The organism is Enterobacter cloacae complex sp. P24RS, from assembly GCF_014982165.1.
Classification (GTDB): Bacteria; Pseudomonadota; Gammaproteobacteria; order Enterobacterales; family Enterobacteriaceae; genus Enterobacter; species Enterobacter quasihormaechei.
Genome location: NZ_JADCKU010000004.1, coordinates 55,776 through 168,265, shown reverse-complemented (window position 1 = coordinate 168,265; position 112,490 = coordinate 55,776). Strand labels below are relative to the sequence as shown.

Below are 112,490 nucleotides of genomic sequence, written 5' to 3'. Positions count from 1 at the left end.
CTCAAGTATTAGCAACGCCTTGCCCGCTAACAATTGTCTAAATTAACAGGTAAATTATGATATTTGGTTTTTTGCTTTATTTGTGATGGTGAGCATATTCGCAGGAAAATAAAAAAGGCGAGGACAGATATCCTCGCCTTTTTCAGGTTATGTCGGTTTTACTTGTTCAGCTCTGCCAGGCTCAGCCAGGTTTGCACCACGGTGTCCGGGTTCAGGGAGAGGCTATCAATCCCCTCGTCCATCAGCCAGGCCGCAAAGTCTTCGTGGTCAGACGGACCCTGACCGCAAATGCCAACGTATTTACCCTGTTTCTTCGCCGCGCGAATGGCCATGGAGAGCAGCGCTTTCACCGCCTCGTTACGCTCGTCGAACAGCTCAGAGACGACGCCGGAGTCGCGGTCGAGACCAAGCGCCAGCTGCGTCATGTCGTTCGAGCCGATGGAGAAGCCGTCGAAGTGCTCCAGGAACTGCTCTGCCAGCAGGGCGTTGGACGGAATTTCACACATCATGATGATCTTCAGCCCGTTCTCGCCGCGCTTCAGCCCCTGACGCGCCAGCTCGTCCACCACCGCTTTCGCCTGATCCACGGTACGGACGAACGGGATCATGATCTCCACGTTGGTCAGCCCCATGTCGTTGCGCACGCGTTTCACCGCCTCGCACTCCAGCGCGAAGCAGTCGCGGAAGCTTTCAGACACGTAGCGGCCTGCGCCGCGGAAGCCCAGCATCGGGTTCTCTTCTTCCGGCTCGTAGCGCTCGCCGCCCACCAGGTTGGCGTATTCGTTGGACTTAAAGTCCGACAGGCGCACGATCACGCGTTTCGGGTAGAAGGCCGCGCCGAGCGTGGCGATCCCTTCCGTCAGGCGGCCAACATAGAACTCTCTCGGCGAGTCGTAACCCTTCATCATCTCGCGGATTTCGTTTTGCAGCTTCGCGTCCTGGTCGTCGAACTCCAGCAGCGCGCGCGGGTGAACGCCGATCATGCGGTTGATGATGAATTCCAGACGCGCCAGGCCCACGCCTTCGTTCGGCAGGCAGGCGAAGTCAAACGCGCGGTCCGGGTTACCGACGTTCATCATGATCTTCAGCGGCAGGTCCGGCATGGTATCCACGCTGGAGCTTTTCACGCTGAAGTCAAGGATATCGGCATACACGTACCCGGTATCGCCTTCAGCGCAGGAGACCGTCACTTTCTGGTCGTCCTTCATGCGTTCGGTCGCGTCACCGCAGCCGACGACCGCCGGGATCCCCAGCTCACGGGCGATGATTGCCGCGTGACAGGTGCGTCCACCGCGGTTGGTGACGATGGCGGCCGCTTTCTTCATGATCGGTTCCCAGTCCGGGTCGGTCATGTCGGTCACCAGCACGTCGCCGGGCTGAATGCGGTTCATTTCGCTGATGTCGTGGATCACCTTCACCGGACCGGCACCGATGCGGTGACCAATCGCGCGGCCTTCCGCAACAATTTTGCCCTGAGCATGCAGGGTGTAGCGCTCCATGACCTGACCGCGAGAACGGACGGTTTCCGGACGCGCCTGCACGATAAACAGCTTGCCGGTGTGGCCATCTTTCGCCCACTCGATGTCCATCGGGCGGCCATAGTGTTTTTCAATCTGTACCGCCTGCTTCGCCAGCTCTTCTACCTCGGCATCGGTCAGGGAGAAGCGGTCGCGCTGCTCCTGCGGCACATCTTCAATCGTGACCTGCTTGCCGTGCTCTTGCGTCGGGGCATAGATCATGCGGATTTTTTTCGAGCCCATGGTACGGCGCACCACCGCCGGGCGGTTTGCCGCAAGCGTTGGCTTGTGAACGTAAAATTCGTCAGGGTTCACTGCCCCCTGCACCACCATCTCACCCAGGCCCCACGCGGAGGTGATAAACACCACCTGGTCGAAGCCGGATTCGGTATCAATCGAGAACATCACGCCGGACGATCCTACGTCGGATCGCACCATGCGCTGCACGCCAGCAGAAAGCGCGACGCCGCGATGGTCGTAGCCCTGATGCACGCGATAGGAAATGGCGCGGTCGTTGAACAGGGAGGCGAAGACGTGCTTCACCGCCACCAGCACCGCGTCATAGCCCTGAACGTTCAGGAACGTTTCCTGCTGACCAGCGAAAGAGGCGTCCGGCATGTCTTCTGCGGTGGCGGAGGAGCGCACGGCAAAGGAGGCCTGCGCGTCGTCAGCGGAGAGCTGGTTGTACGCGTCGTGAATGGCTTTTTCCAGTTCCGGCTGGAAAGGTGTGTCGATAATCCACTGGCGGATTTGCGCGCCGGCTTTGGCAAGCTCGGTCACGTCATCAATATCCGTTTTATCCAGCAGGTCGTAAATGCGCTGGTTTACACCGCTCTGGTCTAAAAACAGGTTAAACGCATCGGCGGTTGTGGCAAACCCGTTTGGTACGGAGACACCCATACCGGACAGATTTGTAATCATTTCACCCAGGGAGGCATTTTTGCCCCCAACTCTGTCTACATCATTCATGCCGAGTTGGTTATACCAAAGCACCAGCGGTGACGAGCCATTGTTGGACATCGAAACAATCCTTTTGTGATATTTGATCGGAGTAAGAAACACCTGACTACGTATTTATACTGGCATATTTATTTCCGCTAAAAAAACGGTGAATCGTGTAAGCAATTTTATTTTTCAACTTTTCGGACACTTTCCATACGCTTGCTAACCCGATGATTCCTATAGATTCCGCCAGAAACCGTAGAAATAAAGCCGCTATTCCGAAAATGAAATCCGGTTTTCAGGAAAATCAAAAACACCATTTCATTTTAAATTCAGATAAGTTCTTAGCTGTGAAATTAACTTTTTTAATTTATGCTTTCAGGCAATTACGTACGCTATTCAGGGTGAATAAAATGGATAATGCTGTCGATCGCCACGTTTTTTATATTTCTGATGGGACGGCGATCACCGCCGAGGTGCTGGGCCACGCGGTGATGTCGCAGTTTCCCGTGTCGATAAACAGCATCACGCTGCCGTTCGTGGAAAACGAGAGCCGGGCCAAAGCGGTCAAGGACCAGATCGACGCCATTTATCAGCAGACCGGCGTTCGTCCGCTGGTGTTCTATTCCATCGTGATCCCCGAGATCCGCAACATCATTCTGCAAAGCGAAGGGTTCTGTCAGGACATCGTGCAGGCGCTGGTCGCACCGCTGCAAAGCGAGCTGAAGCTCGACCCGACGCCCATCGCCCACCGTACCCACGGACTAAACCCCGGCAACCTGACCAAATACGATGCGCGTATTGCCGCCATTGACTATACCCTGGCGCACGACGACGGGATCTCGCTGCGCAATCTGGACCAGGCGCAGGTCATTTTGCTCGGCGTGTCGCGCTGCGGTAAAACTCCCACCAGCCTTTACCTGGCGATGCAGTTTGGCATTCGCGCCGCCAACTACCCCTTTATTGCCGATGATATGGATAACCTGGTGCTGCCCGCCGCGCTCAAGCCGCTCCAGCATAAGCTGTTTGGGCTGACCATCAACCCGGAACGTCTGGCGGCGATCCGCGAAGAACGTCGCGAGAACAGCCGCTACGCCTCGATGCGCCAGTGTCGAATGGAAGTCGCCGAAGTCGAAGCGCTGTACCGAAAAAACCAGATCCCCTGGCTGAACAGCACCAACTATTCGGTAGAAGAAATTGCCACCAAAATCCTCGACATCATGGGGCTGAATCGCCGCATGTACTAATATGCTAGTACATTAATCCAGTTTCAGTTATTATTACGCTCATCCTCGGGGCGACGCGCCCCGAACTTGAAATCAGCAGGGATTGGTTTAAGGTGATGCCCATCACTTCCCGGTAGTCTGCCGATGAAGCAAAAAATTTCTGAGACATTCCATGAACAAAACCGACGAACTTCGCACTGCGCGCATTGATAGCCTGGTCACACCGGCTGAACTGGCACAGCTGCACCCCGTTTCCCCCGAGGTGGCGGACCATGTGACGGCCTCCCGTCGTCGCATCGAAAAAATTCTCAATGGTGAAGACAAACGTCTTCTGGTGGTGATTGGCCCCTGCTCCATTCACGACCTGGACGCGGCGATGGATTATGCAAAACGCCTTCAGACGCTGCGCGAAACGTATCAGGATCGGCTAGAGATCGTGATGCGTACCTACTTTGAAAAGCCGCGCACCGTGGTGGGCTGGAAAGGGCTGATTTCCGATCCCGATCTGAACGGCAGCTACCGGGTGAATCACGGTATTGCCCTGGCGCGCAAGCTGCTGCTACAGGTTAACGAGCTGGGCGTGCCGACCGCCACCGAATTCCTGGATATGGTGACCGGACAGTTTATTGCCGACCTCATCAGCTGGGGCGCGATTGGCGCGCGCACCACCGAAAGCCAGATCCACCGTGAAATGGCATCGGCGCTCTCCTGCCCGGTGGGCTTTAAAAACGGAACTGACGGCAATACCCGAATTGCCGTCGATGCCATCCGCGCGTCGCGCGCCAGCCATATGTTCCTCTCTCCGGATAAAAACGGCCAGATGACCATCTACCAGACCAGCGGCAACCCTTACGGCCACATCATTATGCGCGGCGGTAAAAAGCCGAACTACCACGCGGAAGATATTGCCGCCGCCTGCGAAACACTGGCGGAGTTTGACCTGCCGGAGCATCTGGTGGTGGATTTCAGCCACGGCAACTGCCAGAAACAGCACCGCCGCCAGCTGGACGTCTGCGATGAAGTCTGCCAGCAGATCCGCAGCGGCTCGACCGCCATTGCGGGGATTATGGCGGAGAGCTTTATCAAAGAAGGCACCCAGAAGATCGTGGCCGGACAGCACATGGTGTACGGCCAGTCGATTACCGACCCTTGCCTAAGCTGGGAAGACAGCGAACGGCTGCTGGAGAAGCTGGCTGCGGCGGTTGATTCTCGATTTTAAACCCTTGCCGGGTGGCGGCTACGCCTTACCCGGCCTACGGTTCGTGCCGTTGTAGGCCCGGTAAGGCGTAGCCGCCACCGGGCGTTTCATTGCACAAATTTGATCCCGTCACACAATTTTCACAAAAACGCTTGCTGTGAAAATGCAGTTTATTGATAATGATTATCATTGTTACATTGATTGTTATTTATAAACATTATGTCACCGACCGATAACAGCGCAGCAACGCCAGTAAAAACACACACAGCGCCATCCCCTGCTTCCACCGATCGCCGCATCGACAGCAAAAGCCTGTTGGGCGAGGAAGGCCGGGTGATTATCGAGCATGACGGCCAGCACTATCTGCTGCGCCAGACCAATGCCGGAAAACTGATCCTGACAAAATAAACCAGACTAAACCTTCGCCAGCCACCCAGGTGATCCCCAGGCAGCCAGCGCTTTTCAATTCTTATGGAGAGTTGCTATGCCACACCTGCAATCCGCGTCTTTACGCCCGTCCCTTCTGGCGCTGGCGATTGTCAGCACCCTGCCGGGCGTTGCGTTTGCCGCCGCAGACGATATCACCGTTACCGCCACCGGCAATGCCCGCAGCGCCTTTGAAGCCCCCATGATGGTGAGCGTGATTGACGCCACCGCCCCGGAAAACCAGACCGCCAGCTCCGCCGCCGACCTGCTGCGCAAGGTGCCTGGCCTGATGCTGGACGGCACCGGTCGCACCAACGGCCAGGACGTTAACCTGCGCGGTTACGACCGCCGTGGCGTGCTGGTGCTGGTGGATGGCGTACGCCAGGGTACCGATACCGGACACCTGAACAGCACGTTCCTCGACCCGGCGCTGATCAAACGTATTGAAGTGGTGCGCGGCCCTTCCGCCCTGCTGTACGGCAGCGGCGCGCTGGGTGGCGTGATTTCGTATGATACCGTCGACGCCAGCGATCTGCTGGACGCAGGTAAAAACAGCGGCTATCGCGTGTTTGCTACCGGCGCGACGGGCGATCGCAGCATCGGAATGGGTGCCAGCGCCTATGGCCGCACTGATACCCTTGACGGCCTGGTCTCCTGGTCCAGCCGCGATCGCGGCGACATTCGCCAGAGCGACGGCGCGAGGGCACCAAACGACGAGTCCATCAACAATATGCTGGCGAAAGGCAGCTGGAAAATCGACCCGGCTCAGACCCTCAGCGGCTCCCTGCGCTACTACAACAACGACGCGCAGGAGCCAAAAAATCCGCAGACCACGGATGCCAACAGCAGTAACCCGATGACCGACCGTTCCACCATTCAGCGCGATGCCCAGCTTGGCTACCGCATTGCGCCCGCCGGAAACGACTGGCTAAACGCCGATGCGAAAATCTACTGGTCCGAAGCACGGATCAACGCCCAGAACATTGACGCCAGCGGCGAGTTCCGTAAGCAGACCACCAAAGGCGGCAAAGTGGAAAACCGCACCCGCCTGTTCAGCGACTCTTTTGCCTCGCACCTGCTGACCTACGGCGGGGAATACTATCGTCAGGAGCAACACCCTGGCGGCGCGACCACCGGCTTCCCGGACGCGAAGATCGACTTTAGCTCCGGCTGGTTGCAGGATGAGATCACCCTGCGCGACCTGCCGGTAACGCTTCTCGGCGGGACGCGTTACGACAACTACCGCGGCAGCAGCAGCGGTTACGACGACGTGGATGCGGATAAGTGGTCATCACGCGCCGGGTTAACCGTGAGTCCAGCCGACTGGCTGATGCTGTTCGGCTCTTACGCTCAGGCCTTCCGCGCGCCAACGATGGGCGAGATGTATAACGACTCGAAGCACTTCTCCATCGGCAGTTTCTACACCAACTACTGGGTGCCGAACCCGAACCTGCGTCCGGAAACTAACGAAACCCAGGAGTTCGGTTTTGGGCTGCGTTTTGACGATCTCATGCTCGCCAACGACGCGCTGGAGTTCAAAGCCAGCTACTTCGACACCAAAGCGAAAGATTACATCTCCACCACCGTCGATTTTGCGGCGGCTACCACCATGTCCTACAACGTGCCAAACGCCAAAATCTGGGGCTGGGACATGATGGCGACCTACTCGACCAGTCTGTTCAACCTCGACGTGGCCTACAACCGCACGCGCGGGAAAGATACCGACACGGGCGAATATATCTCCAGCATTAATCCGGACACCGTCACCAGCAAGCTGGATATCCCGGTGGCGCAAAGCGGCTTCTCCGTGGGCTGGATCGGCACCTTCGTCGAACGTTCAACGCACATCAGCAGCAGCTACAGCGAGCAGCCGGGCTATGCGGTTAACGACTTCTACGTCAGCTACAAAGGCCAGCAGCAGTTCAAAGGCATCACCACCACCCTCGTACTGGGGAACGCCTTTGATAAAGCCTACTGGTCACCGCAGGGCATTCCGCAGGACGGTCGCAACGGTAAAATTTTCGTCAGTTATCAGTGGTAATCCCCGTCGGGGCAACGATTCAGAAGGATAAGATTATGCGTCACTACACACGCTGGCTTGAGCTTAAAGAAGAAAATCCGGGTAAGTACGCGCGTGATATCGCCGGCTTAATGAACATCAGTGAGGCGGAGCTGGCTTATGCACGCGTCGGCCACGACGCCTGGCGGCTGCGCGGCGAGATCCGCGACATTCTGGCGGCGCTGGAGTCCGTGGGCGAAACCAAATGCATCTGCCGTAACGAGTACGCCGTTCATGAACAGGTCGGGGCGTTTACTAACCAGCACCTCGGCGGCCACGCCGGGCTGGTGCTGAACCCGCGCGCGCTGGATCTGCGTCTGTTCCTCAACCAGTGGGCGAGCGCGTTTCACATCAGCGAGGCGACCTCGCGTGGCGAACGCCAGAGCATTCAGTTCTTCGATCGTCAGGGCGATGCGCTGCTGAAGGTCTACGCCACGGATAGCACCGACGTCGCCGCCTGGGGCGACGTGCTGACCCGTTTTATCATTGCTGATAACCCCTCTCTGGTACTGGAAGCGGCCGATGCCCCCGCGCATGCCGAGCGCGCAGACGCCAGTACGGTAGAGAACGAGTGGCGCGCCATGACCGACGTGCACCAGTTCTTTAGCCTGCTCAAGCGCCACAACCTCAGCCGCCAGCAGGCGTTTCGTCTGGTCAGTGACGATCTGGCCTGTAAGGTTGAAAACAGCGCGCTGGCGCAGTTGCTGGAGACGGCGCGACGGGACGGAAACGAAATCATGATCTTTGTCGGCAACCGCGGCTGCGTGCAGATCTTCACCGGTGCGGTGGAAAAGCTGACGCCAATGAAGGGCTGGCTGAACATCTTCAACCCGACCTTTACCCTGCACCTGCTGGAGGAGGCCGTCGCGGAGACGTGGGTAACGCGCAAGCCGACGGCGGACGGTCACGTCACCAGCCTGGAGCTGTTTGCGGCGGATGGCACCCAAATCGCCCAGCTCTACGGTCAGCGTACTGAAGGCGAGCCGGAGCAGAGCCTGTGGCGTCGCCAGATTGACGCCCTGACGCCGGAAGGACTGGCCGCATGAAAAACTGGTTTGCCCTGCTCTGCGCCCTGCCGCTGGTCGCCGCCGCCGCGCCGGAGAGAATTGTCGCCCTCGGCGGCGATGTGACGGAGATCGTCTACGCCCTCGGCGCGGAGTCCTCTCTGGTTGCGCGCGACAGTACCAGCCAGTGGCCGCAGGCAACGACAGCGCTGCCTGACGTGGGATACCTGCGCCAGCTCAACGCGGAGGGGATTTTGTCCGTGCGCCCGACGCTGGTGCTGGCAAGCGACCAGGCACAGCCATCACTGGCGCTGAAGCAGGTTGAACAGAGCCACGTCAGGGTGGTGACCGTTCCCGGTACCCCGGACCTGCGCGCGATTGACGAAAAAGTACGGGTGATAGCCCAGGCGACGCATCATGAGGCGCAAGGGGAAACCCTGCGCAGCTCGCTGCGTCAGGCGCTGGCGGCGCTGCCCTCGTCACCGCTCAACAAGCGGGTGCTGTTTATCCTCAGCCACGGCGGGATGACCGCAATGGCGGCCGGGCAACAGACCGGCGCGGATGCGGCAATCCGCGCTGCCGGGTTGCAGAACGCCATGCAGGGCTTTACCCGCTATCAGCCGCTCTCGCAGGAGGGAGTGGTGGCCAGCCAGCCGGATCTGGTGGTGATTTCGCAGGACGGCCTCACCGCGCTGGGCGGTGAAGAAAATCTGTGGAAACTGCCCGGCCTGGCGCAAACGCCAGCGGGACGAAACAGGCAGGTGCTGGCCATTGACGACATGGCCCTGCTGGGCTTCAGCGTCCGTACGCCGAAAGCCATTCAGCAGCTGCGAACCAGAGCGGAGCAACTGCCCTGATGTCCCGGCGCATCACGCTCTCGCTGTGGCTTCTGGCGGGGGCGCTCACCGTCATAACGTTCACCGCCACCGGTTTTGGGGCGTTACGCCTGCCGGTGAACGTGCTGTGGAGCAGCAGCGATGAGACGCTGCGCCAGATCTGGCTAACCATCCGTCTGCCCCGCGTGCTGCTGGCGCTGGTGATTGGCGGATCGCTGGCGCTTGCCGGTTGCGTCATGCAGGGACTGTTCCGCAATCCGCTGGCCGACCCGGGCCTGCTCGGGATCAGCAGCGGCGCGGCGCTGGCCGTCGCACTCTGGGTGGTGCTTCCGCTCTCTTTGCCCGCGCTGGTGATGCTCTACGCCCCGATGCTGGCGGCATTCATTGGGGCGCTGGCGGCCACAGCCGCGATCTTTCTGCTCAGCCGACAGCGTAACGGCTCGCTGTCACGCCTGTTGCTGGTGGGGATCGCCATCAATGCCCTGTGCGGTGCGGCAGTAGGCGTACTTTCGTGGGTCAGCAATGACGCGCAGCTTCGCCAGCTTTCGCTCTGGGGAATGGGAAGTCTCGGTCAGGCGCAGTGGTCAACGCTGTTAGCCGTGACCTCGCTGATGGTGCCTGCCGTTCTGGCGATCTGGCGTTGTGCCAGCGCGTTAAATTTGCTGCAACTGGGTGAAGAGGAAGCGCATTACCTTGGCGTGGACGTTGCCCTGATACAGCGAATCTTACTGTTGTGCAGCGCCCTGCTGGTCGCGGCGGCTGTCGCCGTCAGCGGCGTGATTGGCTTTGTCGGGCTCGTGGTGCCGCACCTGATGCGCATGTGGCTGGGTGCCGATCACCGCGCAACGCTCCCCGGTGCGATACTTGCGGGCGCGCTTCTGCTGCTGGTGGCGGATACGGTGGCGCGCACCCTGGTCGCCCCAGCAGAAATGCCGGTCGGCCTGCTCACCAGCATCCTTGGTGCCCCCTGGTTCTTATGGCTTATCTTTCGGCGTGGAGAACAGCATGGCTGAACGCTATACGGCTGAACATCTTACCCTTACCCGGTCTGGCCGCACGCTGACGGATAATATTTCGCTGTCACTGTCGCAGGGAGAGCTGGTGACGCTTATCGGCCCCAACGGTGCGGGGAAATCGACGCTGCTGCGGCTGCTGACAGGCTACCTGAAGCCCGACAGCGGCAGCTGTTCGCTGGCGGGGAAAACTCTGGGCGAATGGCCGCCGGAAACGCTGTCCCGCTATCGGGCGGTGATGCGCCAGCATACTCAGCCAGGATTTGACTGGCAGGTGGAGGAGATCGTTGGAATGGGGCGTGCGCCCTGGACGCGGCACCCGGAACCGTCGATTGTGCGTGAGGTGTTGCAGCTGACCGGTTGCCTGCCGCTGGCCGGCAGGCGCTATCATGCCCTCTCGGGCGGCGAGCAGCAGCGCGTTCAGCTCGCCCGCGCGCTGGCGCAGCTGTGGCGTGACGGAACGCCGCGCGGCTGGCTGTTTCTCGACGAACCCACTTCCGCGCTGGATCTCTATCACCAGCAGCATCTGCTGCGTCTGCTGAAATCCCTCACCCGTCAGGGCCAACTTCACGTCTGCGTGGTGCTGCACGATCTCAATCTTGCCGCGTTATGGTCGGACAGGATCCTGCTGCTCCACAACGGGAGGATTGTTTCTGAGGGAATGCCGGAGACAGTTTTGCAGGCCGACGCGCTGGCCCGCTGGTACGGTGCGCAGGTGCACGTCGGCACGCATCCGGCGCATGCCGCGCCGCAGGTTTTTCTCGCCCCTTAGCTTGAGCAGCTCACTTCCAGCCGCTTGCCCCAGTCCGGCGGGCGGCTGACATAGTCATCGCCCCGGTCGGCAAACGGCGTACGCAGGGCGATATGCAGCCGGTGCAGCTCGGTATAATCCCCCTGCTCTGCCTGCTCAATGGCCCGCTGCGCCAGCCAGTTGCGCAACACCATCGCCGGGTTAACCGCCTTCATCTGCGCCTGACGGGTATCATCGTCAATCTGCTCCTGCTGCAAACGCGCGCGGTAAGCGGCAAACCAGTCATCAAACGCCTGTCGATCAATGAACTCGTCGCGCAGCGGTGACGCGGCGCTCTGCTGCATGGTCTGGCTCAGCATACGGAAGGTTCGGGTATAGTCGCTGCCTTCCCGCGCCATGATCGCAAACAGCCCATTCAGCAGCGCGTTATCGCCTTTTTCCTGCGTCATGAGGCCCAGCTTGTTGCGCATTAACGCGCCGTATTCCCGCAGCAACACCTCCTGATAGCTGTCGAGCGCATCGTTCAGGGCATCGACGTCGATAAACGGCGACAGGCTTTGTGCAAGACGCTGGAGGTTCCACAGCCCCACCGCAGGCTGGTTGTCGAACCGGTAACGCCCCTGATAGTCCGAATGGTTACAGATGTAACCCGGCTGATAGTCATCAAGGAAGCCGTACGGACCGTAGTCAAACGTCAGCCCCAACAGGGACATGTTGTCGGTATTCATTACGCCGTGCGCAAAGCCGACGGCCTGCCAGCGGGCAATCATGGAGGCGGTGCGCGCGACGATATCGCGGAACCAGAGAACATAGCGATCCGCTTCGTTTTGCAGATGCGGCCAGTGACGACGAAGGGCGTAATCGGCAAGCTGGCGGACCTTATCCGGCTCGCGGCGATAATAGAAGTGTTCAAAATGGCCGAAACGCAGATGGCTTTCGGCCACGCGGATCAGCATCGCTCCCTGCTCCATCGTCTCGCGGGCAACCGGCGTGTCGCTGGTGACAATCGACAGCGCGCGTGAGGTGGGGATCCCCAGCGCATGCATGGCTTCCGACGCCAGACCTTCACGGATGGTTGAGCGCAGCACCGCGCGGCCATCTCCCATGCGAGAGTATGGGGTCAGCCCTGCCCCTTTCAGGTGCCAGTCGCGCGTTTCGCCATTCGGCAATACCTGTTCACCCAGCAGGATGCCGCGACCATCGCCGAGCTGTCCCGCCCAGACGCCAAACTGGTGTCCGCTGTAAACCTGAGCCAGCGGCTTCATGCCCGGAAGCAGCGTTTCGCCCCCCCAGACGCCGGCGCCTTTTTCTGGCTGAAAAAGAGACGAAGGGATGCCAAGCGAATCCGCTAACGCATCGTTATGCCAGATCAGACGTGCATTCTGTAAAGGCGTTGGCTTAAGCGCGGTGTAAAAGCCAGGTAGTTCATCATGCCAGTGGGCAGTAAAAGACAGGGTCATAAGTCCTCCTGCTTTAAGTGTAGAGGGTTTCCCTGTACGTAAACACGGGCGAAGAAAGGGGTTATTGCTGAACGAGGGTCGTGACGCGTTCAGCCGGGACGGCAGGCCACAGGGTGCCCTGCATTGCACCAAAATTGAAGGGCAGCACGCGTTGCAGGATGCCGTGATCGTCAATTCCTGAGACCATGACCGACTGACAGTGCGGCGTGATTTGCCAGAGGATAGCGCGCATAAAAGGCTCAAAGGAGAGCGCCGAAACGCGCTGCTGGATGAAGTTTTTATCCAGAATGACCCGTTTGAACAAACCATCATAAACCGGCTTAAGGGACGCGGCCCCTGCACCAAAGTTAGCCAGCACTAATGGGAAATGGATCGCCATTCTTGCCAGCGTCAGATCGTCTTTTCCGTTATTTAAACCTGGATAGTTCTCATTAACAGTAAACTCAAGAAACGGATAACGCTCAAGGATTGAAACAGCGTTCTCATTAGTTAATAAAAACTCAACAATTGCGGGTGTAATATTGATCCATGCAATTAACTGATGCTGAATAAAAAATAGCTTACAGATATCGAGTAATTGCAGTTTCTCCTGAAACAGCGCTAATTCATCTTCCCGGGAAAGATGCGGGATAACCAGTTCCGTCGGGATTCGTACGTCCGTACCCACGCCAGTAAAGTTAACCAAAATCTCTAAACCTTTAAGCAAACCTGCACTATCACGCGCCGGAAGCAGTAAAAGTTCAGACTGGTAAGCATTATCTAGCGTAATAATCATCGCGCTTGTCCTGCATTAAAGATGAGAGAGAACATCCTGGAGCAATTGCAGGCACAATTCCACTGTCTTGATTTTAATAAGTTTAATTTCATTCTTTCCGTATTAATTTTCAGATTTTTCCCTGAATCTTTAATAATTTTATCCTGGTTATTGAATAATAGCCAGTTTTAGATAAAACAGGCACATGCCGACATAAATAATTGGGCAAAAATTTAACTTTAATCAACCCGTAAGAAAAGCCTGACGGCTATATTCGCCGCCAGGCTCCCCGCACTGCATCTTTATGCATCGGTTAAATACGTCTGGCCTGCCAGAAGTTTTTACGCCAGTAAACATTATCGAGAGAGGAGCGCATCACGCCACGGCTGGTCGAGGCATGAATAAACTGATTATCGGTGTCATAAATGCCGACATGAAGGCCGCTTTCACCGGAGCCTGTTTTGAAAAAGACCAGGTCGCCGGGCAGGAGCTCGTCTTTATCAATCTCAGTGCCGATCTCCGCCTGCATACGCGTTTCACGCGGAAGCTGTAGATCAAATTTATCGCGGAAGGTCATCAGCACGAATCCCGAGCAATCCACCCCGCCCCGGCTCATGCCACCGTAGCGATAGGGGGTGCCGCGCCAGTTGCTGAGCTGATCGTTCAGGCTGGCAATGACCGTAATGGAATCGGAAAGCCGTGGGTTGGGCGGAGGTGCACGATGGCTACTGCATCCTGCAAGAAAGAGCGCCGCAACAAGGAGAAACCAGAATCGCATTTCAGACGAATCCTCTGCTTTTTTTGTTCTTTCGGTAATTTAGCGTGCATCTATGCGGCTGTGCAAGAAAGGTTATTCCTGCGCCGTGGAGATGAGCATCTTGTGGCCTTCAATATCCAGCCTCCGGAACGACATGTGGTAAGTACTGGCAAGATTGGGAGCCGTCAGCACGCTGTCGCGCGGTCCGCTGGCAATCAGTTTGCCACGGGCCAGCAACCACACCCGATGGGCGTGGCGCAACGTATGGTTTAAATCATGACTGCTCATCACAATGGTAATGCCCTTGCGGCAGAGCGCGCTGAGCAGGGCATCCAGCGCGGCCTGCTGGGCAACGTCCAGCCCGCTCATCGGCTCGTCCAGCAGCAGCAACCGCCCGTGAGGATTTCCGGACGGATGGATCTGAAGAATGACGGCGGCCAGACGCACGCGCTGCCACTCGCCGCCGGAAAGCTGGCTGGCCTGTCGGGTGAGCTTATCGTCTAACCCGAGCGCCGCGGCAACGTCGTGGAGCAATGCCACCTGATTTTTATCAGGCAGGTGCAGCGTCAGGTAGTGCCAGACCGGCATCGCAAACGGCGGCACCTGCTGCTGAACCAGATAGCTTCGACGGGAGGCGAGCGTAGCGGGTGGCCATTCGTCAAGAGATTGCCCTAGAAAGGTAATCTCCCCTTCCCCGGCGGTTAGCCCCGCCATGCGCGCCAGCAGCGTGCTCTTCCCGGCACCGTTTGGCCCAACCAGGTGAAGAATTTCCCCTGCGTTGACGGTGGCGGTTACAGGCTCAAGACGTCCCTTCCCGGCAACGTCTGTGAGCTGCATCAGCAGCGACATTATTTCGCCAGCGCCAGCTTGATAGATTCCATCACGATAGGATCTTCAGGCGTCATGTCCGGGGAAAAACGCTGTACGACCTGACCGTCACGGCCAATCAGGAATTTTTCGAAGTTCCACAGAATATCGTCCGGATAGAGCGGCGCCCGGCCTTTGCTTGCCATGCGCTCGTAGAAACCACTCTCTTCAGGCGCAACCGCTGTCGGCGCCGCGGCCACCAGTTTGGCATACAGCGGATGACGATTTTCCCCGTTCACATCAATTTTGCTGAACATCGGGAACGTCACGCCATAGGTTGTGCTGCAAAAGGTCTTAATCTCCTCTTCGCTGCCCGGCTCCTGCCCCAGGAACTGGTTGCACGGGAAGCCGAGCACGGTAAAACCGTCTTTTTCCCAGGCTTTATGAATATTTTCCAGCTGTTCATACTGTGGCGTCAGGCCGCATTTCGACGCCACGTTCACGATGAGCAGCACCTTGCCCTTGTAGCCTTCCAGCGTGGTTTTCTCGCCGTCAATGGTGGTCACTTCGGTATTCAGAATATCAGACTGCATAGCATTCCCTCAGGTTGACTTACGGGTAGTGTGTTAACGTCCAGCTTTCAATAATAGCCAGATAAAGACCGGCGCGCCCAGCGTCGCGGTCACCACGCCAATGGGCAGCTCTGCGGCGGTCAGAGCGAGCCGGGCGATGATATCGGCAATCAGCAGCGTTGCCGCCCCGGCAATCGCCGTGGCCGGGAGCAGGGTTCGATGGTCCGTAATGCCGGACAGACGCAGCATATGCGGGATCACCAGCCCAATAAAGCCAATCGCGCCCGCCAGCGCCACGCTTACGCCCACCATCCAGCCGATGGCGATAACCAGCACGTTGCGCCAGAACCCAATCGGCATCCCAAGCTGACGAGCAGACGTTTCACCCAGCGCGAGCATATTCAGCGGCTGCGCCTGGAATGCCGTCCACAGAATGACCGGGAGCAGGAGCAGCATCAGCCATCCCTGACGCCAGTCAACGCCCCCAAAGCCCCCCATCATCCAGTACATCAGCTGGCGCAGATCAAAAGAGGTGGAGAAGTAGACGGCCCAGGTCATCAGCGCACTACAGATGATCCCTAACGCCACCCCGGCAAGCAGCAGCCGGCTGGTGGATAAGTGGCGTCGGGCAAAGCGCAGCAGGATGAGGGTTATCAACAGCGCGCCAAGAATGGCGCTGAGGCTAATCCCCCAGGCGGAGAGCTCGCCTCCTCCCAGCATCACGGCGGCGATTAGCCCAACGCCTGCGCCATTCGACACTCCCAGAAGCCCGGGTTCCGCCAGCGGGTTTTCAAACAGTGCCTGCATGATCGTGCCGCACAGCGCCAGGGCAGCGCCGACTAAAAGGACCGCCAGCGTCCGCGGCAGGCGGATCTGCCAGACAAAGATCTGTCCCTCAGGCGTAAACCAGCTTGCCGGCCCCAGCCACCGATCGCCCGCACACAGGCTGACCGTGGTGGCGACAAGCAACAGCACCCCGAGCAGACACAGGCGGCGGAGATCGGAGCGGTGCTGGCGACGGGCAAGATCAAGCATAGACGATAGGTTATCCGGTTGAGATATCATTGATTTTACGGCGGGTTTGGCAAATAGCGCAAAGAAAAAAGGCCGCGTGGGCGGCCTTTTTGGTTAGTTCATATTACTCTGCTTTAGGCGTTGCGTTTTCGACGCGGCTCTTTAACTTCTGGCCGGGTCTGAAGGTCACCACGCGGCGGGCTGTAATGGGAATATCTTCCCCCGTCTTCGGGTTACGGCCCGGACGTTGGTTTTTGTCTCGCAAATCAAAATTGCCAAAACCGGAGAGTTTTACCTGCTCACCATTTTCCAGAGCACGACGGATCTCTTCGAAAAACAGCTCTACCAGCTCTTTGGCATCCCGTTTGCTAAGCCCAAGCTTATCAAACAGATATTCTGACATTTCAGCTTTTGTAAGCGCCATAGGTTCAATCCCTCAATGATGCCTGGAATCGCTCTTTTAATGCCTCTACACATTTGGCGACGGTAGCGGCAATCTCCTCTTCTTCGAGTGTACGGCTGGTATCCTGAAGGATAAGGCTAATAGCGAGGCTCTTGAAACCTTCTGCTACGCCCTTGCCGCGGTACACGTCAAATAAGTTTACGCCAACTACCTGATTTACGCCAACTTTCTTACATTCGGCCAAAATATCTGCTGCGGGCACATTTTCGGCGACCACAACCGCGATATCACGGCGGTTTGCAGGGAAGCGAGAGATGTCCTGCGCCTGAGGAATCACGCGGTCTGCAACCGGGCTCCACTCCAGCTCGAACACGATGGTACGGCCATTCAGGTCCAGCTTACGTTCCAGCTCTGGGTGAACAACGCCAATGAAACCAACGCGTTTGCCGTCTAAATAAATCGCCGCACTCTGGCCCGGATGCAGGGCCGGAATCGCTTCTGCACGGAATTCAATTTCGGATAATTTACCGGTCAGATCGAGAATGGCTTCCAGATCGCCCTTCATATCGTAGAAATCAACCGTCCCTTTTGCCAGGTCCCAGTGCTCTTCATAGCGGTTACCGCTGATGGCGCCCGCCAGCATGAGATCCTGACGAATGCCTAAATTCGCCTGAGTATCCGGTACAAAGCGCAAGCCGCTTTCGAAAATACGCACGCGGTTTTGCTGACGGTTCTGGTTATAAACGACAGTGCCCAGCAGGCCGGTCCACAGGGACAGACGCATCGCTGACATTTCGCTGGAAATCGGGCTTGGCAGGATCAGGGCTTCCTGACCCGGGTGGATCAGCTGTTGCAGTTTAGGATCAACGAAGCTGTAGGTGATCACTTCCTGGTAGCCTTTGTCGTTCAGCATGGTTTTCACACGCTTCAGAGACAGGTCGGCTTCACGATGGCTGCCCATCACCAGACCCGCCTGCACCGGCTCGTCAGGGATGTTGTTGTAGCCGTAAACGCGGGCCACTTCTTCCACCAGATCTTCTTCGATCTCCATGTCGAAACGCCAGGATGGCGCAACGGCTTTCCACTCGTCCTGACCTTCTGTCACTTCACAGCCCAGACGCGTCAGAATATCAGTTACCTGCGCATCGGCAACGTGATGACCAATCAGGCGATCCAGCTTGCTGCGGCGCAGGGTAATGGTTGCACGCTTCGGCAGCGTCGCGTCGTTGGTCACATCGATAACCGGACCGGCTTCACCGCCGCAGATGTCGATCAGCAGGCGGGTCGCACGCTCCATCGCTTTGTATTGCAGCGCAGGATCTACGCCACGCTCATAGCGGTGAGAGGCGTCAGTGTGCAGGCCGTGACGACGCGCGCGGCCAGTAATGGAGAGCGGGCTGAAGAACGCGCATTCCAGCAGGACGTTTTGCGTCTCGTCATTGACGCCAGAGTGCTCCCCACCGAAGATACCGCCCATCGCCAGCGCTTTGCTGTGGTCAGCAATCACCAGGGTGTCTGCGTTCAGCTTCGCTTCGCTGCCGTCCAGCAGCAACAGGGTTTCGCCCTCTTTCGCCATGCGCACCACAATACCGCCTTCGATACGATCTTTATCGAACGCGTGCATTGGCTGGCCCAGCTCCAGCAGAACGTAGTTAGTGACGTCAACCACCGCGTCGATAGAACGGATACCGCAGCGACGCAGTTTCTCTTTCATCCACAGTGGGGTTGGCGCTTTAACGTTAATGCCTTTCACCACGCGGCCCAGGTAGCGCGGACAGGCGTCAACGGCGTCAACCTGAATTGGCAGCGTGTCGCTGATGGTGGCCTCAACCGGCGCGATCTCCGGCACGTTCAGCTCGGTCTGGTTCAGCACGGCCACGTCGCGGGCCACGCCGATGATGCCCAGGCAGTCGGCACGGTTAGGCGTCACGCTGATTTCGATGGTGTTATCATCAAGCTTCAGATATTCGCGGATGTCAGTGCCAATCGGCGCATCCAGCGGCAGCTCGATGATACCGTTGTGATCGTCGGAAATCCCCAGCTCGGAGAAGGAGCACAGCATGCCTTCAGACGGCTCACCGCGCAGTTTAGCGGCTTTGATTTTGAAATCGCCCGGCAGTACCGCGCCCACGGTCGCCACGGCCACCTTCAGCCCCTGACGGCAGTTTGGTGCGCCGCAGACGATATCCAGCAGACGGTCACCGCCCACGTTCACTTTTGTTACGCGCAGTTTGTCGGCGTTAGGATGCTGGCCGCACTCCACCACTTCACCTACTACTACGCCGGTGAAAGCGCCAGATACGGGCTCTACGCCATCAACTTCCAGGCCCGCCATGGTGATCTGGTTGGAAAGCGCTTCGCTGTCCAGCGTGGTGTTAACCCATTCGCGTAACCACAGTTCACTGAATTTCATTGTTCTGTCCTGCCCTTATTTAAACTGTTTGAGGAAACGCAGATCGTTTTCGAAGAACGCACGTAAATCGGTTACGCCGTAGCGCAGCATGGTCAGACGCTCCATGCCCATACCGAACGCAAAGCCGGAATACACTTCCGGATCGATACCCACGTTGCGCAGCACGTTTGGATGCACCATGCCGCAGCCCAGCACTTCCAGCCATTTGCCGTTTTTACCCATCACGTCCACTTCCGCAGACGGTTCGGTGAACGGGAAGTAGGACGGACGGAAGCGAACCTGCAAATCTTCCTCAAAGAAGTTGTTCAGGAAATCGTGCAGCGTGCCTTTCAGGTTGGTAAAGCTGATGTTTTTATCAACAATCAGGCCTTCCATCTGGTGGAACATTGGGGTGTGCGTCTGATCGTAGTCGTTACGGTATACGCGGCCCGGCGCGATGATGCGGATAGGCGGTTCCTGTTCCTTCATGGTGCGGATCTGAACGCCGGAGGTCTGGGTACGCAGCAGACGGGTGGCGTCGAACCAGAAAGTGTCGTGGTCAGCGCGTGCCGGATGATGGCCAGGAATGTTCAGGGCGTCGAAGTTGTGGTAATCATCTTCGATTTCCGGGCCAGTCGCCACGGTAAAGCCGAGCTCACCGAAGAAACTTTCAATACGATCGATGGTGCGGGTCACCGGATGCAGGCCGCCGTTTTCAGTACGACGCCCCGGCAGAGAAACGTCGATGGTTTCTGCTGCCAGACGCGCATTCAGTACGGCACTTTCCAGCTCGGCTTTACGGGCGTTCAGCGCCTGCTGCACCTGCTCTTTGGCTTCGTTAATCACTGCACCTGCTGCCGGGCGTTCCTCTGCTGGCAGTTCACGCAGGGTAGTCATCTGAAGGGTCAAATGCCCTTTCTTGCCCAGATATTCGACGCGGACATTGTCTAACGCGGCAACATCTGAGGCCTGGTTAATGGCGGCCGTTGCACTGGCAACCAGCTCTGCGAGATGTGACATGGTTTTCCTCATTATGTCGGTGCAGACACCGAATTGTTGGACGTATTCTCTCAAATTCAGGCACAAAAAAAGCCTCCATCGGGAGGCTTATCTGGCGCTGTTTTTCGTTTCATCTTTCACGCGCTAGCCTCCTGATGTCAGGTGCTAAAGTAAAAGAAGAAGCGGAAAATAGCAGCATTCATGCTTGCGTTACCTTGTAGGGTAAAAACCGTTAAGACCTTATTGAAAAGCCTGCACGGATAAATGTCAATCTTCTGATGGTGTTGAATGAAAAGAGGAGGCAAAGCCTCCTCTTTCAACTGGCTTATGCCAGTGCTGCTTTCGCTTTTTCGACCAGAGCGGTGAACGCTACTTTGTCGAATACTGCGATGTCAGCCAGGATCTTACGGTCGATTTCAACAGAGGCTTTTTTCAGGCCGTTGATGAATTTGCTGTAAGAAATACCGTTCTGACGTGCTGCTGCGTTGATACGCGCAATCCACAGTTGACGGAACTGACGCTTACGCTGACGACGGTCACGGTAAGCGTACTGACCTGCTTTGATAACAGCCTGGAAGGCAACGCGGTATACGCGTGAACGCGCACCGTAGTAGCCTTTAGCTTGTTTCAAAATTTTCTTGTGACGTGCACGTGCAATTACACCACGTTTTACGCGAGCCATGTGTGCTCTCCTGTATCTATTCTAAGTTAAAAAAGTTAAACGTTAACGACTTATGCGTACGGCAGGCACGCGATGACCAGGCCCAGATCGCCTTTAGAAACCATGGCTTTTGGACGCAGGTGACGTTTACGCTTGGTAGCTTTCTTAGTCAGAATGTGACGCAGGTTAGCGTGCTTGTGCTTAAAACCACCTTTACCGGTTTTTTTGAAGCGCTTAGCAGCACCGCGTACGGTCTTAATTTTTGGCATTTTAATAACTTCCACTTCGCATTGTTAAATAAACGAAACATAGGCGAACAAAACCTATGGGGCCCGAAGGCTCCACAGATTCTGCTGCTTGAAGGCCTTACTGTTTCTTCTTAGGAGCGAGCACCATGATCATCTGGCGGCCTTCGATCTTCGTAGGGAAGGATTCGACTACTGCCAGTTCACTCAGATCTTCACGGACGCGGTTAAGCACTTCCATACCAATCTGTTGGTGGGCCATCTCACGACCGCGGAAACGCAGCGTGATTTTGGCCTTATCGCCATCTTCCAGAAAGCGAATCAGGCTGCGGAGTTTTACCTGATAATCGCCATCGTCGGTACCAGGACGGAATTTAATTTCCTTAACCTGGATAACTTTTTGCTTCTTCTTCTGTTCCTTAGAAGACTTACTCTTTTCATAAAGGAACTTGCCGTAGTCCATGATACGACAAACTGGCGGTTCGGCGTTAGGGCTGATTTCAACTAAATCTACTCCAGCTTCTTCAGCCTTTTCGATCGCTTCTCTCAGACTCACAATCCCCAGCTGCTCGCCTTCCAGACCTGTTAAGCGAACTTCCTGGGCGCGAATCTCGCCATTGATACGATTCGGACGTGCCGTTTGAACTCGTTTTCCGCCTTTAATACCTTATTCCTCCAGTTGTTGAAGACTGCGGCTGCGAATCTCTTGTTGCAGCTTCTCAATCACTTCACTTACGTCCAGGCTCCCCAGGTCTTTACCACGGCGGGTGCGAACGGCAACTTTGCCTGCTTCCACCTCTTTATCACCACAGACCAACATATACGGGACACGACGTAAAGTGTGCTCGCGGATTTTAAAGCCAATCTTCTCATTTCTCAAGTCTGCTTTTACGCGAATGCCCGCATTTTGTAGTTTCTGCGTCAATTCTTTAACGTAATCCGCCTGAGAATCGGTAATGTTCATCACTACCACCTGCACTGGCGCAAGCCAGGTTGGGAAGAAGCCCGCGAACTCTTCGGTCAGGATGCCGATGAAGCGCTCCAGTGAACCGAGAATAGCACGGTGAATCATGACCGGCACCTGACGCTCGTTGTCTTCGCCAACATAAGAGGCGCTTAAACGCTGCGGCAGGGAGAAGTCCAGCTGTACCGTTCCGCACTGCCATGCGCGATCGAGGCAGTCATACAGGGTAAATTCAATTTTCGGACCGTAGAATGCGCCCTCGCCCAGCTGGTATTCGAATGGAATCCCATTCTCTTCCAGCGCCACGGCGAGATCCGCTTCTGCGCGATCCCATGTCTCATCGCTGCCGATACGTTTTTCCGGACGCGTTGAGAGTTTGACCACGATCTTCTCGAAGCCAAAGGTGCTGTACATATCGTAGACCATACGAATACAGGCGTTAACTTCATCACGTACCTGATCTTCAGTACAGAAGATATGCGCATCATCCTGAGTAAAGCCACGAACGCGCATCAGACCGTGCAGCGCACCTGATGGTTCGTTACGGTGGCAGCTACCGAACTCGGCCATACGCAGCGGCAGATCGCGGTAGGATTTCAGACCCTGGTTAAAGATCTGAACGTGGCCCGGGCAGTTCATTGGCTTGATGCAGTATTCACGGTTCTCAGACGAGGTGGTGAACATCGCATCTTTATAGTTGTCCCAGTGGCCGGTTTTTTCCCACAGCACACGGTCCATCATGAACGGGCCTTTCACTTCCTGATACTGGTACTCTTTCAGCTTGGAGCGTACGAACGTTTCCAGTTCACGGAAGATAGTCCAGCCGTCGTTATGCCAGAACACCATCCCCGGCGCTTCTTCCTGCATATGATACAGGTCAAGCTGCTTACCGATTTTACGGTGGTCACGTTTAGCCGCCTCTTCCAGGCGTTGCAGGTACGCGTTCAGGGCTTTTTTATCGGCCCACGCGGTACCATAGATGCGCTGCAACATCTTGTTGTTGCTGTCGCCACGCCAGTAGGCGCCTGCGATTTTCATCAGTTTAAAGTGATGACAGAAGCGCATATTCGGCACGTGCGGTCCACGGCACATGTCGACGTATTCTTCGTGATGGTACAAGCCAGGCTTGTCATCATGCGAAATGTTTTCGTCAAGAATCGAGACTTTATAGCTCTCGCCGCGCTTCACGAAGGTTTCACGCGCTTCGTGCCAGCTGACTTTCTTCTTGATGACGTCATAGTTAGTTTCGGCGAGCTCGTGCATACGTTTTTCGAGCGCGTCGATATCTTCCTGGGTCAGGGTGTGGTCAAGGTCAACGTCGTAGTAGAAACCGTTGTCGATAACCGGGCCGATCGCCATTTTGGTGTTTGGCCACAGCTGCTTGATAGCATGACCTAACAGGTGCGCGCAGGAGTGACGAATGATCTCCAGACCTTCTTCGTCTTTCGCGGTGATGATTGAGAGCGTCGCATCGTTTTCAATAACATCAGACGCATCTACCAGCTCACCGTTTACGCGGCCTGCAATGGTTGCTTTTGCGAGTCCAGGACCGATGTCCAGGGCTACATCCATTGGGCTTACAGCGTGGTCGAAATGGCGTTGGCTGCCATCAGGAAGAGTAATTACAGGCATTTTATATCCTTATTTGCAGTGATGCCCCACACATAAGAGCATATACAAAGAAAATAATCGTGATTAAACAGTAGATTAGGAACCATCTGACCAACAATCGTCAAATTGGTTCGTCATCCTCTGCCAGCCGAAATCAGACAAAGGCGAATATACGGCAAGCAGCCTAATGGTAACACTATTGAAAGGGCGAATGCATCCTCTGCGACCGTTTTGAACCGCTCATCCTTTTGTATGCGTTCATGAACTTTTGCTGACGGAGGCTCGCAATCCAAAAGTGCTGAGCTATTCTTGATCTGGTCCTTAAACATCGAAGGGGTATCACGTGAACGTATCCAGCAGAACCGTTGTGATATTGAATCTACTTTCCGCGGCTGGCCTGGTTTTGATTCTGGCCAACAGATTCCAGTGGTTTTGAGCCGAACCGGTGTTCTGGCATAACCTGTTGTCCCGGGTAAAGCGCTTTCTGGCGCAGACTTTGGTACACTAAGGGTATCAACTGACAAGGATTAGGTTATGCCAACAAAAAGATTTGCCGTTAAGCACTGGAAAATGGTCGTGGTATTAATTGCTATTTGCGGCGCGATGTTGCTGCTGCGCTGGGCTGCAATGATTTGGGGTTAATGTATTGTCAGAAAGGGAAGTCATTTGTGCTGAGGTCAGCGTAAACGTGCCGTTAATTTATTGAATAATCTTTAACTCTCTTTACGCCACCGGATTGTGAAAAACCGGTACATCATTATCCGGTTTTCGACAGGTTGTCATAGCGTTTATATTCCATCACAACGTGGCAGTTAATTTATCAGGACCACTCACCCGCTACCAGCTTATGCACATCAAACGCATCGTTCATTGACTGGCCGGTAGACTGGGAGCCAGGGGCAATGTTAGAGCCCGCTTCAACATCAGAGGCGTTGGTGATTCCGATTTGGCTGTTAGCGTCACTGGCAGGTTGCGTCATATTATCAGCAGCAAAGACGCCAAATGAAAGTGCGGAAAGCACCATCGCTGCTGTAGCAGTTTTGATTGTTTTCATAATTTTATTCTCATACTAAATTAATGCAGAAAAAGCCTGAGGCGATTTTTTGCCTGTGGCGTAAGTGTAGATCTGGATCACACTTTTTCCTAGTCAAAATATTTATCAATTCGTGTCAAATAAACTGAATAAGCCGTGCACGCCTAATTATGGAGAAATGATGAAGAGGATGCATTCTGTTATTTTTAAAACGCCATTTAATATAATTAAGCACAGTTTCAAAAAATAAAAAACGGGCCGAGAAGAATCTCAGCCCGACGGAATTACATTTTATAACCTAAAGAAATCGTGGTTCTGCGATCGGTATGTTCCGGCGCAGAATCAGGGGGGGATGAGTTCCAGGTTACGTTGTAGGCTACCTTGAGTCCAAAGTGTTCGTTGATGGCCACGTTCAACGCGCTTTCAGAGTTCAGGGTGGTATCTTCTGCACCAAACACCGACACGCCCTGGGTGAATTTAGCGTTGTCGGTCATCTGCCATGCGTAGGTGCCCGATGCATAACCCAGCGGCTGGGTTTCATCTTCGCCGTTGGTGTACTCGTCGTAACGCATACCCGGACCGAATTCAAAACGGAGGCTGTGCACCGGCCCATTCAGGAACTGACGCCCATAACCCGCCGTCACGACATCGCGCTGGCGATAGCCGTTGAAGCGGTCAGTCAGCCAGCTTGCCTGCCCGAACAGGTAGTCATAATCGGTCATGTTGTAACGGCTACGTCCGCCTACCGCATATTTCTCCGAGGAGCGTTCATCGTTAGCAGACGTGTTGCTGGCATTTCCCCACAGCGACCAGGCCGTGGTATTGCCGTACCAGGTCAGGGTGCTGTCTGCGGTCAGGGAGGAGCTTTTCGTGTTACCGGATTGCGCCAGATACCCGGCATTCAGGTTACCTTCAAAGGGTTTTTTGGCAGTGGAGGGGTCGTCCATGACAGTAAAAACGGTATCATCGGCGGTTGCGTTCAGTGACGCAAATACGCCACCCGCCAGCATCAGTGCTGCGGGTACTGTCTTCAAAAGCTTCATTATATTTAAGGAGTCCGTACAACATAAAAAGAGACCGTCACGGTCTCGGAAACTTTCTTGCGGATCAATGACAAGGCGACCATAGAAAGGTAACAAATTATAAAAAGCCGCAAATAACATAGCAATAATTTCTTCTTTCATTTTTTGAATAAGAACGATCCCAAAACGCGTTTTATTTTATATGTCCTGCGCAGGTTATTTGTCAGCATTCATTTTTAAAATCATACTGTTATTTACGTTGCCTTCCTGCCAAACGGTGCCAGGCTTAAAAGAACCCATGCTAAAAGGAGGTCATGATGACTTCGATTTACACGCTGACGCTCTCCCCTTCCCTCGACTCCGCGACCATGACGCCGCAAATTTACCCGGAAGGTAAGCTACGCTGTAGCGCGCCGGTATTCGAACCCGGCGGCGGTGGTATTAACGTGGCGCGCGCCATTACCCATCTCGGCGGAAAAGCAACCGCCATCTTCCCTGCTGGCGGCGCCACGGGCGAACATCTGGTTGCGTTGCTGGCAGATGAACAGGTTGCGGTAGACACGGTAGACGCCAGAGACTGGACCCGGCAGAACCTGCACGTTCATGTTGAATCGAGCGGCGAACAGTATCGTTTTGTGATGCCGGGGGCAAAGCTGAGCGATGATGAGTTTCGTCAACTGGAAGAGAAAGTGCTGACCATTGAAAGCGGCTCATTGCTGGTCATCAGCGGTAGCCTGCCGCCGGGCATTGAAACAGAAAAGCTGACGGCGCTGGTTCAGGCGGTGCTCCAGCGCGGCATCCGCTGCATTGTTGATAGCTCAGGCGAAGCCCTGAAGGCGGCGTTAGAACCCGGGCAACTTGAACTCGTGAAACCTAACCAGAAAGAGCTGAGTGCGCTTGTCAATCGCGAGCTCAACCAGCCCGATGACGTGCGTACTGCCGCAGAAGAGCTGGTACGTACGGGCAAAGCGCATCGCGTGGTGGTCTCTCTCGGTCCTCAGGGTGCGCTGGCTGTCGACAAGACGGGCTGTGTGCAGGTCGTTCCACCACCGATGAAAAGCCAGAGCACCGTAGGTGCAGGTGACAGTATGGTTGGCGCGATGGTGCTGAAGCTGGCGCAGGGCGCTTCGCTTCTGGAGATGGCACGCTATGGCGTCGCGGCAGGGAGTGCGGCCACCATCAATCAGGGAACGCGGCTGTGCTCGCTTGTGGATACCCAAAAAATTGTCGATTACCTGGCGAAAAGCTAAACCTTCTTCCCCCTCCTGTGGAGGGGGAAGTCGCTAAATAGCGCTTATCAACTATGCTAAGAAAACTTTCAGGATAACAACGAGGTGCATTATGAGCAGTGGTGATATCACCCGCTACGTCGTAACCGTCAATATTCATGAGGCGTCGCTGACCGAGCTGAATGAACTTAACAACGCTTTCACGCGGGCAAATTTTCTGCTCACGCTGACCGACGACGAAGGCAATATCCACGACCTCGGCTCGCTGGCTTTTGGCCTGATTAGCCCGCTCAGTCAGGAAGAGGTCAAGGCGCTGGCCAGCAGCCTGGTGGAAAGCGTGACTGACAAAGCGACAGAAATTGACGTGGATAGCTGGGAAAACTGGCACAAAAAAGAACAATAAGTGCCCTGTATAAAATTAAACCGCTCAGTTGTGCGTTAGTTCCTGTTTTTTTATTGCCGTTTTGCGCTAACTTTATGATCTGGCAGACAACATGGGAGAGACATCATGTGGCAGGCTATCAGTCATCTTTTAAGTGAGCAGCTGGGTGAAGGTGAAATTGAACTGCGTAACGAACTGCCAGGCGGAGAGATCCATGCCGCATGGCATTTACGCTACGCCGGGCGCGATCTTTTCGTGAAATGTGATGAACGCGAATTGCTTCCCATTTTTACTGCCGAAGCCGATCAGCTTGAGCTGTTATCGCGCAGTAAAACCGTCACCGTTCCGCAGGTTTTAGCCGTCGGCAGCGATCGCGACTACAGCTTTCTGGTGATGAACTATCTCCCCGCGCGCCCTCTGGATGCCCACAACGCCTTTATCCTTGGTCAACAGATTGCCCGCCTGCATCAGTGGAGCGATCAGCCTCAGTTCGGGCTCGATTTTGATAACGACCTCTCCACCACGCCGCAGCCAAACGCGTGGCAGCGTCGCTGGTCGACATTTTTCGCCGAGCAGCGAATCGGCTGGCAGCTGGAGCTGGCCGCTGAAAAGGGGCTGGCGTTCGGCAACATCGATGCGATTGTTGAACACGTCCAGCAGCGCCTGGCCTCGCATCAGCCTCAGGCTTCACTGTTGCACGGGGATTTATGGTCGGATAACTGTGCGCTTGGGCCTGATGGACCTTATATATTTGACCCGGCCTGCTACTGGGGCGACAGAGAGTGCGATCTCGCGATGCTGCCGCTGCACCCTGAACAGCCGCCACAAATTTATGATGGCTACCAGTCGGTCTCGCCTCTGCCACCTGACTTTCTCGAACGCCAGCCGGTGTATCAGCTATACACCCTGCTCAACCGGGCCATCCTGTTTGGCGGAAATCATCTGGTTAATGCCCAGCGTGCGCTGGACCGCATTCTGGCGGCATAACGTAAGGGGGGCGCAACACGCCCCCTTCAGCATTTACAGGAAGCCGAGCAGCGTAAAGAAGAAATACCCGGCCACAATGATAATGACCGGCAGAACGTAGAGCGGGAAAAACTGCACAAAGATGGTATGGCGCGGAACGACAATGCGCGATTCGATCTGCTCGCGGGTCATTCCCTCAGGACCTTTGGCCTTCTCAAGGATCATCTGGTCTTCAACCCCTTCACGTAAAAAGCGGGTCTGGCGACTCATGCGTGCGCCGGAGGCCTGCAACGCCATTGCGATAAAGATCAGCGCATAGATTATCCAGAAGCCAACGTTAAGCTGGTGGTGAAAATCCGGCGTGGGCGAGTTAAACCAGAACACGTTCAGGAACGGGGTATTAAACCGCATCATCTCAATCATTACGTGGGCAAAATCAAGCATGACGGCATTGATGCCCGGCTGTTTTTCGCTGTGATCGTACATAAATTTGAGTACGGAAATCAGCGTTGAAATCAGGGCGGGAATGAAAATAACCCAACCAGCAATACGTTTTAAGATCGCAATGCGTCCAGCTTGTTGATACGTCATCAGTTCCTCTTAATAAAGACGCGTTATTTGTGCCTAAGTCTACCTGCTGTCGGTCATTTTCGCCCGATCTTTGGATGCGATATGCTAAATTGCTTGTGCTTAGCACCGTTCGTCTTACCTCTAAGATAAGGAGAAGTTGTAATGTCGACACCGCGCCAGATACTTGCCGCTATTTTTGACATGGATGGATTGCTGATTGATTCCGAACCCCTGTGGGATAGGGCTGAACTGGACGTGATGGCCAGCCTCGGCGTCGATATCAGTCGTCGTAACGAACTCCCCGATACCCTGGGGCTGCGTATCGATATGGTGGTCGATCTTTGGTATGCCCACCAGCCATGGGTTGGACCGGATCGCGACGAAGTCACGGCGCGCATTATCAACCGCGCTATCTCCCTGGTTGAAGAATATAAGCCACTGTTACCGGGCGTCCATGACGCTATCGCCCTGTGTAAGGCGCAAGGACTGAAAGTGGGGCTGGCCTCCGCCTCACCTCTGCATATGCTGGAAAAAGTGCTGACGATGTTTGGGCTGCGCGACAGCTTCGACGCGCTGGCCTCGGCCGAAAAGCTGCCTTACAGCAAGCCGCACCCGCAGGTGTATATGGACTGCGCCGCGAAACTGGGGCTGGATCCGCTCACCTGCGTGGCGCTGGAAGATTCCGTTAACGGCATGATAGCGTCCAAAGCCGCGCGTATGCGCTCCATCGTTGTGCCTGCTGAAGAAGGCCGACACGATCCTCGTTTTGCCCTCGCGGATGTCAGGCTGACGTCTCTTGAAGAACTGACTGTCCGCCATCTGCGCGGAGAGTGACCCTCTTTTCAGGCAGCTTCGGCTGCCTGCATCACAAAATTAAAACATCGTTTTACTTTATTTGCTTTTCTCATTCCAGGCTCCTATCCTTACGTGCAGAATGACAATAACCTGACTTATGAGGCGCGTATGATACTGGATGCTTTTACTCTGGCAGGAAAAGTGGCGATGGTGACCGGGTGCGATACCGGCCTGGGTCAGGGCATGGCCATTGCCCTCGCCGAGGCAGGTTGCGATATCGTGGGTGTTAACCGCAAGGTTCCTGACGAAACGGCAGCGTGCGTTACGGCGCTGGGACGACGCTTTATCGCAATCCGCGCCGATCTCGGCAAGCATGAGAACATTCAGAGCGTCGTGGACACCGCTGTTAAAGAGATGGGACGCATCGATATTCTGGTTAACAATGCCGGCACCATTCGTCGGTGCGATGCGCTGGAATTCAGCGAAAAAGACTGGGACGAAGTCATCGACCTGAACCTGAAATCGGTCTTTTTCCTCTCGCAGGCGGTGGCCAAACGGTTTATCGATCAGGGTCAGGGCGGAAAAATCATTAACATTGCCTCCATGCTCTCCTTTCAGGGCGGCATTCGTGTGCCCTCTTATACGGCCTCGAAAAGCGGCGTCCTCGGGCTCACCCGCCTGCTGGCAAACGAATGGGCGCCGCTGGGCATTAACGTGAACGCTATCGCGCCGGGTTATATGGCGACAAATAACACCCAACAGCTTCGCGATGATGAGCAACGCAGCCAGGCGATCCTCGAGCGTATTCCGGCGGGACGCTGGGGACTACCGGAGGATTTACAGGGGCCGGTGGTGTTTCTGGCCTCAGGAGCCTCTGATTACGTCAACGGCCATACCCTCGCCGTAGACGGCGGCTGGCTGGCGCGCTAACTGCGCATTTGTGATAAAGAGTTACACCGTCACCTCTTTCGCACACTGTATAAAAACCCTATACTGTATGAATTGACAGTTTACCGGGTTTTATCATGACGGCGGAAGGCCACCTGCTTTTTTCACTTGCCTGTGCAGTGTTTGCTAAAAACGCTGAACTGACCCCTGTGCTGGCACAGGGGGACTGGTGGCATATTGTCCCTTCTGCCGTACTGACCTGCCTGTTGCCGGACATCGACCATCCCAAATCCTTCCTCGGTCAACGGCTGAAGTGGATTTCAAAACCCATCGCCAGAGCCTTTGGTCATCGCGGGTTCACCCACAGCCTGCTGGCCGTGTTTGGCCTGTTAACCCTCTTTTATCTGAAGGTTCCTGAGAGCTGGATAGTCCCGGCGGATGCCATTCAGGGCATGGTGCTCGGTTACTTGAGCCATATCCTGGCGGATATGCTGACGCCTGCGGGCGTTCCGCTGCTCTGGCCCTGCCGCTGGCGTTTCCGCCTGCCGATCCTCGTGCCGCAAAAAGGCAACCAGCTGGAGCGCGTGCTGTGCATGGCGCTGTTTGCGTATGCCGTCTGGATGCCGCAGACGTTGCCCGAAAATGGTGCAGTGCGCTGGTCGTCGCAGATGATCAACTCGCTGCAATTTCAGTTCAATCGTTTTATTAATCACCAGATTGAACATTAAACCGACAATATAATCACTTTTGTCATAAACCATTCCATATGGATATAAGCGCTACATCACTCTTCTGATAACCTTGCGCCAACAGGTTCGGTAAAAACCGACCGAATAATAAATCAGGAGAACGGGGATGAATTTTCCACTCATCGCGAACATTGTTGTGTTCGTCGTATTGCTATTGCTTCTCGCCCAGGCTCGCCACAAACAGTGGAGCCTGGCGAAAAAGGTGCTGGTCGGTCTGGTGATAGGCGTGGTGTTTGGCCTGGCCTTACACGCTATTTACGGCTCCGACAGCCCGGTACTGAAAGATTCTATTCAGTGGTTCAACATTGTCGGTAACGGCTATGTACAGCTGCTGCAAATGATCGTCATGCCGCTGGTATTCGCTTCTATCCTGAGCGCCGTGGCCCGTCTGCATAATGCGTCTCAGCTGGGTAAAATCAGTTTCCTGACCATTGGTACCCTGCTCTTCACCACACTGATTGCGGCGCTGGTGGGTGTGCTGGTGACCAATCTGTTTGGCCTGACCGCTGAAGGTCTGGTGCAGGGCAGCGCTGAAACCGCGCGTCTGACGGCTATTCAGACCAACTACGTGGGTAAAGTGGCCGATCTGACCGTTCCGCAAATGGTGCTCTCCTTCATTCCGAAGAACCCGTTTGCTGACCTGACCGGTGCAAGCCCAACCTCCATTATCAGCGTGGTGATCTTCGCGGCGTTCCTGGGCGTGGCGGCGCTGAAGCTGCTGAAGGACGATGCGCCAAAAGGCGAGCGCGTGCTGACTGCCATTGATACCCTGCAAAGCTGGGTGATGAAGCTGGTGCGTCTGGTCATGCAGCTGACGCCTTACGGTGTCCTGGCGCTGATGACCAAAGTCGTTGCTGGTTCTAACCTGCAAGACATCATCAAGCTTGGCAGCTTTGTGATTGCCTCGTACCTGGGTCTGGGCATCATGTTTGTTGTGCACGGCATTCTGCTGGCGGTGAACGGCGTTGGCCCGCTGAAATATTTCCGCAAAGTCTGGCCGGTGCTGACCTTCGCCTTCACCAGCCGTTCCAGCGCGGCATCTATTCCGCTGAACGTCGAAGCACAGACCCGTCGTCTGGGCGTACCGGAGTCTATCGCCAGCTTCTCGGCCTCCTTTGGCGCCACTATCGGCCAGAACGGCTGTGCGGGCCTCTACCCGGCGATGCTGGCCGTGATGGTAGCTCCAACCGTCGGCATTAACCCGCTGGATCCGGTCTGGATTGCGACGCTGGTCGGTATCGTGACCATTAGCTCCGCCGGTGTTGCAGGCGTGGGCGGCGGCGCGACCTTCGCTGCGCTGATTGTTCTGCCTGCGCTGGGCCTGCCGGTGACGCTGGTCGCCCTGCTGATCTCTGTTGAACCGCTGATCGACATGGGTCGTACCGCGCTGAACGTGAGTGGCTCAATGACCGCTGGTACCCTGACCAGCCAGTGGCTGAAGCAGACCGACAAAACGATTCTCGACAGTGAAGAAGATGCCGAACTGGCCCATCGTTAATCACTGCCGAAATAAAAAAACCGCCTGAGGGCGGTTTTTTTATGGCTGTTATTCTTCAACCTCTTCATCCTGGCGCATCTGCATCGCCCATCGCTGCGCCGATTCCGGCACCGTAAACGCAGGGGAGCGACGGAAGTGCTCGCCAATCAGCACGAAGGCAACGTATTTACCCCGCAGCATCCAGACATCGCGAAAACCATCCACCTTCAGGGCATGGTCTGGCGGCGCGGGCTCAACGCGGGGTACATAGCTAATAACCTGGCGGTTTTGTTGACGAAGAGGTTTCATAAGCGACGGATTCACTAAAGCAAATTCTTAAAGCAGGAAATTTCTATCATAGCCGATTCTCCCCCCGCCCGTCGCGCCTGACGTAAGGCAGAGGGCTCCTTTCGCTAATCAATATCTGAAAACGCTTAGTTCGCCTGCTAATTCTTAACATTGTTCTATCCTTAATAGGGTTTTTAGGAATGAACAAAGGAGAAGCGTGCAATGTCGAACAATGATAAACCACATCAGTCACCCATTCATGGCACTGAAGAATCTCAACCGGGAATGGACTCACTTGCCCCCGCCGACGGCTCACACAAACCTTCACCGGGTCCTTCCGCACCGGGTGAACAGCCTACCGCCCCGGGCAGCATGAAAGCCCCGGAAACGGAAAACGAAAAGCTGAAATCGCTCGATCCTCACCGCAAGGGCGGTGAAGGCCATGCGCTGACCACGAACCAGGGCGTTCGCATTGCCGATGACCAGAACTCCCTGCGCGCCGGAACGCGCGGTCCGACGCTGCTGGAAGATTTCATCCTGCGCGAAAAAATCACCCATTTCGACCATGAGCGTATTCCTGAGCGCATCGTCCACGCTCGCGGCTCCGCGGCGCACGGTTATTTCCAGCCGTACAAGAGCCTGACGGAGATCACGAAAGCGGATTTCCTTTCCGACCCGAACAAAATCACACCGGTGTTTGTGCGCTTCTCTACCGTACAGGGCGGCGCTGGCTCGGCTGACACGGTGCGTGATATCCGCGGCTTCGCCACTAAATTCTATACCGAAGAGGGTATTTTCGACCTGGTCGGTAACAACACCCCGGTGTTCTTCATTCAGGATGCGCATAAGTTTCCTGACTTTGTCCATGCGGTAAAACCGGAGCCACACTGGGCCATACCGCAGGGACAAAGTGCGCACGATACTTTCTGGGACTACGTCTCCCTGCAACCGGAAACGCTGCACAACGTGATGTGGGCGATGTCTGACCGGGGGATCCCGCGCAGCTATCGCACCATGGAAGGGTTTGGTATTCACACCTTCCGTCTTATTAACGCCGAAGGCAAAGCAACGTTTGTGCGCTTCCACTGGAAACCGGTCGCGGGGAAAGCGTCGCTGGTGTGGGATGAAGCGCAGAAGCTCACCGGACGCGATCCGGACTTCCACCGTCGTGAACTGTGGGAATCCATTGAAGCCGGAGATTTCCCGGAATACGAGCTGGGGTTACAGCTGATCCCGGAAGAGGACGAGTTTAAATACGACTTCGACCTGCTCGACCCAACCAAGCTAATTCCTGAAGAGCTGGTGCCGGTTCAGCTGGTGGGCAAAATGGTGCTTAACCGCAACCCGGATAACTTCTTCGCGGAGAATGAGCAGGCTGCGTTCCACCCGGGCCATATTGTGCCGGGGCTGGATTTCACCAACGATCCGCTGCTTCAGGGCCGTCTGTTCTCTTATACCGATACGCAGATCAGTCGTCTCGGCGGACCAAACTTCCACGAAATTCCGATCAACCGTCCTACCTGCCCTTACCATAACTTCCAGCGTGACGGGATGCATCGTCAGGATATCGACACCAACCCGGCGAACTACGAGCCGAACTCCATTAACGATAACTGGCCGCGCGAAACGCCGCCGGGACCAAAACGTGGCGGATTCGAGTCGTATCAGGAGCGCGTGGACGGAACAAAAATTCGCGAACGCAGCCCGTCCTTCGGCGAGTATTACGCCCACCCTCGCCTGTTCTGGAACAGCCAGACCCCGATCGAACAGCAGCACATTATCGGCGGCTTCAGCTTTGAGCTGAGTAAAGTGGTGCGCACCTACATTCGCGAGCGCGTGGTTGACCATCTGGCACATATCGATATCCAGCTTGCGCAGGGCGTGGCGAATAACCTCGGCATTACGCTCACCGACGAGCAATGCCATGCCGCGCCGCCAAAAGACGTGAACGGGCTGAAGAAAGATCCGTCCCTGAGCCTGTACGCGGTACCTGGCGGATCGATTAAAGGCCGCGTGGTGGCTATCCTGCTGAACGATAAACCGCGCGCCAGCGACGTGCTGGGGATCATGCGGGCGCTCAAAACCCAGGGCGTACATGCCAAACTGCTTTACTCGCGCATGGGTGAAGTGACGGCTGACGATGGCTCCGTCCTGCCGATTGCCGCGACCTTCGCCGGGGCACCGTCGCTGACGGTTGACGCGGTGATTATGCCGTGCGGCGACGTTGAGAGTCTGCTCGGCAACGGTGATGCCGCCTATTATCTGCTGGAAGCCTATAAGCACCTGAAGCCAATCGCCCTGGCAGGCGATGCGCGGAAGTTTAAATCTCTGCTGAAGGTACCGGATCAAGGGGAAGAAGGCATTGTCGAAGGTGATAACGTTGACGATGCGTTTATGACCCGGCTGTTTGACCTGCTCGCCGCGCACCGCGTGTGGTCGCGCAGCAGCAAAACCGACCAGATACCGGCGTAAAAAAAAAAGCCGGGTGGCGCTGCGCTTACCCGGCCTACATTTCGATTGCTTTTGTAGGCCCGGTAAGGCGAAGCCGCCACCGGGCTTTATCTCAAAGATCCCTGAACGTCCCCAGACGATACCCGCGCTCGGCAATCGCATACTTCAGCGACGCCGACGTCAGCACGTCCAGCTCCGCCAGACGCGGCCAGCAGTAGGCGCTCTTACGCACGGTGTTATCGATAAAGGCGGGATGCGCCATGATCTCCAGCGACCGCACGGCGGAATCATCCAGCACCTTAAGGAACAGCGCTTCGCTGATCTTGTCGCCGTAAAATGCGCTGCTGAACCCCTCCGTTGACGTCACCACGACGTCCGGTAATTCGCGCACCTCCCGATCCAGGCGCATCGCCACGCCTTTACGTTGGGCAAACTCTGCCACAAGCGGGAAAATCGCCGGGATCATATGCACATGATGGTGACTATCAATATGGGTGGGCTCACGGCCAAACACATCCACAAAGCGGTTAAACTGGCAATCCAGCTCGCGGGCAATCTCATCGAGCGGCAGAGCGTCCTGCTCCGCCATTTCCCAAATCCATTTACCCAGCTGCCCGTCGCGCGTCAGCCCCGGCATCGGTGAAAGGGGCTGCCCAAGCGTCAGCACAAAGTGCAAGCCGATGCCCAGTTCGGGCACCTCACGGCTTAGCTGCGCCGCATGTTCCACCGCCTCACCGTTGATGAGCGCAGTAGTAGAGGTCACGACGCCCCGGCGACAGGCTTCGATAATGCCGTAGTTCTGCCCTTTTGACAGGCCAAAATCATCGGCATTGACGATCAGCAGGTTTTCCATCGCATCTCCTCTTAACGGTGTGTGAGCTTCAGTTTCTCAACCGTTGCAGCAAAGTTTGGTAGCCATTTTTCATGCGCCAGGATCATCTCGCTCGCGAGTTTTTCAGCATCACGGTCAGAATGCACCAGCGGGCTGAGGTTCAGCGCCAGCAGCACGTCATTCAGCTCGCCGCTCAGGGCCGCATTGCTCGCCGCGACTTCAAAGCCCTTGATGGTGTGAATAAGGCCCATCACTTTATCGTCGAAATGGGTAATGCGGGGATGCGGTTTTGCGCCGTCGCGTCCAAGGATGCAGGTCATCTCAACGGCCCAGTCTGCCGGGATGTTGTCGATGTGCCCATGATGCGGAACGTTCACATAGTGCTCGGCCTGCTTGTCATTGTAAATGGCGTTGATCACTTCACACGCGGCATCCGAATAGTATGCCCCGCCGCGCTGCTCCAGCTCTTTCGGCTTCACGTTCAGGTTCGGATCTTTATACAAATCAAACAGCTGCTTCTCTACTTTCTGCACAACCTGAGCACGCGCGCCGCCTTTGTAGTATTCGCCCATTTCAATCGCCAGCATCTCTTTCTGCTTGAAGTAGTAAAGCAGATACGAGCACGGCAACAGGTTCAGGGAGCGGATCAGCCCTTCGCTGAACGGCAGGTCGAAGATGTTTTTCACCGAGGCCGTGGTCAGGCGGCCAGAGGCGACGCCATCGAGCAGTTCTGCAAAGCGCGATTGCCCGTTCACGATCACATCTTTGATAAAGACCATGTGGTTCAGGCCGAACAGGTCAATGGACAGTTCGTCGTTATCGTTCAGCGCCAGCACATCGCGGATGAACATTTTCATGCCAATCGGAATATTGCAAACGCCGATAAAGCGTTTGAAACCGGTGTGGCGATAAACCGCCTCGGTGACCATTCCAGCCGGGTTGGTAAAGTTAATCACCCACGCGTTCGGGCAGATCTCCTCCACGTCTTTGATGATGTCAAAAATAACCGGAATGGTACGCAGACCTTTAAACAGGCCGCCTGCCCCGTTGGTTTCCTGCCCCAGATAACCGTGGCTCAGCGGAATACGCTCATCCAGCTCACGTGCTTTTAGCTGGCCGACGCGCAGCTGCGTGGTCACGAAGTCAGCATCTTTCAGCGCCAGGCGGCGATCCAGCGTTTTATGCACGGTTAAGGGCACGCCTGCCTTTTCAACCATGCGTTGGCACAGCTCAAAAATAATATTCAGCTTCTCCTGACCTTCTTCAACATCCACCAGCCATAATTCGCTGACCGGTAATTCATGATAACGTTTCAGGAAACCTTCTAGTAATTCCGGGGTATAGCTGCTGCCGCCACCAATGGTTACGACTTTTAATTTCTTTTGCATAATTTCTCCCTTAGCGTATCAGGTTAATCGCCTGCAAGGTATAGCGTACTCTTCCCGCTATTTGGGCAAGCCATTACGTCAATATTCCTGGCGGATAAACCGCCGAAGGTTAATTAATTACCGTTAAATTTTTGCGGTAACTGTTCGGGGTAAATGAAGTCAGTTTCTTAAAGGTTTTAATAAACAGGCTGGGGCTGCTGTAACCGGATTCGTATGCGATATCGGTGACAGAGTAGTTCGTTATTTCCAGCTGCTTTTTGGCAAAATTAATGCGGATTTCATTAATAATTTGCACAGGCGTTTTACGGTAATAGCGCTGCGTGGCGCGCGTTAAATATTCCTGCGATTTACCCGACAGCGCCACCATGTTTTCCAGCGCGTTATCGCTGAACTGCCCTTTGTCGTGCATCAGCTCCACGGTACTGCGCAGCCACTGGGGAATATCATCCACCACCTGCTGTTCTTCACGGTGATGGCGAAGGCGATTCATCACGTAGAACGTCACGGTTTCAATAAATTCATCAAATTCATTGTCGCGGAAATTCAGCGAGGCAATAACCGTTTCAATCCAGGTCATAAACTCATTTTTGACGCGATACACCTGTGACGCCACAAAGCAGAACGGGACCAGCGGCAGATAGTGCTTCTCGAAGAAACGCCTGCTCACCCCTACGTTCAGAATGCGCGTCGCACCAAACTCATAAAAGCTCTGGTGATAAGATCCCATCGGCAAAAAGACGAAATCACCGCGCTCAAGCAGGACGCGCTTACCGTTGATCTCCTGATAATAGCGGCCGGTCAGAACAATCGTGAACTCGTAGTAGTCGTGCTGGTGCAGACCGCTGGCGCTCTCCGTCTTGTTGTATATCACCACGTGAAAATTCTTGCCGTTAAACAGCTGCTGCTCATGTGCGGTTTTGATTTCCATCGTGCTGACCTCCTGCTGCCTGAACTGTCTTACTGCATCTTCTCGTGAAGCTCAATGAGCTCCGCTACCAGCTCGCGCGCCAGCATGGAGGTCATCAGGTGATCCTGCGCATGTACCAGCACCAGGCTCACCTTCATCTTCCCTTCACCCTGGTCGCTTTCGATGAGCTTCGTCTGTACCAGATGCGCTTCGTTTAACGCCGTGCGGGACTGCTCCATCATGGTTTTCGCGGCAACGAAATCGCCCTGCTTAGCCTGCTTAAGCGCCGCATACGCAAGACTGCGCGCCTGCCCGGAGTTGATGATGAGACCCATCACCACCTCTTCCAGATCGTTCTCTACGGTTTCTTCTGCGACGATACTGTCTAAATCTAACATCTTCAGCTCCTTTACGCTGGCGCGGGTTGCCCCGCGCCGTGTAATTTTAGAATTTCAGTGCGAGGGCGATATCCTCTTCGCTCTCTTCTTCATCGATCACCGTTGCGGCTTTGTTCGCTATCGCCACGAACGGCATGTAGAGCAGGGTTGCAATCCCGAGGTTGAATATCGCCAGCAGGAAGGCGGCCACGCTACCGTTGGTGTTGAAGAACGCGCCCAGACCGGCCGGCATCGTCCACGGTGCAATGTTGGTCACCGGCGGGATAATGCCCAGGTAGTACGCCGTCAGCGTAATCGCGGCCAGCAGCGGCTGAACCAGGATGAAAGGAATGAACATCACCGGGTTCATGATAATCGGCAGACCAAACAGGATCGGCTCGTTAATCTGGAAGATGCCTGACGGCAGGGCCAGCTTCGCAACCTGACGATGGTCAGCGCGGCGAGAGACAATAAAGACCGCGATGATCAGACCCAGCGTCGCCCCGGTACCGCCCAGGAAGATATAGGAGTCCAGCATCGGCTTCGCCCACACATGGAAGGTTTTACCGGCCGCCAGCGCCGCATCGACGGAGCCGTACTGCTGGTAAAGCGCGACGTTTTCCAGTGCCCACGGGGTCATAATACCGCTGTCCAGCGCCGCCAGTGCCAGTGAACCATGCACGCCGAAGAACCACAGCAGGGAGGTAAAGATGACGTACGCCCAACCGACCACGCTACCCATCGACGCCAGCGGCGTTGAGATAGAGTCCATAATGATCTGGTGGAAGTTAGTCCCCCAGTGAGAGAGCGCCCAGGCAATAATCCCCATGATGGAGAGAATAATAAAGCCCGGAATCAACGCGGAAAATGAACGAGAAACGGAGGCCGGAACGCTATCCGGCAAGCGGATAACCCAGTTGCGGCGAATAATAAAGGTGAACATTTCGGCCACCACCAGCCCGATAATAATACCGGAAATGATGTTTGCCCCACCCAGCCAGTTGGCGCCTACGGCGTAAGCGTCGCCCACGCTGTACGGCGTGACGGTCATAAACGCGGCTATAGACAGTAAGCCCGCCGCCAGCGGATCCACTTTACGCTCTTCCGCCAGCGCCATACCGATAAAGAAAGGCGCCATTAGCGACATAATACCCAACGTACCGTTGTATACGTTGCCGCCAATGGCTTTTAAACCATTAAGGGTTTCAATAGTGGAAGCATCTAACCTAATTCCTAATGAATAAAAAAAGGAACCTTCACCAAAGCTCAGAAAAACGTTGTTAATTAAAACGAACATTGCCCCGGCTAACGTCAACGGCATTAATTTAATAAAGCCGTTTTTAATGGCATTAACGTGAGGCTGCTTTCCTATTTTAACAGCAAAAGGAAGGAGTACCTTTTCAAGTGAAGCGATGACTTTACTCATAGGAAAATACCCTTAAATGCCGCAACAACCGTTACGGCGTATTGTGTGTGAAATAACTCTTTGACGGGAAAAATAAAAAATTAATTAGCAGCTTTTTTAATCGCCGCAACAGCAGCTTTTAATACACCTAAACCATCAATCTTGCCGTACAGACCGGAGTCGATCACTTCGACCGGCTTATTAGGAAGTAGACGTTGAATTTCGGGCAACATATAAGCGATTTGCGGCCCCAGTAAAATAACGTCTGCCGCCTGGCCCTTTTCGCCCGCCAGCGTTTCCGGAAACGCTTCAATCACCACAGGGACTTCATATTTTTCGGCCTGCGCGCGCATTTTAGAAACCAGCAGCGAAGTTGACATGCCCGCAGAGCAGAACAGGTAGATATGTTTCTTTTCCATGATAATTTCCCTCTTATTGGTCTGTCCGCCGTCGCGCTATCACTCGACTCGCTATCCTGGCTGACGGGCAGTGTGCTGAACATTGTTTGTTGTTGAAGTGAGTATACGCAATGGTACAGGGAGGGGATAATTCTGGACAGACTAAAATTGTCTCTCATTGACCTGGCTTGTTGACTACCTTCACATTTCAGGCAAATAATTCGCGACAAGAAATAAGATTTACGTATGCATAAAAAAACCGGCCTTCAGGCCGGTTTCAATCGCTAGCGGGCAAGTACGCTTACTGTGCCTTAGGTGCCTGCGGGTCGGTGTCGTATTCAGCACAGGTCTGGTAACCAGAATTGATCACGTGACCCGTATCATCCAGGGCGACAAAGTAGGTCTCTGCCTTACCATCGCGTTGACCCAGAATATAGGTCTGGCAGGTACCACGCGCGTGGATCATGGTGACCTCAGAAGAAGGTTTACCGGCAATGGCCGCAACCTGGGAACGCGTCATCCCTTTTTTGACGTCTTTAACCACTGGCTGTGTGAACTGATCTTTAGTGCGATCGTAAGCTGTACACCCTGCCAGCATAGTCAGTACCGCCGCTGCGCTTAAAATTCCTGCTACGTTCTTGTTCATATTCCGTCCTCTTGTTTATCAGCGTGTTAACTAAGCATGGGATAAAAATTACTATTGTTCAACTTTGCGAGTTACGCCAGACGAATTTCGGAAAATTCTAATAAAACAACGATAAGCTGCGAAATCGCTGTAAAACAGTACACTCAAAACTGTGATCCTTGTCGTTTTCCCGACAAAGGGTTAGTTTTAACAGATCGTACATTCTGTTTGGTTCTGCATAGGGAGGGCGTAATGGCTCTGCAACAAGAAATTATCCAGGCGCTGGGCGCGAAACCTGCGATTGATGCCAATGAAGAGATCCGTCGTAGCGTTGATTTTTTGAAAGCTTACCTGTCTGCACACCCTTTCCTGAAGACGCTGGTGCTGGGTATCAGCGGCGGTCAGGACTCCACGCTGGCCGGTAAGCTGAGCCAGATGGCCATCTCCGAGCTGCGTGACGAGACCGGTGACGCCGCGCTGCAATTTATTGCCGTACGTCTGCCGTATGGCGTGCAGGCCGACGAGCAGGATTGTCAGGATGCTATCGCCTTTATCCAGCCGGACCGCGTGCTTACCGTGAACATCAAAGGATCGGTGCTGGCAAGCGAGCAGGCCCTGCGTGAAGCCGGCATTGAACTGAGCGATTTTGTTCGCGGCAACGAGAAAGCCCGCGAGCGCATGAAGGCCCAGTACAGTATCGCAGGCATGACCAAAGGGGTGGTCGTCGGCACGGACCATGCCGCGGAAGCCATTACCGGCTTCTTCACCAAATACGGCGATGGCGGCACGGACATCAACCCGCTCTTCCGCCTGAACAAGCGTCAGGGCAAGCAGCTGCTGGCGGCGCTGGGCTGCCCGGAACACCTTTATAAGAAGGCACCAACGGCAGACCTCGAGGACGATCGTCCTTCCCTGCCGGATGAAGCGGCGCTGGGCGTGAGCTATGACAACATCGATGATTATCTCGAAGGCAAAACGCTCGACGAAGGGACTGCAAAAATTATCGAAGGCTGGTATCTGAAAACCGAGCACAAGCGCCGTCCGCCAATCACGGTGTTTGACGACTTCTGGAAGAAATAGCCAACATGTTTGCTCAGCGGCGCTTCGCTTGCTGGGCTTACGGTTCCGCGCTGTTGCAGGCCGGGTGAGGCGTAGCCGCCACCCGGCTCTTTTTTAACCACCAAACACCTGCTACACTGTATACCTGAACAGTATATGGAGCAGTATGTGAGCAGGCGTCAATCCGCCCCGCGTCTTGAGTTTGAAGCGGCGGCTATCTACGAATATCCCGAGCATCTTCGCCCCTGGCTTGAGGCATTGCCTAAACAGCCTGGCGTCTATTTCTTTCACGGCGACAGCGACACCATGCCGCTCTATATCGGCAAAAGCGTGAATATCCGCAGCCGGGTGATGTCGCACCTGCGTACGCCAGACGAGGCGTCGATGCTCAGGCAGTCCCGGCGGATCACCTGGATCGAGACGGCAGGCGAACTGGGTGCCCTTCTGCTCGAAGCCAGGCTCATCAAGGAACAGCAGCCGCTGTTTAACAAACGCCTGCGCCGCAACCGCCAGCTGTGTTCCTTGCAGGTCAACGCGGGAAAACCGCAGGTGGTGTATGCCCGTGAAGTGGATTTTTCACATGAACCGAATCTTTACGGCCTGTTTGCCAACAAACGTGCCGCACTGCAAACCCTGCAATCCCTGGCTGATGAATTACAGCTTTGCTACGGCCTGCTGGGGCTGGAAGCCACCACCCGCGGCCGCGCCTGTTTCCGTTCCGCGCTGAAACGCTGCGCCGGGGCGTGCTGTGGAAGAGAGAGCGTTGAAGACCATCACGCCCGGTTTATGGCGGGCCTGGCCTCGATCAGCGTTAACTGCTGGCCGTGGGAAGGCGCGGTGGCGTTGAAAGAAACCCGCGAGGATATGACGCATTATCACATCATTCGCAACTGGCTCTGGCTTGGCGCCGTCGATAGCCTGGATGACGCCACCGCCCTGCTACGCACCCCCGCCGGGTTCGATCAGGACGGTTATAAAATTCTCTGTAAGCCGCTGTTAACCGGTAAATATGAGATCATCGCGCTCACTGACCCGGCAGCCAGGTAATTTCACTGAACAGCAGCGCCCCTTTCGTTTCCAGTAATCGGAGGGTATGGGTGCCCGCTTCCCAGCTGGCGCCCTGATCGGCGGTCAGTAACTTGTCGCCCAGTTGCCAGGCCCCGCTTAACACGAACGCCACCCCACCGCGTGACGCAAAGGTGGTGAACGTTCGGGTAGCAACGCGCACCTTTGCCTGGCAGTGCTCCCGTCGGGTCATAATGTTGAAATCCATCGACATCTGCCCCTCCGTGAGCACCGCTTTTACCGTCAGATCGCCCGCAAAGCCGTAAGGTTGATGGTGCTTCAGGGTATGGCAAAACGCCCTGCCCGCATCCAGCGTCACCTCGCCGCCTTCCAGCAGCGTTATCACCCGGTCAACGCCCGGAAAAGCGGAAAATTCGCCGTTACTGGCGATGGAGGCGATGCTGGCCCGCCAGGAAAAATCCCGCGTCGCGGGAGGGAAACAGCAAATCTCACGCGTCTCACCCGCGCCGTTACGCCAGAGACTGACGGGCATTTTACGGATATCAAAGAATTCCATTACCACTCCTGAAGGACGCACCGTGCGCCAGGGCATTTCACAGACGTATTATCGGCAGCGGTAAGGCCAGACCTTAGGCATGGGGCAAAAGAAAAACCGCCGGTCCTGTCCACAGCGTTTTCGCTTTTGTAGACAGGAGCCCGGCGGTCTTAAGAGAGTGAGCCGATTATTCGGCTGGTGCAGGCATTTTACCTTCCGGCGCTGCACGTTCTGTCAGACGCTTCTCAAAATTGGCATTAAACTGCTTTTTCTGTTCCGGCGTCAGAATGTTGTAAATCTTGTTCTGGGTTTCCATGTGGGCCAGCATGCGCGCTTTATGCTGCTCGGCCATTTTATCGATCTGCGCTTCTGCTTTTGCTTTATCGAAGCTGTCGCTGGCAATGATGTCATGCATCGCGCGGCGCTCTTCCAGCGGAGGACGCTTCATCTGGTCACGCTGGCTTTTTCTGATGTCGCGGATCTGCTGCTTCTGCGCGTCGGTCAGGTTCAGGTCTTTAAACATCATCATCTCATGATGCATACCCGGCTTGCCTTTATGATGCATCATCATTTTGCCTTCAGCCGGCGCGGCGGTAGTGGTCGCGGTATCTGCGGCGAACGCCATGCTGGTAGCGCCCAGAGTCAGGGTAGAGGCAACAAACAGTGCAGTTAATTTACGCATAATGTCTTTCCTTACTTTCAGTTATTCTTCGGCGCTTTGCCGTGTTGACGAGATTAACTTTACGGGGTTTATCGTCAATTAGTCAGAGCAACGGTAAAACAATGAAAGTATAAAAAACACGTTTTCGCCAATTATGGAGAAATTAAGGAAAAAGCGTGGAGAGATGAAACAAAAATATTCAACAGGATGATTTTAAAGAGATTATGGAGAAGTATAACGAAGTGCCGTTTAATAATAAAGCAATACTCCAGGAAAATTCCGCAAACTATACAAGAGCGCTTTTATCGCTAAGAAATTTATTCTTCACTTCCCCTCCGGTCTACGCGAGGGGAAACGATCAGGACATTTTTTCCAGCATCAAGCCGGCCCGCAAACCAAATGCGACCGACGGATTAGGGAATAAAACATATTCCGTGGCGTGCTGTACCGCATAGCGGGTCTCACCATCTTCCGCGAGCAGGACTCCCTGTCGAAACGGCGTAAAGTTCAGCGTATGGGGCGCCATATGAAGATGGAAAGCCTCGCTGCGGCGCGTGATCTGCTGCACGACCCGATAGCGCACGACGGGTTCACGGGCGTGTTCCGGCGCAACCCCTGCGAGCAACGCCCGCAGCGCCTGATGCGTAGGAGCAAAACGGGTCAGGTCGTTTTGCCCGAACGGCAGCGCTTTTCCCAGCTCCAGGGTGCAGGAAAGCGCGCCAAAACGCTCGCAGGTGAAATGGGTAAACGTGCCGCCCGGCGTCTGGTGGAAAACCAGCGCCTCCAGCCCGGCATCGCCAAGCCAGTCCAGAAACGCTTCATCCCAGGGCTGGTCTCGCTGCGGTAAAACGCCAAAACGCACATGATACGAGGCGCGAATGGCCGTATGCAGATCGAGGTGCCAGCGCGTTGCCCCCGCCCCGGCAAAAAACGTCGTCACCACCTCCTCCAGCCATTGCGCGCGCGTCGTTTCATCGCTCTCTGGAAATTGCGTCCAGCGCCCCCCAAACATGCGGTTGAGGTCGCTCACGAGATACCGTTTGTTTTGCGCCAGCGCAGGCGGATTTCCCAGCACCACCAGCAGACGGCAGTGCAGCGTGATCTCCTTGCGACAGAGCGCGTGCAGCAACAGATCGACAATCTCCACGGGTGCGGTTTCGTTTCCGTGAATGCCGGTGGAGAGCAGCAGCGACAGGTCATATTCCTCCAACGGCGTCAGCTCAAGCACGCCCGGTCCCAGCCATCGCCAGTGGAATGAGGAGCCTTCCCCCTCGTGCCGCTCCGGTATCTTTCCAGCCAGCGTCAGCGCCAGTAAGTTTTCCATATCGTCTCCTTAGCGCTGGAACGGATAAACCGATCCCAGTTGCAGGATGGTCGACAGGGCATCCAGCGCCTCGCGGCCTTCGCGCAGCAGCTGCGGATCAACCAGATCGGCCTGAACCAGACGGTCGCGATAGTAGCGATCCACCCAGTCGTTAAGGGTATTGAACAGGGTGTCGTTCATCATCACCGCCGGATTTACCGCCTGCATCTCCTCCGGCGTGAGTACCACGCGAAGGCGCAGGCATGCCGGTCCCCCGCCATTGGCCATACTTTCCCGCAGATCGAATACGCGGAGTTCATCAATCGGGTTATCCGCCTGCACCAGCTCGCTGAGATAGCGCCAGACGCCCTGATGATTGCGGGACTCCTGGGGCAGCACCAGCATCATGCTGCCGTCTTCCCGGCTCAACAGCTGGCTGTTGAAGAGGTAGGTTTCGACGGCATCCTGCACGCTTACCGCCTGCGTGGGCACCTGAATCGGCATAAATCCCGGCACGCGTTCACGCAGCGTGGCCAGCAGCTTTTCCTGATGGGCAAACGCCTGTTCGTGGCAAAACAGCACCTGGCGGTTCGAAACGGCAATCACGTCGTTATGAAACACGCCCTGGTCGATCACCTGCGGATTTTGCTGGGCGAAAATCACCTGAGAAGGATTCACCTGGTTCAGCCGCGCCACCGCCTGGCTCGCGGCCAAGGTTTGTCTCGCGGGATAACGAACCGGTGCGGCGTGGCCGCCCTCTTCTCGTCCGTAGATAAACAGCTGCAAACCCGGATCGCCATAGTCGCCGCCCAGACGGTTGTGGTTTGCCGCCCCTTCGTCGCCAAACATCGCAACCTGCGGCAGCGCCTGATGCACCTCGAAATGCGCCTCATGATTAAAAATGGCGCGCAGCACGCGCCCGGTGGTCTCCGCTTCGCTGGCGCGGTGGAATTTATTGTTCAGGTTAGCAACGGTGAGATGCACTTTGCCGTCCAGCGTATCCGCCGACGGCGCGACGGTGGCAGCATTCGCCACCCACATCGAAGAGGCTGAACTGGCCGCGGAAAGCAGCTGTGGCGTCTGCGTACCGGCTTTTTCCACTACCTGCTCATCCGTGCCGCTGAAGCCCAGCTGGCGCAGCACGGCCACGTTCGGGCGCTCCTGCGGCGGGATCACCGCCTGCGGGAAACCGGCATCGGACAGCGCCTTCATTTTCAGCAGCCCCTGCTTCGCCGCCAGTTTCGGGTTCGAGACCTGGAAGCGGTGCTTCGTCGAGGCTTCATTGCCGAACGACAGCCCGGCATAGTGGTGCGTCAGCCCCACCAGCCCGTCAAAGTTAACCTCACGCGCTTTCATGGGTATCACCCTCTGTAAAATCCAGCCCAGGATTCAGCGACTCCGGCAGCGTCAGCGCCGGGGTTTCCAGGCTTGCCATCGGCCACGCGCAGTAATCGGCGGCATACCAGGCGCTGGCGCGATGGTTGCCCGACGCTCCCACGCCACCAAACGGCGCGGTGCTCGCCGCGCCGGTCAGCGGTTTGTTCCAGTTCACGATCCCGGCGCGCGCTTCCAGCAGCAGCTGGTCGAATTTTTCGCGATGCGGCGATATCAGGCCGCTCGACAGGCCGTAGCGGGTGTTGTTGGCCATCGCGATCGCCGCATCAAAATCGTCATAGCGCCAGACGCACAGCAGCGGGCCAAAGACCTCTTCATCCGGCACAGGGTCAACACCGCTCATCTCAATAATGCCGGGCGTCAGTAACGAGGTGCCCGGCGCGACCTGTTTCGGCTCCAGCAGGGTTTTCGCCCCGCGCGTCACATGCTCCTGCCAGGCTTTCAGCACATTCTGCGCGGCCTGCTCGGAAATCAGCCCACCGATAAACGGCTGCGGCTCGGTATCCCACTGCGCGGGGGTCAGACGCGCGCTCACGTCCACCAGGCGCTTCAGGAACGCGTCGCCCTGCGGGCCGCGTTTCACCAGCAGACGACGGGCGCAGGTGCAGCGCTGCCCGGCGGTAATGAATGCCGACTGAATGGTCAGGTGGACCGCGGCGTCGATATCATCCGGATCTTCCACTATCAGCGGGTTATTGCCGCCCATCTCCAGCGCCAGAATTTTTTCCGGCTGCCCCGCCAGCTGGCGATGCAGCTGATAGCCTGTTCCGGCACTGCCGGTGAACAGCAGGCCGTCAATGTCGCTCAGCGCGCTCAGCGCCTGACCGGTTTCACGCCCGCCCTGCACCAGATTCAGCACGCCCGGCGGCAGCCCGGCCTGCTCCCACAGCTTCACCACCGCCTCGCCGGTTAACGGCGTAAGCTCGCTCGGCTTGAAGATGACGGTATTCCCCGCCAGCAGCGCGGGTACGATATGCCCGTTCGGCAGATGACCGGGGAAGTTATACGGGCCGAACACCGCCAGCACGCCGTGCGGACGGTGGCGCAGCGTGGCGGCACCGTCCGGCATATCGGTATGCTGCTCGCCGGTGCGGGCGTGGTACGCCTTCACCGATATACCGATTTTGTTGATCATCGCCGTGACTTCGGTTGCCGCTTCCCAGCGCGGTTTGCTGGTTTCGGACGCGATGATACGCGTCAGTTCGGCCTTGTTCGCCTCCAGCAATCCGGCAAATTTCTCAACCAGCGCCTGACGCTCGGAGAATGGCCGTTTCGCCCACGCCGGAAACGCGCGGCGAGCAGCCTGGCAGGCCTGTTCAACCTGCCCGGCGCTGGCGTCGTTCCCCTTCCAGAGCACCTCCAGGCCCACCGGATTGGTTTTGATCCGCGCCTCACCTTCGCCCGTTACCCAGTCACCGTTAATCCATTGAGTCATGCTGTTTTCTCCTCAGGGCAGAGTCGCACCAGGCGAACCGTATCGCCGGCGTTACATTTCAGGGCATCCAGCTGCGCAGGCGTCAGCACCAGACGCTCGCATGCCGGGTTGGTTCGCACCAGCATGGCGCGGAAGCTGGTGTAATTCTCGTTCGAGACAAGGCAGGCCGGCCATTCGCCTGGTGCGGGCTGGCCTTCCGAAACCTCGACCAGACGGCTTTTACGGATGGCGCGCACGCGGTCAATGTCGCACTCCAGCGTCGGGCCGCCGTCGAAGATGTCGACGTAGTTACGGTAGCGAAATCCCTCTTTCTCCAGCACCGCGCGGGCCGGGGCGGTTTGCGGATGGACTTCACCAATTACCGCCTGCGCTTCCGGCGTTAAGAAATGGGTATAGATAGGATGCTTCGGCATCAGCTCGGCGATAAACGCCTTCTGACCGGTGCCGCACAGGTAATCCGCCCGGCTGAACTCCATGGAGAAGAAGCGTTCACCCAGGCTCTCCCAGAACGGCGAGTAGCCCATCTCATCAATCACGCCGCGCATCTCGGCGACCACTTTTTCGTTGAAGCGGTCGCGAAAGGCGGCCATAAACATAAAGCGCGATTTGGAGAGCAGATAGCCGTTGCCCTCCTTGCGCCAGTCCGGATCGAGGAAAAGCGTGCAGAGCTCGCTGGCGCCGGTATGGTCATTACAGAGAAAGAGCGTCGGCAGCGCGTTGTAAACGTTCAGCTCTTTCGAGGCGTGGACCATCGTGCCGACGCGGTAGTTGTACCACGGATCGTTAAGCCCGACGGCCACTTCGATGGCGCAGATCCCCGCCACGGTTCCCGTGTCGGTCTCTTCCAGCACGAACACATAGCCCTGTTCGCTCTTTGGCAACGTCCCCTGCCAGGTTTGCAGGGCGCGCTCAATGCGCGCCGACAGCGTTTTTTCATCGGCAGGCAGCGAGGTCAGCCCGCCCCCTGTCTTACCGGCAAGCTGCATAAGCCCGGCGAGATCGCCGTGCGCAACGGGACGGATGACCATCATGATGACACCCCGGACTTCACCTGTTCGCAGGCCAGCGCAAAACGATCTAACCCGGTTCTGACCTCTTCCTCGCTGACGATCAGCGCAGGGGCAAACCGCACCACGTTGGCACCGGCAATCAGCACCATCACGCCCTGTTTTGCCGCTTCCTGTGAAATCAGCTTCGCTTTTCCGGCAAACTCAGGGGCAAGCTCACAGCCAATCAACAGCCCCAGACCGCGGATCTCTTTGAACAGCCCGGTTTGGTTATTGATGGCGGTCAGACGCTCAACAAACCACTGGTGACGCTGCTTCACGCCGTTAAGCACCTCAGGGGTATTGATGATATCCAGCACCTGCCCGGCGACAGCGGCTGCCAGCGGGTTACCGCCGTATGTGGTGCCATGGGTGCCCACGGTCATCACGCTGGCAAATGTATCGGTGGTCAGTATCGCTCCCACCGGGAAACCGCCGCCGAGCGCTTTGGCCGTCGACAGCACATCCGGCGTCACGCCATAGTGCATGTAGGCGTATAGCTCGCCCGTACGGCCCACGCCGGTCTGTACTTCGTCAAAAATCAGCACCGCATTGTGACGATCGCACAGCTCGCGCAGCCCTTGCAGGAACGCTTTCTGAGCGGGCATGACGCCGCCTTCACCCTGCATAGGCTCCACGATCACCGCACAGGTGTTATCGTCAATCAGCTCGCTGGCAGCGTGTAAATCGTTATAAGCGGCGTGACGGATATCCGGCGGCAGCGGCGCAAAATCCTGAGAATACGAGGGCTGACCGCCCGCACTGACGGTAAACAGCGTGCGGCCATGGAAGGCATTTTTGAAGGCGACAATGCCGCTCTTGTGCGCGCCGAATTTATCGTGCGCATATTTTCGCGCCAGCTTCAGCGCCGCTTCGTTCGCTTCCGCACCGGAGTTACAGAAAAAGACTTTTTCTGCGAAAGTGGCGTCGATCAGCTTTTTCGCCAGGCGCAGCGCCGGTTCGTTGGTGTACCCGTTACCGGTATGCCAGAATTTTGCCGCCTGGTCGTTCAGCGCCTGCCGCAGCGCCGGGTTTGCGTGGCCCAGCGCATTCACCGCAATACCACCCGCAAAGTCGATGTACTCCTTGCCCTGCTGATCCCACAGGCGAGAGCCTTCCCCACGTACCGGAATAAAAGCCGCCGGAGCGTATACCGGCATCATCCATTCATCGAAATTTTCACGCGTAACTGACAGAGACATAGCGACCTCATCCGGTAAATAAAAGGTTGTTTAAATGTTAAATAATTGAGTGTTTGCACTGTGAATGTAGATTGCAGCGTTCGTGCCAGCCAGCGATAAAAATGCATAAACGGGTTGTGGTAACAGAATATCAACGAGTTACAATATGGAATTATTCACTGTTGTTGCATAAATAGTGAATATTTTTACAGCAAGCGGCGCTTTGCCGCATGAAAACAAGAAAGAGTATGCAGAGACCAAATATAATTCTGGAATTGTGATCGCTCGCGAAATTTATTGGTCCTTTACGCCCTGTTTGAGGGCAACGCGCGTCGAAATGGTGCAAATATTGCACCGTTGGCATTATCTGTCGCAGTAATTGGGCGAAGCGGATAACAGACGACGTAAATTCTGCTACCATCCATGCACTATTCACCTTGCATTGGCAGCGACTATGAAATTTGTCTCTTTTAATATCAACGGCCTGCGTGCCCGCCCTCACCAGCTTGAAGCGATTGTTGAGCAACATCAGCCAGATGTGATCGGCTTGCAGGAGACAAAAGTTCACGACGATATGTTCCCGCTCGAAGAGGTAGCGAAGCTGGGCTATAACGTCTTTTACCACGGTCAGAAAGGCCACTACGGCGTTGCGCTGCTGACCAAAGCTACGCCGGTCTCGGTACGTCGTGGCTTCCCGGGGGACGGTGAAGAGGCGCAACGCCGCATCATTATGGCGGAAATTCCTTCCGCACTCGGCAACGTTACCGTCATCAACGGCTATTTCCCGCAGGGTGAAAGCCGCGATCATGAAACCAAATTCCCGGCTAAAGCGAAGTTTTATCAGGATCTGCAAAACTACCTGGCAACCGAACTCAAAAAAGAGAATCCAGTGCTGATCATGGGCGACATGAACATCAGCCCGACGGATCTGGATATCGGCATCGGCGAAGAGAACCGCAAGCGCTGGCTGCGCACCGGCAAATGCTCTTTCCTGCCGGAGGAGCGCGAGTGGATGGAGCGCCTGCTCGGCTGGGGACTGGTGGATACCTTCCGTCATGCCAACCCACAGACTCAGGACCGCTTCTCGTGGTTTGACTACCGCTCGAAAGGCTTCGATGACAACCGTGGCCTGCGAATCGATCTGCTGCTGGCAAGCGCCCCGCTGGCCGAGCGCTGCATTGAAACCGGTATCGACTATGATATCCGCAGCATGGAAAAGCCGTCCGACCATGCGCCGGTATGGGCAACATTCAAGCTGTAATCCTCAGTGAACAGTAAAAAAATCACTCTCCTGTGCGCCCTTCTGGGCGCATTTGTTTTGATCGTTGTTTTGCTTCCTCCGGGCGTCCTCTCCCTCGACGCGTTAAAAATGCACCAGCAAACGTTGCTCAATCGTGTGGAGCAGGCGCCCCTTCAGAGCGCGCTGCTCTATTTTGCGGTTTACGTTCTGGTCTCCGCGCTGTCGATACCCGGGGCCGCGCTTCTGACGCTGCTCGGCGGGGCGCTTTTCAGCCTGTGGGAGGCGACGCTTTTGGTCTCATTTGCCTCGACGTTCGGCGCCACGCTTGCCATGCTCGTCAGCCGTTATCTGCTGCGGGACTGGGTGCAACGGCGCTTTGCTGCACAGATGAACACGATCGATGCGGGAATGGATCGCGACGGCGCGCGCTACCTTTTTGCCCTGCGCCTGATGCCGTTGTTTCCATTCTTTCTGGTCAATCTGCTGATGGGCCTTACCCGACTTAAGGTGCGTCACTACTGGTGGGTGAGCCAGCTTGCCATGCTGCCTGCCACCGTCATCTACCTGAACGCCGGGCGCGAACTGGGGAAACTCACCTCGCTGCACGATATTCTGTCGCCGGGATTGCTGTTCGCCTTTACACTACTGGGGTTATTACCGCTGGCTACGCGCCGGCTGTTTTCCCGATACATCCCTTCGATTAAAAAGTGAGGCATTATGCGCCGGGTGCGTTTTTGCGCGTTTCTGACGGGTCTGCTGCTGGCAACGCCCGTTTTTGCAGCCCAGAGCTGGCAATCCATTCAACAGCAGGCCAGCGGGCAGACCGTCTGGTTTAACGCCTGGGGCGGCGATGAGGCCGTTAATCGCTACCTCGACTGGGTGAGCGGCGAAGTGAAAACGCACTACGCCATCAACCTGAAGATCGTTCACCTGGCCGATGCCGCCGACGCGGTGAAGCGGATCCAGACGGAACAGGCCGCAGGACGCAGCCGTAACGGGTCGGTGGATCTGCTCTGGGTGAACGGTGAAAACTTCCGCACGCTGAAAGAGGCGAACCTGCTGCTCACCGGCTGGGCGCAAACCCTGCCCAACTGGCGTTATGTCGATACCCGCAAGCCGGTGACGGAAGATTTTGCCCTTCCTACCGAGGGCGCAGAATCCCCCTGGGGCGGCGCGCAGCTAACCTTTATTGCCCGGAAATCGAGCATGCCGACGCCACCGGCAGATCCCCGCGCGCTGCTGGTTTACGCTCAGCAACACCCCGGCAAGGTGAGCTATCCGCGTCCTCCTGATTTTACCGGCACCGCGTTTCTTGAGCAGCTACTGCTGGCGTTGACCGCCCATCCGGAGGCGTTGAAAAAGGCGCCGGATAATACCTTTGCGCAGGTTACCGCGCCGCTGTGGCGCTATCTTGATACGCTGCATCCCCTGCTGTGGCGTGAAGGGAACGATTTTCCTCCCTCGCCTGCGCGCATGGATATGCTGCTGGCCAGCGGCAGCCTGAACCTGTCGCTGACGTTTAATCCGGCCCACGCGCAGCAAAAGGTGGCGAGCGGTGAACTGCCTGCCGACAGCTACAGCTTCGGCTTTAGCCAGGGCATGATTGGTAACGTGCATTTTGTCGCTATCCCGGCAAATGCGAGCGCGAGCGCGGGCGCAAAAGTGGTGGCGAATTTCCTGCTGTCACCCCAGGCGCAGATCCGCAAAGCCGATCCTGCCGTCTGGGGTGACCCGAGCGTGCTGGACGGCGGAAAACTGCCTGCGACAGCGGCAAAACAGCTTCGCGCCTTTACCCCTTCGGACACCCCAGATGTGCTTCCCGAACCGCACGCCGCCTGGGTGAACGCCCTGGAGCAGGAATGGCTTCGCCGCTACGGAACCCGCTAAGCGGGCTGGTGTGGGTAGCAATGGCGGTGATCTATCTGCCGCTGCTTCCCGCCAGCGGCATGCTGCTGGCTCCGGCGTTCTCTTTCGCCAACTGGGCGGCGCTGTTCGCCGACCCACAGCTGCCGCAGGCGCTGGCCGCCACGCTGGTGTCAGCGCTGATCGCGACGCTGGGTTCGCTGATTATCGCCCTGAGCCTCCTTGCGCTTCTCTGGCCCGGTGAAGGCTGGCAACGCCTGAGCGCCCGCCTGCCGTGGCTGTTAGCCGTGCCGCACGTCGCCTTCGCCACCAGTGCGCTGCTGCTGTTTGCGGAAGGCGGTCAGTTTTACCGGCTCTGTACATTCTGCTCGCCGCAGCTGGACCGCTACGGTATCGGGCTTGGCCTGACGCTGGCGGTCAAAGAGAGTGCGTTCGTTCTGTGGGCGATCTACGCCGCGCTGCCTGAAAAGCGCCTCGCCCAGCAGAAAATCGTGCTGCATACCTTCGGCTACGGGCGGATGCAGGCGCTCGGCTGGCTCATTCTTCCGGCCATCGCCCCGGCGCTGGGCGCCGTGATGCTGGCGGTGCTGGCCTGGTCGCTTTCCGCGGTGGATGTGGCCATTGTGCTCGGGCCGGGCAACCCGCCGACGATGGCGGTACTGGCCTGGCAGTGGCTCACCCAGGGCGATGCGCAGCAGCACACCAAGGGAACGCTGCTGTGTCTGGTGTTACTCCTGCTGCTTGCCGCGCTGGCGGCCGCAGGTTACGGCCTCTGGACGGCATGGCGGCGCGCCGGGCCGGACACCTCCGGGATCCGTCGTCCTTCGCATTTCGTGCTGCCCGCACGTACGCTGGGCGCGCTACTGCCGCTGTGCGGCGTGCTCTGCGCGCTTGTCCTGCTGTTGCTGGCACGCCGGGACGACGTCGGCCCCGTCAGCGACAGCCTTTCGTTGGGACTGCTGTCGAGCCTGATAGCGCTGGCAATCATCCTGCTCTGGCTTGAGTGGGGGCCGCCGCGCGGCGCGGTGTGGATCTGGCTGCCGCTTGCCCTCCCGGCGCTGCCGCTCGTATCCGGGCAGTATGCCGTTGCGCTGTGGCTGGGCATCGACGGCGAGTACGCTGCGGTGCTCTGGAGCCATATGCTCTGGGTCATCCCGTGGATGCTTCTGGTGCTGCAACCGGCCTGGCGCAGGATCGATCCCCGTCTGATCCTGACCGCCAGAACGCTGGGCTGGCGACGGGCGAAAATTTTCTGGCGCGTAAAATGCCCATTGATGGTTCGCCCGGCGCTGCTGGCCTTTGCAGCCGGCTTTTCCGTGAGCATAGCCCAGTACATGCCTACCCTCTGGCTGGGGGCGGGCCGTCTCACCACCCTGACGACGGAGGCCGTCGCCCTCAGCAGCGGCGGCAGCGTGCCCGTCCTGGCTAACCGGGCGCTGGGTCTGCTGCTGTTGACCAGCAGCGTCTTTGCCCTTGCCGCGCTGCTCTCCCGCCTCGTAGGCCATTACAGACAAGGATTACGTTGATGCTGAACGTGAAAAATCTCACCATTTCGCCGCTCTTTCATGAGGTTAACTTCCGCGTCCCGGCGGGCGAAATCGTCACGCTGATGGGGCCATCCGGGAGCGGGAAATCGACCCTTTTCGCCTGGATGGTGGGCGCGTTATCCGCTGATTTTAAGGCGCACGGCGAGCTGTGGCTGAACGATCGTCGCTGCGATCTGCTTCCCGTGGAAACGCGCGGGATCGGCATTCTCTTTCAGGATGCCCTGCTGTTTGACGCCTTCAGCGTGGGGCAAAACCTGATGCTGGCGCTGCCGGCACACGTTGCCGGGCGCGCCCGGCGCGAGGCGGTCGAGCAGGCCCTGGACACTGCCGGGCTGGCAAACCACTACGCCAGCGATCCGGCTACCCTTTCCGGCGGCGAGCGCGCCCGGGTGAGCCTGTTGCGCGCCCTCCTCGCTCAGCCGCAGGCATTGCTGCTCGACGAGCCGTTCAGTCGTCTGGATAAAGCGCTGCGCGCCTCATTCCGCGCATGGGTATTTGAGATCGCTCGTCAGCGCAGGATCCCGGTGGTGCTGGTCACCCACGATGAGGAAGATATTCCGCCCGGCGGGGAGGTGATTGAGATTTCTCGCTGGCAATAATGTGCTAACGCAATGTTTTTGGCCTCAGGAGCGACGACAATGCCATCCTCTTTTAATGACGTCAGGTTTTTCGATGAAACGTGTTTCTCAACTGACCGCGCTGGCCCTGATCTGCGGCCTCGCTTCACTTTCCTCCACGGCGGCTGATCTGCCCCACTCCCTCACCCTGGCCCAGCTACAGGCTAAGAACGGCGCGGTAATCGATACGCGTATCAGTGCGTTCTATAACGGCTGGCCACAGACCCTGAGCGGAACGTCCGGGCACGAGCCCGCCGCGCTTAATCTCTCTGCCCGCTGGCTTGGGGCAATGAGCGATGAACAGCTCAGCGGCTGGGCAAAACAGCACCGGCTGACGGCAGACGTGCCGGTTGCGCTCTATGGCAACGATGACGACAACCAGACCGTCAAAACGCGGCTGGAAAAAGCAGGCTTTACCCGCGTTTCCATCCTGAGCGACGCCCTGCAACAGGCTGACCGTCTGCAACGGCTGGCGCATTTCGAACAGCTGGTTTATCCGCAGTGGATCCACCGGTTGCAGCAGGGTAAACCGGTTACCGCCGCGCCGGCGGGCGACTGGAAGGTGATTGAGGCTGGCTGGGGTGCGCCGAAGCTTTATCTCCTGAGCCACATTCCCGGCGCGGGCTACATTGACACCAACGAAGTGGAAAGCGAGCCGCTGTGGAATAAGGTCTCTGACGAGAAGCTGAAAGCGATGCTGGCGAAGCACGGGATCCGTCACGATACCACCGTCATTCTGTACGGTCGCGACGTGTATGCCGCCGCGCGCGTGGCGCAGATCATGCTCTACGCGGGCGTGAAGGATGTGCGTATTCTGGACGGCGGCTGGAAGGCATGGTCAGACGCCAGCCTGCCCGTTGAGCGCGGAACGCCTGAGAACGTGAAGCCAGCCCCTGATTTTGGCGCGCCGATCCCGGGTCAACCCCAGCTGATGGTGGATATGGAACAGGCCCGGGGAATGCTGCACCGTCAGGATGCATCCCTGGTAAGCATTCGTTCCTGGCCGGAGTTTATCGGTGAAACCAGCGGCTACAGCTATATCAAGCCAAAAGGTGACATTGCCGGCGCGCGCTGGGGCCATGCGGGCAGCGACGCGACCCACATGGAAGATTTCCACAATCCGGACGGCACCATGCGCAGCGCCGATGATATCGCCGCCATGTGGAAGGCGTGGAATATCCTGCCGGAGCAGCACGTCGCGTTTTACTGCGGCACCGGCTGGCGCGCGTCTGAAGCCTTCATGTACGCCCGCGCCATGGGCTGGAAGCACGTGGCCGTCTACGACGGCGGGTGGTACGAATGGAGCAATCATCCGCAGAACCCGGTCTCCACCGGCGCGCGCGGCCCGGAGCGAACACGCTAGCGGGGGAGTGACTTCAGCGTCACGTAACCGCTCCAGATGCGCGTTGTGGTGGTCAGCCAGCACAACGCGCCAAACGCCCATGCAAAAAGCGTGAAGTGTGCCGGAAACAGGCAGCACAGCACAAACAGCGCGATGGTCTCCGTCCCTTCCGTTAACCCTCCGAGATAATAAAACGACTTGTGCGCGTAGCCGGGGTTCTCGATATCATGTTTCCCCGCCAGCGCGGCAAAGGCCAGAAAGCTGCTGCCCGTACCGATAAACGCGAACAGCAGCCAGGCGGCGGCAATCGCATTTTCAGCCGGTGCGGCCAGCGCGAAGCCAAACGGCACCAGGGCATAAAACAGGAAGTCGAGGGCGATATCAAGAAACCCTCCCGCATCCGTCAGGCCACGGCGACGCGCCAGCGCGCCGTCCAGCCCGTCCAGCAGCCTGTTCAGCACAATGGCGACCAGCGCCGCCGGATACCAGCCCAGCGCCAGAAACGGTAACGCCAGCACGCCGATGGCAAACCCGGCGAGCGTCAACCCGTCAGGCGTGATAAACGGTTTATCCAGCGCGGCAGCCAGCTGATTCAGCCCGGGCTTCAGCCGGGGGTGCAGATGTTTATCCAGCATGCGGTTTACCTTTAAACGTGGCGCACAGCCCCTGCGCCGGAATATCCAGTGCGGCATTAAAGCGGGCGGAAAGGTTCTGAAAAGCAATCAGGGCCGTCATTTCGGTGATGGTCTCTTCCGTAAAGTGGCGCTTTAGCTGGCTTTTGATATTTTCATCCACCCGAGGCGGCGTGGCGGTGACCGCCTCCGCAAAGGCCAGCGCCGCGCGCTCCTCTTCGCTGAACAGGGTGGAATGGTGCCAGTCGCTGACGGCCTGCACTTTATCCAGCGCCCCGCTCCGCTCGGCCAGACGCAGGCTGTTGGCATCGATACAAAATGCGCAGTGGCAGATCTGCGAAACCCGCGTCATCAGCAGCGAACGCAGCACCGGCGTCAAACGCGCCCGGCGGCGCTCCAGATAGCCAACAAACAGCGCCACCAGCCAGAAAAGCCGCGGCATGCGCCCCCACCAGCGGGTAGGGTTAAGCACCGCACCGAAGTGTTTTTTCTGCATCGCGGCAATGGGCTTGAGGCTGACGGGAAGGGATTCAATGGGGGCAACCCAGGCGGATGTCTCTTTCACCTGTTTCTCCTGATGACTGGACTCTTTGAAAGGGCACGATAATATGTCGTTTTTCGCTATTAATTATTGACGAACATGCTGAAAACACTCGATGTTGTTGCGGCCATCCTTGAAAAAGAGGGCAAGATTTTACTGGCACAGCGCCCTGCCTATGCGGATCAGCCAGGAATGTGGGAATTTGCGGGCGGCAAGGTTGAAGCCGGTGAGACCCAGCCCCAAGCGCTGATCCGCGAACTGCGTGAAGAGCTCGGCATTGAGGCCGTGCCCGCGCAGTATGTGGCAAGCCACCGGCGGGAAGTGTCGCAGCGGCTGATCCACCTCCACGCCTGGCACGTGCCGGAATTTAGCGGCGAGTTAAAGGCGCACTACCACTCGGCGCTGGTGTGGTGCACGCCAGAAGACGCTTTCAGCTATGAGTTAGCGCCGGCGGATATTCCGCTGCTGGAAGCGTTTATTCTTTTACGCGACGCCAGACCAGCGGGTTCGTATTGAGGGTGCGTTCATCGCGCTGGCACTGCAACAGTACGCCATCCGCCCTGACCACCGCCCCTTCTGAATAGTTTTGATCCTGATAAATACAGCACTGACTGCACGGCTGCGCGCGCTGGCCGCCGGCGCTAAAGACCTCTGGCGGCACGTTCACTTCAACATCCGGTCGTAGGCGGTCAGCCTGCGCCCCGGTGGAAAACATCAAGCACAACGCGGCCATTGCGTAACGGTTCATAGACTTTCTTTCCTTTGCATCGTTTATATCTATAACGGTAGATCGCGACGGGATCTTTAATTTATCTCGTCATCGCTTTTGGTTATGACGCGCGCCTCGTCATTAATTTCCCTTTCGGCCTAAATTTCTGCTTGCCTCTCAAAGCGGTGCGGGTGGTATAGTCAAAAAAACAACACATAACATCTACGCCACGCGCATAAATTATTATAAGAGGTTCTTATATCTATGGATCAGACACGCTCTCTGGAAAGCTTCCTTGCCCACGTTCAGCAGCGCGACCCGCACCAAAGCGAGTTCGCCCAGGCCGTTCGTGAAGTGATGACCACCCTGTGGCCCTTCCTTGAAGAAAACCCGCGCTACCGCCAGATGGCGCTGCTTGAACGTCTGGTGGAGCCGGAGCGCGTGATCCAGTTCCGCGTGGCATGGGTGGACGATCGCAATCAGGTGCAGGTCAACCGCGCGTGGCGCGTGCAGTTTAACTCCGCCATTGGGCCTTTTAAGGGCGGGATGCGCTTCCATCCGTCCGTGAACCTGTCGATCCTGAAATTCCTCGGCTTCGAGCAGACCTTTAAAAACGCGCTCACTACCCTGCCGATGGGCGGTGGCAAAGGCGGGAGTGATTTCGATCCAAAAGGCAAAAGCGAAGGCGAAGTGATGCGCTTCTGTCAGGCGCTGGTTACTGAGCTCTATCGTCACCTTGGGCCAGATACCGACGTCCCTGCCGGCGATATTGGCGTGGGCGGACGTGAAGTGGGCTTTATGGCCGGGATGATGAAAAAACTCTCCAACAACAGCGCCTGCGTCTTTACCGGCAAAGGGCTGTCGTTTGGCGGCAGCCTGATTCGCCCCGAAGCGACGGGTTACGGTCTGGTCTATTTCACCGAAGCGATGCTTAAGCGTCACGGCCTGAGCTTCGAGGGGATGCGCGTGGCGGTCTCCGGCTCCGGCAACGTGGCGCAGTACGCTATCGAGAAAGCGATGGCATTTGGCGCGCGCGTGGTAACCGCATCCGACTCCAGCGGTACGGTGGTAGATGAAGCCGGCTTTACGGCAGAAAAACTGGCGCGCCTGTGCGAAATCAAAGCCAGCCGCGACGGGCGCGTGGCGGACTATGCCCGCGAGTTTGGCCTGACCTACCTGGAAGGCAAGCAGCCGTGGGGCGTGCCGGTGGATATCGCCCTGCCGTGCGCGACGCAAAACGAGCTGGACGTGGACGCCGCCCGTACGCTGATTAGCAACGGCGTGAAGGCGGTAGCGGAAGGGGCAAACATGCCCACCACCATTGAAGCGACCGATCTGTTCCTCGAAGCAGGCGTGCTGTTTGCTCCGGGCAAGGCGGCGAACGCGGGCGGCGTGGCAACGTCCGGCCTGGAAATGGCGCAAAACGCCGCGAGAATGGGCTGGAAGGCAGAGAAAGTGGATGCCCGTCTGCACCACATTATGCTGGATATTCACCATGCCTGCGTGGAGTACGGCGGCGAGGCGTCACAGACCAACTACGTGCGCGGCGCCAACATCGCCGGGTTCGTGAAGGTGGCAGATGCGATGATCGGGCAGGGTGTGATTTAACGTTTCGCTGCGATCTCGCCCTGTAGGCCCGGTGAGCGTCAGCGCCACCGGGCTTTTTTTCAGGGCCGCAGAGCCGCTTTTCGCCGGGTGACGGCTACGCCTTACCCGGCCTACGGTTTAAGCAGCTGTATTTTTGGCCGCGCTCTTTTTCTTTTTGAACGGTTTCTTCGCCCCGCCGCCGGGTGCAACCATCCCTCTGAAGCGCTTCACCGGCGTGCTGCGCGCCTGGTCAATCAGCTGGTAAAGCGTGCCCACCAGCGGCTGCATAAAGTCCTGGTAACGACACTGCTTTTCGCTGATTTGCGTCAGCACCGACTCCCAGTGCGCCGTCATATCCGGCCTTGCGGCCAGCTCCGGCAGGGAGTGGATGAGCACCCGCCCCGGCTCCGTTGAGTGGATATAGCGCCCTTTTTTCTCCAGAAAACCGCGCTTGAACAGCAATTCGATGATCCCCGCTCGGGTTGCCTCCGTGCCCAGACCGTCGGTGGCGCGCAGGATCTTCTTCAGATCTTTATCCTGCACAAAACGGGCGATCCCGGTCATCGCCGAAAGCAGCGTGGCGTCGGTGAAGTGGCGCGGCGGCTGGGTCTGACGTTCAACCACTTCGCCCTTCTCGCACAGCAGTTCGTCACCTTTCGCCACCACCGGCAGCGGCGTGCCGTCATTCTCCTCGTCGCGCTCTTTGTTGCCGAGCAGCGTGCGCCAGCCCGCTTCAGCGAGGAAACGCGCTTTCGCAATAAATTTGCCTTTGGCAATCTCCAGCTCGATCGTGCACTTGCGGAACACCGCGTCCGGGCAGAACTGCATCAGGTACTGACGCGCGATCAGGTTATAGACCTTTGCTTCGTTGTCGCTAAGGTTGACGCTGCTGGCGCGCGCCGTCGGGATAATCGCGTGGTGGGCATCGACTTTTTTATCGTCCCAGCAGCGGTTATGGGTATCCGGGTTAACCGCAGGCTGAGGCAGCAGATCCGGGGCATGAACGCCAATGGCGTTCATCACCGAATGGCGGCCAGCGAAGTGCTCTTCCGGCAGATAGCGGCTGTCCGAACGCGGATAGGTGATCAGCTTGTGGGTCTCGTAAAGCTTCTGGCAGATATCGAGCACGTTCTGCGCGCTCAGGCCAAACTTTTTCGCGGCCTCAATCTGCAATGCCGAAAGGGAAAACGGCAGCGGTGCAGGCTCTGATTCCCGTTTATCATTATAGCTGGTGACGATTGCGGGCTGGCCGGTTATGCGGTTGACCACGTGCTCCGCCAGCGGACGATGCAGCAGCCGCCCCTCTTCGTCCTGATACGACTCACAGGCGTCGCTCGGCTGCCAGACGGCGGTAAAGCGCTCGTCTTTCGGCGTGACGATATGCGCTTTGACTTCAAAGAAATCCTTGGCGACGAAATTTTCGATCTCTTCGTCACGACGCACCACCAGCCCCAGCACCGGGGTTTGCACGCGGCCCACGGAGAGCACGCCCTGATAGCCCGCATTGCGTCCGAGGATGGTGTAGGCGCGGGTCATGTTGATCCCGTACAGCCAGTCCGCGCGGGCACGGGCCAGCGCGGAGACACACAGGGGGATAAATTCGCTGTTGGCGCGCAGGCGCGAAATCGCGCGCTCCACCGCCTGCGGGTTGAGGTCGTTAATCAGGCAGCGCTGCACCTGCTGACGCTTTTCCGGCGCCAGCTCCAGGTAGTCCAGCACTTCGTCTACCAGCAGCTGCCCTTCCCTGTCCGGGTCACCCGCATGCACCACCTCCGTCGCCTCATGCAGGAAGCGCTTGATGACGTTAAGCTGTTTGGTGACGGAAGGACGAGGTTGCAGACGCCACTTTTCCGGCACGATCGGCAGATCGTTGAGATTCCAGCGGGCATAGCGGCTGTCGTAAACGTCCGGCTGCGCCTGTTCAAGCAGGTGACCGATACACCAGGTGACCACCTGCCCGTTACCGCATTCGATAAAGCCGTCGCCTTTGCGATGCGGCTTAGGCAGCACGTCGGCAATGGCACGGGCCAGGCTCGGCTTTTCGGCAATAAACAACCGCATAGAATTAACGGATCTCAATCATCGGGCGGCCACCGCGGGCGGTCACCAGCTCGCCAATGGCCGTCAGGGTGATGCCAAACTCGGCGGCCGTCGCCTGAACGTCAGCTTCCGCTTCCGGCGTCACCGCCAGCAGCAGGCCGCCGGAGGTTTGCGGATCGCACAGCAGGTTGCGCCACGCTTCCGGCATTTCGCCCATCAGGTGGCCGTAGCTGGCGAAGTTGCGCTGCGTCCCGCCCGGAACGGCGCCCTGAGCAATGTACTCTTCCACGCCCGGCAGCTTCGGCACGTCCTGATACCAGACCTGCGCCTGCACGCCCGCCCCCTGACACACTTCTGAGAGGTGCCCCAGCAGGCCAAAACCGGTCACGTCGGTCATTGCCTTCACGCCGTCAATACTGGCGAAAGCCGCACCCGCGAGGTTCATCTGGCACATGACCTCCGTCGCAAGCCCGACGTGTTCAGGCTTAAGCAGCGATTTTTTCTCTGCGGTCGTCAGTACACCAATACCCAGCGGCTTGGTGAGGAACAGCTTGCAGCCCGCCTGCGCGGTGCTGTTGCGCTTCACGCGTTCGGTCGGCACCACGCCGGTCACGGCCAGGCCGAAGATCGGCTCCGGCGCATCAATGGAGTGGCCGCCAGCCAGCGCAATTCCCGCCTGCTGGCAGGCGAAGCGCCCGCCTTCGATCACGTCACGGGCAATCTCTGGCGCAAGGGTATTGACGGGCCAGCCCAGAATGGCGATCGCCATAATCGGCTTGCCGCCCATCGCAAAGATATCGCTGATGGCGTTGGTGGCCGCAATGCGCCCAAAGTCGAACGGGTTGTCGACGATCGGCATAAAGAAATCAGTGGTGCTGATAATGCTGGTGCCGTTACCTAAGTCATAAACCGCTGCATCGTCACGCGTTTCGTTACCGACAAGCAGGTTCGGGTCGACAAACTTCGCCTGTTCACTGTGCAGAATGGTCTCCAGCACTTTCGGGGAAATTTTACAACCGCAACCGGCTCCGTGGCTGTACTGCGTTAAACGAATGGTTTGCTCGCTCATGGACGTCTCCTGTCATCTCAATCGCGCTATGGTAGCGCTCATTCCATAAAGAGGTAAGTATGACTGTCTGAATTCTGCGGCGGATGCTCAGAATCCAGACAGTTTAGCGCGTGTGGTTAAAAACGGCTGACGAAAGGCGTGGTGTCCGGCACGCTAATGGTGCTGGAGGCTTTAAGCTGAGGAGTGCCGAGGTAGAGGAAGCCGACAATCTTATCGTGTTCACCGCAGGAGAAGCCTTCCCGCACGGCGGCGCTCCCGGTCAGCGGGCCGGTACGCCAGATGCCGTTAAAGCCCTGCGCGAGGGCGGCCATCTGCATTGCCATTACCGCGCAACCGGCGGACATCTCCTGCTCCCAGACCGGCACCTTATGGTCAGACTGGCATTTTGCCACGACGGCAATAATCATCGGGGCGCGGAACGGCGCGGTGCGGGCTTTATCAATCCCCTTCTCATCCTGGCCTGCGGCAATAGCACCCTGCTCCAGAAGCTGGCTGAAGCGGTCACGCCCTTCGCCTTCAATAATAAAGAAGTGCCAGGGCTGCAATGTGCCATGGTCCGGCGCACGCATTCCGGCACGCAGAATGTTTTCCAGCTGCTCGCCGACGGGTGCCGGTTCGGCCAGGCGGGAAGCGCTACGACGGTTAACAAGCAGTTCAAGTGCGTCCATTGGTTAACTCCTTTCGTGAAATTTACTCACAAAATTAACACGACAGCAGAATTTGTTACAGCGCGGCAGGCGATTCCTGCTGACAAGTGGCGGTTGGGTCATTACGATAACCGCACATTACCGTCCCGTGGCGACGGAAACAGTCCTTTTCTGGTTAGGGAGAATACATGCGAACCCTTTGGCGAATCTTTGCCGGTTTCTTTAAATGGACGTGGCGACTGCTCAACTTCGTCCGCAACCTGGTGATGAATATCTTCTTCATCTTCCTGGTCCTGGTCTGCGTGGGGATCTGGATGCATATCAGCAGCACCAGCCAGGCGCAGAATTCGACGCGCGGCGCGCTGCTGCTTGACATCACCGGGGTGATTGTCGATAAGCCGTCTACCAGCAACCGTCTGGGCGTGATTGGCCGCCAGCTTTTTGGCGCAACGTCAGACCGTCTTCAGGAAAACTCCCTGTTTGATATCGTTGACATCATCCGTCAGGCCAAAGACGACCGTAACATCACGGGTATCGTGCTGGACCTGAAAGATTTTGCCGGGGCCGATCAGCCGTCAATGCAGTACATCGGTAAAGCGCTGCGCGAATTCCGCGACAGCGGGAAGCCGGTCATTGCCGTTGGCGACAGTTACACCCAGGGGCAATATTATCTGGCGAGCTTTGCCAATAAAATCTGGCTTTCGCCGCAGGGCACAGTCGATCTTCATGGCTTCGCCACTAACGGTCTGTACTATAAAACGCTGCTCGACAAGCTGAAGGTCACCACCCACGTCTTCCGCGTCGGGACCTATAAATCCGCCGTGGAGCCGTTCATCCGCGATGATATGTCCCCTGCGGCCCGTGAAGCGGACAGCCGCTGGATTGGCGAGCTGTGGCAGAACTACCTCGGCACCATTGCCGCTAACCGTCAAATGACCGCTGAGCAGGTCTTCCCGGGCGCGCGCGGCGTACTGGACGGACTGCGCAAGGTAGACGGCGATACGGCGAAATACGCGCTTGATAACAAACTGGTCGATCGGCTGGGCTCCAGCGCTGAAATTGAAAAAGCGCTGACCAAACAGTTCGGCTGGAGTAAAGAGGACAAAAACTACAGCGCCATCAGCATGTATGACTACGCCGCGAAAAAACCGGACGACAGCGGCGACAGCGTTGCCGTGGTGTTTGCCAACGGCGCCATTATGGACGGTGAGGAAACCCCGGGTAACGTCGGCGGTGATACCACCGCGTCGCAGATCCGCGATGCTCGCCTGGATCCGAAAGTGAAAGCCATTGTTCTGCGCGTCAACAGCCCAGGCGGCAGCGTCAGCGCCTCCGAGGTGATCCGCGCTGAGCTGGCCGCCGCGCGCGCCGCGGGCAAGCCGGTCGTCGTATCCATGGGCGGCATGGCGGCTTCCGGGGGTTACTGGATCTCCACGCCGGCTAACTACATCGTGGCGAACCCAAGCACGCTGACGGGTTCAATCGGCATCTTCGGGGTGATCAACACCGTAGAGAACAGCCTGGATTATCTCGGCGTTCATACCGACGGCGTTTCCACCTCGCCGCTGGCGGATGTGTCCGTGACGAAATCTCTGCCGCCTGAGGTGTCTGAGATGATGCAGCTCAGCATTGAGAGTGGCTATAAGCGCTTCATCACGCTGGTGGCGGATTCCCGTAAAAAGACGCCAGACCAGATTGACCAGATCGCCCAGGGCCACGTCTGGACCGGCCAGGATGCGAAGAGCAACGGTCTGGTAGACAGCCTGGGTGACTTCGATGACGCCGTGAAGAAAGCGGCGGAACTGGCGAAGCTTAAGCAGTGGCACGTGGACTATTATCAGGACGAACCGACGTTCTTCGATATGGTTATGGACAGCATGTCCGGCTCCGTCCGCGCCATGCTGCCGGAAGCGCTTCAGGCGTATCTGCCGGCGCCGGTGGCGACTGCGGCTAAAGCCATGAAAGCGGAGAGCGATAAGCTCGCGGCCTTCAACGATCCGCAAAGCCGTTACGCGTTTTGCCTGACGTGTGCGAACGTGCGTTAAAAACCGTCCCCTCTTCCGGTGAAGAGGGGATTTTTTCTTTTGAAGAACAAGAACTCACTACCATGCAGAAGAAATCAATTTATGTCGCCTATACCGGCGGTACCATCGGTATGCAGCGTTCAGAAAATGGCTATATCCCGGTTTCCGGTCACTTGCAGCGCCAGCTGGCGCTGATGCCCGAATTCCACCGTCCGGAAATGCCGGACTTCACCATCCACGAGTATGAGCCGCTGATGGACTCTTCGGACATGACGCCGGAAGACTGGCAGCATATCGCGGACGATATTAAAGCCCATTACGACCAGTATGACGGCTTCGTGATCCTGCACGGCACCGACACCATGGCGTTCACCGCCTCAGCGCTCTCCTTCATGCTTGAGAACCTGAGCAAGCCCGTCATCGTGACCGGCTCGCAGATCCCGCTGGCGGAACTGCGTTCGGACGGGCAGATCAACCTGCTTAACTCCCTGTACGTGGCCGCTAATTACCCGATCAACGAAGTGTCGCTGTTCTTCAACAACCGGCTGTACCGCGGGAACCGTACCACTAAAGCGCACGCCGATGGCTTTGACGCGTTTGCCTCGCCTAACCTGCAACCGCTGCTGGAAGCGGGGATCCATATCCGCCGTCTGGGCACGCCGCCTGCGCCAAACACCGCTGGCGAGCTGATTGTTCACCCGATTACCCCGCAGCCGATTGGCGTGGTGACGATTTATCCTGGCATCTCCGCCGACGTGGTGCGCAACTTCCTGCGCCAGCCGGTGAAGGCGCTGATCCTGCGCTCCTATGGTGTGGGTAACGCCCCGCAGAACGGTGAGTTCCTGAAAGAGCTTCAGGAGGCGAGCGATCGCGGGATTGTGGTGGTCAACCTCACCCAGTGCATGTCCGGCAAGGTCAACATGGGCGGCTACGCCACCGGTAATGCCCTGGCGCACGCGGGCGTGATCAGCGGATTCGATATGACCGTTGAGGCAACGCTGACTAAACTTCACTATTTACTGAGTCAGGATCTGGATATTGATTCCATTCGCCGCGCCATGATGCAAAACCTGCGCGGCGAACTGACGCCGGACGAATAAGGAGTTCCCATGAAGCAACGCGCCCTGTTACTGGTCGATTTGCAAAATGATTTCTGTGCGGGCGGCGCGCTGGCCGTCGCGGAAGGCGACAGCACCGTAGACGTCGCCAATTCGCTGATTGCGTGGTGTAAGGCTCGCGGTGAAGCGGTCGTGGCGAGTCAGGACTGGCATCCGGCAAACCACGGCAGCTTTGCCAGCCAGCACAACGTTGAGCCTTATAGCCAGGGCGAGCTGGACGGGCTGGCGCAAACCTTCTGGCCCGATCACTGCGTACAGCAGACGGAAGGCGCCGAGCTGCATCCGCTGCTGAACCAGAAGGCGATCGACGCCGTGTTTCACAAGGGCGAAAACCCGACAATCGACAGCTACAGCGCTTTTTTCGATAACGGCCACCGCCAGAAAACGGCGCTGGACGCGTGGTTACGCCATCATGAGATCACCGAGCTGATTGTGCTGGGTCTGGCAACGGATTACTGCGTGAAGTTTACGGTGCTGGACGCGCTCCAGTTGGGCTATACCGTGAATGTCATCACCGACGGCTGTCGTGGGGTGAATATTCAGCCGCAGGACAGCGCCCAGGCGTTTATGGATATGGCGGCGGAAGGCGCAACGCTGTATACGCTGGCCGACTGGCTGGAGACGCAGGCGTAAGCTTTTTTAGCCGGGTGGCGGCTTCGCCTTACCCGGCCTACTTTCTCTGGTTTTGTAGGCCGGGTAAGCGCAGCGCCACCCGGCATTTCTCCCCCAATCTCCATAAAGTGAACTCCCTCGCATCACAGGCGAAGCGGCAATGCTATCCTCTTCAGGCTGTTTTTTCGCCACGCCTTTTTCTGTGGCGTGGTTATTTTTAGTCAAAGAGGATCTTATATGAAACGTTTGCCCTTGCTGGCAGCATTACCCTTGCTTTGCGCGTCGGTTGCTTACGCCGCGCCCCTGATGTCCGTGGGCTACTTCAATGGCGGTGGCGATGTGACCGCCGGACCGGGTGGCGATATCAATAAACTCGACGTTCGCCAGATCACCCACCTGAACTACTCGTTTGGTCTGGTCTACAACAACGAGAAAGACGAAACCAACGCCGCGCTGAAAGATCCGGCGAAGCTGCATCAAATCTGGTTATCCCCGAAAGTGGCGTCCGACCTGGCGTTAATTCCTCAGCTTCGTAAACAAAACCCGAACCTGAAAGTCCTGCTGTCCGTGGGCGGCTGGGGAGCGCGCGGTTTTTCTGGCGCAGCGGCAACCCAGGAGAGCCGCGCGGTGTTTATTCGCTCCGCGCAGGAGATCGTCAATAAATACGGCCTGGACGGGATCGATCTCGACTGGGAATTCCCGGTCAACGGCGCGTGGGGGCTGGTCGAAAGTAACCCTGCCGACAGGGATAATTTTACCGCGCTGTTAAAAGAGCTGCGTGACGCGTTTGGTCAGAAGAAGCTGGTCACGATTGCGGTGGGCGCGAATGCGGAAAGTCCGAAAAGCTGGGTGGACGTGAAGGCCATTGCCCCCCTGCTCGACTACATCAACCTGATGACCTATGACATGGCGTACGGGACGCAGTATTTCAACGCCAATCTGTATGACTCCAGCGCCTGGCCAACGGTGGCCGAGGCCGATAGATACAGCGTCGATTTTGTGGTCAATAACTACCTGGCCGCCGGGCTTAAGCCGCAGCAGATGAACCTCGGGATCGGTTTTTACGGTCGCGTACCGAAGCGCGCCGTTGAACCGGGCATCGACTGGAGCAAACCGGACGCGCAAAACAATCCGGTGACCCAATCCTACTTCGGTCCGCAGGAAATTGGCCTGTTTAAATCGCTTGGCTACGATCTGACCAAAGATACCTATGTGAAATACAATGATATCGTTAGCAAGCTGTTGAACGATCCGCAGAAACGCTTTATCGAGCACTGGGACGATCGGGCGAAGGTGCCGTGGCTGTCGGTAAAATCCGCCGACGGGAAGGCGCTGTTTGCGATCTCCTATGAGAACCCGCGTTCCGTGGCGATCAAAGCGGATTACATCAAGGAGAAAGGACTCGCAGGCGCCATGTTCTGGGAGTATGGCGCGGATGACAACAACCAGTTAGCGAAGCAGCTGGCGGAGTCGCTCGGGATCCCGCATAAGTAGTACGACATCAAGCCCTCTCCCTGTGGGTGAGGGCATCAACCCGCACCGTTATTGCATTTTTATCGTCGCGATCGGCTTTGGCGTAATGCCAAACTCTTCTTTCAGCTCGCGCTTGCTCTTCATTACCATCTGGCCTTGCGTGTCGATGGTCATGTGCTGTGCGTCGGTATTGTTACGCGCCTGCCACAGCATCACCAGCTGCAAACTGTTCTCTTTTTGCTCCGGGGTTAGCGCCACGCCGTCCGGCCATTTTCCCAGCTCAACGGCCGTCACCAGACGCTGATACACCTCCGGGGTCATGCCTGCAATCATGTCATCAATATTCACGATCTCTCCCTTTCAAAGGAATAATTTGCTGAATCGTTTTTTCAACCTTTGGTCTGGTCGCCGTTTTCGTCATCGGTAAAGCTCATTGACGCCGAATTGACGCAGAAACGCTCCCCCGTCGGCTGCGGGCCGTCCGGAAAAACGTGCCCGAGATGGGCGTCACAGTTTCCGCAACGAATTTCGGTACGCACCATGCCGTGCGAGGAGTCCGTCAGGTAGCGGATCGCATCGTCGCTGACAGGCTCGTAAAAGCTCGGCCAGCCGCAGCCAGAATCATACTTAGTCTGGGAGTTAAACAGCGGTGCATCACATACCAGGCAGTGGTAGACGCCTTCCCGCTTATTGTGCAGCAGACGCCCGGTAAACGGCGGTTCTGTGCCGTGATTTTGCGTCACGTAAAACTGCATCTCTGTCAGGTTTTTTTTCAGATCGTCGGGGTTATGTTGGTTCGACATATGCTTACATCTCGCTGTTGAAACAGACATCTTTTAACCCAGATTCTAACAAAACATTAACACCCGCGCGTGCACTTTTGTTCTAAACTTATGTGTCGCGAAAAGGCGGTCAGGCAATTGTGATCAATTTCACATTTTAATCCTGTGAGGCCTTTAAAATTCCGGGCGCAGCCCCCATGTGGTTGCTAGCTCAAAGGGAAAGTGAGGCGAGTCAGTCGCACAAACGTTAGTCACAGGATTGATTTGTCGCAATGATTGACACGATTCCGCTTGACGCTGCGTAAGGTTTTTGTAATTTTACAGGCAACCTTTTATTCACTAACAAATAGCTGGTGGAATATATGACTATCAAAGTAGGTATCAACGGTTTTGGCCGTATCGGCCGTATTGTTTTCCGTGCTGCTCAGAAACGTTCTGACATCGAAATCGTTGGTATCAACGATCTCCTGGACGCTGAATACATGGCGTACATGCTGAAGTACGACTCAACTCACGGTCGTTTCGACGGCACCGTTGAAGTGAAAGACGGCCATCTGGTTGTTAACGGCAAAACCATCCGCGTTACTGCTGAGAAAGACCCAGCTAACCTGAAATGGAACGAAATCGGTGTTGACGTTGTAGCTGAAGCGACCGGTATCTTCCTGACCGACGAAACTGCACGTAAACACATCACTGCGGGCGCGAAGAAAGTTGTTCTGACTGGTCCATCCAAAGACAACACCCCAATGTTCGTTCGTGGTGCAAACTTCGAAACTTACGCTGGCCAGGACATCGTTTCCAACGCATCCTGCACCACCAACTGCCTGGCACCGCTGGCTAAAGTTATCAACGACAACTTCGGCATCATCGAAGGTCTGATGACTACCGTTCACGCTACCACCGCTACTCAGAAAACCGTTGATGGCCCGTCTCACAAAGACTGGCGCGGCGGCCGTGGCGCGGCTCAGAACATCATCCCATCTTCTACCGGTGCTGCTAAAGCAGTAGGTAAAGTACTGCCAGAACTGAATGGCAAACTGACTGGTATGGCGTTCCGCGTTCCAACTCCTAACGTATCCGTTGTTGACCTGACCGTTCGTCTGGAAAAAGCTGCTTCTTACGAAGAAATTAAGAAAGCAATCAAAGCTGCTTCCGAAGGCCCAATGAAAGGCGTTCTGGGTTATACCGAAGACGACGTTGTATCTACCGATTTCAACGGCGAAGTGTGCACTTCCGTGTTCGATGCTAAAGCAGGTATCGCACTGAACGACAACTTCGTGAAACTGGTTTCCTGGTACGACAACGAAACTGGCTACTCTAACAAAGTACTGGACCTGATCGCTCACATCTCCAAATAAGTTGAGATGAGTGCTTGATCTTAAAAGGCGACTTCGGTCGCCTTTTTTATTGTTTTTTAGACAGAGGATTGCTTAATGATTAATAAAATTTTTGCACTTCCGGTAGTCGAACAACTTACCCCTGTGCTCTCCCGCCGTCAGATTGACGGTGCCGATCTCATCGTCGTCGATCATCCGCGCGTTAAAGCCTCCGTAGCGCTCAATGGCGCCCACCTGCTCTCCTGGAAACCAGAAGGCGAAGAAGAAGGCCTGTGGCTGAGCGATGCCACCTCGTTCAAAAAAGGGGCGGCGATCCGTGGCGGCGTACCGATCTGCTGGCCATGGTTTGGCCCGTCAGCGCAGCAGGGTTTACCGTCTCACGGTTTCGCCCGTAACCAGCAGTGGACGCTGAAGGCGCATAACGAAGATGATAACGGCGCGGTGTTGACCTTTGAGCTCCAGGCGAACGATGAAACACGCGCCCTGTGGCCACACGAGTTCACTCTGTATGCCCGCTTCAAGCTGGGTAAAACCTGCGAAATTGAGCTGGAAGCGCACGGCGAATTCGAAACCACCTCCGCGCTGCACACCTATTTCAACGTAGGCGACATCCAGGCCGTTAAGGTGAGCGGACTGGGCGATACCTTCATCGACAAAGTGGATAACGCGAAAGAAGGCAAACTGGACGATGGCGTGCAGAGCTTCCCGGATCGTACCGACCGCGTTTACCTGCACCCGGAAGCCTGTAGCGTGATCCACGACAGCGCGCTGAACCGCGGTGTTGAAGTGGTTCACCACCACCACAGCAACGTGGTCGGCTGGAACCCGGGCCCGGCCCTTTCCGTCAGCATGGCGGACATCCCGGACGACGGTTACAAAACCTTCGTGTGTGTGGAAACCGCGTGTGTGACTGCCCCGCAGAAAACCAGCGAAGAAAAACCATCCCGCTTAGGCCAGACGATCAAGATTGTGAAACGTCAGGCATAACAAAAAACAAACGGGGCGCAAGCGCCCCGTTTTAATAGATAACGTTCAAATCAGAACTTGTAGGTCACACCCACGGAGAAGATGCCGGACCAGGACTTGTCGACCATCGGGCTGTCCTTCACTTCGTCGCTCAGACGGATATAACGGCCAGTACCGTATACGTTCCAGTCGCCGAGGAAGTTATAGGAGGCGGTGAGTTCCAGGTACGGATCCCAGCCATCATCAGCGCTGTAGCTATTCAGACCACTGCGGCGAGACTCAGCCTTAGACACGCCATAGTAGTAGTCATTGTAATTCTCGCTGCTGTACTGCACACCGATACCTGGCGTCAGGGTCACCGCGCCGTTGGTATAGCGATAAAGCCACGCCAGATCCCAGATGAAGCCGTTGCTGTTGTCCAGGGTATCGCCCGCCAGCGCCGTGCGCAGGAAGCCATACTGGGTGTTATGCACGTATGAAAGCCCCGCCATCAGCGAGCTTCTGCGCTTGTCCAGCTGGCGAAGCGCATTGCTGTCGCTGTCGCCTGGTTTAAAGTGCGTTGGATCGTAATAGGCCATGATGGAGAGCTTATCGGCCGTATCGTTCCACAGATAGTAGCCGCCGCCCAATCCACGGAACCAGAAGTTATCGCCTTCATAGGTGACAACGGGGACAGGATAAACGTCGCGGTCATACTGCTTGTACGGGCTGTTGATCACGCCAGCACCCGCGCCAACAGTCCACTGGCTCTCAGCCTGTACGGTGCTCGCTGCGGTCGCGGCAAGGATGCCCAATGCCAGAAGTTTGAGTTTGGTCACAATCCATTCTTTCCTGTAGTCAAATAATCAGCGGGTGAAGTGTAACCGCCATTCCCGTACATCCCAAAATTTTTTGCGCGCTAATCCGTTTGATTAACCCGTTATTTTTCATTTTTCAGATGACAACCCGCTTTCATTTATGTGAACGCTAAATGAAAAACCCCCTTTTCGCTTATAACCACAGTGGAAATTTTTGGATGAGTTATTGATATGTCATTGAAAGTAGATTTTATGCGTATGCAATTTTTGCAATTGCCATCTACGCTTTAATTTAAGAAGAGGTTTTGCTGAACACCCTGCGGTTCATAGCCTTCGACCTGGCACACAGGTTGCTGCTCTGGAGGTGAGGTGCGAAAAATTCTCTTCCGGGAGCCTCCACTACTCATACGAACGGCTCTTATCCTGTGCTAAAAAACGAAAGGACGGCATGCCATGAATATATTCGATCACTATCGCCAGCGCTATGAAGCTGCCAAGGACGAAGAGTTCACACTGCAGGAGTTTCTTACCATTTGTCGGCAAGATCGCAGTGCCTATGCCAATGCGGCAGAACGGCTATTAATGGCTATCGGTGAGCCAAACATGGTCGATACTGCCCTGGAGCCACGGCTTTCCCGTCTATTTTCGAATCGGGTGGTCGCCCGATACCCGGCGTTTGAAGAGTTCTACGGCATGGAAGACGCCATCGAGCAGATCGTCTCCTACCTGAAGCATGCCGCTCAGGGGCTGGAAGAGAAGAAGCAAATCCTTTATCTGCTGGGTCCTGTCGGCGGGGGTAAATCCTCCCTGGCTGAACGGCTGAAGGCGCTGATGCAGCGCGTGCCGATCTACGTCCTGAGCGCCAACGGCGAGCGCAGCCCGGTGAATGACCATCCGCTGTGCCTGTTTAACCCGCAGGAGGATGCGCAGATTCTGGATAAAGAGTTTGGCATTCCGCACCGCTATCTCGGCACCATCATGTCGCCGTGGGCGGCAAAACGTCTGCATGAGTTTGGTGGGGATATCACCAAATTCCGCGTCGTGAAGGTCTGGCCATCCATTCTTGAGCAGATCGCCATCGCCAAAACCGAGCCCGGTGACGAGAACAACCAGGATATCTCGGCGCTGGTGGGTAAAGTTGATATCCGTAAGCTGGAACATCACGCGCAAAACGATCCGGATGCCTACGGTTATTCCGGTGCGCTGTGCCGCGCCAACCAGGGGATTATGGAATTTGTCGAGATGTTTAAAGCACCGATTAAAGTGCTGCATCCGCTGCTGACCGCCACGCAGGAAGGCAACTACAACGGGACGGAAGGTATCTCCGCCCTGCCGTTTAACGGGATTATCCTCGCTCACTCGAACGAATCTGAGTGGGTAACCTTCCGTAACAACAAAAACAATGAGGCGTTCCTTGACCGAGTCTATATCGTCAAAGTGCCTTATTGCCTGCGGATCTCCGAAGAGATCAAGATTTATGAAAAACTGCTCAACCACAGTGAGCTAATGCATGCCCCTTGCGCGCCGGGAACCCTGGAAACGCTGTCGCGCTTCTCGATCCTGTCGCGCCTGAAAGAGCCGGAAAACTCCAGCATCTATTCCAAAATGCGCGTGTATGACGGGGAAAGCCTGAAGGATACCGACCCGAAAGCGAAATCGTACCAGGAATACCGCGATTACGCCGGGGTCGACGAAGGGATGAACGGCCTGTCGACGCGTTTTGCGTTTAAGATCCTCTCCCGGGTCTTCAACTTCGACCACGCGGAAGTGGCCGCTAACCCGGTCCATCTGTTCTACGTACTGGAACAGCAAATTGAACGCGAGCAGTTCCCGCAGGAGCAGGCTGAACGCTACCTCGAGTTCCTGAAAGGCTACCTGATCCCGAAATACGCCGAGTTCATTGGCAAAGAGATCCAGACCGCCTACCTGGAATCCTATTCCGAATACGGCCAGAACATCTTTGACCGCTACGTCACCTACGCTGACTTCTGGATCCAGGATCAGGAGTACCGCGACCCGGACACCGGCCAGCTGTTTGACCGTGAGTCCCTGAACGCGGAGCTGGAAAAAATCGAGAAGCCGGCCGGGATCAGCAACCCGAAAGACTTCCGAAACGAGATTGTGAACTTCGTGCTGCGCGCCAGAGCGCATAACAACGGCCGCAATCCAAACTGGACCAGCTACGAAAAACTGCGCACGGTTATCGAGAAGAAAATGTTCTCCAACACGGAAGAGCTGTTGCCGGTCATCTCGTTTAACGCCAAAACCTCTACCGACGAGCAGAAAAAGCACGACGATTTTGTCGACCGTATGATGGAGAAAGGCTATACCCGCAAACAGGTCCGCCTGCTCTGCGAATGGTATCTGCGCGTGCGCAAATCGTCTTAACACAAGTGCCCGGCAGCGCCTTTGCTGACCGGGCCGCTGAAAGTTGGCAAATGCAGTACGGGGGATATATGACCTGGTTTATTGACCGGCGTCTTAACGGCAAAAACAAGAGCACGGTGAATCGCCAGCGCTTCTTGCGCCGTTATAAATCGCAAATTAAACAGTCGATCTCCGAGGCCATCAACAAACGCTCGGTGACCGACGTCGACAGCGGTGAATCCGTCTCCATCCCCAACGATGACATCAGCGAACCGATGTTTCATCAGGGGCGTGGCGGCCTTCGCCATCGCGTGCACCCAGGAAATGACCACTTCGTCCAGAATGACAGAATCGAGCGGCCACAAGGCGGAGGCGGCGGTTCTGGCAGCGGTCAGGGACAAGCCAGCCAGGACGGTGAAGGCCAGGATGAGTTTGTCTTCCAGATATCTAAAGACGAGTATCTCGACCTGCTGTTTGAAGATCTGGCTCTGCCGAATCTGAAAAAGAATCAGCACCGCCAGCTTAATGAATACAAAACCCATCGCGCGGGCTATACCGCAAACGGCGTGCCCGCCAATATCAGCGTCGTGCGTTCGCTGCAAAACTCGCTGGCGCGACGTACGGCGATGACGGCGGGTAAACGGCGCGAACTGCGCGAGCTGGAAACCAGCCTGAAGGTGGTGGAAAACACGGAACCGGCGCAGCTGCTGGAAGAGGAGCGCCTGCGTAAAGAGATTGCCGAACTGCGGGCGAAGATCGACCGGGTACCGTTTATCGACACCTTCGACCTGCGCTACAAGAACTACGAAAAACGTCCGGAGCCGTCCAGCCAGGCGGTGATGTTCTGTCTGATGGACGTATCAGGCTCGATGGATCAGGCGACGAAGGATATGGCTAAGCGTTTTTATATTCTGCTCTATCTGTTCCTGAGCAGAACCTATAAGAACGTGGAGGTGGTCTACATTCGCCATCATACTCAGGCAAAAGAGGTGGATGAACATGAGTTCTTCTACTCGCAGGAGACCGGTGGGACCATCGTGTCGAGCGCCCTGAAGCTGATGGATGAGGTGGTGAAGGAGCGCTACGATCCGGCGCAGTGGAACATCTATGCCGCGCAGGCATCGGATGGTGATAACTGGGCGGATGACTCGCCGCTGTGTCATGAAATTCTGGCGAAGAAGATCCTGCCGGTGGTGCGTTACTACAGCTACATTGAAATTACCCGTCGTGCCCACCAGACGCTGTGGCGTGAATATGAGCATCTGCAAGCAATGTTCGATAACTTCGCGATGCAGCACATTCGTGACCAGGATGACATCTATCCGGTCTTCCGGGAACTGTTCCAGAAGCAGAGTTCTTCAACCTCCAATTAAATGTTATTAATCAGCCAGTTAACCATGTTTTTCTGGCTGATTTTATTGCATTTTCATCCTTAAATTTCACTATATTTTTCATTCGCTTAGCTTTTATTTTGGGGAATGCGATTTTGAAGAAGTGATTATGCAAAACTTCCTTTGAGCTTTAGGATGGCCATCATGCGATGGAGGCAAAATCCTATCGTGCCGACCAAACTACACAAAAAACCAGCCGCTTATGGCTGGTTTTTTTCAGTGACGCATGGGGAACTTTATCTATATTGCAGGGCAATCATCATCTAATGCACGATTGATGAAGAACGTCACCCTACCCAGCACTTCCACTTCTTCAAGCGCTGATCCCTCAATCGCTTCACCATCATCCGTAATGAGCGCCTTGCCCATGAGTTTTGCAAATTGTGTGTGGCCGTCGCACAAAATTAACAATACATCTCCAGGCGTCTTTTTCATTGCTGGCTCTATGACCGCAAACCCCATATCAGTTTCGAGCACCCTACTATCCGCCCCGATGTTGCACAGGATTGCTGGGGACAGTTGACGCTCAACATAATCAGCAGCTGGTGATGCGAAACCCATCAGTGTACCCTCCCCATGTTACGCAGGATCCAGTAACGATTGTCGCTACCGTCTGTCGTTTTATCAGCGAAACCTGGTTGGTTGCGCTCTATCCACTTATTTGCATCGTCACGGGTAAAGTGCCAGTTAAAACCACGCAACTTTTGTATGAAGCGGTCTGTTCTCAGGTAGCGGTAGCCCTTTGGGTTAAGCTCTATGGCCGCAATAAAGGCGGCTTGAATATCTGAATTTCGGGGCATAATCTGCACTCCCTTTATTACTGTGTTTATATACAGTAGTTTTAAATGGAATGCAGATCAATTTGGGTTCGCCTATTAATTTTTAAGGCTGAATGACTGCTGGCTGCTCTGTCAGTTCCAGAGAAGCTTCAGAAGATCTTGTATTCCAGATGCTATCCTCAGGCATGTCGAGGCGTACGTCGATCCAACTGTTGGCCGGAACATCCATAGGAGCCCCTTTTGTTTTGACGATCTCCCCTTCATCGCTCAGCATATATTTCCGCTTAAAAAGCCGAATTGTCAGCCCGCCGCTTTCGGTTTGCTCTGCTTCAACAACACCCAGTTCTCCCATTCCACCCGGATCCATTGGCGGCAGCAATTGCCAGCCTTCTGATGCCAGGCCTGCCGAGCCGATAAGAACATACACCCCAACATCCAGCCGCGAGATTTTGATCCCTTCAGCCTCGGCGTTCGCCGTACCGCAGCCGCACCAGGTGAAGCCTACTTCGTCAACATCGGTACGCTGGTTCTCTTCCTGAGATTTCACGATTCTGGCGATCGGAGATGCCGCCTTAAGCGTTCCGTCGCTGGCTTTCGTGGTGTTCTGCGTCGAATAAATGGTGTGCGTCGTTGAGAACCCGACGTTAGCATTGCCCTGAATTGTTCCATTGCCCTGACGATACTTCAGTCCTTGGGAGGTTGAGGCAAGCTGCCATGACGTGTAGCCGCCACCCGATGAATCCTGCCAGCCACGGAGTGTTAACATGCCCGTGTAAGTATCAACTCCGCTGCCTCCACCCCAGCCATTCCCTCCAAGCTGTATGCCAAAAGACATGCCGAGCGGATATTGTGAAATACCATCATAAGAGGCAAGGTTCCTGTAATCGCGATGAACCTGGGCCATAACAGCGGCTCCGTTTATGTACGATGACACCGGAGCAAACTGGCTATCAACGTCTCGTGTAGCGCTGTTTCCCAATTCGAGGTTTGTGCGAGCGCCAGCGGCATTTGTTGCCCCGGTCCCGCCGTCCGTAACTCCAACCGCCCCATTGCTCCCTTTCTGGACCATTTTGCCGATCGCCGGAATGGTTACACGAGCGCCGTTGATGGTAACGGTGATGTTCTGGTTTGCTGAGGTAGTGGCGAACGTCTCCCACGCGCCGATGTTCTCGTCATACTCGTTGATGAGCTGAGACATGCTCTGCGCCAGGCCGTCGACCGAGAGACTATCAGTAACAAGAATGCCGTACTTCTGGCCGCTCAGCGCCGGAGACGCGGCAGGCGTAACCGTCAGTGACGTCGCACTGTTGATGGCGGTGATCTGAAACATCTGTACCGGGTTAGAAAGAACAAACAACGTCTGGTCAACCCGAATCTGGCTGGCCGGTGCCGTCCAGTTCGTGCCGGTGCCGGTGGCTGTATTTCCGTTAATGGCGATGGTGCCAGTGTTATAAAGCATATTTTCTCCAGGCAATAAAAAACCCCGCCGGAGCGGGGTTGATTAAAAAGACAGTTTATTCAGACGTACATATCAGGAAGAACGGGAAGGTTCAGTGGCGTTACCGTGTCATTACCAAAAATTGCATACCGCTCGCGCCCCAGATATTTCCCACCCTGAACTGAAGCGCTGCCGTTCTGTATTTTTATTCCGAACATTCGATACACGTACATGCCATTAACTTCGTGAGCCATCAGCCCGAATCTGCCCAGCGGAACATACCCGCCGCCGATGCTCACGGCATTTTTTGAAGGCGTCCAGAGCTGGTTGAGGTAGACGAAAGGCCGCTTTGTCGTTGAAAACGTGCAGGCCCCGGCTGCATTGAAGATGTTGAGCCCGGTGCCCGGCTGCGGCGCCACGCCACTGGCAAAGATGACAATATCTATCGTGCCGGTCGTTGGAGCATCATCGTTGGTGGATGGAGGGCTGAAGAACCTGACCGTGTTGCCATCGAAATCGACGGTGTTGCCGCTATTGCAGCGCCCAAAGACAATATATTTGGACTTGTCGTACCCCGCTATCGTGGGAACTGCCCAGCCGCCAGTGGGAACATTGACGGTCCCCTTCCAGATACACTGTCCTGACTGCGTGGCATTGGTTATTGAAGTGAAGTCAGTGCTGTTGCTGATGAGAAGACCCACACCACTACGCTGGCCTGACGGAAATATCTGCCAGAGGCTACCGGGGAACGTGTACGTACTTTCACGCTCACTGATGCTTACATCCTTCATCGTGGAGTTCTGCGTCACGCGGCCACCGGATATGGTGACCGAGTTCATTTTATGAAGCAGCCCTGAATCAAGATAAGCCGTCGCGTGAGGGATAAACAGCACCTGCGCCCCGGAAACATAACCGGCAACATCAGCGTACTTGGCTTTCTGGTAGCCACTGTCAAAGTTGGCCCCAAACGACGGGCATCGCAGGCCCGCAGTTATCTCCATGCGCTTTCCGCCGTCATTTAGTTCTATCAGTAGTCCTGTCGGCATTTTATGTCCACGTCCCCAGTACGATGCGGCCGCCACCCGGAATATTAATGGTTACCCCATTACCATTAATCACCGTTGTGTTGCCGGAGCCATTGAAAGAAAAATTACCGTTTGTGGCGTAAATCGAGCCGCGAACGGTCACGTTGTTGAACGTCGCGTAGCCTGATTTGTTGATATGCCAGCCAACGTTCCCGGTGCCGTCCCAGGTTGTCGACTGGATGTAGCTGCCGATTTTGGTATTGTCGATAGTCCCTTCACCGATCACTGTATTCCGGATAATGGTTTGTCCGTTCTGAATAACGAACGGAAGCGTGACCTGTGCTCCTGCCTGGTGAGTAACGGCGAAGCGGTCAGCCAGGAAGATAACCTGCGACTGCATGCCGGACGGCGTATTCTCCACGCCGATCCCCATCCCTGCCGCGTAATACTGACCATTGCTGGACATCCCGACCTTGATGCTGTACATCGCCTTCAGGTCTCCGTTAACGTTCGCAATGGCCTGCGCGTTGGTGGTGATCGCTGAAGTGTGCCCATTGACGGTTGCCGTGATGCTGTTTACCTGCGTGGCCATAGCCTGCTGGTAATCCGAGAACGTCTGGTTAAGGCTGTTGATGGATGCCTTGTTGCCGTTCACGTCAGTTTGCAAACTCAGCAGCGAACGCGCCGTTGCCTCCTTCTCGTTGACGATCACCTCATCAATACGGTCCAGCTGCGCGCTGTTACCGGCGACCGATGCAGACAGTGTTTTGCGCGCCGCCACCTGCGCCAGGTTGCCCTGAATAATCGCGATGGCGGAGTTCTTAACTCCCCCCGCCATGCCGTCCACAGACACGTTTATGCTATCAATTCGCTGACCCAGTGCGGTATCGGCCATCGCCACTGTCTGCTCAAGCTCGCTCAGAGAAGAAGACACATTTCCGACCGTGCTCGACAGGTTTGTAACGCTGGTCTGAACTTTCCCAATATCCTGGGCGTTTTTGGCGATTTCCTGCGCCTGTTGCGCCAGTTCGTCATTGGCCTGTTTGATGTCGTCAGCCATGCCAGCAATTTTTTCATTGCTGTCCACCGCGTTCTCGATCAGGTCTTTGAACGTATCGGAGCCTTTCATGTCCTCCAGGATTGCATCGGTGATATCGGATACATCGATGCTGGCCTGCCCGCGCACAAAGTCTGTATACCCTGACTCGTTTCCGCTGCGGTCCACCAGCTGCGCGCGGTACCAGAAAATTTGCCCTGCCTTAAGGCCCATCTGCTGATACTTGCGCTGCGGATAGGGTACGTCTGCCAGCAGCATCGCATCGTCTTCCGTCCCGGTCAGGCTATACTGAATTTCCGTCTTCAGCGTGTCGTCGGTGTTCGCCGGGAACCCCCAGCTCAGCTCGATACCGAAAACCACATTATCAGAAGCGATGAAGCCGACCGGTTTCGGCGGATTGCCCACTTTCCCCGTCAGCGTTTTCTCTTCTGAATAGCCCCATCCGGACGAGATTTCTGCGGCATTGATGGCGCGTACACGTACCAGGTAGCGCCCGGCATATATCCCCGGCACGTCGAATGACGTGGTGGAGCTGCGCGGCACGTTAACCCAGTTCCCGTCGTTGCGGCGCCATTGCGCTTCATAGGCGATAGCGTTCTGCGCCTGGTCCCAGCTCACGCGCATCGTTTCGACGCTGATATTCTGCTGCACCACTGAAAACGAACTGATTACGATGTTGTCTGGCGGCGACTGGTTGCCCGGCGGGATCACACTCACCGGCCGCTGGTCAATGATGGCTCCGGTATCGATTCGGGCATATTTATCCGGATCGTGCCATGCACCGGTAATGGTGAAAGTGCCATCATCGTTATCAGCGACACTCACAACACGATACTGCTGCGCGTAGAGTTCGTTTGACTCAACCACCCAGACAGCTTCGGCCTGAGGCGTCTCACTGTACGCGGTGGTGACTGTGACCGATTCACCGTTAACCGCCTGAATGGTCCTGCTCTGTGACGCTCCGGAGGGAAGGTTGAGGATAAGGCGATCACCTGCTGCTGCATCAGCCACACGGTCAAGTTTGATAACGCGACCATTAACGGCGCTAATGCGGCCGCCCATAACCTTTCCGGAAAGCAGCTCGTCTGCCACAGCGATGATATAGCCAGGCTGCGGTATGTTTCCGTCCAGCCCGACATCGAACGAAACAACGCGATCCTTGTTGTTGGTGAGAATACCCCAGCGCCCCTTTCGGTTCGCTTCTGACTGTCTGGTACAGCCTATGGCTGTCATTTCCAGCTGATTGAAGCCGTACCGCGCCACCAGCGCTTGCTCGAATACGGGTTCCATCGCGTCAGCGTAGGCGTTACCGGGATCGGACCATGAAACCAGCGCTGTAGTGTAGCGGGTTTTCGTGGTGCTGCTTGAATAGGTGAAGCGACCGCCAACAACGTTAGCGCGCGTGTAGCTGTAATCCACATCACGGGGCATATCGGCCAGAGCAACGATCTGATCGCCACCCCAGTACGTCATGCCACGGAAAATGGCAGCAAAATCACGTAGGACTGTGTAAGCGTCGTTCCGGTCCTGAATGTACACGTTGCAGGTATAGCGTGGTTCTGTTCCATCGCCACCCTTACCGTCCGGTACCATCTGATCGCAATACTGGGCAACCTGATAAAGCGTCCATTTATCGATGTTAGCAGCAGTCAAACGGTGACCGAGGCCGAACCGGTCAGAAACAACCAGATCGTAAAAAATCCACGCAGGATTATCCGTCCATGCCCACTTAAACGCCCCGGTCCATGTCCCGCTGTAAGATCGGGTTTCTGGGTCGTAAGTATCAGGAACGCGAATAACGCGGCCACGAGGCTCACAGGAGATCTGAGGTATAGAACCATTAAACTGGCTGGAGTCGAATTCAATGTACAGCAGCGCGGTGTTCGGATATCGCAATTTCGCATCAATCACCTCAGTGAAGCTCTGTAGCGTCATCGTGTCGCCGATTTTCGCGCTGTTGGCGTCAGCGGTAATTTTGCGTAGTCTAATTGTCCAGGTGCTGCCCGCCTGAGGTAAATCAATACGGTGGCTACGCTCATAACCTGAGGTCGTTTTCCCGGTCACACTGGTATTGAGGACTGTCTGCCATGTCCCGCCGTCCGTCTGCAAGTCAATCGCATAATTAACCGAGTAACCAACCAGATCGCCATCGTCCTCCTGCTTGAAAAGCGAAGGCCATTTCAGGCGTAAACGAACCGCCGAAAGCTGTGTATTGGTGAAGGTTCGTGTCCACGCTGTAGCGCTCGTTACCTCGGTTCCCACGCTGATTTCGTTTTCGGTACCGGGAATGCCCTGAATGTACTTCTGGGCCTGCGTACCAGAGCGAAATTCCCACGTCACGCCGCTGAAGTTTTGGGAGCCGTCGGCGTTCTCCAGCGCCGTTCCGTCCAGGTAGATATCTTTGCCGGTGAGCTGTCCAGCCAACTCCCCTTCCCCAAGCGCAACGAGGATCTTTGCCTTCGCTACAGATTGCAGATCATCAGGCTGTTCGGTAGGAGTTCGGGAACTGGAGCTCCCCCCTTTTCGTCCGGTAATTTTATTCGCCATATCGCGCCCATAAAAAAAGCCACCCGAAGGTGGCTTGTAAAAAGGTTTGTTATCTACTGCTGATCTTCGACATAAATCCCGGCGGAAATAATTGCCCCGCCGATTCGCCGGCGGCCGTAAAGGAGCGGAACCGGGTAACCCTGTGCGGCGGTATTTGTCACCCCGCCAAACGCATACGATGCACGGTTATCTGCGCTTTGTTTACTGGCTAAACCTGTAGGCTGAGGAGATAACATTTGAACAACTCCACCAGCGATCATAGCTGCACCAAACTTCGCGGCTCCGTAGCCAACAGCAGATAGTGTTCCACCAGAAAGCATCCCAACAGCAATCCCCGCAACGACAAGAACAGCCCCAAGAATTGTCTGTAAAACTCCAGCCTTTTTACTTCCGATCACTACAGGGACAATTCGAATAACCTCACCAGTTACCGGAAAACCAAAATCATCTTTTCCGATATTTTTTTTATCTTTAAAGACGGCGTAGGTAAGGCCCCTTTCTTTGCTGGTTATCAAAAACTTCTCCAGCCCGTCTATTGTTTTTGTAAGAGAGTTGATCGCCTCTGCGGTTGTTCTTATTAGGCGATGGTGAACCTTCCCGTAGGTTTTCCCCAAAACACCGCCGAGCTCAATTCGAGTCATAACCTCTGACATTTTCATTCTCCATAAAAAAAGCCACCCGAAGGTGGCTTAGATTATTTTTGGCTTTTTCAAAGACATGATCTGGCGGCCGTAGCCCAGTGGTCGTTCCATCCTTTCGCGACGGCATAAACCTTTATATCGCTTCCACCTGTCGCTGATTTATCTATATTCACTACTGAAAGAGCACCGAATATATCGTCCGATGCTGTGATTTTGTATCCTGACTCAGTGGGTATGCTGGAACTTGAAGAACGTAGCTCCACCCATTTAGGGGCAAGGCAACGGTTAACTTCATCAACAGTTTTTGTTGAATGCTCTGACAGAATAGGTTTTTGTTCTTCCAATGAGGAAACAGAACAACCCATCAGCAGGAAGATAAAAATTGGGAGAATAATCTTTTTCATCACACATCAGTCCTTTTGACAGATTGACTCATAGGAATCAATTTTCTTTTGGTCTTGGTCATTAATAATGATGATTGGTCCATGATCATTGACCTTTCCATCTTTGACCTCAATCCGCACATAATATGGTTTTTTACCCGTGTATGCGCCGTATGAATTTTTTGCATTCACATAACCGCAAACATATCCAGTATTTTCACCAAAATCACGGAAAAATGATTCAAACTTAGCGCTGTCCGGATCTTTGAGGGTGTCTTTGACTAAGGACTCCCCCATGTCAATGAAATCCTTTTCAGAAGGTGTACAACTAACCACAATCAGGCTACACGCCAATATCGAAAGAAATTTCCTCATATCCCTAACCCCTTTTTTCGTTTTGCAAAAGGTTAGCACAGAGATTTGTAACGTAGAATCTTCATCGTTCGTTCCTGCCAGTAACCGCCATACGGCACGCGCTGACTCAGGTGACCGTACAGGTGGTGCAGCAGCATATTGCCCTCCAGCAGTATACCCGCGTGGTTCCACTTATCAGCCTGCACCTGCATGATCACCATATCGCCAGGTTTCGGCGGCCCGTCGAATTCACGGAATCCGCACTCGTACCAGCAATCCTGATAGAAGTTGTCCGGATATTCGTTTTCCCACCAGGGATAATCAACCCGGTAATCGTGGAGTTCGATACCATGCGTTTGCCGGAAATAGCTCATTACCAGCCCCCAGCAGTCAAAGTGACCAAGTACAAACGGGCGCTCCAGCAGTGGCAACTCTCCGCGCGGCTGAATGGTGCGTAAATCCCCCTCGGGCCAGCTCACGATATGCCAGGGTAAAAGCGTTGCGTCGCATTGCGCTTTATCCAGTTCGCTCGGCTGCGTAGTGGCGTCAGGGTGGCTGTGAACGATGGCGATCACCGTACCCCAGTCCTCAGCAGCTGCGTAATCTTCCGGACAGAGGACAAAATTTTCCTCCGGCGCCACGGCAAGATTCCGGCAAGGAAAATAACGTTCAACGCGGCTTTTCTGCGCCACCACACCACAGCACTCACGAGGATATTCAGCGGCGGCATGCGCCATAATTGCATCAATGGTTTTCTGACGCATATCAGCTCCTGATCAGCGACGTACCCGGGAACCCACCAAACGAGAGTTCGTTGCTTTCACCGAACCGAAGTTTGCAGGCCGTCAGCGTGCCGTTGCACTCATCCAGTGACGGATCGCTTACCGGGTTGTTGTTTTTGTCGAAATAGCGCGTACCGGCATAGTCGCAGCCGTCGCCTGTGCGGTACTTATTACGAATGCACCATGTGCACAGGGAATGAAGCTGCCGCGTGGGGATCATTTGCCCCTGAAGATCCATAGGGCTGGACAGTACAAACTCGATGGTTTCGCCAGCAAGCTCGGTCGTTTTCCCGTCGATATACCAGACCTGAAGTTTCTCCTGATTCGGATCTGCTGTAGGGTTACCGCCTGCGAAGTTTTTCGCATCGAGATATTTTGCCTTTGTGTCGTGAATAGTGACCTTGGCCTGTAGCAAATCGTCGTATGCAAGACACAGGGCAGAAATAGAGCTTTCGATGTTCGCGACCGTCAGTGATGGCGTCGCATTGCTGCCACTGGTCGATTTCTCCAGCCCTTCCAGCTGATACGGCCAGGCGGAATATTCATTACCCTGCCACCAGATTGGTTTCGCCGGGAGCTTGGCCTCATCCCCGCCGGCGGCGACTATTTCCGCTTCGGTGTGGGGAATGTTGTAATTGTGAAAGCGGAGAACTTCCGTCAGTCCAAAAGAAGAACCGTCCACCTCAATCAGGCGAACGTCGTTCCCTGATTCCAGCTTCTGATAGTCTGCGTTTAAGCTCATGGTTTAAATGCCTGGATGAATGTTGCTTCAAGGTTGAATTTCCCAGCACCGAGCCCGGTGGGTTTATACGTTTCGCAACGATACAAACCCAAAGGTTCGAGCGGTGGCTTCCACTGAAAGGCTTTCGTCCCTTCATGCCTGTCGAGAAAAGATTTAATGGCGGAAATGTAGGTTTCGTTGCCAGTAAAGTTGAGCGTCCACTGCTGGGTTCTGGTATTCAATCCATCCCCTGAAACCTGCTCATATCCATCACCAAACTGTGCTTTCCTGACGCGGAAATTTATATCTGCCTCAGCGTTAATTCGTGGGCACCAGGTGAAAGTTTCGATAGCCATTTTATCGGGTTCCTTTCATTGCGTTCCAGATGTCACCGCCAGGGCGAATATCTCGCATGATGTTCTGCTTATATCGCTGATCAACATATTTACCGACATCAGCACCAAATTGCTCAAGGCCGGGTGAAGTCTGCGTGGTGGTATTTCCGTTGCCATCGATGGTGATATAAACCTGTGGCGCCGAAGATACAGACTGACCACCACCAGCGCCGACCGCACGAACACCGAGTGAACCATCCGGTGCGCGGGTCAGCGGCATGATTGCCTCCGGCCCCGCCTCGCCCATAATTCCGGCCCCGCCTTTCGCAAAAGCGAACATGGTGGGGTTTCTGACGATCCCATTACTGAAAGCGCTCAGAGAAGGAGAGTCATAAACGCCGCCTTTAGCGTTAAACTGGAAGCTCGAACCGTAACTGGAAACCGCAGTACCGGTACTGGCTGATGTTCCCGCACCGCCCCCGAAGAAGCTGCCTACGCTGCCGATGAGTGAGCCAAAAATGCCAGAACTGGAAGTCCCACCCCCCATCGCGCTGACTACTGCCATTTGCAGCGCGACTTTTTCGATAATCTGTAAAACAGAGATACCCCAGGATTTCCAGCTGACCTTATTGCCTTCGAGCATTGAGGTGACATTACTAAACGCGCTGTCGAGTGTGGTTTTCACCCCGTCAGAAACCGTGCCGGAAACATTGCTGATTTCATCGAACCAATTCGCATAGCCGCGCGATACTCCGGCCATCCAGTCCGCTTCAGCTGCTGCTATAGCCTTGTATTTCTTGTCCAGGTCATCAAGGGCAGCCGCGCGCTGTGCGATGGCCTCAGTGCCGCCGTCCGTTTTAGCATAAACACGCTCGATCTGTTGCGTCTCGTCGAACCGGCTGCGCTGGCGATCACTCATGCCTGCGGTTTCGGTTGTCAGTGTCGCCTCATCCCTGAACTTTCGGGCCGCTTCAGTTAAATCCTTCAGAGCATCGGCTTGTTCGCGCTGCTTACGTACGTTTTCGTCGGCTTTTTGCGTCCATTTTGCCAGCTCTGCTGATGATGCCTGGATAGCCTTGCGCTGCTCGTCGGTCCATTTAGTGCCTGCCTGATGCGACGCTGCATACAGCTCAGACGCTTTTTCTCCTTCCGTTGCCCTGACGCGTTGCACATCGATAGCCACGCTCAGATCGGCCATTTTGCGGGCATATTGCTCAGCGGTGCTGGCTGCTGCGCGCTCGGCTTTACTCTGAGCACTTGAGGCGGCAGTAGAAGTTTTTTTTGCCTCGGCTGCTGCTGCATCCTTTTTGGCGGCCTGATCCTTGTTGTAGATGTACTGGGTATAAAGTGCTCCAGTCAGCTTCAGATCTTCCGCTTCATAAACGTGCTGCTGATGAAGTTTCTCTAATCCACTTAAGCTGGCCAGCTCATTTTCGCGGCGTGAACGTTCCAATGCTGTTTGCTGCTGAGGCGTCGCATTAGCCATTGAAACCACAGGCCCCGCATACTGCGGAGGCTTGGCGCCAGCGGTTGCTGACATTGAGCGGTTTAGCAGGTCATAGGCACCTTTCAGGATTGATACGGCGCCAGCCTGTTCGATAGCCTTTTGCGTTGCCAGGTCGCTGGCATCATTCACCAGCTTCTGCGTTTGCTCGACTTTTGAAGCGGCCTGTTCCCGCTGATACTCCAGCTGATTCAGCTTATCGGTAAGTTCAATGTTTTTGGCCGTGATGTCGGCCTGGTCCATGAAGGTATTGATCAAGGTCAGCGTCGGATGGCGGTTATAATCCTGCTGGATTTGATCAACCGCCTTAAGGCTGTCTTTCACCTTCGCGATCTGAGAGTCGAGGTCGGCCAGGTCCTGCTTTTGCGCCTGTAAAGAGGTCCGCGCATCTGCGGCGGTCGAGCGAAGGCCGAGCACAGACATCTGCTGGAGTTTGGTGTTGATCTCGTCAAGGTTGTTGGCAAAGCCGACAGCCTCACGGTGTACCTGCTGGGTATGCTGATACAGGCCATACATCGCAGCACCGGCACCGATAATAACGCCTGGCCAGCCACCGAGAATGCCCAACACTCCGCTACCCAGCCGTGACATTACCGAGGCTGTATTGGTGAGGTTGTTAACGGCAGAAGCCCTTCCAGCAAGCGCTGTGTTCAGGGATGCTTGAGCTGCGGCAAGATTACGTTCGGCAACAATCTGAGCCTCAATACTTGTCGCCGCTGCGCGCGCCTGTTGAGCGCGGTAAACCGCCTGGCGGCCAGCAGCAACGCTAACCTGAGCGCCACGGACCTGAGCCTGAGCCAGCGCAACCTCGGCGGCCGTATTAGCGAGCACTGCACGGGTTGACTGGCCGACGCTGCCGACCATATTGCCAAAATAGCGAGCCAGACCCACGCCAACCAGAATCCCTGCCGTGTTTGCCACATCATCAATGTTATTCGCCAGACCATCCAGCACGCCGGATAGCGTGGAGGATGCGCCGACGGCATCGTTCGCCCCGCCAACCCAGGCGAGAAAAGCATTTTGCACTTTCTGTGCAGATCCGCTGATGGATGCTGGCAAGGTGTCGAATTCTTTACGCAGGATCTCTACATTTGTCAGCAGCGGGACGATCTTGTTGGTCGTCAGCTCGCCGTTGTTGGCCATATTTCGCAGGCCACCAACAGTGGTACCCAGACCATCAGCCAGCAGTTTCGCCAGGCGGCCACCGTTCTCCATGATGGAGTTAAATTCTTCGCCTCGCAAAACGCCTGAGCCAAGCGCCTGGCTAAGCTGGGTGATAACAGAGCTCGCCTCTTCGGTACTGGCGCCAGACAGCTTCAGCGAGGTTGCTACGGTTTCCGTAACTTTTGCGACGTCAGCAGAAGCGTAACCGGCATCACGCAGGGACTGCGCAATTCTGCTGTATAAGTTGCTGTTTGCCTCGAGGGATGTTCCGGTGCGCTGGCTAATCTCCATCAGCACGCGCTGGGATTGCACGTAATCCTCACTGGAAGAGGACGCAAGGCGAAGACGGCCATTCAGCTGGTTCCAGGTATCAGCAAACTGAACAAGTTGATGCGTGGCAAATGCGCCAGCCCATGCCCCGGCAAGCCCAGCCGCTGATGAACGTACTGTTGCGAGCTGAGAATTCAGGTCAGCCAAAGACCGCTGAGTTTCTCGCGTGGCCGCTGCTGCTTTTTTCCCGCCCTGTTCCATAGTGCGGTAGTAATCCGTCCCCATACGGGACGCTCTGGCGATCTCAGACTGAAAAGAAGACGAGTTCGCAGAAATTTTGATGATTAGCTCGCGCAGCGTTGCCATATTTCACCCATAAAAAAAGCCCGCAGCCGCGGGCGTCAAAGACTGGACATCCATTCTTCAAGTTCAGAGACTTCAGAGCCTTCTTCCTGCTCACCCCATTTCAGCATCACGTCAGGTATGGTGAATTTCCCGCCCTGAGAGTTCAGCATTGCAACGGAGATCTGCGCCGCCTGTGCATCGGAACGCCAGTCCCCAACAGGACTTATGCGGTCAAACTCGATCCACATTTTGAGCTCGCTGGCGGTTATGGTCTGGCGCAGCTCGTGCAGAGTGCGCCCCATCCGGAGCGCCAGCGACATCAGGAAGAAGGTCAGCGGCTGCTTTACGGCTTTCCCGCTTCTTCCTGACTCATTCCGAGGCCCAGAGCCTGAGCCAGCAGGCGCGCATGCACAGGACCATAAATTTTGGATACCAGCTCCTGATCCTCGTCACTGAATACGCGCTCGCCGTTTTCATCCAGCAGTACGTCAATAAACAGAACCACATCCGCCTCTTTGTTACGCAGGAACTTCTCCGCCTCCGTCAGCGTCGGAGCCTCTTCGCCTTCGGCGAGCTGCGGATTTACGATCTCCCGGAATTTCACCCAGGCATCGCCGGACGGTTCACGCAGCGTTACCTTTGCGCCATCCCACTCAGGGACCGTGATACCGTCTTTTGTGCGATAGGCTTTTGATGCAGTAAGCGCCACGTCGCGTAATGAATTCTGTGATGTTTTTTGCGCCATTTCATTTTTCTCTTGTTACTTGGTCGAAGGGATAAAAAAAGCGGCCGAAGCCGCTCAGGAACCAGACGCGTAAATGCGTTTAGGTTTGCCACGTACACGCAGAGAATAAGTCGCGCCAACAACGGAAGAGGTTGCAGCAGACCATGAGCTCTGACGAACCTCCACCAGCACGTAGAAACCATTACCAGACGGGAATACCACGCGCAGCGCACGCAGTTCGTCATTTTCATAAGCGGTCTGGAGTGCCTCCTGTGCTGCTTCATCGCCAACCCAGTTACGGGTAATGCTCATTTCAGCAGGTGCGGCGAGGCCGTTCGTTTGCTCCTGTTCAGTTGAGCAAAGCGTGGTTACGTCAATATCCCCTTTTTGACCGCCAGTGAAGGTGATCTCCTTTGTTGCACAGGCCGCTTCCAGCCAGGTAACACCAGCCCCCGGGAAACCTGAGGCATTAAAATCCTCGGCGGTTACGGGTGCGTCGGAGACGGCAAAGGTCATCCCCTTTGTAACTTCATACTTACTGGTCATGATTTCTCCAGATAAAAAAAAGACCGCCGGAGCGGTCTGTGATGGTGAATGAACTTAAACGGTCACCTGAAATTCAAGCGTGGCCCGGTGATAATGCAGATCAGGTTCATAACCAGGCGTTTTGACAATGTTCTCAGGCTTCAATGTTTGCAGGGCTTCCAGCGCCATATTCCTGATCGTACGCGCTTCAGTGATAGTGCTGGAGTAAACATCGACTTGCACCGAAACGGCTGATTCCGCCTGGCCGCAGAGAACGTCGGCGGCCGCGTCGGTAATAATCGAGAAAATTACCCAGGGCGGCGAGACTGAAGGCTTCCCGTCACTGCCGAGCGGCGCAACGTAGGGATAAACCTGCCCTCCGGCCAGCGGTGCCAGCAGAGGATAGAGATCGTCTTCCGTCATTTGCTTAACGCCTCGTCAATAGCCTGGTTCATGCGCCTGATCGCGACCTCTGTCGCCTGCTCCTGGCGGACGTCAAACGCGGGACGAATGAAAGGATGTGGCGGCATGTTGGCTGTTCCCATTTCAACGAATCGCCAGTAAAAGGCGTTTCTCGGGTTATTAGCCTTCATCGTGTTATCGCTGTTGCCGGTGCGCGGGTTAACGCCACGAATATGGACGCCGGAAGAAATTTCCCCGCGGCGACGGCTTTTTTGGGTAACCACCACCACGTTTTTTTTCAGTTTTCCGGTGCGTACCGGTGCACGTGCGATCACTTCTTCCTTAAGCACTTCCGCGCCGGCGCGCGTGGCATCACGAAGAACCTTGTTGTTTTCAGCCCGGCTAAGCGCCTCCAGATCCTTTGCTATGTCATTTAACCCGGAAAAATCGAGGCTCGTCTCTATCATTTTTCGATCCCCTGCTTACAAAGAATTTCGAGTTGAATACCGCGAGAATCAGGGATTGGTGGACCAACGATATTCAAAATGGCCCCTTTGAACGGGCCAGTCATAACCCTGAGCCTGGACGCAGCAGTTATATCGTTACGAAATCGAGTCCATACCCTGATAGTGGCTACGGCCGTTTCTGCACCAGCGGCTACTAACTCACGCCCACTGATGCCCTTAACTTCTGCCCAGATTTCTGCGCCGTCATGCCACGTTTCAACAGGCTGACCAGAAGGATCACGTGATGTTGTGATGTTCTGAATTACCACCCTGTCTCTCAGTCTTCCGGCCTGCATAACCCCTCCTACACTCCGTAAATTCGGTATGGCTGAAGCAGGGCTTCAACTGCAAGCGGGACCTCTGCAACGGTTTGCCCGATGGCAACGGATTCCCGGTTTGCATACCAGTGACCGATAAGCAGTAGCATGGCTGCCTTAACATCATCATTGAGCAGTATCGGGTCCGGGTCATCAGCGAAGCCAGGGCTGCTTTCCTTTTCATAGAGCGTTCGGCGTGTCCATGTCTGGACGTACCGGGCCGCTGCACCTGTGTAAATCGCCAGCAGAGCATCATCACCCGTAAAGTCGGTATCAATGCGGCAATGCTGTTTCACCACATTCTGATCAAGCATTTGTTTGCCCCGAAAAAAAAGCGGCCCGAAGGCCGCAATAGTTATCAGCTACCCGCGCCGGTGCTGAATGAACCGTACACGAACGCCTCAGGGCGTTTCACAGCCAGCGCCAGACGTTCTTCGCAACGGATGGTGATCATGTTTTTCTCGAAGTCGTCGGCGTTCTCCGTGGAGATAACCACGTTCGCATCTTCGCGGTCGAAGATTTGCGCACCAGCGTTAAATGCACCGGTCAGGAATTTACCCTGGAAGGCTGCCGCTTCCGTTGCAACAACCGGCAGGCCCCACAGAGTCGGACCAGTCAGCGCCGCAGGGTTCGCCAGAATGTAACGACCCAGGCTGTCTTTGGTCAGCTCGATCCGCGCCCAGTCAATGAAGTGAAGAACATGACCAGACGCCGGGAAGCGTGCCAGCTGTGCCTGCAACATTGCCAGACGCAGATCGTCAATCCCGCTCTGCTGTTCGACAGTGAACGCCGGATTGAACGCTGACGCCTGAGGAACGATGCCGTGCAGATGAACGCCGGTACCATCACCGAAGAGAATTTCCTGCTCTTCTGCATACTTCAGTCCGTAGCGCATTTCGGCATCAACGGTGGACTGCAACTGTGCGAAGTCATCCAGGATCTGCTTTGAGGCTTTGAACAGGTGCGCGATGGTGCTGACGCCAGTGATTTTCGGCGTGAATTCAATTTCGCTGTATGGTTTCTGCGTATTTTCAGGAACCACTTTCGCGTTATTGGTAAAGCCTGTCTGCTGCACCCAGAAAATGGCTGAGGAGGACGTACGGCCTGGAGCAATCAGATCGCGGATGAACAGGCGCTGTTTCGGTGCCGTATCGATACCCGGCAGGCGCTGTGGCTCTACAACACCATCAGGCACATCCACCGAAGTCAGGGCGGCCTTAACCGGGATGCTGATGCGCTTACCGCCTTCCACGCTGGAAGCAAAGGTTTTCAGGGCTTCAGCGGAGATCACCTGGTGGCCAACGGACTCGACAACCTGTTTCGCGTTTGCCAGCGGCATCTGGGCAACATGTTGCTCCAGTTCGCCCATTGCGGCCTTCAGGGTTTTTTCAGCTTCACGCAGCGCATTGAACTCAGAAGCCATTTTATCAACGGCTGCTTTTGTTTCTTCTGACAGCCTGCCTGACTTCTGTGCCTCTTTGAGTGCGTCTTCTGCTTTCGCGTTGAATTTGCCGGTTGCCTCTTCAATGCTGGCAGTGACTTTTTTCAGAATTTCGTTTACTTCAGACATAAAGGGTCCTTATTTGACTAACGCCGCAAGAGCGCTTTCAAGTGAATTGAGGGTTTCAGGTTTGATATCTTCGGCAGCGCCCGGCGTACCGTCGTTGGTGGTGACAGCGCCAGGCATGCCACCGGATAAGGCTTTAATGAGTTTTCTGCGCTCAGAGCGCGGGGTGTTGGTTTTAGCCAGCAGCGCATCAAGTTTGCGAAGCGCGGCCGCGGGTGATTCATCGCCATCACTGACCGCATCAGCAGAAAGCAGGCTGTCTGCCAGTCCCTTCGCCACAGCGTCACTGCCACCGATATAACTCTCGGCATCCATCAGTTTCTGAACAGCTGCCATATCAAGGCCGGAACGCGCCGCGTAGATGTCTGCCATAGCGATATCGAACGGCTCCAGAGACTGTGCCAGTTCCGCAAAGTCATGGCGGTTACCCATCGCATAGACCCAGCAGTTGTGGATCATCAGGAAGGCACCACGACCGATCTGAATATCATCCCCGGCCATCGCAATGACCGAGGCGGCACTGGCGGCAATACCGAGCACCTTCACCGTCACACGGCCTTCGTATTCACGCAGAAGGTTGTAGATTGCCAGGCCTTCGAACATGTCACCGCCAGGGGAGTTGATATTGACCGTGACGTCGGCGCCATTCATCGCCCGTAGCGCACCGGCGATACGTTTGGCTGTTACGCCTTCACCCCAGTAGTCCTGCCCGATCACATCAAAAACAGAAATACTGTTGTCGTCGGTGGACGCGGCTTTGATCCCGCCATCCCAGCGTTCCAGGGCGGAGGGTAAAGTTTCACAGGTGACTCGCGCGCAGGGGCGACCCGCCGGTGCTGCCGGAAGTTGTTTTTTGCTCATCAGGAAAGTGCTCCTAAGCGGCCTGTTTCAGCGGAGATTGTTCAAAGGAAATATCAGGGAATATGTGGTTATGCAGTTCTCTCAGGGCCAGAGCCTGAACAGCAGGATTGCTGCTTTCGAGATTTTTCAGTTGCGTCAGGTTGAGCTGAACGGTGTAAATATCACCCCCTTCAATCGGTGGCATATTTTCAAGACGGCGCACGTCATTACGGGACATCCACCCATTCTGGAGCGCACTGGTATAGTACGCAGCACGGCCCGCGCTGTCGGCGCGCAGCAGTCCTTCTACGGAGAACTCCGCGAACACCTCGTCATCGCTGTCAAGCAGGCACCGTCCAATTTCCTGTTCGATGTTCACCAGCAAAGGTCGCAGGGTGTGCGTCAGGAAAAGAAGGTTCATACCCTCCAGACTCGAAGCCCAGCTGCTCTGCTTTGTCGTATGCCCAACCATATAGGGCGGAACGCGGAACCAGCGGCAGATTTCCTCAATGCTGAATGAACGGCTTTCAAGAAGTTGCGCAGCCTCCGGGTTCATTGTGACGTTCTGGTAAGTTAATTTATTTTCCAGAACCATCAGCTTTCCGGCATTTTTTGAACCGATAAATGACTGAAGGTTCTGGCGCAGTCGATCGCGCTGCTCCTTCGTCAGTGCATTTTCAGAGGACAAAAATCCGGTGCTTTGAAGGCCATTCTCGAAAATTTTTGCTGCCGCTTCATCCACCGACATAGCAGCGCCAAATACATCAACGCCCGCCATCGTTGGCATCATCCCACAAACACCATCCAGCCCGAATCCGCGAATGTGCATCATGTTTTTAACCGGAATGATGCGTTCGTTTCCGTTTTCAGTGTATTTGTATTCCAGCGCCCCGGTAGTGAGCCGTTTAACCACCATGTTCTGCGGCAGCAAAGGCACCAGCGAAACCAGGCGGTTTGCGATGAATTTCTTCTCAATGAAGGCATTCCCGCGAAGACAAATACTGGCTACTACCATCAACATAAAGCGGGATGGCGTCATTTCTGAGTTAGGGCGACGGCACAGCACCGAATAGGCCGGGTGATCTGTCGCAGCCTTTCGAGACCCGTCAGGCTGGCGCACGTATATTTTCAGTGGGAGTGTTGAAATGGACTCACTCAACAGCCTGACACAGGCCCAGACAGCAGAGAGTTTTATCGCTTTATCAGCGGTAACAACCTTTCCGCTGCTACTGGTGCCATACCATTCACGCCAGAATTCACCTGTCGTGAGACTGATTGGTACTCCCAGCCAGTTTAACAGGGCGCTTTTTACACGCCCGGGTTGTTTATTCTTAGCCATCAGATACCCACTATGATCGGTTCGTCAAAAAATCCATCGACATCGCCCTCATCCCCAACATCCCCCTCAGATGCACCAATAGCCATAGCAGATGCCACTACGCCATCAATACGGCCGGTACTCTTTTTCTTGGCAAAGATCCGGTTTTCTTTCTGATCGGCTTCGGTTACTGCTGATGCAGCATTCCAGCGCAGGCAGGGATTGGTTTTGATGATGATGTCGCCGTCATCCAGCCGCTGTTCGAACAGCTCAATAGAGTGCGGCATCCATAACCCTGACTCCTGGGCTTTGTAGTACCCCTGCCCGTGAGGGATCAAAGGCACTGATACGCTGGCATCTTCCAGTTCAGGTTCAAGATATTTGATTCGATACTGGTCAAAGGCTATCGCCTTGATAAAAAACATCTGAGAAAGGTCAGCTATACGTTCAGCAACGAATCCGTACTTAACCGCTTTCCCTGGCGTGGTATGAATGTATCCATCCCGCTCCCACGCGTCATAAGGAACCCGATCCGTTTTAGCCCGATCAAGCAACGTGTCTTTCGGTGTCCAGAACTCCACCAGCAGTTTTCTTTTTTTCGGGAAAAACAGCGCCAGCGCGGTAAGGTCCCGGCTTCCAGAAAGGTCAAGGCCGCCATAACATTCCTCACCCTGCAATTCATGCAGGTCGAAGTCCTCTTCGCACCCCATCCACACATCGCTGCTCATCCAGGGGTTATCGGCGTCAACCCACTGACAGAAGTTGAGGCGGCGAACGATACTCTCTTTCGACGGCATGCCACGCGCCTGGGTGACCTGTTCCCTCAGATAACGGTCTGTGAAGGTGTGACCAAGCGACGGGTTAGCTTTCTTCCAGCATGACTCGTCCTTAAATGGGTCCTCCCCTTCATCAAGCGAGCAGATGAACGAAAAGAAACTGTCATCCTCAATCGAACCTTCTGCAACTTTACGCCCGTACTCGTGGTAGTCATAACAGACGCTGGTTTTATCGTGGCCGCTGTTGGTGATCATGAAAATCAGCGCCTGCCGACGTCCTTTCGTGCCGGCGCGCATCATCTCAACGACCTGGTTGTTCTTATGTTCGTGAATCTCGTCAATCAGTGCACAATGCGGACGCGGTCCTGACTGTCCATCATCAGAACTGATGGGTCTGAAGAAAGACCCCGTCTGAAGGAAAGCCAGGTTCCACTCCTTCCCGGCTCCGCCTGATTTATTAATCCGCTGCGCCAGCGCTGGTGACTGATCAACCATCGCCACCGCATCCCTGAACAGGATCATGGCCTGGTCTTTTTTCGTGGCCGCGGCATATACCTCAGCACGTGGTTCTTTATCAGCTGTCAGGCAGTAGAGCCCTACTCCGCCAGCCAGCGGTGACTTCCCCGAACCTTTACCCGATTCGACATACACCATGCGAAAACGACGGTAGTTTTCAGAGTTTTTCCACCCAAATATCGAACCAACAATGAAACACTGCCAGGGCAGGAGGATAAAGGGATTACCTTCATGCTCGCCGCCGTTGAGCTTCAGCACTTTCGCGAAAAAGTCGATGGCGCGCTGCGCAGCTTCGGTATCCCAAAACATCCCCCGGGCATGACAGGATTCAAGGTCCTTAAGGTGTCGTTTACAGGCATTTCTAATATCCGGTCCGGCGATTTCCTTACCTGAAACTACATCCATGGCGTATCGCGTTGCGGGATCAACCGAAGAACTGGTTGAACGGGTCTTCTTCTTTTTCTCCACCATCCACTTTCACCTTCGTTCTGGCGGCCGGAGTGAGACCGAATTCAACCAGGTAGCTTTTAAATCGACGATCGGCGTCGGCAAGCATGGCAACCGCCGGGTTTGCTTTAATCAAAAAACCGCCCTCTGTCTGCACAGTGTACGTTCGCCCTTCGTCGGCGATCGTGAGACGGAGTTGCAGAATGTCGGCGTAAATATCACAAAGACGTTCGAGCGCCAGCGTATCGGCAATGGTCAAAATCCCCATGCCGTCGAGTAGCACGGTTAGCTTTCCCCAGGCCACCTTTCCCCAGTCAGTGAGGTGCTCGGGTGGACTCGGAATTTCTCGCGCAGGTGTGGGCTCTTTGTCGTTGAGTTTGCGTTTGCCCGGGTTGCCGGTTACCACTTTCAGGTGGGTCGGTTTCGGGCGTCGTCCTGCCATCGGAACCTCCCGGAAAAAAACTTTTCATTTCGCGGTTGTGTACAAAAAGGATGGGCGGCGGTCATTCAGGGGCTTAGTCCTGAACTTTTACCCCACCCTTCCCCTGACCGCTCACGAATGAGAAATGTTATCGTTTGAACCAGTGCGAAGTCGGATCAAGAGGAAGGCCGCTTTCATCACAGCCGATGATAGTGCCGCGCTTCTCCATCCTCTGCTTCGTTGAATCATGATGCTGCTTGCACAGGCCCTGCCAGTTACTGCGGCTCCAGAAGAGCTTCTGGGCTTTGCTTATCGCTGCCGCATCGCCAGATCGGAGAGCTTCTTTCAGTTTGTGCGGAATGATGTGGTCTACAACCGTTGCTGCTGCCACCCTTCCCTGCTCCCGGCACATCACACAGAGAGGATGTGCGCGGAGGAAGACAAGACGCTCTCTGTCCCATTTGCTGCCGTAGATACGCGGTTCTTTATTCACGCCAACCTCCACGCTCGTCGGCGTTCTGTGCGTGGCGCTGAGTCAGGGTGACGCTCAACCGGTTCGCCGTCAGCATGGTCCACCAGCGAGTAACACGGATAGATCACTGAGCCACCCCATGCATCACCCACAGCGTAATCGGCGGGCTTGCTGTTATCCCAGCGGGATAGCACGCGCTGCACATGCTCAGGCGGGACGCTGTAGCAAACCCCGTGAATGAGTTTCGACAGCGTGATGTAATCAGCGCGAGTCTTATCAGCCACTATTAGCCGCTCAGCAACCTGCATCTGATACTGTGGCGGCCGCCCGGTACCGAGGTAAAAACTCAGCATGTGACACGGGAACCTCGCCAGCCAGACAGCAACCTGATCCTTAAACCCACGGACTGGCAGGGCGTCGTCCTCCAGCACCACTACCCTGCTGGATTGCTCAGCAGCCCATTGCAGCGCGCGGTGATGATTCCAGTTCGCCCCACGGTCACTGTTATCAATCAGCAGGAAAGCACCAAGGGATTCAGCCAGACGCAACGCCTGCTTATGTCGCGAGTGGTGACCTACCACAACAAACTTCACTTGTGTTTCCACCATGTGGCCTCCCCACCGATACCATTAGTTTTGAAAACGGTATGTACCAGAGGGCCGGTGACCAGCCTGTCAGCGAATGACTGCGCAACAATACCGAACGCCATCATGTCGCCTACCGCGGCGCCAGCCTGTTCTTTCTTCCAGAAACGATAACTCTCGATCCGGTAGTAAAGACGGATGATGCCGTGAGCAAACGCCATTATATCAGCGCGGGTACCACCCAGCAGCCCAGCGTTAAGCATCACATCGTTGCGGTGCGCTTCGATAAACTCCTGATAGATGCGCTCCGGATGATTCTGCTTTGCCCAGGTATCGGCGTATGTCTTTGGTTCGGAACCGACGTAAACATTACCGGGCTGCATTTCTTCCCATGGCGCGCGAAGCATTTCGACATCGGTACCATCGGTACACCAGACGAACCGATATTCAGGGTGATCTCGAAGATGCTGCCAGATGTGCAGCCAGCGACGAAAGTAGACATTCATCTTCACGTCAGGTACGAGATACAGCTCAACATCTGCCGGGGCCGTCAGTAATTCATCCACCAGCGCTATACGCCCACACTGGCGAAGCGAGGCCGCCCATTTGCTCAGCATGTCAGGCGAGGCCGCCATTTTCGTGCCGCGCTGCGGGTCAGGCTGACTGGTGAGCAGCGTTGTGATAACCACGTCGCGCTGCTGGCGGTATTCAACGTAACCAGTAAACCCGGCATCACGCCGTTCGTTGTGGATCTTCACGTTACGTTCCACCAGCGCCTGTCGGTCGGGACGCGGTACCAAACGCTCTACGGCTTCATGCTCATCGAGAGAATGGATCAGCTTTTCTGAACCGACCACATCACCGTAAGCCCACGTCGTCAGGCCAGCATTATGGATGCGCAGGGCGAGGTCGCTGTGTTCGTACATGCCGCGACCGTAAACGGGATCGAAACCGCCAACCTTCTCGATAGCGCTGCGGTGGTAATACAGCATCACGCCGCGCTGCCCGGTGTAAGCGATGTGCTTATCATCCCGGTACAGGACCGCCATATCCTTCAACTTATTCGTCCCTGCCAGATCGAGAAACTGGTAAGCCAGGTGTGGCTCGGGTGATTCGATGTAAGGCAACTGCCAGTTATCAGCGATGGGCCAGGCGTCATCGTCCCACAGGAAGAGATGCTCACACCCGGCGTCCATCAGCGCGGTTAAACTGGCGTTCTTCGAAGCAACAATGCCGAGTGATGTTTCATGGCGAAGCAGCTGCACGCCGTCAGGTACTACGGCGGCAGGTTTAGAGCCGTCGTCGATAACCACCACCAGCGCCCCGGCGGGCAGATGTTTAATGTGCTGCTCAATGGCGCGGTTTAAAACGTCTGGCCGGTTGTGGGTAGTGATGGCAATGCCAATCCGTGACGCTGAAGCGCAGGCAGGCACAAACGGGACACCATCAATAGTGACCTGCATAATTTCTCCATCGGGGTTTATTGACGCTTAATGGTGACTTTTCCGTAAAGCGTTTGTTGCTTCACAATGCCGCGCTCCGCCTTCATGTATCCGCGGTCATCCCGCACAGCAGCAATTATCTCGCCTTTTTCATCATCAGCAGTGAAGACGTGCTTAACCTCAACACCATTGAGAAAAACGGCATATCGTTCCTGAGCTGGGTTAATTTTCCGGCCCGGATCGTCATCCAATACAGTGATACGCATACATCCTCCCGTCAGAATCCACGCTTCAAGAAAGTCCTGATCGAGCCGCCCGGCTGAAGATTCTTTTTCAGTTCCGCAGATACAACATCTGAAATCGCTTTTTCCATTTCAGGGGATAGCTTCACGCTGGTCTTAATTTCGGGACCGATGCCAACATTTATGGCATAACCTTTTCGCGGGTCCGTTTCAGTTCGGCTCAGTTGTACCTTCGGGATGACGGCATCCTTGATAAATACCTGTCCGTCCTTCATGGCAAATGGAGATGATTCTGCCATCGCCTTTTCGTCGGCTTTCTGCTTCCTTTTCCGCTTGATGTATTCCGCGGCATCACGTATTTCGTCTGGAGTATATCTCCCCTCAACAGCAACCCAGCGATCAGCCAGGAACACTACCGCTGTTTTATCGGCTGGAGCCCCTCCAAACTCTTCACTAAATCTTTGCTTGGCTTCATCAAGAGCATTAGCAATCAGCTCCTGTCTCTTCATGTAGCTACTAATTTTATAACGTGGAAGAGTGTAAACAGCCGACAGCTCACCTAATGCAGCATCAGGCGTTTTTGCCGGTTCTTCGATCTTCCCAATTCGCCAGGCCACAGAACCATTAGCCCGATGGCCTACGATTTCGCCATTGCCATAACTGACGTAGCCACCTTTCGGTTTACGCTTATCTTTAACGCGTAGATGTTCAGGGAAGAAAGAAGCATCACCCCATACTGTATGGCGACGTCCTTTCAAATCGTAATGTGCGCTACCTGCCGGACTTTTCAAAATAAGTCCATCGTCGGTCATGATGACTCGCATGCCGAGCATCGCTTGCTGTAGCGATAAATATTTCATGTGGTAGTTCCTTTTAGACGTGAGCCTGTCGCACGGCAAAGCCGCCGAAAGTTAACGGTTTGCCCAGGCTCACAGCTGAAAGACTTTCTTTGATGTGCGCGTGCGATGCGCATAAAAAAGCCCCGCTATTGCGAGGCTCTGGTTTGTTTCTGGCAGTTAGCCTGCCACGCTTTGTTATGCGCCAGGATGTCTTTCTTCGTTTGGCGGTCCAGCACATCCCAGTCGTGATCCGTTCCGTAGATGGGTTTAACCCAGTCGCAAGCCGTGTCCACCACCTCAACCCTTACGGGTCCAGTTGTCCCGCAGCTCGCGATCAACATCGTCGCCAGGCATATGGTTAACAGTCTGCTGTACATTGCTGGCCTCTTTCGTTGTTTCTACCCGGCGTTCGGCTGCTGCGACCATTGCCGCTGCGTTATCTTCGGTGCGCTGCTGGTCTGCTTTCGCTTCCGCTTTGCTGGTGCCGCGAATATGGCCCAGGCCAAAAGCGCCGGCGATGGCAGCGATGACTGCCGCTACAATCCCAATAATCGTCTCAAATCCCATAGTGACCTCACACCAGAACGGATTTCGCCAGGTTAAACAGCGCGCGGCGTTTATCCAGTCCGTTTCTGCCGCCATTGATAAGAAGCGTGACGCGCTCCACGTCTCCGGAATGTAGCAGGCAACCGCGAGACGAATAGAACCATGCAGCTGAGCGCGCGGCGTATTCATCCTGTTCAAGCAGCTCCGGATGGGTAACAAGGTCAAGTTTTAGAGCGTGGCCACAACTGCGATAGTTGCTCAGGCCGGTAACCTGTTTCAGCCCGCGACCGCGATATTTCCAGCCATCACCAGCGACCTGATTTCCCAGGTGTTCTTTACCCCATTCACCGCCGTACACCAGATTGGCGATCGCTTTCTGGTTTGCCGGTTGCGTTGCCGTTCTGCCAAGTGCGGCGGCCTGTTGTTGCGTGATGCGGTGGCTGCCGAACGTCGGTACCAGGTTTTCTGCCGCATAATTCAGGTTTTCCACCAGTCGGGTAAATCTGGTGCTTTCATGCCCCATCTGGGCAATAAACATGGCCTGATCAAGCGGTGCGGTGATGCCATATTCCTTCATAGCGGCGTCGATATGCGGAAACCAGCGCGCAGCTAACCCGGCGCTGATACCAGCCGCCTTCTGAAATTGTGATTGGTTCACGTTGTGCTTTCCCCTGCGATTCTTGCGATGTTGCCACGAGCACGCCATACGGCTATGCAGACAATGAGATTGACGACCAACTCTCCGTAATCAACCTGCACGTAATCACCATGCCAGATGCGGAAAGCGGTAAACGCTGGTGCGAGGATCAGCCCATACGCGAGAAATTCCATCAGACGGCGGCGGCGTAGGCTCCGCTTTCTGAAGAACATCAGGCGTATGGTTATCAGGATGCATGCAACAGCGTTAATGTTCAGGATCAGTGTTTGCCACGTCATTCTTCCCCCTTCAATCCGGGTAAGTCTCCTGTCTTCGAGCGCTTGAGAACGCGAAGAAGGACGGTGACAGAAACCGTGGAGGCCGCCAGCGCGCCTATCGCTGGGGATACCTTCACGGCAACTGGCGGAGAAAGGTGACTTAATGCCGCATTGATAAGCGCTGCGATGATTTCGGATGCTGTTCCAGCGCAGTAAACCCCACCGATAAATGAGATAAGCGCAAACAGTATTTGCTTCCAGAGCTTGTGATCTTCACTGCTAAGTACGTAAAGAGCGGCCCCAGCAAGTGAGCAAAGCATTACAGCTGGGGTAGCTTCTGGAAACATCGTGGCGAAGGTGATTCCGGTAGTTCCGGCAGCAACACCAGCAGTTGCCGTAGCAGATATCGGTTCTGCGGACATTTAGCCCCCTCTTATTGCCGTGATTCCTCTCAGAACGAGGGGATAAAAAAAGCCACTAAACGTGGCTTATGTGTTAATCGGTTGAATGGTCAGTTATTAAGATATTTATTAGCGTCAGATATAAAATCAGAATATCTACCAACCCAATTCCTTGAGTCATTTATACTTGCATGTTTCTTTATGATTATTTCTGACAAATAACTCTGAATGTCATTTATTGATTTTTTAAAGGCCAATCCTTTTTCATCTTCAAGTACTGATATAAGCAAACTTACTTTATATTTCTCAAGCTCAAGTAAAGCAGTCGACATATTTTTTTCAATTTCAGGGCGTTTATAGCTAACACCTTTAATCCCTTCATCAATCCATTCAGAATGTAACTCTTTTACTTTCGTGAGTTGATATGCATATTCACTGACGTTAAGCCTAACATGGGCTGCATAGTTCCTTTTGTCTTCGCGGCTTTGCTGATATCTAACCGATTCATTATTTTGCCGGATAACATATAAAGAAATTAAAGCGGGAACCAAGCCGCTAATGAAAGCTGCAATTATTGTTTCCCATGAGAATGAAGAGTCTACAGAAACTGTAGCAATTTTATCAATACTGATTGTATCTGCTAAACGCTCATGAACGTATAGGAATGGTATGCCTAACCACATGACGAGACCTTAATGAATTTAAAAGGTCATCATAACAAAAAACCCGCATTGCTTGCGGGTTTATGACTCGTTCTATCGCTCAGAACGCTTTACTGTCCCGAGCCTAACACAATTTAAGCACTTTCTTGCTCACCCTGCAACTTAAATCTGTCGCTATTTGTTCCGAACGCGTCACAAAGTGGTGCGTAAAGGATCGATTCTGCAAGACTTACCCATGTATCAATGCGACGGCGGCACGTGATAAGGGTCCAGTCGGGGTGTTTTGAATTAAGCTCTTTAGCCATCTGGAGTTTGCTCTTGCGCAGACGATGACGATCAACAATCACGCCATATAGCCCACGGTATTCTTCGTTCATAAGCACTGCGGCAATAACGCCGTCAATCTTTAGCCCCTCCTCGTCTGAGCAGAACGCCAGGCCAGTTTTGTTTTTACTGTCGAGAATTTCACGCAGGTATGCTTCCAGCTCGGGTTTAGTGATGCCGGATTTCTTCATGCGGCGCAGCGCATCGTTGATGGCGGATTTGGTTATTTTCCCGGATGCCAGCAGCTGGTTGAACATGTTTCCGCCCGAGCCACCACCGATATAAGACCAGCGGCCCCACATGCGGAGCTTTCCCTGTACCCAGATACTTTCGAGAGTGCGAAGGCGAACCAACTCGCCGGATTTGCCTACTTCTGAAGGATTGATCATTTGCGTCTCCACTTACGCCAGTACGCCGATTGCCAGCGCACGATCTAAAAACCGAAACAGCAGCGTTAACTGGTCGCCGTATTTCGCTTCAAATGCCACGGGATCAGCGTGTAACTCGTCGTGATGCGCTCTGCACAGCGGTATCACAAACAGGTCATGCGCTTTGGTACCCATTCCACCCTGCCCGTGGCCTATCAGGTGGTGGGGGTCGTCTGCCGGGTTATTGCAGCAACTGCACTGCTGCGACTTCACCCAGCGGGTGTACTTATCGTTCTCCCAGCGTCGGCGCTTTGGCCTAAGCATGAAAGATTCCGGTGATTCAGGATCGACCTTCACCGACACTATCTTTTTTGCCTTCTCCTGAAAGATTTGCGTAGCCGGTAATAACGGGACAATATCGCTTTCCCTCATCACTGAACTATGCTGTTCAGGCTTGATTTTGAGTGCTTTACTCGCCACTGATTCAGGAACAAGGTCAGCCAGATCGTTACGTACCATCCACCAGCAGAACTCAGGAAGCGAAAGAGTGTGGTCAGTACTGAAACCTAAATCAATATTTACCCTTTCCAGAAGCCATTTTACCAGGTTCTGCATGGCAATTCCTGCCAGTCTTTCAGTGGTTTGCTCACGTAAATGGTTATCACATGACCAACAAACACGAATGCTCCCCGGAGCGTGGCGCATAACCGTAAAGTCACTGGCATGCCAGTCAGTGTGAGGCCACTGACATTCAAATTTTCTCTCCAGCCAGGCATCAAGGCTACTCATTCCACCAGCTCGCTGAATGACCCTCTCGTTAACGAAAATAGCCTGCATGTTGGCATCGTCAGTCAGGGGCTGGTGGGCTTCAGGGATTAATCCAGATGGCAGATGCTGGATGGCTTCGGATGGTGGCTCAATAACTACCCTTCCCTGACGGAATAGCCAGAGCAGTTCGTTACCAGGGCGGAACAGAACCACCCCGGACATCGGCGCAATTTCAGGCGTCAGTATGGCTCTCACGCAATTTGCCCCTTAGCGACATACTCTGCCCAAAGTCCACCTATCCAGCGCACCCCTTTCGCCGTGAAACGAGACTGATTGAACGCATAGTTTGTCTGGTTGGTGGTCCCGGTCTTAACTTCAAATCGGCCTGCTTCGATGTGTTTACTCTTCGGAGTAAGCACGCGGTTCAGGCGGTACATGATGCCATTCTCAATGAGGAACATCGCGAACTCGGGTTCTTTGGCGTTAAGGAGCTTTGCAACCTGCCGGAATGTCATTGACCCGGTGGCTTTGACGTAGCGATCAACAAATTCAGCCTTCGGTGCGGCTATTGCCAGTTCTTCACTCAGACGTTGCTTCTGTTCGGCAAGGTCGGCGGCGAGCCTGAGTGCTTCAGGGAGTGTTTGGGGAACAACCATCCCGGCCCCGCTCTCCAGTTCCTGCCAGCGATCAACCAGACGGGCAGTAAATTCCGGACACAGCTGCGCGACGATGACATAGCTGTCTCGCTTATTAACTTCGTAGTAGTGGTAAACCTGCTGGTTCTGAGGATGGGTGTACTGCATTGCAGCATACCCCCCAATCACGCCGGATTTCATCAGTCGCTCGATGGTTACGCAGACATTGCTGTGACGGGAATCAACCAACTTCGCAATTTCACGACTGGACATCGTTATCTGATGGCCCATTGCGGCGGCATGGTGCGTCGGACACGTTACGGTGATGTTCATCTGATTCATGCTCTTCTCCACTTATCAGGCGGCTGCACCCGCCAGAGGTTCATGTTTCTTGATCGATATTTCTACACGTCCCCCCGCTACCTTCGGCCCCCACTCCACCAGCATTCTCTGCACCTGGCTGTCATCCTCCCAAATGCCAGCATGCGTAAGCGCATCAAACAGAGCCTTGTTGTAGTTGTCGATGTCGCGGCGGCGGGCATCTGGCGGAAAGAGAAGGATCTCCACCGCAGCTGGTGATGATGATGGTTTTGGTAAGCAACGCAGTTGCTCAATGATCGCTGCACATGCCGCGCTCTGGTATGCCCTGCCCTTCTCGCTGATAAGATGGCGGCCTTTTAACGGTCCCTTGTTTGGGGCTCGCCAGTAAGTGTTTACGCTCGGTGGGAACGGGAGCACCAGTTTCATAACGTCACTCCCTGTTTTTTCAGCCATTCAACAGCGTTATCTCTGGCCTTATCTCCACCGGATAGCAGGTCTTTGATGATCGTCACTGGATCTGTATCCCATTCCGTTTTGACGACGGTAATGCCCCTGGCTGCGCCAGGAGCAACATTGATGTAACCCTTTTTCTTAAGTGACTTCACGTGCGCAACAGCAGCGTTCGGTGATGCGCAGCCAATTAATCCGGCAAGCTCCAGCATCGTAGGTGGGAAGCCTGCCTTTTCGATATGAACCTTGATGGCTTCGAACACTTCATTCTGACGCGGCGTTAATTCGATCATGACTCGACTCCATAACGCCCGTTCAGGCGTCCGATTACGCTGTTAAACATCACCAGGCTTACGCCCATCGGTTTAACCTTCTCGTGGTACTCCTTCAGGATCGGAGGCACTACGACATTCCAGCTTGGCTTTGGCTTCTGCTTTAGGGCTTTTTTGATGGCATCGTTGCATTGACGGGCTACATCACGCACAGCGTTCTCATGCTCGGTAGATAGCTTTTTCATGCGGCGCGCTCCTGTAGTTTTTTCATGGGAACGGCAACTGCCGGTATAAGCTCAACAGCTGGTGATTCAGATTGATTTCCCCAGTGGTCCCAGCCAGGCGCTCCGCAACGGCTGAATAGTTCGATGCGCGGAACGTCACCGTAAAGCTTCTCCAGACGGAAACGCGCCTCTGCTGGTTTCTGGCTGTGCTCACCGAGTGGACTGTAAATAACCTGCTTGATGCTGGCGCACTTGCGTTCAAGTCCATTTCCCCTGGTGGCGATCAACAGGTCTTCGGTATTGGCTCGGGTGTAGTTCCCGCCGTTCATGCGTGTCTGTGCGTTCAGCAGGTCGAGGAAGTCGTAAAAATCTTCCACACGGCCTGCCTGAAGTACTTTGTTGATATGCTTCTCTGCCAGTGGGTTGAACTTTACCCAGGTAAAGCCCTTCATCGTGCGGACCTTAAAGCCCCACGCTTCAGCCAGCTCGATAGCTTCTCGGGTGTGCGTACCGGTGAACCACATAGCCAGAACTGCATCATCGGCAGCCAGGTCCCAAACCGCGAGGCGCTTCATGTCGATAAGCTTCATCGTGCCGTAATGGTTATTTGCAGCGCCATTGCTGATGGTGTTCCCGTATTCCCACGCAGGGTCAGCATAAATCAGTGAATATTTCATCAGACATTCCTCGCTCGGCCAGCCAGACACCATGCATCAGAGGGTGCTTTCACTTTCGGCGCCATGCTCAGGCAACGCTGACGCTCAATCAGTATCTTCATCCGCTGCTCTTCGTTCTTAGAGCGATTGAAGGCATCCATCAGAACCGTGGCCGCACGCAGGTAGAACCCTTTTTCAAACAGGTCCTGAGCCTTATCCATCATCGTGGTTACAGCTGGATTCGGCGCTTCTTCGTGTTCTAATACAGCGGGTGTATCTGCCCGGTTAATTTTTAGTGCAGAACGCCCCTCGCTAACGTCACCACCCGGCGCTTTGGCAAAATACTGGTAGCACTTACCGTTATGCTTGCGGGTTGCGCGATTCAGTTTGACCAGATGGCATACACCGCGCTGTACAGAGTGAACGTTGTATTGAGGCATTGAAGCTGCGATTTGTTTGTTAGTTAACCCAGGATTTTCAGCGATGAAAATTTGAATATCTTTCAGAAGACTCATGAGTTCGCTCCTCTGAAGCCCGCCGGGATGGCTTTGTCTGGCTGACCGAATTTCAATGGATCTTGTTTGCGGACAGCGTCCCAGTCCTCACGCTTAGGTCGACCTTTGCTATTCCAGCGCAAAGCATTCTGCAAATATCCTTCGAACTTCGTTGGCCTGAACAACGTCGTAGGTTGCATGTGCTCGTAGTATTTCGTGTCTTTCCACTGCTCGTGTTTGTAATCAATAACCAGTAGCAGCTCATCGGGCGTAAAGCTCTCACGAAGTCTGGCGCGGATGTTATCCAGGGAGCTCTTCCCCTTGCGGAAACTCTTACCAGTAACTTCATTGAGATGGTTGAGGATTAAGACTGCCTGACCAGCTATCAAATCAACCTGATTGACACATGCAGTGTCGGGTTGCGGCGCAACCTGACAATTAGGTTTTTTATCTGATGGATCAGTAGTTGATTTTACTGACGGATCCCCACCAGATTCTGACGGGTGAAAACTGCCATTATTACTGTTTTTCGACGCATCAAATTTTGACGGGTCGGATTTTGATGCGTCAGATTTTGATGCGTCAGATTCTGACAGGTGAGAAAAGGCAGCAGCCTGTAATTTCGCAACATTGAGCTGGTAAACGTTTGACGCATTGCGGTTGCCTTTACGACGCTGATGGCGCGTTAACCAGCCGTCTTTTTCCAGCTGAGATATGGCTGTGCGAACCGTGCTCTCACCAGCACCAATCTGGCGCGCGATGGTAGCAATGGAAGGCCAACTAACCCCTTCATCACTGCTAAAATCTGCCAGACGCGCCATGATGGCAACGCTGGACAGCTTCATGCCTGAAGAAGCGCAAGCGTCCCAAACGTAACCTGTTAACTTAGTGCTCATGGTCGTCCTTTAACTCTGTAATTTTACGCTGGAATTGCTCAAGAGGCCTGAAGCACTCATGATCGTACCCTTCGCGAAGGTATATAACGCGTCGAGTCTCGGGCTCCCATCTGATGACGTGGACGGTGATGCCTCTGTGGTCTCTGAATCGCCGGTCAACTTCAGCCATTCCTCACGCCCCTTCTCGTTCATCAGTGCAAATGCCTCTACCATCGCGTTCACAGGCTGGTAGTTGTTCTGATCCGCCTGGTTGTTTAATCTCTCCACATAGCCGAACGGGGAATCTTTCCCCACCAGTGGAAGGCATCTGAATTGCTTCGCTGGTCTCAATCGGTTTAAACTGTTCATGCGTTAGTTTCTCCACTGAATACGACACGCCACGACGCCCGGAGCTGCACACTCGCGGGCGTCACTTTTTTTGGCTTTTCTTACGGCTAAACAGCGCGACAATCGCGCGGATCTCTTCTTCACGCGCTGCCAGATGACGGCGGTGATATTCGTTGATTTCTTCAGCTTCATGACGTTCGATTACTCCATCTTCGAGAGCTCTCTGGATCACGGTATCAACACGTCCGCGCGCTGCTGACGTTCTCATAGCACGATCAAACAGGTCGACACGATCAAGGTCTTCAAGTTGAGGAACGTCCACCAGCAGCGCACCACGACGACGGGCAAAGTAATCTGCCAGTAGGGACGTATTCGAGATGTCTTCCATGGCCTCCAGCTCGTTCACTTCAAAGAAGCGGCAGCCATTCTTCTCATACAGGTTGTTGTTGAACTGCGTTACTGACATCCCAAGAGCACCGGCCATAGCCTCACGGCCTCCTGGATACGCTTTGCACATCGCTTTAACTACTTCTTTCAGGCTTGGCTCTACCATGTTGTTTTTCCTTTGGTAGTTACGAAATGCTGATTGCTGGGTTACGGTGTTACTGCAACGTCAGGATCAGCAGGTTTGTTTTTGTTAGGGAATGGTCGTACTTCCTCGGCTTCAATTTTCCCGTCTTCATTAACCAGGATGTTTACCCTGCGATTACGCTTGAGGGCTTTACTGATGGCACTTTGGTATACCCCAAGAGCTTCAGCTGTTTTGGCCTGACCGTTTTCCAAAACATATTCAGATAGCGGAATAATCTTCATTGGTTTTCCTCGTGGTTTGCACATAAGGAGTATCACTGTTAGTGATAAATATGTCAACACTAGCGGTGATTGGTGATTATGCCGTGCGGTGATAAATTATGAGAATGAAAAAGAAACCATTGACCGCCGAACAAATTGCCGATGCCAACAGGCTGAAAGCTATCTTTGAGTCCAAGAAAAAAGCGCTGGGGCTCTCACAGGAGACTTTGGCTGAACAAATGGGTATGGGACAAAGTGGTGTCGCTCAGTTACTGAATGGCACAAATGCTATCAACGCTACCCATGCTGCACAGTTCGCTAAAATTCTCGGAGTAAAAGTCGATGATTTCAGCCCATCCCTTGCAGCTGAGATATCAGCTATGTTTGAGGCGATTGCGAACGGAAGGAGTCATTCCTCTGT

124 protein-coding genes, 1 pseudogene and 1 other annotated feature (1 of these 126 only partly in view) are annotated in these 112,490 nt (G+C 55.3%); of the genes and pseudogenes, 37 read left to right on the top strand and 88 right to left on the bottom strand.

Features of this window, described 5'->3' with window-relative positions; translation table 11 throughout:
• Positions 1-158: 158 nt before the first annotated feature.
• Positions 159-2,537, bottom strand: coding sequence for a phosphoenolpyruvate synthase (gene ppsA, locus INF58_RS05355; RefSeq protein WP_017384643.1), 2,379 nt, complete (start codon positions 2,535-2,537; stop codon positions 159-161).
• Positions 2,538-2,872: 335 nt separating this feature from the next.
• On the opposite strand from ppsA, the gene ppsR reads away from it, so the two are divergent.
• From ppsR to INF58_RS05315, 8 genes are all read left to right on the top strand, one after another.
• Positions 2,873-3,706, top strand: a complete 834-nt coding sequence (gene ppsR / locus INF58_RS05350; protein WP_063448964.1) for a posphoenolpyruvate synthetase regulatory kinase/phosphorylase PpsR — start codon at positions 2,873-2,875, stop codon at positions 3,704-3,706.
• A gap of 151 nt (positions 3,707-3,857) precedes the next feature.
• Positions 3,858-4,904 (top strand): 3-deoxy-7-phosphoheptulonate synthase AroH, encoded by a 1,047-nt coding sequence (gene aroH, locus INF58_RS05345; RefSeq protein ID WP_107535182.1) that lies wholly within the window; start codon positions 3,858-3,860, stop codon positions 4,902-4,904.
• A 198-nt stretch (positions 4,905-5,102) separates the two neighbouring features.
• A complete protein-coding gene (gene hemP, locus INF58_RS05340) occupies positions 5,103-5,291 on the top strand; it encodes a hemin uptake protein HemP (protein WP_063163262.1) in 189 nt (62 codons plus the stop codon).
• Between the two features lie 76 nt (positions 5,292-5,367).
• Positions 5,368-7,350 (top strand): TonB-dependent hemoglobin/transferrin/lactoferrin family receptor, encoded by a 1,983-nt coding sequence (locus INF58_RS05335; RefSeq protein ID WP_107535181.1) that lies wholly within the window; start codon positions 5,368-5,370, stop codon positions 7,348-7,350.
• A gap of 35 nt (positions 7,351-7,385) precedes the next feature.
• Positions 7,386-8,414 (top strand): hematinate-forming heme oxygenase ChuS, encoded by a 1,029-nt coding sequence (gene chuS / locus INF58_RS05330; protein ID WP_193527172.1) that lies wholly within the window; start codon positions 7,386-7,388, stop codon positions 8,412-8,414.
• Positions 8,411-9,229, top strand: coding sequence for a hemin ABC transporter substrate-binding protein (locus INF58_RS05325; RefSeq protein WP_193527171.1), 819 nt, complete (start codon positions 8,411-8,413; stop codon positions 9,227-9,229). The genes chuS and INF58_RS05325 overlap by 4 nt, the downstream gene beginning before the upstream one ends.
• Positions 9,229-10,221, top strand: coding sequence for an iron ABC transporter permease (locus INF58_RS05320; RefSeq protein WP_193527170.1), 993 nt, complete (start codon positions 9,229-9,231; stop codon positions 10,219-10,221). Before INF58_RS05325 ends, INF58_RS05320 begins: the two co-directional genes overlap by 1 nt.
• Complete coding sequence (locus INF58_RS05315; protein ID WP_193527169.1) at positions 10,214-10,993, top strand: heme ABC transporter ATP-binding protein; 780 nt, start codon at positions 10,214-10,216, stop codon at positions 10,991-10,993. The genes INF58_RS05320 and INF58_RS05315 overlap by 8 nt, the downstream gene beginning before the upstream one ends.
• On the opposite strand, the gene selO is transcribed toward INF58_RS05315, so the two are convergent.
• From selO to thrS, 14 genes are all read right to left on the bottom strand, one after another.
• Complete coding sequence (selO, locus tag INF58_RS05310) at positions 10,990-12,432, bottom strand: protein adenylyltransferase SelO (protein ID WP_193527168.1); 1,443 nt, start codon at positions 12,430-12,432, stop codon at positions 10,990-10,992. The genes INF58_RS05315 and selO overlap by 4 nt on opposite strands.
• A gap of 61 nt (positions 12,433-12,493) precedes the next feature.
• On the bottom strand, positions 12,494-13,207 hold the full coding sequence (locus INF58_RS05305; RefSeq protein ID WP_193527167.1) for an EAL domain-containing protein: 714 nt from the start codon (positions 13,205-13,207) through the stop codon (positions 12,494-12,496).
• 292 nt (positions 13,208-13,499) lie between these two features.
• Positions 13,500-13,964 carry an NlpC/P60 family protein gene (locus tag INF58_RS05300; RefSeq protein ID WP_063448974.1) on the bottom strand — a complete coding sequence of 155 codons (465 nt, stop codon included), beginning with the start codon at positions 13,962-13,964 and terminating at the stop codon, positions 13,500-13,502.
• Positions 13,965-14,036: 72 nt separating this feature from the next.
• Positions 14,037-14,792: a vitamin B12 ABC transporter ATP-binding protein BtuD gene (gene btuD / locus INF58_RS05295; protein WP_193527166.1), complete on the bottom strand. Its 756-nt coding sequence runs from the start codon at positions 14,790-14,792 to the stop codon at positions 14,037-14,039.
• Complete coding sequence (locus INF58_RS05290) at positions 14,792-15,343, bottom strand: glutathione peroxidase (protein WP_022650905.1); 552 nt, start codon at positions 15,341-15,343, stop codon at positions 14,792-14,794. Before INF58_RS05290 ends, btuD begins: the two co-directional genes overlap by 1 nt.
• A gap of 33 nt (positions 15,344-15,376) precedes the next feature.
• Positions 15,377-16,357 carry a vitamin B12 ABC transporter permease BtuC gene (btuC, locus tag INF58_RS05285; protein WP_193527165.1) on the bottom strand — a complete coding sequence of 327 codons (981 nt, stop codon included), beginning with the start codon at positions 16,355-16,357 and terminating at the stop codon, positions 15,377-15,379.
• A 103-nt stretch (positions 16,358-16,460) separates the two neighbouring features.
• Positions 16,461-16,760: an integration host factor subunit alpha gene (ihfA, locus tag INF58_RS05280; RefSeq protein ID WP_003857805.1), complete on the bottom strand. Its 300-nt coding sequence runs from the start codon at positions 16,758-16,760 to the stop codon at positions 16,461-16,463.
• Between the two features lie 4 nt (positions 16,761-16,764).
• A complete protein-coding gene (gene pheT / locus INF58_RS05275; RefSeq protein ID WP_193527164.1) occupies positions 16,765-19,152 on the bottom strand; it encodes a phenylalanine--tRNA ligase subunit beta in 2,388 nt (795 codons plus the stop codon).
• A 15-nt stretch (positions 19,153-19,167) separates the two neighbouring features.
• Complete coding sequence (pheS, locus tag INF58_RS05270; protein WP_193527163.1) at positions 19,168-20,151, bottom strand: phenylalanine--tRNA ligase subunit alpha; 984 nt, start codon at positions 20,149-20,151, stop codon at positions 19,168-19,170.
• A gap of 62 nt (positions 20,152-20,213) precedes the next feature.
• Positions 20,214-20,338: a sequence feature (Phe leader region), on the bottom strand.
• Entirely contained in the window at positions 20,289-20,333 is a 45-nt protein-coding gene (pheM, locus tag INF58_RS05265; protein WP_001386830.1) for a pheST operon leader peptide PheM, read from the bottom strand. Its footprint overlaps the feature before it by 45 nt.
• Positions 20,339-20,455: 117 nt before the next feature.
• Positions 20,456-20,812 (bottom strand): 50S ribosomal protein L20, encoded by a 357-nt coding sequence (gene rplT, locus INF58_RS05260; RefSeq protein WP_000124850.1) that lies wholly within the window; start codon positions 20,810-20,812, stop codon positions 20,456-20,458.
• Positions 20,813-20,862: 50 nt separating this feature from the next.
• On the bottom strand, positions 20,863-21,060 hold the full coding sequence (gene rpmI, locus INF58_RS05255; RefSeq protein ID WP_001124225.1) for a 50S ribosomal protein L35: 198 nt from the start codon (positions 21,058-21,060) through the stop codon (positions 20,863-20,865).
• Between the two features lie 97 nt (positions 21,061-21,157).
• On the bottom strand, positions 21,158-21,700 hold the full coding sequence (infC, locus tag INF58_RS05250; protein ID WP_059287945.1) for a translation initiation factor IF-3: 543 nt from the start codon (positions 21,698-21,700) through the stop codon (positions 21,158-21,160).
• 3 nt (positions 21,701-21,703) lie between these two features.
• On the bottom strand, positions 21,704-23,632 hold the full coding sequence (thrS, locus tag INF58_RS05245; RefSeq protein ID WP_063448978.1) for a threonine--tRNA ligase: 1,929 nt from the start codon (positions 23,630-23,632) through the stop codon (positions 21,704-21,706).
• 322 nt (positions 23,633-23,954) lie between these two features.
• On the opposite strand from thrS, the gene yncL reads away from it, so the two are divergent.
• Both yncL and yniD read left to right on the top strand, forming a co-directional pair.
• Complete coding sequence (gene yncL / locus INF58_RS05240; RefSeq protein ID WP_074160885.1) at positions 23,955-24,047, top strand: stress response membrane protein YncL; 93 nt, start codon at positions 23,955-23,957, stop codon at positions 24,045-24,047.
• Between the two features lie 98 nt (positions 24,048-24,145).
• Positions 24,146-24,253, top strand: a complete 108-nt coding sequence (yniD, locus tag INF58_RS05235) for a small membrane protein YniD (protein WP_003857815.1) — start codon at positions 24,146-24,148, stop codon at positions 24,251-24,253.
• A 178-nt stretch (positions 24,254-24,431) separates the two neighbouring features.
• On the opposite strand, the gene INF58_RS05230 is transcribed toward yniD, so the two are convergent.
• The gene (locus tag INF58_RS05230) at positions 24,432-24,665 is read right to left on the bottom strand and encodes a hypothetical protein (RefSeq protein ID WP_063448979.1); all 234 of its coding nucleotides are present in this window, start codon (positions 24,663-24,665) and stop codon (positions 24,432-24,434) included.
• Between the two features lie 263 nt (positions 24,666-24,928).
• Positions 24,929-25,687 (bottom strand): YdiY family protein, encoded by a 759-nt coding sequence (locus INF58_RS05225; RefSeq protein ID WP_193527162.1) that lies wholly within the window; start codon positions 25,685-25,687, stop codon positions 24,929-24,931.
• Between the two features lie 296 nt (positions 25,688-25,983).
• Here INF58_RS05225 and pfkB point away from each other — a divergent pair, with 296 nt between their 5' ends.
• From pfkB to INF58_RS05210, 3 genes are all read left to right on the top strand, one after another.
• Positions 25,984-26,916 (top strand): 6-phosphofructokinase II, encoded by a 933-nt coding sequence (gene pfkB / locus INF58_RS05220; protein WP_193527266.1) that lies wholly within the window; start codon positions 25,984-25,986, stop codon positions 26,914-26,916.
• A 91-nt stretch (positions 26,917-27,007) separates the two neighbouring features.
• Complete coding sequence (gene ghoS, locus INF58_RS05215; RefSeq protein ID WP_003857822.1) at positions 27,008-27,298, top strand: type V toxin-antitoxin system endoribonuclease antitoxin GhoS; 291 nt, start codon at positions 27,008-27,010, stop codon at positions 27,296-27,298.
• A gap of 105 nt (positions 27,299-27,403) precedes the next feature.
• Positions 27,404-28,264, top strand: a complete 861-nt coding sequence (locus INF58_RS05210) for a fructosamine kinase family protein (RefSeq protein WP_063448983.1) — start codon at positions 27,404-27,406, stop codon at positions 28,262-28,264.
• Positions 28,265-28,297: 33 nt separating this feature from the next.
• Here the strand turns inward: INF58_RS05210 and INF58_RS05205 are convergent, their stop codons facing one another.
• Positions 28,298-28,834: a YniB family protein gene (locus INF58_RS05205; RefSeq protein ID WP_063866463.1), complete on the bottom strand. Its 537-nt coding sequence runs from the start codon at positions 28,832-28,834 to the stop codon at positions 28,298-28,300.
• A 141-nt stretch (positions 28,835-28,975) separates the two neighbouring features.
• Here INF58_RS05205 and hxpB point away from each other — a divergent pair, with 141 nt between their 5' ends.
• The 4 genes from hxpB to INF58_RS05185 all read left to right on the top strand — a co-directional run bounded on the left by hxpB (position 28,976) and on the right by INF58_RS05185 (position 32,743).
• Positions 28,976-29,647, top strand: a complete 672-nt coding sequence (gene hxpB, locus INF58_RS05200; RefSeq protein WP_107535171.1) for a hexitol phosphatase HxpB — start codon at positions 28,976-28,978, stop codon at positions 29,645-29,647.
• A gap of 129 nt (positions 29,648-29,776) precedes the next feature.
• Positions 29,777-30,538, top strand: a complete 762-nt coding sequence (gene kduD / locus INF58_RS05195) for a 2-dehydro-3-deoxy-D-gluconate 5-dehydrogenase KduD (RefSeq protein WP_193527161.1) — start codon at positions 29,777-29,779, stop codon at positions 30,536-30,538.
• Between the two features lie 95 nt (positions 30,539-30,633).
• Positions 30,634-31,224: a metal-dependent hydrolase gene (locus INF58_RS05190; protein WP_015570742.1), complete on the top strand. Its 591-nt coding sequence runs from the start codon at positions 30,634-30,636 to the stop codon at positions 31,222-31,224.
• Positions 31,225-31,351: 127 nt separating this feature from the next.
• Positions 31,352-32,743, top strand: coding sequence for an L-cystine transporter (locus INF58_RS05185; RefSeq protein WP_193527160.1), 1,392 nt, complete (start codon positions 31,352-31,354; stop codon positions 32,741-32,743).
• A 48-nt stretch (positions 32,744-32,791) separates the two neighbouring features.
• Here INF58_RS05185 and cedA read toward each other — a convergent pair whose 3' ends face one another.
• Positions 32,792-33,031, bottom strand: a complete 240-nt coding sequence (gene cedA, locus INF58_RS05180) for a cell division activator CedA (RefSeq protein ID WP_063448988.1) — start codon at positions 33,029-33,031, stop codon at positions 32,792-32,794.
• 201 nt (positions 33,032-33,232) lie between these two features.
• Between cedA and katE the strand changes: the two genes are divergently transcribed.
• Positions 33,233-35,482 (top strand): catalase HPII, encoded by a 2,250-nt coding sequence (gene katE / locus INF58_RS05175; protein ID WP_063866458.1) that lies wholly within the window; start codon positions 33,233-33,235, stop codon positions 35,480-35,482.
• Between the two features lie 91 nt (positions 35,483-35,573).
• On the opposite strand, the gene chbG is transcribed toward katE, so the two are convergent.
• The 7 genes and pseudogenes from chbG to osmE all read right to left on the bottom strand — a co-directional run bounded on the left by chbG (position 35,574) and on the right by osmE (position 41,414).
• Complete coding sequence (chbG, locus tag INF58_RS05170) at positions 35,574-36,314, bottom strand: chitin disaccharide deacetylase (RefSeq protein ID WP_193527159.1); 741 nt, start codon at positions 36,312-36,314, stop codon at positions 35,574-35,576.
• Positions 36,315-36,325: 11 nt separating this feature from the next.
• Positions 36,326-37,681: a 6-phospho-beta-glucosidase gene (locus INF58_RS05165; protein WP_193527158.1), complete on the bottom strand. Its 1,356-nt coding sequence runs from the start codon at positions 37,679-37,681 to the stop codon at positions 36,326-36,328.
• 109 nt (positions 37,682-37,790) lie between these two features.
• Positions 37,791-38,627 (bottom strand): annotated as a pseudogene (gene chbR / locus INF58_RS05160) (transcriptional regulator ChbR); the annotation flags it as partial.
• A gap of 11 nt (positions 38,628-38,638) precedes the next feature.
• Complete coding sequence (gene chbA, locus INF58_RS05155) at positions 38,639-38,986, bottom strand: PTS N,N'-diacetylchitobiose transporter subunit IIA (RefSeq protein ID WP_193527157.1); 348 nt, start codon at positions 38,984-38,986, stop codon at positions 38,639-38,641.
• 46 nt (positions 38,987-39,032) lie between these two features.
• Positions 39,033-40,391 (bottom strand): PTS N,N'-diacetylchitobiose transporter subunit IIC, encoded by a 1,359-nt coding sequence (chbC, locus tag INF58_RS05150; RefSeq protein ID WP_017384664.1) that lies wholly within the window; start codon positions 40,389-40,391, stop codon positions 39,033-39,035.
• 80 nt (positions 40,392-40,471) lie between these two features.
• Positions 40,472-40,795: a PTS N,N'-diacetylchitobiose transporter subunit IIB gene (gene chbB / locus INF58_RS05145; protein ID WP_258004020.1), complete on the bottom strand. Its 324-nt coding sequence runs from the start codon at positions 40,793-40,795 to the stop codon at positions 40,472-40,474.
• A gap of 274 nt (positions 40,796-41,069) precedes the next feature.
• A complete protein-coding gene (gene osmE / locus INF58_RS05140) occupies positions 41,070-41,414 on the bottom strand; it encodes an osmotically-inducible lipoprotein OsmE (RefSeq protein WP_003857836.1) in 345 nt (114 codons plus the stop codon).
• A 231-nt stretch (positions 41,415-41,645) separates the two neighbouring features.
• On the opposite strand from osmE, the gene nadE reads away from it, so the two are divergent.
• Positions 41,646-42,473, top strand: a complete 828-nt coding sequence (gene nadE / locus INF58_RS05135) for an ammonia-dependent NAD(+) synthetase (protein WP_063448995.1) — start codon at positions 41,646-41,648, stop codon at positions 42,471-42,473.
• 147 nt (positions 42,474-42,620) lie between these two features.
• Positions 42,621-43,499: an excinuclease Cho gene (gene cho / locus INF58_RS05130; protein WP_197711252.1), complete on the top strand. Its 879-nt coding sequence runs from the start codon at positions 42,621-42,623 to the stop codon at positions 43,497-43,499.
• Here the strand turns inward: cho and ves are convergent.
• The 7 genes from ves to INF58_RS05095 form a co-directional block, all read right to left on the bottom strand.
• On the bottom strand, positions 43,477-44,034 hold the full coding sequence (ves, locus tag INF58_RS05125) for an environmental stress-induced protein Ves (RefSeq protein WP_107535166.1): 558 nt from the start codon (positions 44,032-44,034) through the stop codon (positions 43,477-43,479). The two genes, cho and ves, sit on opposite strands and share 23 nt — an antisense overlap.
• Positions 44,035-44,200: 166 nt before the next feature.
• On the bottom strand, positions 44,201-44,695 hold the full coding sequence (spy, locus tag INF58_RS05120) for an ATP-independent periplasmic protein-refolding chaperone Spy (protein ID WP_193527156.1): 495 nt from the start codon (positions 44,693-44,695) through the stop codon (positions 44,201-44,203).
• Between the two features lie 337 nt (positions 44,696-45,032).
• Complete coding sequence (gene astE, locus INF58_RS05115) at positions 45,033-45,998, bottom strand: succinylglutamate desuccinylase (protein ID WP_193527155.1); 966 nt, start codon at positions 45,996-45,998, stop codon at positions 45,033-45,035.
• 9 nt (positions 45,999-46,007) lie between these two features.
• On the bottom strand, positions 46,008-47,333 hold the full coding sequence (gene astB / locus INF58_RS05110) for an N-succinylarginine dihydrolase (protein WP_107535164.1): 1,326 nt from the start codon (positions 47,331-47,333) through the stop codon (positions 46,008-46,010).
• A complete protein-coding gene (gene astD, locus INF58_RS05105; protein ID WP_193527154.1) occupies positions 47,320-48,807 on the bottom strand; it encodes a succinylglutamate-semialdehyde dehydrogenase in 1,488 nt (495 codons plus the stop codon). The genes astB and astD overlap by 14 nt, the downstream gene beginning before the upstream one ends.
• Entirely contained in the window at positions 48,804-49,838 is a 1,035-nt protein-coding gene (astA, locus tag INF58_RS05100) for an arginine N-succinyltransferase (protein WP_193527153.1), read from the bottom strand. Before astA ends, astD begins: the two co-directional genes overlap by 4 nt.
• On the bottom strand, positions 49,835-51,055 hold the full coding sequence (locus INF58_RS05095; RefSeq protein WP_063866448.1) for an aspartate aminotransferase family protein: 1,221 nt from the start codon (positions 51,053-51,055) through the stop codon (positions 49,835-49,837). The genes astA and INF58_RS05095 overlap by 4 nt, the downstream gene beginning before the upstream one ends.
• Before the next feature lie 433 nt (positions 51,056-51,488).
• Here INF58_RS05095 and xthA point away from each other — a divergent pair, with 433 nt between their 5' ends.
• The 6 genes from xthA (at position 51,489) to INF58_RS05065 (ending at position 57,664) form a co-directional block, all read left to right on the top strand.
• A complete protein-coding gene (gene xthA / locus INF58_RS05090; protein ID WP_193527152.1) occupies positions 51,489-52,295 on the top strand; it encodes an exodeoxyribonuclease III in 807 nt (268 codons plus the stop codon).
• Between the two features lie 6 nt (positions 52,296-52,301).
• On the top strand, positions 52,302-52,985 hold the full coding sequence (locus INF58_RS05085) for a TVP38/TMEM64 family protein (RefSeq protein WP_193527151.1): 684 nt from the start codon (positions 52,302-52,304) through the stop codon (positions 52,983-52,985).
• Between the two features lie 15 nt (positions 52,986-53,000).
• Positions 53,001-54,161: an ABC transporter substrate-binding protein gene (locus INF58_RS05080; RefSeq protein WP_193527265.1), complete on the top strand. Its 1,161-nt coding sequence runs from the start codon at positions 53,001-53,003 to the stop codon at positions 54,159-54,161.
• A complete protein-coding gene (locus INF58_RS05075) occupies positions 54,134-55,663 on the top strand; it encodes an ABC transporter permease subunit (protein WP_193527150.1) in 1,530 nt (509 codons plus the stop codon). Before INF58_RS05080 ends, INF58_RS05075 begins: the two co-directional genes overlap by 28 nt.
• Positions 55,663-56,283, top strand: a complete 621-nt coding sequence (locus INF58_RS05070) for an ATP-binding cassette domain-containing protein (RefSeq protein ID WP_063866444.1) — start codon at positions 55,663-55,665, stop codon at positions 56,281-56,283. The genes INF58_RS05075 and INF58_RS05070 overlap by 1 nt, the downstream gene beginning before the upstream one ends.
• Positions 56,284-56,356: 73 nt before the next feature.
• Positions 56,357-57,664, top strand: a complete 1,308-nt coding sequence (locus tag INF58_RS05065; protein ID WP_193527149.1) for a sulfurtransferase — start codon at positions 56,357-56,359, stop codon at positions 57,662-57,664.
• Here INF58_RS05065 and INF58_RS05060 read toward each other — a convergent pair.
• Positions 57,661-58,278 (bottom strand): CDP-alcohol phosphatidyltransferase family protein, encoded by a 618-nt coding sequence (locus INF58_RS05060; protein WP_193527148.1) that lies wholly within the window; start codon positions 58,276-58,278, stop codon positions 57,661-57,663. The genes INF58_RS05065 and INF58_RS05060 overlap by 4 nt on opposite strands.
• Positions 58,268-58,840, bottom strand: coding sequence for a carboxymuconolactone decarboxylase family protein (locus tag INF58_RS05055; RefSeq protein WP_063866442.1), 573 nt, complete (start codon positions 58,838-58,840; stop codon positions 58,268-58,270). The genes INF58_RS05060 and INF58_RS05055 overlap by 11 nt, the downstream gene beginning before the upstream one ends.
• Before the next feature lie 75 nt (positions 58,841-58,915).
• On the opposite strand from INF58_RS05055, the gene INF58_RS05050 reads away from it, so the two are divergent.
• A complete protein-coding gene (locus tag INF58_RS05050) occupies positions 58,916-59,332 on the top strand; it encodes a pyrimidine (deoxy)nucleoside triphosphate diphosphatase (RefSeq protein WP_305038697.1) in 417 nt (138 codons plus the stop codon).
• On the opposite strand, the gene INF58_RS05045 is transcribed toward INF58_RS05050, so the two are convergent.
• Entirely contained in the window at positions 59,292-59,564 is a 273-nt protein-coding gene (locus INF58_RS05045) for a YnjH family protein (protein WP_193527147.1), read from the bottom strand. The genes INF58_RS05050 and INF58_RS05045 overlap by 41 nt on opposite strands.
• Positions 59,565-59,789: 225 nt before the next feature.
• Between INF58_RS05045 and gdhA the strand changes: the two genes are divergently transcribed.
• Positions 59,790-61,133, top strand: a complete 1,344-nt coding sequence (gdhA, locus tag INF58_RS05040; RefSeq protein ID WP_006809116.1) for an NADP-specific glutamate dehydrogenase — start codon at positions 59,790-59,792, stop codon at positions 61,131-61,133.
• 117 nt (positions 61,134-61,250) lie between these two features.
• Here the strand turns inward: gdhA and INF58_RS05035 are convergent, their stop codons facing one another.
• The 3 genes from INF58_RS05035 to INF58_RS05025 all read right to left on the bottom strand — a co-directional run bounded on the left by INF58_RS05035 (position 61,251) and on the right by INF58_RS05025 (position 64,889).
• The gene (locus tag INF58_RS05035; RefSeq protein WP_193527146.1) at positions 61,251-63,173 is read right to left on the bottom strand and encodes a DNA topoisomerase III; all 1,923 of its coding nucleotides are present in this window, start codon (positions 63,171-63,173) and stop codon (positions 61,251-61,253) included.
• Between the two features lie 4 nt (positions 63,174-63,177).
• Positions 63,178-64,221, bottom strand: a complete 1,044-nt coding sequence (gene selD / locus INF58_RS05030; protein ID WP_063866437.1) for a selenide, water dikinase SelD — start codon at positions 64,219-64,221, stop codon at positions 63,178-63,180.
• A 116-nt stretch (positions 64,222-64,337) separates the two neighbouring features.
• Positions 64,338-64,889, bottom strand: coding sequence for an NAD(P)H nitroreductase (locus tag INF58_RS05025; RefSeq protein ID WP_193527145.1), 552 nt, complete (start codon positions 64,887-64,889; stop codon positions 64,338-64,340).
• A 167-nt stretch (positions 64,890-65,056) separates the two neighbouring features.
• On the opposite strand from INF58_RS05025, the gene sppA reads away from it, so the two are divergent.
• The 4 genes from sppA to INF58_RS05005 all read left to right on the top strand — a co-directional run bounded on the left by sppA (position 65,057) and on the right by INF58_RS05005 (position 70,116).
• Entirely contained in the window at positions 65,057-66,913 is a 1,857-nt protein-coding gene (gene sppA / locus INF58_RS05020; RefSeq protein WP_063866435.1) for a signal peptide peptidase SppA, read from the top strand.
• A 62-nt stretch (positions 66,914-66,975) separates the two neighbouring features.
• Positions 66,976-67,992, top strand: a complete 1,017-nt coding sequence (gene ansA, locus INF58_RS05015; protein ID WP_032673734.1) for an asparaginase — start codon at positions 66,976-66,978, stop codon at positions 67,990-67,992.
• Positions 67,993-68,001: 9 nt separating this feature from the next.
• A complete protein-coding gene (pncA, locus tag INF58_RS05010) occupies positions 68,002-68,643 on the top strand; it encodes a bifunctional nicotinamidase/pyrazinamidase (RefSeq protein WP_107535154.1) in 642 nt (213 codons plus the stop codon).
• Between the two features lie 216 nt (positions 68,644-68,859).
• The gene (locus INF58_RS05005; protein ID WP_193527144.1) at positions 68,860-70,116 is read left to right on the top strand and encodes a glycoside hydrolase family 18 protein; all 1,257 of its coding nucleotides are present in this window, start codon (positions 68,860-68,862) and stop codon (positions 70,114-70,116) included.
• A gap of 48 nt (positions 70,117-70,164) precedes the next feature.
• Here INF58_RS05005 and INF58_RS05000 read toward each other — a convergent pair whose 3' ends face one another.
• Both INF58_RS05000 and msrB read right to left on the bottom strand, forming a co-directional pair.
• The gene (locus INF58_RS05000; protein WP_227415026.1) at positions 70,165-70,428 is read right to left on the bottom strand and encodes a YeaC family protein; all 264 of its coding nucleotides are present in this window, start codon (positions 70,426-70,428) and stop codon (positions 70,165-70,167) included.
• A gap of 56 nt (positions 70,429-70,484) precedes the next feature.
• On the bottom strand, positions 70,485-70,898 hold the full coding sequence (gene msrB, locus INF58_RS04995) for a peptide-methionine (R)-S-oxide reductase MsrB (RefSeq protein WP_022647790.1): 414 nt from the start codon (positions 70,896-70,898) through the stop codon (positions 70,485-70,487).
• Between the two features lie 341 nt (positions 70,899-71,239).
• On the opposite strand from msrB, the gene gapA reads away from it, so the two are divergent.
• Both gapA and INF58_RS04985 read left to right on the top strand, forming a co-directional pair.
• Positions 71,240-72,235 (top strand): glyceraldehyde-3-phosphate dehydrogenase, encoded by a 996-nt coding sequence (gene gapA / locus INF58_RS04990; RefSeq protein WP_006809136.1) that lies wholly within the window; start codon positions 71,240-71,242, stop codon positions 72,233-72,235.
• Positions 72,236-72,310: 75 nt separating this feature from the next.
• Positions 72,311-73,201: a D-hexose-6-phosphate mutarotase gene (locus tag INF58_RS04985; protein WP_193527143.1), complete on the top strand. Its 891-nt coding sequence runs from the start codon at positions 72,311-72,313 to the stop codon at positions 73,199-73,201.
• A gap of 50 nt (positions 73,202-73,251) precedes the next feature.
• Here the strand turns inward: INF58_RS04985 and INF58_RS04980 are convergent, their stop codons facing one another.
• Positions 73,252-73,998 (bottom strand): MipA/OmpV family protein, encoded by a 747-nt coding sequence (locus INF58_RS04980; RefSeq protein WP_063866429.1) that lies wholly within the window; start codon positions 73,996-73,998, stop codon positions 73,252-73,254.
• A 432-nt stretch (positions 73,999-74,430) separates the two neighbouring features.
• Between INF58_RS04980 and yeaG the strand changes: the two genes are divergently transcribed.
• Positions 74,431-76,365: a protein kinase YeaG gene (gene yeaG / locus INF58_RS04975; RefSeq protein ID WP_063449019.1), complete on the top strand. Its 1,935-nt coding sequence runs from the start codon at positions 74,431-74,433 to the stop codon at positions 76,363-76,365.
• A 68-nt stretch (positions 76,366-76,433) separates the two neighbouring features.
• Positions 76,434-77,717 (top strand): YeaH/YhbH family protein, encoded by a 1,284-nt coding sequence (locus INF58_RS04970; RefSeq protein ID WP_193527142.1) that lies wholly within the window; start codon positions 76,434-76,436, stop codon positions 77,715-77,717.
• 258 nt (positions 77,718-77,975) lie between these two features.
• On the opposite strand, the gene INF58_RS04965 is transcribed toward INF58_RS04970, so the two are convergent.
• The 46 genes from INF58_RS04965 to INF58_RS04740 form a co-directional block, all read right to left on the bottom strand.
• Complete coding sequence (locus INF58_RS04965) at positions 77,976-78,296, bottom strand: hypothetical protein (RefSeq protein ID WP_049025016.1); 321 nt, start codon at positions 78,294-78,296, stop codon at positions 77,976-77,978.
• Positions 78,296-78,535: a hypothetical protein gene (locus INF58_RS04960; protein ID WP_047737181.1), complete on the bottom strand. Its 240-nt coding sequence runs from the start codon at positions 78,533-78,535 to the stop codon at positions 78,296-78,298. Before INF58_RS04960 ends, INF58_RS04965 begins: the two co-directional genes overlap by 1 nt.
• A gap of 82 nt (positions 78,536-78,617) precedes the next feature.
• Positions 78,618-79,973 carry a phage tail protein gene (locus INF58_RS04955; RefSeq protein ID WP_193527141.1) on the bottom strand — a complete coding sequence of 452 codons (1,356 nt, stop codon included), beginning with the start codon at positions 79,971-79,973 and terminating at the stop codon, positions 78,618-78,620.
• Positions 79,974-80,032: 59 nt separating this feature from the next.
• Positions 80,033-80,998 carry a DUF6453 family protein gene (locus tag INF58_RS04950; protein WP_193527140.1) on the bottom strand — a complete coding sequence of 322 codons (966 nt, stop codon included), beginning with the start codon at positions 80,996-80,998 and terminating at the stop codon, positions 80,033-80,035.
• A gap of 1 nt (position 80,999) precedes the next feature.
• Complete coding sequence (locus INF58_RS04945; protein ID WP_193527139.1) at positions 81,000-84,581, bottom strand: host specificity protein J; 3,582 nt, start codon at positions 84,579-84,581, stop codon at positions 81,000-81,002.
• Between the two features lie 53 nt (positions 84,582-84,634).
• Entirely contained in the window at positions 84,635-85,234 is a 600-nt protein-coding gene (locus INF58_RS04940) for a tail assembly protein (protein ID WP_180240815.1), read from the bottom strand.
• Between the two features lie 56 nt (positions 85,235-85,290).
• Entirely contained in the window at positions 85,291-85,626 is a 336-nt protein-coding gene (locus INF58_RS04935) for a hypothetical protein (RefSeq protein WP_032622494.1), read from the bottom strand.
• A gap of 6 nt (positions 85,627-85,632) precedes the next feature.
• Complete coding sequence (locus tag INF58_RS04930) at positions 85,633-85,980, bottom strand: hypothetical protein (RefSeq protein WP_180240816.1); 348 nt, start codon at positions 85,978-85,980, stop codon at positions 85,633-85,635.
• A gap of 32 nt (positions 85,981-86,012) precedes the next feature.
• Entirely contained in the window at positions 86,013-86,723 is a 711-nt protein-coding gene (locus INF58_RS04925) for a C40 family peptidase (RefSeq protein WP_180240817.1), read from the bottom strand.
• 1 nt (position 86,724) lies between these two features.
• Complete coding sequence (locus tag INF58_RS04920; RefSeq protein ID WP_193527138.1) at positions 86,725-87,483, bottom strand: phage minor tail protein L; 759 nt, start codon at positions 87,481-87,483, stop codon at positions 86,725-86,727.
• The gene (locus INF58_RS04915; protein ID WP_017384364.1) at positions 87,480-87,818 is read right to left on the bottom strand and encodes a phage tail protein; all 339 of its coding nucleotides are present in this window, start codon (positions 87,816-87,818) and stop codon (positions 87,480-87,482) included. Before INF58_RS04915 ends, INF58_RS04920 begins: the two co-directional genes overlap by 4 nt.
• 1 nt (position 87,819) lies before the next feature.
• Positions 87,820-91,101, bottom strand: coding sequence for a phage tail tape measure protein (locus INF58_RS04910; RefSeq protein ID WP_193527137.1), 3,282 nt, complete (start codon positions 91,099-91,101; stop codon positions 87,820-87,822).
• Positions 91,102-91,136: 35 nt separating this feature from the next.
• The gene (locus tag INF58_RS04905) at positions 91,137-91,400 is read right to left on the bottom strand and encodes a DUF4035 domain-containing protein (RefSeq protein ID WP_032622502.1); all 264 of its coding nucleotides are present in this window, start codon (positions 91,398-91,400) and stop codon (positions 91,137-91,139) included.
• 23 nt (positions 91,401-91,423) lie between these two features.
• Positions 91,424-91,825, bottom strand: coding sequence for a phage tail assembly chaperone (locus INF58_RS04900; RefSeq protein ID WP_032622503.1), 402 nt, complete (start codon positions 91,823-91,825; stop codon positions 91,424-91,426).
• 54 nt (positions 91,826-91,879) lie between these two features.
• Positions 91,880-92,350, bottom strand: coding sequence for a phage tail tube protein (locus tag INF58_RS04895; protein ID WP_000202242.1), 471 nt, complete (start codon positions 92,348-92,350; stop codon positions 91,880-91,882).
• 54 nt (positions 92,351-92,404) lie between these two features.
• Complete coding sequence (locus tag INF58_RS04890; protein ID WP_032622504.1) at positions 92,405-92,752, bottom strand: DUF3168 domain-containing protein; 348 nt, start codon at positions 92,750-92,752, stop codon at positions 92,405-92,407.
• Positions 92,749-93,198, bottom strand: a complete 450-nt coding sequence (locus INF58_RS04885) for an HK97-gp10 family putative phage morphogenesis protein (RefSeq protein ID WP_032622505.1) — start codon at positions 93,196-93,198, stop codon at positions 92,749-92,751. Before INF58_RS04885 ends, INF58_RS04890 begins: the two co-directional genes overlap by 4 nt.
• Positions 93,195-93,533 carry a phage head closure protein gene (locus INF58_RS04880; RefSeq protein ID WP_193527136.1) on the bottom strand — a complete coding sequence of 113 codons (339 nt, stop codon included), beginning with the start codon at positions 93,531-93,533 and terminating at the stop codon, positions 93,195-93,197. Before INF58_RS04880 ends, INF58_RS04885 begins: the two co-directional genes overlap by 4 nt.
• 8 nt (positions 93,534-93,541) lie before the next feature.
• A complete protein-coding gene (locus INF58_RS04875) occupies positions 93,542-93,868 on the bottom strand; it encodes a head-tail connector protein (protein ID WP_193527135.1) in 327 nt (108 codons plus the stop codon).
• A gap of 44 nt (positions 93,869-93,912) precedes the next feature.
• Positions 93,913-95,124 carry a phage major capsid protein gene (locus INF58_RS04870; protein WP_032622508.1) on the bottom strand — a complete coding sequence of 404 codons (1,212 nt, stop codon included), beginning with the start codon at positions 95,122-95,124 and terminating at the stop codon, positions 93,913-93,915.
• A gap of 9 nt (positions 95,125-95,133) precedes the next feature.
• Entirely contained in the window at positions 95,134-95,982 is an 849-nt protein-coding gene (locus INF58_RS04865) for a head maturation protease, ClpP-related (RefSeq protein WP_193527134.1), read from the bottom strand.
• 13 nt (positions 95,983-95,995) lie between these two features.
• On the bottom strand, positions 95,996-97,300 hold the full coding sequence (locus tag INF58_RS04860) for a phage portal protein (protein WP_045347669.1): 1,305 nt from the start codon (positions 97,298-97,300) through the stop codon (positions 95,996-95,998).
• Positions 97,300-99,042 (bottom strand): terminase large subunit, encoded by a 1,743-nt coding sequence (locus INF58_RS04855; protein WP_121528170.1) that lies wholly within the window; start codon positions 99,040-99,042, stop codon positions 97,300-97,302. Before INF58_RS04855 ends, INF58_RS04860 begins: the two co-directional genes overlap by 1 nt.
• Positions 98,996-99,460 carry a phage terminase small subunit P27 family gene (locus INF58_RS04850; RefSeq protein ID WP_058671565.1) on the bottom strand — a complete coding sequence of 155 codons (465 nt, stop codon included), beginning with the start codon at positions 99,458-99,460 and terminating at the stop codon, positions 98,996-98,998. Before INF58_RS04850 ends, INF58_RS04855 begins: the two co-directional genes overlap by 47 nt.
• Positions 99,461-99,587: 127 nt before the next feature.
• On the bottom strand, positions 99,588-99,932 hold the full coding sequence (locus tag INF58_RS04845) for an HNH endonuclease (protein WP_032622513.1): 345 nt from the start codon (positions 99,930-99,932) through the stop codon (positions 99,588-99,590).
• Entirely contained in the window at positions 99,929-100,519 is a 591-nt protein-coding gene (locus tag INF58_RS04840) for a hypothetical protein (protein ID WP_193527133.1), read from the bottom strand. The genes INF58_RS04845 and INF58_RS04840 overlap by 4 nt, the downstream gene beginning before the upstream one ends.
• Positions 100,501-101,958 carry a glycosyltransferase family 2 protein gene (locus tag INF58_RS04835; RefSeq protein WP_193527132.1) on the bottom strand — a complete coding sequence of 486 codons (1,458 nt, stop codon included), beginning with the start codon at positions 101,956-101,958 and terminating at the stop codon, positions 100,501-100,503. The genes INF58_RS04840 and INF58_RS04835 overlap by 19 nt, the downstream gene beginning before the upstream one ends.
• Positions 101,959-101,975: 17 nt before the next feature.
• Positions 101,976-102,203: a hypothetical protein gene (locus tag INF58_RS04830; RefSeq protein ID WP_193527131.1), complete on the bottom strand. Its 228-nt coding sequence runs from the start codon at positions 102,201-102,203 to the stop codon at positions 101,976-101,978.
• 11 nt (positions 102,204-102,214) lie between these two features.
• Positions 102,215-103,039 (bottom strand): hypothetical protein, encoded by an 825-nt coding sequence (locus INF58_RS04825; protein WP_193527270.1) that lies wholly within the window; start codon positions 103,037-103,039, stop codon positions 102,215-102,217.
• Positions 103,040-103,315: 276 nt separating this feature from the next.
• Positions 103,316-103,585, bottom strand: coding sequence for a hypothetical protein (locus tag INF58_RS04820; RefSeq protein ID WP_063959340.1), 270 nt, complete (start codon positions 103,583-103,585; stop codon positions 103,316-103,318).
• Positions 103,586-103,592: 7 nt separating this feature from the next.
• Positions 103,593-104,222 carry a glycoside hydrolase family 19 protein gene (locus INF58_RS04815; RefSeq protein WP_193527130.1) on the bottom strand — a complete coding sequence of 210 codons (630 nt, stop codon included), beginning with the start codon at positions 104,220-104,222 and terminating at the stop codon, positions 103,593-103,595.
• Positions 104,219-104,500, bottom strand: a complete 282-nt coding sequence (locus INF58_RS04810) for a phage holin family protein (protein ID WP_129258457.1) — start codon at positions 104,498-104,500, stop codon at positions 104,219-104,221. Before INF58_RS04810 ends, INF58_RS04815 begins: the two co-directional genes overlap by 4 nt.
• Positions 104,497-104,901, bottom strand: a complete 405-nt coding sequence (locus tag INF58_RS04805) for a putative holin (RefSeq protein ID WP_006809173.1) — start codon at positions 104,899-104,901, stop codon at positions 104,497-104,499. The genes INF58_RS04810 and INF58_RS04805 overlap by 4 nt, the downstream gene beginning before the upstream one ends.
• A gap of 89 nt (positions 104,902-104,990) precedes the next feature.
• The gene (locus INF58_RS04800) at positions 104,991-105,563 is read right to left on the bottom strand and encodes a hypothetical protein (protein ID WP_193527129.1); all 573 of its coding nucleotides are present in this window, start codon (positions 105,561-105,563) and stop codon (positions 104,991-104,993) included.
• Positions 105,564-105,676: 113 nt separating this feature from the next.
• A complete protein-coding gene (locus INF58_RS04795; RefSeq protein WP_193527128.1) occupies positions 105,677-106,255 on the bottom strand; it encodes a DUF1133 family protein in 579 nt (192 codons plus the stop codon).
• Between the two features lie 12 nt (positions 106,256-106,267).
• Entirely contained in the window at positions 106,268-107,257 is a 990-nt protein-coding gene (locus tag INF58_RS04790) for a DUF968 domain-containing protein (RefSeq protein ID WP_193527127.1), read from the bottom strand.
• Positions 107,254-107,970 (bottom strand): phage antirepressor KilAC domain-containing protein, encoded by a 717-nt coding sequence (locus tag INF58_RS04785; protein ID WP_370552234.1) that lies wholly within the window; start codon positions 107,968-107,970, stop codon positions 107,254-107,256. Before INF58_RS04785 ends, INF58_RS04790 begins: the two co-directional genes overlap by 4 nt.
• 24 nt (positions 107,971-107,994) lie before the next feature.
• A complete protein-coding gene (locus INF58_RS04780) occupies positions 107,995-108,384 on the bottom strand; it encodes a RusA family crossover junction endodeoxyribonuclease (protein ID WP_022648904.1) in 390 nt (129 codons plus the stop codon).
• Positions 108,381-108,701 carry a LexA family transcriptional regulator gene (locus INF58_RS04775; protein ID WP_193035418.1) on the bottom strand — a complete coding sequence of 107 codons (321 nt, stop codon included), beginning with the start codon at positions 108,699-108,701 and terminating at the stop codon, positions 108,381-108,383. The genes INF58_RS04780 and INF58_RS04775 overlap by 4 nt, the downstream gene beginning before the upstream one ends.
• Positions 108,698-108,925 (bottom strand): hypothetical protein, encoded by a 228-nt coding sequence (locus INF58_RS04770; RefSeq protein ID WP_022650831.1) that lies wholly within the window; start codon positions 108,923-108,925, stop codon positions 108,698-108,700. Before INF58_RS04770 ends, INF58_RS04775 begins: the two co-directional genes overlap by 4 nt.
• Complete coding sequence (locus INF58_RS04765; protein ID WP_193035416.1) at positions 108,922-109,581, bottom strand: MT-A70 family methyltransferase; 660 nt, start codon at positions 109,579-109,581, stop codon at positions 108,922-108,924. Before INF58_RS04765 ends, INF58_RS04770 begins: the two co-directional genes overlap by 4 nt.
• A complete protein-coding gene (locus tag INF58_RS04760; RefSeq protein ID WP_193035414.1) occupies positions 109,581-110,075 on the bottom strand; it encodes a hypothetical protein in 495 nt (164 codons plus the stop codon). Before INF58_RS04760 ends, INF58_RS04765 begins: the two co-directional genes overlap by 1 nt.
• Positions 110,072-110,950 (bottom strand): conserved phage C-terminal domain-containing protein, encoded by an 879-nt coding sequence (locus tag INF58_RS04755; RefSeq protein ID WP_193035412.1) that lies wholly within the window; start codon positions 110,948-110,950, stop codon positions 110,072-110,074. Before INF58_RS04755 ends, INF58_RS04760 begins: the two co-directional genes overlap by 4 nt.
• Positions 110,940-111,119, bottom strand: a complete 180-nt coding sequence (locus INF58_RS04750; protein WP_193527126.1) for a DUF4222 domain-containing protein — start codon at positions 111,117-111,119, stop codon at positions 110,940-110,942. The genes INF58_RS04755 and INF58_RS04750 overlap by 11 nt, the downstream gene beginning before the upstream one ends.
• A gap of 240 nt (positions 111,120-111,359) precedes the next feature.
• The gene (locus INF58_RS04745; protein WP_032634711.1) at positions 111,360-111,830 is read right to left on the bottom strand and encodes a YmfL family putative regulatory protein; all 471 of its coding nucleotides are present in this window, start codon (positions 111,828-111,830) and stop codon (positions 111,360-111,362) included.
• Positions 111,831-111,871: 41 nt separating this feature from the next.
• A complete protein-coding gene (locus INF58_RS04740; RefSeq protein ID WP_023305900.1) occupies positions 111,872-112,090 on the bottom strand; it encodes a Cro/CI family transcriptional regulator in 219 nt (72 codons plus the stop codon).
• 98 nt (positions 112,091-112,188) lie between these two features.
• Here INF58_RS04740 and INF58_RS04735 point away from each other — a divergent pair, with 98 nt between their 5' ends.
• Positions 112,189-112,490 carry the 5' end (the start) of a LexA family transcriptional regulator gene (locus INF58_RS04735; RefSeq protein WP_023305899.1) on the top strand. It continues 418 nt past the right edge of the window, so only the first 302 of its 720 coding nucleotides appear in the window; it begins with the start codon at positions 112,189-112,191; its stop codon lies off the right edge, out of view.

Coding starts and splice junctions, on each gene's coding strand:
- ppsA (WP_017384643.1), bottom strand. CDS start 2,537: ATGTCCAACAATGGCTCGTCACCGCTGGTGCTTTGGTATAACCAACTC.
- ppsR (WP_063448964.1), top strand. CDS start 2,873: ATGGATAATGCTGTCGATCGCCACGTTTTTTATATTTCTGATGGGACG.
- aroH (WP_107535182.1), top strand. CDS start 3,858: ATGAACAAAACCGACGAACTTCGCACTGCGCGCATTGATAGCCTGGTC.
- hemP (WP_063163262.1), top strand. CDS start 5,103: ATGTCACCGACCGATAACAGCGCAGCAACGCCAGTAAAAACACACACA.
- INF58_RS05335 (WP_107535181.1), top strand. CDS start 5,368: ATGCCACACCTGCAATCCGCGTCTTTACGCCCGTCCCTTCTGGCGCTG.
- chuS (WP_193527172.1), top strand. CDS start 7,386: ATGCGTCACTACACACGCTGGCTTGAGCTTAAAGAAGAAAATCCGGGT.
- INF58_RS05325 (WP_193527171.1), top strand. CDS start 8,411: ATGAAAAACTGGTTTGCCCTGCTCTGCGCCCTGCCGCTGGTCGCCGCC.
- INF58_RS05320 (WP_193527170.1), top strand. CDS start 9,229: ATGTCCCGGCGCATCACGCTCTCGCTGTGGCTTCTGGCGGGGGCGCTC.
- INF58_RS05315 (WP_193527169.1), top strand. CDS start 10,214: ATGGCTGAACGCTATACGGCTGAACATCTTACCCTTACCCGGTCTGGC.
- selO (WP_193527168.1), bottom strand. CDS start 12,432: ATGACCCTGTCTTTTACTGCCCACTGGCATGATGAACTACCTGGCTTT.
- INF58_RS05305 (WP_193527167.1), bottom strand. CDS start 13,207: ATGATTATTACGCTAGATAATGCTTACCAGTCTGAACTTTTACTGCTT.
- INF58_RS05300 (WP_063448974.1), bottom strand. CDS start 13,964: ATGCGATTCTGGTTTCTCCTTGTTGCGGCGCTCTTTCTTGCAGGATGC.
- btuD (WP_193527166.1), bottom strand. CDS start 14,792: ATGTCGCTGCTGATGCAGCTCACAGACGTTGCCGGGAAGGGACGTCTT.
- INF58_RS05290 (WP_022650905.1), bottom strand. CDS start 15,343: ATGCAGTCTGATATTCTGAATACCGAAGTGACCACCATTGACGGCGAG.
- btuC (WP_193527165.1), bottom strand. CDS start 16,357: ATGCTTGATCTTGCCCGTCGCCAGCACCGCTCCGATCTCCGCCGCCTG.
- ihfA (WP_003857805.1), bottom strand. CDS start 16,760: ATGGCGCTTACAAAAGCTGAAATGTCAGAATATCTGTTTGATAAGCTT.
- pheT (WP_193527164.1), bottom strand. CDS start 19,152: ATGAAATTCAGTGAACTGTGGTTACGCGAATGGGTTAACACCACGCTG.
- pheS (WP_193527163.1), bottom strand. CDS start 20,151: ATGTCACATCTCGCAGAGCTGGTTGCCAGTGCAACGGCCGCCATTAAC.
- rplT (WP_000124850.1), bottom strand. CDS start 20,812: ATGGCTCGCGTAAAACGTGGTGTAATTGCACGTGCACGTCACAAGAAA.
- rpmI (WP_001124225.1), bottom strand. CDS start 21,060: ATGCCAAAAATTAAGACCGTACGCGGTGCTGCTAAGCGCTTCAAAAAA.
- thrS (WP_063448978.1), bottom strand. CDS start 23,632: ATGCCTGTAATTACTCTTCCTGATGGCAGCCAACGCCATTTCGACCAC.
- yniD (WP_003857815.1), top strand. CDS start 24,146: ATGCCAACAAAAAGATTTGCCGTTAAGCACTGGAAAATGGTCGTGGTA.
- INF58_RS05230 (WP_063448979.1), bottom strand. CDS start 24,665: ATGAAAACAATCAAAACTGCTACAGCAGCGATGGTGCTTTCCGCACTT.
- INF58_RS05225 (WP_193527162.1), bottom strand. CDS start 25,687: ATGAAGCTTTTGAAGACAGTACCCGCAGCACTGATGCTGGCGGGTGGC.
- pfkB (WP_193527266.1), top strand. CDS start 25,984: ATGACTTCGATTTACACGCTGACGCTCTCCCCTTCCCTCGACTCCGCG.
- ghoS (WP_003857822.1), top strand. CDS start 27,008: ATGAGCAGTGGTGATATCACCCGCTACGTCGTAACCGTCAATATTCAT.
- INF58_RS05210 (WP_063448983.1), top strand. CDS start 27,404: ATGTGGCAGGCTATCAGTCATCTTTTAAGTGAGCAGCTGGGTGAAGGT.
- INF58_RS05205 (WP_063866463.1), bottom strand. CDS start 28,834: ATGACGTATCAACAAGCTGGACGCATTGCGATCTTAAAACGTATTGCT.
- hxpB (WP_107535171.1), top strand. CDS start 28,976: ATGTCGACACCGCGCCAGATACTTGCCGCTATTTTTGACATGGATGGA.
- kduD (WP_193527161.1), top strand. CDS start 29,777: ATGATACTGGATGCTTTTACTCTGGCAGGAAAAGTGGCGATGGTGACC.
- INF58_RS05190 (WP_015570742.1), top strand. CDS start 30,634: ATGACGGCGGAAGGCCACCTGCTTTTTTCACTTGCCTGTGCAGTGTTT.
- INF58_RS05185 (WP_193527160.1), top strand. CDS start 31,352: ATGAATTTTCCACTCATCGCGAACATTGTTGTGTTCGTCGTATTGCTA.
- cedA (WP_063448988.1), bottom strand. CDS start 33,031: ATGAAACCTCTTCGTCAACAAAACCGCCAGGTTATTAGCTATGTACCC.
- katE (WP_063866458.1), top strand. CDS start 33,233: ATGTCGAACAATGATAAACCACATCAGTCACCCATTCATGGCACTGAA.
- chbG (WP_193527159.1), bottom strand. CDS start 36,314: ATGGAAAACCTGCTGATCGTCAATGCCGATGATTTTGGCCTGTCAAAA.
- INF58_RS05165 (WP_193527158.1), bottom strand. CDS start 37,681: ATGCAAAAGAAATTAAAAGTCGTAACCATTGGTGGCGGCAGCAGCTAT.
- chbA (WP_193527157.1), bottom strand. CDS start 38,986: ATGTTAGATTTAGACAGTATCGTCGCAGAAGAAACCGTAGAGAACGAT.
- chbC (WP_017384664.1), bottom strand. CDS start 40,391: ATGAGTAAAGTCATCGCTTCACTTGAAAAGGTACTCCTTCCTTTTGCT.
- osmE (WP_003857836.1), bottom strand. CDS start 41,414: ATGAACAAGAACGTAGCAGGAATTTTAAGCGCAGCGGCGGTACTGACT.
- nadE (WP_063448995.1), top strand. CDS start 41,646: ATGGCTCTGCAACAAGAAATTATCCAGGCGCTGGGCGCGAAACCTGCG.
- ves (WP_107535166.1), bottom strand. CDS start 44,034: ATGGAATTCTTTGATATCCGTAAAATGCCCGTCAGTCTCTGGCGTAAC.
- spy (WP_193527156.1), bottom strand. CDS start 44,695: ATGCGTAAATTAACTGCACTGTTTGTTGCCTCTACCCTGACTCTGGGC.
- astE (WP_193527155.1), bottom strand. CDS start 45,998: ATGGAAAACTTACTGGCGCTGACGCTGGCTGGAAAGATACCGGAGCGG.
- astB (WP_107535164.1), bottom strand. CDS start 47,333: ATGAAAGCGCGTGAGGTTAACTTTGACGGGCTGGTGGGGCTGACGCAC.
- astD (WP_193527154.1), bottom strand. CDS start 48,807: ATGACTCAATGGATTAACGGTGACTGGGTAACGGGCGAAGGTGAGGCG.
- astA (WP_193527153.1), bottom strand. CDS start 49,838: ATGATGGTCATCCGTCCCGTTGCGCACGGCGATCTCGCCGGGCTTATG.
- INF58_RS05095 (WP_063866448.1), bottom strand. CDS start 51,055: ATGTCTCTGTCAGTTACGCGTGAAAATTTCGATGAATGGATGATGCCG.
- xthA (WP_193527152.1), top strand. CDS start 51,489: ATGAAATTTGTCTCTTTTAATATCAACGGCCTGCGTGCCCGCCCTCAC.
- INF58_RS05075 (WP_193527150.1), top strand. CDS start 54,134: ATGGCTTCGCCGCTACGGAACCCGCTAAGCGGGCTGGTGTGGGTAGCA.
- INF58_RS05070 (WP_063866444.1), top strand. CDS start 55,663: ATGCTGAACGTGAAAAATCTCACCATTTCGCCGCTCTTTCATGAGGTT.
- INF58_RS05065 (WP_193527149.1), top strand. CDS start 56,357: ATGAAACGTGTTTCTCAACTGACCGCGCTGGCCCTGATCTGCGGCCTC.
- INF58_RS05060 (WP_193527148.1), bottom strand. CDS start 58,278: ATGCTGGATAAACATCTGCACCCCCGGCTGAAGCCCGGGCTGAATCAG.
- INF58_RS05050 (WP_305038697.1), top strand. CDS start 58,916: ATGCTGAAAACACTCGATGTTGTTGCGGCCATCCTTGAAAAAGAGGGC.
- INF58_RS05045 (WP_193527147.1), bottom strand. CDS start 59,564: ATGAACCGTTACGCAATGGCCGCGTTGTGCTTGATGTTTTCCACCGGG.
- gdhA (WP_006809116.1), top strand. CDS start 59,790: ATGGATCAGACACGCTCTCTGGAAAGCTTCCTTGCCCACGTTCAGCAG.
- INF58_RS05035 (WP_193527146.1), bottom strand. CDS start 63,173: ATGCGGTTGTTTATTGCCGAAAAGCCGAGCCTGGCCCGTGCCATTGCC.
- selD (WP_063866437.1), bottom strand. CDS start 64,221: ATGAGCGAGCAAACCATTCGTTTAACGCAGTACAGCCACGGAGCCGGT.
- INF58_RS05025 (WP_193527145.1), bottom strand. CDS start 64,889: ATGGACGCACTTGAACTGCTTGTTAACCGTCGTAGCGCTTCCCGCCTG.
- sppA (WP_063866435.1), top strand. CDS start 65,057: ATGCGAACCCTTTGGCGAATCTTTGCCGGTTTCTTTAAATGGACGTGG.
- ansA (WP_032673734.1), top strand. CDS start 66,976: ATGCAGAAGAAATCAATTTATGTCGCCTATACCGGCGGTACCATCGGT.
- pncA (WP_107535154.1), top strand. CDS start 68,002: ATGAAGCAACGCGCCCTGTTACTGGTCGATTTGCAAAATGATTTCTGT.
- INF58_RS05005 (WP_193527144.1), top strand. CDS start 68,860: ATGAAACGTTTGCCCTTGCTGGCAGCATTACCCTTGCTTTGCGCGTCG.
- INF58_RS05000 (WP_227415026.1), bottom strand. CDS start 70,428: ATGATTGCAGGCATGACCCCGGAGGTGTATCAGCGTCTGGTGACGGCC.
- msrB (WP_022647790.1), bottom strand. CDS start 70,898: ATGTCGAACCAACATAACCCCGACGATCTGAAAAAAAACCTGACAGAG.
- gapA (WP_006809136.1), top strand. CDS start 71,240: ATGACTATCAAAGTAGGTATCAACGGTTTTGGCCGTATCGGCCGTATT.
- INF58_RS04985 (WP_193527143.1), top strand. CDS start 72,311: ATGATTAATAAAATTTTTGCACTTCCGGTAGTCGAACAACTTACCCCT.
- yeaG (WP_063449019.1), top strand. CDS start 74,431: ATGAATATATTCGATCACTATCGCCAGCGCTATGAAGCTGCCAAGGAC.
- INF58_RS04970 (WP_193527142.1), top strand. CDS start 76,434: ATGACCTGGTTTATTGACCGGCGTCTTAACGGCAAAAACAAGAGCACG.
- INF58_RS04965 (WP_049025016.1), bottom strand. CDS start 78,296: ATGGGTTTCGCATCACCAGCTGCTGATTATGTTGAGCGTCAACTGTCC.
- INF58_RS04960 (WP_047737181.1), bottom strand. CDS start 78,535: ATGCCCCGAAATTCAGATATTCAAGCCGCCTTTATTGCGGCCATAGAG.
- INF58_RS04955 (WP_193527141.1), bottom strand. CDS start 79,973: ATGCTTTATAACACTGGCACCATCGCCATTAACGGAAATACAGCCACC.
- INF58_RS04950 (WP_193527140.1), bottom strand. CDS start 80,998: ATGCCGACAGGACTACTGATAGAACTAAATGACGGCGGAAAGCGCATG.
- INF58_RS04945 (WP_193527139.1), bottom strand. CDS start 84,581: ATGGCGAATAAAATTACCGGACGAAAAGGGGGGAGCTCCAGTTCCCGA.
- INF58_RS04940 (WP_180240815.1), bottom strand. CDS start 85,234: ATGTCAGAGGTTATGACTCGAATTGAGCTCGGCGGTGTTTTGGGGAAA.
- INF58_RS04935 (WP_032622494.1), bottom strand. CDS start 85,626: ATGAAAAAGATTATTCTCCCAATTTTTATCTTCCTGCTGATGGGTTGT.
- INF58_RS04930 (WP_180240816.1), bottom strand. CDS start 85,980: ATGAGGAAATTTCTTTCGATATTGGCGTGTAGCCTGATTGTGGTTAGT.
- INF58_RS04925 (WP_180240817.1), bottom strand. CDS start 86,723: ATGCGTCAGAAAACCATTGATGCAATTATGGCGCATGCCGCCGCTGAA.
- INF58_RS04920 (WP_193527138.1), bottom strand. CDS start 87,483: ATGAGCTTAAACGCAGACTATCAGAAGCTGGAATCAGGGAACGACGTT.
- INF58_RS04915 (WP_017384364.1), bottom strand. CDS start 87,818: ATGGCTATCGAAACTTTCACCTGGTGCCCACGAATTAACGCTGAGGCA.
- INF58_RS04910 (WP_193527137.1), bottom strand. CDS start 91,101: ATGGCAACGCTGCGCGAGCTAATCATCAAAATTTCTGCGAACTCGTCT.
- INF58_RS04905 (WP_032622502.1), bottom strand. CDS start 91,400: ATGTCGCTGGCGCTCCGGATGGGGCGCACTCTGCACGAGCTGCGCCAG.
- INF58_RS04900 (WP_032622503.1), bottom strand. CDS start 91,825: ATGGCGCAAAAAACATCACAGAATTCATTACGCGACGTGGCGCTTACT.
- INF58_RS04895 (WP_000202242.1), bottom strand. CDS start 92,350: ATGACCAGTAAGTATGAAGTTACAAAGGGGATGACCTTTGCCGTCTCC.
- INF58_RS04890 (WP_032622504.1), bottom strand. CDS start 92,752: ATGACGGAAGACGATCTCTATCCTCTGCTGGCACCGCTGGCCGGAGGG.
- INF58_RS04885 (WP_032622505.1), bottom strand. CDS start 93,198: ATGATAGAGACGAGCCTCGATTTTTCCGGGTTAAATGACATAGCAAAG.
- INF58_RS04880 (WP_193527136.1), bottom strand. CDS start 93,533: ATGCAGGCCGGAAGACTGAGAGACAGGGTGGTAATTCAGAACATCACA.
- INF58_RS04875 (WP_193527135.1), bottom strand. CDS start 93,868: ATGCTTGATCAGAATGTGGTGAAACAGCATTGCCGCATTGATACCGAC.
- INF58_RS04870 (WP_032622508.1), bottom strand. CDS start 95,124: ATGTCTGAAGTAAACGAAATTCTGAAAAAAGTCACTGCCAGCATTGAA.
- INF58_RS04865 (WP_193527134.1), bottom strand. CDS start 95,982: ATGAGCAAAAAACAACTTCCGGCAGCACCGGCGGGTCGCCCCTGCGCG.
- INF58_RS04860 (WP_045347669.1), bottom strand. CDS start 97,300: ATGGCTAAGAATAAACAACCCGGGCGTGTAAAAAGCGCCCTGTTAAAC.
- INF58_RS04855 (WP_121528170.1), bottom strand. CDS start 99,042: ATGGTGGAGAAAAAGAAGAAGACCCGTTCAACCAGTTCTTCGGTTGAT.
- INF58_RS04850 (WP_058671565.1), bottom strand. CDS start 99,460: ATGGCAGGACGACGCCCGAAACCGACCCACCTGAAAGTGGTAACCGGC.
- INF58_RS04840 (WP_193527133.1), bottom strand. CDS start 100,519: ATGGTGGAAACACAAGTGAAGTTTGTTGTGGTAGGTCACCACTCGCGA.
- INF58_RS04835 (WP_193527132.1), bottom strand. CDS start 101,958: ATGCAGGTCACTATTGATGGTGTCCCGTTTGTGCCTGCCTGCGCTTCA.
- INF58_RS04830 (WP_193527131.1), bottom strand. CDS start 102,203: ATGCGTATCACTGTATTGGATGACGATCCGGGCCGGAAAATTAACCCA.
- INF58_RS04825 (WP_193527270.1), bottom strand. CDS start 103,039: ATGAAATATTTATCGCTACAGCAAGCGATGCTCGGCATGCGAGTCATC.
- INF58_RS04820 (WP_063959340.1), bottom strand. CDS start 103,585: ATGGGATTTGAGACGATTATTGGGATTGTAGCGGCAGTCATCGCTGCC.
- INF58_RS04810 (WP_129258457.1), bottom strand. CDS start 104,500: ATGACGTGGCAAACACTGATCCTGAACATTAACGCTGTTGCATGCATC.
- INF58_RS04805 (WP_006809173.1), bottom strand. CDS start 104,901: ATGTCCGCAGAACCGATATCTGCTACGGCAACTGCTGGTGTTGCTGCC.
- INF58_RS04800 (WP_193527129.1), bottom strand. CDS start 105,563: ATGTGGTTAGGCATACCATTCCTATACGTTCATGAGCGTTTAGCAGAT.
- INF58_RS04795 (WP_193527128.1), bottom strand. CDS start 106,255: ATGATCAATCCTTCAGAAGTAGGCAAATCCGGCGAGTTGGTTCGCCTT.
- INF58_RS04785 (WP_370552234.1), bottom strand. CDS start 107,970: ATGAACATCACCGTAACGTGTCCGACGCACCATGCCGCCGCAATGGGC.
- INF58_RS04780 (WP_022648904.1), bottom strand. CDS start 108,384: ATGAAACTGGTGCTCCCGTTCCCACCGAGCGTAAACACTTACTGGCGA.
- INF58_RS04775 (WP_193035418.1), bottom strand. CDS start 108,701: ATGATCGAATTAACGCCGCGTCAGAATGAAGTGTTCGAAGCCATCAAG.
- INF58_RS04770 (WP_022650831.1), bottom strand. CDS start 108,925: ATGAAAAAGCTATCTACCGAGCATGAGAACGCTGTGCGTGATGTAGCC.
- INF58_RS04765 (WP_193035416.1), bottom strand. CDS start 109,581: ATGAAATATTCACTGATTTATGCTGACCCTGCGTGGGAATACGGGAAC.
- INF58_RS04760 (WP_193035414.1), bottom strand. CDS start 110,075: ATGAGTCTTCTGAAAGATATTCAAATTTTCATCGCTGAAAATCCTGGG.
- INF58_RS04755 (WP_193035412.1), bottom strand. CDS start 110,950: ATGAGCACTAAGTTAACAGGTTACGTTTGGGACGCTTGCGCTTCTTCA.
- INF58_RS04750 (WP_193527126.1), bottom strand. CDS start 111,119: ATGGCTGAAGTTGACCGGCGATTCAGAGACCACAGAGGCATCACCGTC.
- INF58_RS04745 (WP_032634711.1), bottom strand. CDS start 111,830: ATGGTAGAGCCAAGCCTGAAAGAAGTAGTTAAAGCGATGTGCAAAGCG.
- INF58_RS04740 (WP_023305900.1), bottom strand. CDS start 112,090: ATGAAGATTATTCCGCTATCTGAATATGTTTTGGAAAACGGTCAGGCC.